This window comes from Streptomyces nidicola, from assembly GCF_050106155.1.
Classification (GTDB): Bacteria; Actinomycetota; Actinomycetes; order Streptomycetales; family Streptomycetaceae; genus Streptomyces.
Genome location: NZ_JBNBPI010000001.1, coordinates 9,293,262 through 9,408,604, shown reverse-complemented (window position 1 = coordinate 9,408,604; position 115,343 = coordinate 9,293,262). Strand labels below are relative to the sequence as shown.

At 71.5% G+C, this 115,343-nt stretch carries 93 protein-coding genes and 1 pseudogene (2 of these 94 cut by a window edge); 43 read left to right on the top strand and 51 right to left on the bottom strand.

All coding sequences use genetic code 11. The features are described from left to right. The 5 genes and pseudogenes from ACOKM3_RS42340 to ACOKM3_RS42320 all read left to right on the top strand — a co-directional run. Window positions 1-1,297, top strand: partial view of an extracellular solute-binding protein gene (locus ACOKM3_RS42340; RefSeq protein ID WP_426906636.1) — the 3' portion only. The gene continues 80 nt to the left of window position 1, outside the view; 1,297 of the gene's 1,377 nt are visible here — the last part of the coding sequence; its start codon lies off the left edge, out of view; it ends in the stop codon at window positions 1,295-1,297. Next, a complete protein-coding gene (locus ACOKM3_RS42335; RefSeq protein WP_426906635.1) occupies window positions 1,294-2,208 on the top strand; it encodes a carbohydrate ABC transporter permease in 915 nt (304 codons plus the stop codon). The genes ACOKM3_RS42340 and ACOKM3_RS42335 overlap by 4 nt, the downstream gene beginning before the upstream one ends. Beyond that, window positions 2,208-3,120, top strand: a pseudogene (locus tag ACOKM3_RS42330) (carbohydrate ABC transporter permease). Before ACOKM3_RS42335 ends, ACOKM3_RS42330 begins: the two are co-directional and overlap by 1 nt. Window positions 3,121-3,190: 70 nt before the next feature. Then, window positions 3,191-6,253: an alpha-mannosidase gene (locus ACOKM3_RS42325; RefSeq protein WP_426906634.1), complete on the top strand. Its 3,063-nt coding sequence runs from the start codon at window positions 3,191-3,193 to the stop codon at window positions 6,251-6,253. Window positions 6,254-6,340: 87 nt separating this feature from the next. Next, complete coding sequence (locus tag ACOKM3_RS42320; RefSeq protein WP_426906633.1) at window positions 6,341-7,414, top strand: glycoside hydrolase family 130 protein; 1,074 nt, start codon at window positions 6,341-6,343, stop codon at window positions 7,412-7,414. A gap of 14 nt (window positions 7,415-7,428) precedes the next feature. Here the strand turns inward: ACOKM3_RS42320 and ACOKM3_RS42315 are convergent, their stop codons facing one another. The 5 genes from ACOKM3_RS42315 to ACOKM3_RS42295 all read right to left on the bottom strand — a co-directional run bounded on the left by ACOKM3_RS42315 (window position 7,429) and on the right by ACOKM3_RS42295 (window position 13,547). Then, window positions 7,429-7,629 (bottom strand): hypothetical protein, encoded by a 201-nt coding sequence (locus ACOKM3_RS42315; protein WP_426906632.1) that lies wholly within the window; start codon window positions 7,627-7,629, stop codon window positions 7,429-7,431. A 231-nt stretch (window positions 7,630-7,860) separates the two neighbouring features. After that, window positions 7,861-9,534 carry an APC family permease gene (locus ACOKM3_RS42310; RefSeq protein ID WP_426906631.1) on the bottom strand — a complete coding sequence of 558 codons (1,674 nt, stop codon included), beginning with the start codon at window positions 9,532-9,534 and terminating at the stop codon, window positions 7,861-7,863. A gap of 165 nt (window positions 9,535-9,699) precedes the next feature. Beyond that, entirely contained in the window at window positions 9,700-11,082 is a 1,383-nt protein-coding gene (locus tag ACOKM3_RS42305) for a cation:dicarboxylate symporter family transporter (RefSeq protein ID WP_426906630.1), read from the bottom strand. A 188-nt stretch (window positions 11,083-11,270) separates the two neighbouring features. Continuing rightward, window positions 11,271-12,149, bottom strand: a complete 879-nt coding sequence (locus ACOKM3_RS42300; protein WP_426906629.1) for a TetR family transcriptional regulator C-terminal domain-containing protein — start codon at window positions 12,147-12,149, stop codon at window positions 11,271-11,273. 6 nt (window positions 12,150-12,155) lie between these two features. Then, a complete protein-coding gene (locus tag ACOKM3_RS42295) occupies window positions 12,156-13,547 on the bottom strand; it encodes a flavin monoamine oxidase family protein (protein ID WP_426906628.1) in 1,392 nt (463 codons plus the stop codon). Between the two features lie 145 nt (window positions 13,548-13,692). Here ACOKM3_RS42295 and ACOKM3_RS42290 point away from each other — a divergent pair, with 145 nt between their 5' ends. From ACOKM3_RS42290 to ACOKM3_RS42280, 3 genes are all read left to right on the top strand, one after another. After that, entirely contained in the window at window positions 13,693-15,273 is a 1,581-nt protein-coding gene (locus ACOKM3_RS42290; RefSeq protein WP_426906627.1) for an APC family permease, read from the top strand. 66 nt (window positions 15,274-15,339) lie between these two features. Then, entirely contained in the window at window positions 15,340-16,506 is a 1,167-nt protein-coding gene (locus tag ACOKM3_RS42285) for an acyl-CoA dehydrogenase family protein (RefSeq protein ID WP_426906626.1), read from the top strand. Next, the gene (locus ACOKM3_RS42280; protein WP_426906625.1) at window positions 16,503-18,542 is read left to right on the top strand and encodes an acetate--CoA ligase family protein; all 2,040 of its coding nucleotides are present in this window, start codon (window positions 16,503-16,505) and stop codon (window positions 18,540-18,542) included. Before ACOKM3_RS42285 ends, ACOKM3_RS42280 begins: the two co-directional genes overlap by 4 nt. A 21-nt stretch (window positions 18,543-18,563) precedes the next feature. Here ACOKM3_RS42280 and ACOKM3_RS42275 read toward each other — a convergent pair whose 3' ends face one another. Genes ACOKM3_RS42275 through ACOKM3_RS42265 form a run of 3 tightly spaced genes read right to left on the bottom strand, consistent with a single transcriptional unit; the run spans window position 18,564 to window position 22,745 of the window. Continuing rightward, window positions 18,564-20,030: a purine-cytosine permease family protein gene (locus tag ACOKM3_RS42275; protein ID WP_426906624.1), complete on the bottom strand. Its 1,467-nt coding sequence runs from the start codon at window positions 20,028-20,030 to the stop codon at window positions 18,564-18,566. A gap of 4 nt (window positions 20,031-20,034) precedes the next feature. After that, window positions 20,035-21,309, bottom strand: coding sequence for an aminotransferase family protein (locus tag ACOKM3_RS42270; RefSeq protein ID WP_426906623.1), 1,275 nt, complete (start codon window positions 21,307-21,309; stop codon window positions 20,035-20,037). A gap of 23 nt (window positions 21,310-21,332) precedes the next feature. Beyond that, the gene (locus ACOKM3_RS42265; protein ID WP_426906622.1) at window positions 21,333-22,745 is read right to left on the bottom strand and encodes an amino acid permease; all 1,413 of its coding nucleotides are present in this window, start codon (window positions 22,743-22,745) and stop codon (window positions 21,333-21,335) included. Between the two features lie 134 nt (window positions 22,746-22,879). Here ACOKM3_RS42265 and ACOKM3_RS42260 point away from each other — a divergent pair, with 134 nt between their 5' ends. Then, the gene (locus ACOKM3_RS42260) at window positions 22,880-23,557 is read left to right on the top strand and encodes a GntR family transcriptional regulator (RefSeq protein WP_426906621.1); all 678 of its coding nucleotides are present in this window, start codon (window positions 22,880-22,882) and stop codon (window positions 23,555-23,557) included. A gap of 65 nt (window positions 23,558-23,622) precedes the next feature. Here ACOKM3_RS42260 and ACOKM3_RS42255 read toward each other — a convergent pair whose 3' ends face one another. Next, window positions 23,623-24,666 (bottom strand): LacI family DNA-binding transcriptional regulator, encoded by a 1,044-nt coding sequence (locus ACOKM3_RS42255; RefSeq protein ID WP_426906620.1) that lies wholly within the window; start codon window positions 24,664-24,666, stop codon window positions 23,623-23,625. Between the two features lie 211 nt (window positions 24,667-24,877). On the opposite strand from ACOKM3_RS42255, the gene ACOKM3_RS42250 reads away from it, so the two are divergent. The 12 genes from ACOKM3_RS42250 to ACOKM3_RS42195 all read left to right on the top strand — a co-directional run bounded on the left by ACOKM3_RS42250 (window position 24,878) and on the right by ACOKM3_RS42195 (window position 41,866). Beyond that, window positions 24,878-26,215: an ABC transporter substrate-binding protein gene (locus tag ACOKM3_RS42250; RefSeq protein WP_426906619.1), complete on the top strand. Its 1,338-nt coding sequence runs from the start codon at window positions 24,878-24,880 to the stop codon at window positions 26,213-26,215. After that, window positions 26,212-27,180: a carbohydrate ABC transporter permease gene (locus ACOKM3_RS42245; RefSeq protein ID WP_426906618.1), complete on the top strand. Its 969-nt coding sequence runs from the start codon at window positions 26,212-26,214 to the stop codon at window positions 27,178-27,180. Before ACOKM3_RS42250 ends, ACOKM3_RS42245 begins: the two co-directional genes overlap by 4 nt. Then, the gene (locus ACOKM3_RS42240; protein WP_266725404.1) at window positions 27,177-28,013 is read left to right on the top strand and encodes a carbohydrate ABC transporter permease; all 837 of its coding nucleotides are present in this window, start codon (window positions 27,177-27,179) and stop codon (window positions 28,011-28,013) included. The genes ACOKM3_RS42245 and ACOKM3_RS42240 overlap by 4 nt, the downstream gene beginning before the upstream one ends. A 9-nt stretch (window positions 28,014-28,022) precedes the next feature. Then, window positions 28,023-28,634 (top strand): hypothetical protein, encoded by a 612-nt coding sequence (locus ACOKM3_RS42235; protein ID WP_426906617.1) that lies wholly within the window; start codon window positions 28,023-28,025, stop codon window positions 28,632-28,634. Window positions 28,635-28,682: 48 nt separating this feature from the next. Continuing rightward, window positions 28,683-30,479: a sugar-binding domain-containing protein gene (locus ACOKM3_RS42230; RefSeq protein WP_426906616.1), complete on the top strand. Its 1,797-nt coding sequence runs from the start codon at window positions 28,683-28,685 to the stop codon at window positions 30,477-30,479. Between the two features lie 166 nt (window positions 30,480-30,645). Further along, a complete protein-coding gene (locus ACOKM3_RS42225) occupies window positions 30,646-33,771 on the top strand; it encodes a discoidin domain-containing protein (protein ID WP_426906615.1) in 3,126 nt (1,041 codons plus the stop codon). 233 nt (window positions 33,772-34,004) lie between these two features. Then, window positions 34,005-35,093 (top strand): LacI family DNA-binding transcriptional regulator, encoded by a 1,089-nt coding sequence (locus ACOKM3_RS42220; protein ID WP_426906614.1) that lies wholly within the window; start codon window positions 34,005-34,007, stop codon window positions 35,091-35,093. A gap of 115 nt (window positions 35,094-35,208) precedes the next feature. Then, entirely contained in the window at window positions 35,209-36,807 is a 1,599-nt protein-coding gene (locus ACOKM3_RS42215; RefSeq protein ID WP_426906613.1) for an FAD-dependent oxidoreductase, read from the top strand. 49 nt (window positions 36,808-36,856) lie between these two features. Next, the gene (locus ACOKM3_RS42210) at window positions 36,857-38,983 is read left to right on the top strand and encodes a hydantoinase/oxoprolinase family protein (RefSeq protein WP_426906612.1); all 2,127 of its coding nucleotides are present in this window, start codon (window positions 36,857-36,859) and stop codon (window positions 38,981-38,983) included. Next, a complete protein-coding gene (locus tag ACOKM3_RS42205) occupies window positions 38,980-39,567 on the top strand; it encodes a hypothetical protein (protein WP_426906611.1) in 588 nt (195 codons plus the stop codon). Before ACOKM3_RS42210 ends, ACOKM3_RS42205 begins: the two co-directional genes overlap by 4 nt. Window position 39,568: 1 nt before the next feature. Continuing rightward, the gene (locus ACOKM3_RS42200; protein WP_426906610.1) at window positions 39,569-40,852 is read left to right on the top strand and encodes a TRAP transporter large permease; all 1,284 of its coding nucleotides are present in this window, start codon (window positions 39,569-39,571) and stop codon (window positions 40,850-40,852) included. 30 nt (window positions 40,853-40,882) lie between these two features. Next, complete coding sequence (locus ACOKM3_RS42195) at window positions 40,883-41,866, top strand: twin-arginine translocation signal domain-containing protein (protein ID WP_426906609.1); 984 nt, start codon at window positions 40,883-40,885, stop codon at window positions 41,864-41,866. Window positions 41,867-41,872: 6 nt separating this feature from the next. Here the strand turns inward: ACOKM3_RS42195 and ACOKM3_RS42190 are convergent, their stop codons facing one another. Next, window positions 41,873-43,225, bottom strand: coding sequence for an MFS transporter (locus tag ACOKM3_RS42190; RefSeq protein ID WP_426906608.1), 1,353 nt, complete (start codon window positions 43,223-43,225; stop codon window positions 41,873-41,875). Continuing rightward, on the bottom strand, window positions 43,222-44,394 hold the full coding sequence (locus tag ACOKM3_RS42185) for an acyl-CoA dehydrogenase family protein (RefSeq protein ID WP_426906607.1): 1,173 nt from the start codon (window positions 44,392-44,394) through the stop codon (window positions 43,222-43,224). The genes ACOKM3_RS42190 and ACOKM3_RS42185 overlap by 4 nt, the downstream gene beginning before the upstream one ends. Before the next feature lie 189 nt (window positions 44,395-44,583). Here ACOKM3_RS42185 and ACOKM3_RS42180 point away from each other — a divergent pair, with 189 nt between their 5' ends. Both ACOKM3_RS42180 and ACOKM3_RS42175 read left to right on the top strand, forming a co-directional pair. Then, window positions 44,584-45,255: a TetR/AcrR family transcriptional regulator gene (locus ACOKM3_RS42180; protein ID WP_426906606.1), complete on the top strand. Its 672-nt coding sequence runs from the start codon at window positions 44,584-44,586 to the stop codon at window positions 45,253-45,255. Window positions 45,256-45,266: 11 nt separating this feature from the next. Next, window positions 45,267-46,058, top strand: a complete 792-nt coding sequence (locus tag ACOKM3_RS42175) for a thioesterase family protein (RefSeq protein ID WP_426906605.1) — start codon at window positions 45,267-45,269, stop codon at window positions 46,056-46,058. A gap of 8 nt (window positions 46,059-46,066) precedes the next feature. Here the strand turns inward: ACOKM3_RS42175 and ACOKM3_RS42170 are convergent, their stop codons facing one another. Then, complete coding sequence (locus tag ACOKM3_RS42170) at window positions 46,067-47,689, bottom strand: isocitrate lyase/phosphoenolpyruvate mutase family protein (RefSeq protein ID WP_426906604.1); 1,623 nt, start codon at window positions 47,687-47,689, stop codon at window positions 46,067-46,069. A 78-nt stretch (window positions 47,690-47,767) separates the two neighbouring features. On the opposite strand from ACOKM3_RS42170, the gene ACOKM3_RS42165 reads away from it, so the two are divergent. Continuing rightward, on the top strand, window positions 47,768-48,241 hold the full coding sequence (locus ACOKM3_RS42165) for an SRPBCC domain-containing protein (RefSeq protein WP_426906603.1): 474 nt from the start codon (window positions 47,768-47,770) through the stop codon (window positions 48,239-48,241). A gap of 42 nt (window positions 48,242-48,283) precedes the next feature. On the opposite strand, the gene ACOKM3_RS42160 is transcribed toward ACOKM3_RS42165, so the two are convergent. Further along, window positions 48,284-48,832, bottom strand: a complete 549-nt coding sequence (locus ACOKM3_RS42160; protein ID WP_426906602.1) for a putative immunity protein — start codon at window positions 48,830-48,832, stop codon at window positions 48,284-48,286. A 198-nt stretch (window positions 48,833-49,030) separates the two neighbouring features. On the opposite strand from ACOKM3_RS42160, the gene ACOKM3_RS42155 reads away from it, so the two are divergent. Continuing rightward, window positions 49,031-50,167 (top strand): LCP family protein, encoded by a 1,137-nt coding sequence (locus ACOKM3_RS42155; protein WP_426906601.1) that lies wholly within the window; start codon window positions 49,031-49,033, stop codon window positions 50,165-50,167. A 12-nt stretch (window positions 50,168-50,179) separates the two neighbouring features. On the opposite strand, the gene ACOKM3_RS42150 is transcribed toward ACOKM3_RS42155, so the two are convergent. After that, window positions 50,180-50,671: a MarR family winged helix-turn-helix transcriptional regulator gene (locus ACOKM3_RS42150; protein ID WP_426906600.1), complete on the bottom strand. Its 492-nt coding sequence runs from the start codon at window positions 50,669-50,671 to the stop codon at window positions 50,180-50,182. A gap of 136 nt (window positions 50,672-50,807) precedes the next feature. Between ACOKM3_RS42150 and ACOKM3_RS42145 the strand changes: the two genes are divergently transcribed. Further along, window positions 50,808-52,301, top strand: coding sequence for a UbiD family decarboxylase (locus ACOKM3_RS42145; RefSeq protein WP_426906599.1), 1,494 nt, complete (start codon window positions 50,808-50,810; stop codon window positions 52,299-52,301). On the opposite strand, the gene ACOKM3_RS42140 is transcribed toward ACOKM3_RS42145, so the two are convergent. Beyond that, the gene (locus ACOKM3_RS42140) at window positions 52,216-53,181 is read right to left on the bottom strand and encodes a LysR family transcriptional regulator (RefSeq protein ID WP_426906598.1); all 966 of its coding nucleotides are present in this window, start codon (window positions 53,179-53,181) and stop codon (window positions 52,216-52,218) included. The genes ACOKM3_RS42145 and ACOKM3_RS42140 overlap by 86 nt on opposite strands. Window positions 53,182-53,289: 108 nt before the next feature. On the opposite strand from ACOKM3_RS42140, the gene ACOKM3_RS42135 reads away from it, so the two are divergent. Next, complete coding sequence (locus ACOKM3_RS42135; RefSeq protein WP_426906597.1) at window positions 53,290-54,123, top strand: oxidoreductase; 834 nt, start codon at window positions 53,290-53,292, stop codon at window positions 54,121-54,123. Window positions 54,124-54,141: 18 nt separating this feature from the next. Here the strand turns inward: ACOKM3_RS42135 and ACOKM3_RS42130 are convergent, their stop codons facing one another. Both ACOKM3_RS42130 and ACOKM3_RS42125 read right to left on the bottom strand, forming a co-directional pair. After that, window positions 54,142-54,714, bottom strand: coding sequence for a dihydrofolate reductase family protein (locus ACOKM3_RS42130; RefSeq protein WP_426906596.1), 573 nt, complete (start codon window positions 54,712-54,714; stop codon window positions 54,142-54,144). A gap of 116 nt (window positions 54,715-54,830) precedes the next feature. Continuing rightward, window positions 54,831-55,853, bottom strand: coding sequence for a LacI family DNA-binding transcriptional regulator (locus tag ACOKM3_RS42125; RefSeq protein ID WP_426906595.1), 1,023 nt, complete (start codon window positions 55,851-55,853; stop codon window positions 54,831-54,833). Between the two features lie 168 nt (window positions 55,854-56,021). Between ACOKM3_RS42125 and ACOKM3_RS42120 the strand changes: the two genes are divergently transcribed. Together ACOKM3_RS42120 and ACOKM3_RS42115 are read left to right on the top strand one after the other, a co-directional pair. Further along, window positions 56,022-57,083 carry a C45 family autoproteolytic acyltransferase/hydolase gene (locus ACOKM3_RS42120; RefSeq protein WP_426906594.1) on the top strand — a complete coding sequence of 354 codons (1,062 nt, stop codon included), beginning with the start codon at window positions 56,022-56,024 and terminating at the stop codon, window positions 57,081-57,083. A 53-nt stretch (window positions 57,084-57,136) separates the two neighbouring features. After that, window positions 57,137-58,414: an MFS transporter gene (locus ACOKM3_RS42115; RefSeq protein ID WP_426906593.1), complete on the top strand. Its 1,278-nt coding sequence runs from the start codon at window positions 57,137-57,139 to the stop codon at window positions 58,412-58,414. On the opposite strand, the gene ACOKM3_RS42110 is transcribed toward ACOKM3_RS42115, so the two are convergent. Together ACOKM3_RS42110 and ACOKM3_RS42105 are read right to left on the bottom strand one after the other, a co-directional pair. Continuing rightward, window positions 58,318-61,263, bottom strand: coding sequence for an FAD-binding and (Fe-S)-binding domain-containing protein (locus tag ACOKM3_RS42110; RefSeq protein WP_426906591.1), 2,946 nt, complete (start codon window positions 61,261-61,263; stop codon window positions 58,318-58,320). The two genes, ACOKM3_RS42115 and ACOKM3_RS42110, sit on opposite strands and share 97 nt — an antisense overlap. A 364-nt stretch (window positions 61,264-61,627) precedes the next feature. Further along, window positions 61,628-62,896 carry an aspartate aminotransferase family protein gene (locus ACOKM3_RS42105; protein WP_426906590.1) on the bottom strand — a complete coding sequence of 423 codons (1,269 nt, stop codon included), beginning with the start codon at window positions 62,894-62,896 and terminating at the stop codon, window positions 61,628-61,630. A 165-nt stretch (window positions 62,897-63,061) separates the two neighbouring features. Here ACOKM3_RS42105 and ACOKM3_RS42100 point away from each other — a divergent pair, with 165 nt between their 5' ends. Together ACOKM3_RS42100 and ACOKM3_RS42095 are read left to right on the top strand one after the other, a co-directional pair. Then, complete coding sequence (locus tag ACOKM3_RS42100) at window positions 63,062-64,546, top strand: NAD-dependent succinate-semialdehyde dehydrogenase (RefSeq protein WP_426906589.1); 1,485 nt, start codon at window positions 63,062-63,064, stop codon at window positions 64,544-64,546. Window positions 64,547-64,614: 68 nt separating this feature from the next. Continuing rightward, window positions 64,615-65,136 (top strand): DUF3830 family protein, encoded by a 522-nt coding sequence (locus ACOKM3_RS42095; protein WP_399230020.1) that lies wholly within the window; start codon window positions 64,615-64,617, stop codon window positions 65,134-65,136. A gap of 68 nt (window positions 65,137-65,204) precedes the next feature. On the opposite strand, the gene ACOKM3_RS42090 is transcribed toward ACOKM3_RS42095, so the two are convergent. The 6 genes from ACOKM3_RS42090 to ACOKM3_RS42065 form a co-directional block, all read right to left on the bottom strand. Continuing rightward, on the bottom strand, window positions 65,205-66,641 hold the full coding sequence (locus ACOKM3_RS42090; protein WP_426906588.1) for an MFS transporter: 1,437 nt from the start codon (window positions 66,639-66,641) through the stop codon (window positions 65,205-65,207). After that, a complete protein-coding gene (locus ACOKM3_RS42085; protein ID WP_267073090.1) occupies window positions 66,638-67,084 on the bottom strand; it encodes an aconitase X swivel domain-containing protein in 447 nt (148 codons plus the stop codon). Before ACOKM3_RS42085 ends, ACOKM3_RS42090 begins: the two co-directional genes overlap by 4 nt. Continuing rightward, window positions 67,081-68,361: an aconitase X gene (locus ACOKM3_RS42080; protein WP_426906587.1), complete on the bottom strand. Its 1,281-nt coding sequence runs from the start codon at window positions 68,359-68,361 to the stop codon at window positions 67,081-67,083. The genes ACOKM3_RS42085 and ACOKM3_RS42080 overlap by 4 nt, the downstream gene beginning before the upstream one ends. Then, the gene (gene ilvD, locus ACOKM3_RS42075) at window positions 68,358-70,040 is read right to left on the bottom strand and encodes a dihydroxy-acid dehydratase (RefSeq protein WP_426906586.1); all 1,683 of its coding nucleotides are present in this window, start codon (window positions 70,038-70,040) and stop codon (window positions 68,358-68,360) included. The genes ACOKM3_RS42080 and ilvD overlap by 4 nt, the downstream gene beginning before the upstream one ends. A 12-nt stretch (window positions 70,041-70,052) precedes the next feature. Further along, window positions 70,053-71,345, bottom strand: coding sequence for an FAD-dependent oxidoreductase (locus ACOKM3_RS42070; protein WP_426906585.1), 1,293 nt, complete (start codon window positions 71,343-71,345; stop codon window positions 70,053-70,055). Window positions 71,346-71,485: 140 nt separating this feature from the next. Continuing rightward, on the bottom strand, window positions 71,486-72,442 hold the full coding sequence (locus ACOKM3_RS42065) for a LysR family transcriptional regulator (RefSeq protein ID WP_426906584.1): 957 nt from the start codon (window positions 72,440-72,442) through the stop codon (window positions 71,486-71,488). A 208-nt stretch (window positions 72,443-72,650) separates the two neighbouring features. Here ACOKM3_RS42065 and ACOKM3_RS42060 point away from each other — a divergent pair, with 208 nt between their 5' ends. Continuing rightward, the gene (locus ACOKM3_RS42060) at window positions 72,651-75,812 is read left to right on the top strand and encodes an amidohydrolase family protein (protein WP_426906583.1); all 3,162 of its coding nucleotides are present in this window, start codon (window positions 72,651-72,653) and stop codon (window positions 75,810-75,812) included. Between the two features lie 7 nt (window positions 75,813-75,819). On the opposite strand, the gene ACOKM3_RS42055 is transcribed toward ACOKM3_RS42060, so the two are convergent. Further along, window positions 75,820-76,335: a putative immunity protein gene (locus ACOKM3_RS42055; RefSeq protein WP_426906582.1), complete on the bottom strand. Its 516-nt coding sequence runs from the start codon at window positions 76,333-76,335 to the stop codon at window positions 75,820-75,822. Window positions 76,336-76,344: 9 nt separating this feature from the next. Further along, a complete protein-coding gene (locus ACOKM3_RS42050) occupies window positions 76,345-76,722 on the bottom strand; it encodes a MerR family transcriptional regulator (RefSeq protein WP_426906581.1) in 378 nt (125 codons plus the stop codon). Window positions 76,723-76,794: 72 nt separating this feature from the next. Between ACOKM3_RS42050 and ACOKM3_RS42045 the strand changes: the two genes are divergently transcribed. Beyond that, window positions 76,795-77,775: an alpha/beta hydrolase family protein gene (locus ACOKM3_RS42045; RefSeq protein ID WP_426906580.1), complete on the top strand. Its 981-nt coding sequence runs from the start codon at window positions 76,795-76,797 to the stop codon at window positions 77,773-77,775. Window positions 77,776-77,809: 34 nt separating this feature from the next. Here ACOKM3_RS42045 and ACOKM3_RS42040 read toward each other — a convergent pair whose 3' ends face one another. Both ACOKM3_RS42040 and ACOKM3_RS42035 read right to left on the bottom strand, forming a co-directional pair. Next, the gene (locus ACOKM3_RS42040) at window positions 77,810-79,282 is read right to left on the bottom strand and encodes an amidase (protein WP_426906579.1); all 1,473 of its coding nucleotides are present in this window, start codon (window positions 79,280-79,282) and stop codon (window positions 77,810-77,812) included. Beyond that, a complete protein-coding gene (locus tag ACOKM3_RS42035; RefSeq protein WP_426906578.1) occupies window positions 79,279-80,286 on the bottom strand; it encodes a D-2-hydroxyacid dehydrogenase in 1,008 nt (335 codons plus the stop codon). The genes ACOKM3_RS42040 and ACOKM3_RS42035 overlap by 4 nt, the downstream gene beginning before the upstream one ends. 371 nt (window positions 80,287-80,657) lie before the next feature. Here ACOKM3_RS42035 and ACOKM3_RS42030 point away from each other — a divergent pair, with 371 nt between their 5' ends. The 5 genes from ACOKM3_RS42030 (at window position 80,658) to ACOKM3_RS42010 (ending at window position 86,875) form a co-directional block, all read left to right on the top strand. After that, window positions 80,658-81,560, top strand: a complete 903-nt coding sequence (locus ACOKM3_RS42030) for a maleate cis-trans isomerase family protein (protein ID WP_426906577.1) — start codon at window positions 80,658-80,660, stop codon at window positions 81,558-81,560. Window positions 81,561-81,674: 114 nt separating this feature from the next. Continuing rightward, a complete protein-coding gene (locus tag ACOKM3_RS42025) occupies window positions 81,675-82,445 on the top strand; it encodes a maleate cis-trans isomerase family protein (RefSeq protein WP_426906576.1) in 771 nt (256 codons plus the stop codon). Between the two features lie 36 nt (window positions 82,446-82,481). Continuing rightward, a complete protein-coding gene (locus tag ACOKM3_RS42020; RefSeq protein ID WP_426906575.1) occupies window positions 82,482-83,183 on the top strand; it encodes a GntR family transcriptional regulator in 702 nt (233 codons plus the stop codon). A gap of 248 nt (window positions 83,184-83,431) precedes the next feature. Continuing rightward, window positions 83,432-85,774, top strand: coding sequence for a DHA2 family efflux MFS transporter permease subunit (locus tag ACOKM3_RS42015; protein ID WP_426906574.1), 2,343 nt, complete (start codon window positions 83,432-83,434; stop codon window positions 85,772-85,774). A 141-nt stretch (window positions 85,775-85,915) separates the two neighbouring features. After that, window positions 85,916-86,875, top strand: a complete 960-nt coding sequence (locus ACOKM3_RS42010) for an Lrp/AsnC family transcriptional regulator (RefSeq protein ID WP_426906573.1) — start codon at window positions 85,916-85,918, stop codon at window positions 86,873-86,875. Here ACOKM3_RS42010 and ACOKM3_RS42005 read toward each other — a convergent pair. The 10 genes from ACOKM3_RS42005 to ACOKM3_RS41960 all read right to left on the bottom strand — a co-directional run bounded on the left by ACOKM3_RS42005 (window position 86,853) and on the right by ACOKM3_RS41960 (window position 96,062). Further along, window positions 86,853-88,130 (bottom strand): MFS transporter, encoded by a 1,278-nt coding sequence (locus ACOKM3_RS42005; protein ID WP_426906571.1) that lies wholly within the window; start codon window positions 88,128-88,130, stop codon window positions 86,853-86,855. The genes ACOKM3_RS42010 and ACOKM3_RS42005 overlap by 23 nt on opposite strands. Window positions 88,131-88,185: 55 nt before the next feature. Then, entirely contained in the window at window positions 88,186-88,842 is a 657-nt protein-coding gene (locus ACOKM3_RS42000) for a GntR family transcriptional regulator (RefSeq protein ID WP_426906570.1), read from the bottom strand. A 73-nt stretch (window positions 88,843-88,915) separates the two neighbouring features. Beyond that, entirely contained in the window at window positions 88,916-89,563 is a 648-nt protein-coding gene (locus ACOKM3_RS41995) for an endonuclease (RefSeq protein WP_426906569.1), read from the bottom strand. A gap of 2 nt (window positions 89,564-89,565) precedes the next feature. Then, window positions 89,566-90,570, bottom strand: a complete 1,005-nt coding sequence (gene ligD / locus ACOKM3_RS41990; protein ID WP_426906568.1) for a non-homologous end-joining DNA ligase — start codon at window positions 90,568-90,570, stop codon at window positions 89,566-89,568. Then, window positions 90,567-91,181: a DNA polymerase ligase N-terminal domain-containing protein gene (locus ACOKM3_RS41985; RefSeq protein WP_426906567.1), complete on the bottom strand. Its 615-nt coding sequence runs from the start codon at window positions 91,179-91,181 to the stop codon at window positions 90,567-90,569. The genes ligD and ACOKM3_RS41985 overlap by 4 nt, the downstream gene beginning before the upstream one ends. Window positions 91,182-91,297: 116 nt before the next feature. Next, window positions 91,298-92,014 (bottom strand): MIP family channel protein, encoded by a 717-nt coding sequence (locus tag ACOKM3_RS41980; RefSeq protein ID WP_426906566.1) that lies wholly within the window; start codon window positions 92,012-92,014, stop codon window positions 91,298-91,300. Between the two features lie 125 nt (window positions 92,015-92,139). Then, window positions 92,140-92,709 carry a TetR/AcrR family transcriptional regulator gene (locus ACOKM3_RS41975; protein WP_426906565.1) on the bottom strand — a complete coding sequence of 190 codons (570 nt, stop codon included), beginning with the start codon at window positions 92,707-92,709 and terminating at the stop codon, window positions 92,140-92,142. After that, entirely contained in the window at window positions 92,706-94,220 is a 1,515-nt protein-coding gene (locus tag ACOKM3_RS41970; protein ID WP_426906564.1) for an MFS transporter, read from the bottom strand. The genes ACOKM3_RS41975 and ACOKM3_RS41970 overlap by 4 nt, the downstream gene beginning before the upstream one ends. Before the next feature lie 59 nt (window positions 94,221-94,279). Beyond that, window positions 94,280-95,356 (bottom strand): sensor histidine kinase, encoded by a 1,077-nt coding sequence (locus ACOKM3_RS41965; RefSeq protein WP_426907034.1) that lies wholly within the window; start codon window positions 95,354-95,356, stop codon window positions 94,280-94,282. A gap of 16 nt (window positions 95,357-95,372) precedes the next feature. Next, window positions 95,373-96,062 carry a response regulator transcription factor gene (locus tag ACOKM3_RS41960; protein WP_426906563.1) on the bottom strand — a complete coding sequence of 230 codons (690 nt, stop codon included), beginning with the start codon at window positions 96,060-96,062 and terminating at the stop codon, window positions 95,373-95,375. A gap of 87 nt (window positions 96,063-96,149) precedes the next feature. Between ACOKM3_RS41960 and ACOKM3_RS41955 the strand changes: the two genes are divergently transcribed. Together ACOKM3_RS41955 and ACOKM3_RS41950 are read left to right on the top strand one after the other, a co-directional pair. Beyond that, the gene (locus ACOKM3_RS41955; protein WP_426906562.1) at window positions 96,150-96,818 is read left to right on the top strand and encodes a M15 family metallopeptidase; all 669 of its coding nucleotides are present in this window, start codon (window positions 96,150-96,152) and stop codon (window positions 96,816-96,818) included. A gap of 20 nt (window positions 96,819-96,838) precedes the next feature. Next, window positions 96,839-97,861: an endonuclease/exonuclease/phosphatase family protein gene (locus ACOKM3_RS41950; protein WP_426907033.1), complete on the top strand. Its 1,023-nt coding sequence runs from the start codon at window positions 96,839-96,841 to the stop codon at window positions 97,859-97,861. A gap of 109 nt (window positions 97,862-97,970) precedes the next feature. On the opposite strand, the gene ACOKM3_RS41945 is transcribed toward ACOKM3_RS41950, so the two are convergent. The 4 genes from ACOKM3_RS41945 to ACOKM3_RS41930 form a co-directional block, all read right to left on the bottom strand. Beyond that, window positions 97,971-99,053 carry a tartrate dehydrogenase gene (locus ACOKM3_RS41945; protein ID WP_426906561.1) on the bottom strand — a complete coding sequence of 361 codons (1,083 nt, stop codon included), beginning with the start codon at window positions 99,051-99,053 and terminating at the stop codon, window positions 97,971-97,973. Between the two features lie 175 nt (window positions 99,054-99,228). Beyond that, window positions 99,229-100,134: a LysR family transcriptional regulator gene (locus ACOKM3_RS41940; RefSeq protein WP_403722513.1), complete on the bottom strand. Its 906-nt coding sequence runs from the start codon at window positions 100,132-100,134 to the stop codon at window positions 99,229-99,231. A gap of 90 nt (window positions 100,135-100,224) precedes the next feature. Next, window positions 100,225-101,616: a C4-dicarboxylate transporter DctA gene (dctA, locus tag ACOKM3_RS41935; RefSeq protein ID WP_426906560.1), complete on the bottom strand. Its 1,392-nt coding sequence runs from the start codon at window positions 101,614-101,616 to the stop codon at window positions 100,225-100,227. A gap of 177 nt (window positions 101,617-101,793) precedes the next feature. After that, window positions 101,794-102,375 carry a helix-turn-helix domain-containing protein gene (locus ACOKM3_RS41930; protein WP_426906559.1) on the bottom strand — a complete coding sequence of 194 codons (582 nt, stop codon included), beginning with the start codon at window positions 102,373-102,375 and terminating at the stop codon, window positions 101,794-101,796. Between the two features lie 147 nt (window positions 102,376-102,522). On the opposite strand from ACOKM3_RS41930, the gene ACOKM3_RS41925 reads away from it, so the two are divergent. Together ACOKM3_RS41925 and ACOKM3_RS41920 are read left to right on the top strand one after the other, a co-directional pair. Continuing rightward, window positions 102,523-103,359, top strand: a complete 837-nt coding sequence (locus ACOKM3_RS41925) for an EamA family transporter (RefSeq protein ID WP_426906558.1) — start codon at window positions 102,523-102,525, stop codon at window positions 103,357-103,359. A 60-nt stretch (window positions 103,360-103,419) separates the two neighbouring features. After that, window positions 103,420-104,121 (top strand): B3/B4 domain-containing protein, encoded by a 702-nt coding sequence (locus ACOKM3_RS41920; protein ID WP_426906557.1) that lies wholly within the window; start codon window positions 103,420-103,422, stop codon window positions 104,119-104,121. Here ACOKM3_RS41920 and ACOKM3_RS41915 read toward each other — a convergent pair. The 3 genes from ACOKM3_RS41915 to ACOKM3_RS41905 form a co-directional block, all read right to left on the bottom strand. Further along, window positions 104,109-105,053: a formylglycine-generating enzyme family protein gene (locus ACOKM3_RS41915; protein WP_426906556.1), complete on the bottom strand. Its 945-nt coding sequence runs from the start codon at window positions 105,051-105,053 to the stop codon at window positions 104,109-104,111. The genes ACOKM3_RS41920 and ACOKM3_RS41915 overlap by 13 nt on opposite strands. After that, a complete protein-coding gene (locus tag ACOKM3_RS41910; RefSeq protein WP_426907032.1) occupies window positions 105,053-106,528 on the bottom strand; it encodes a sulfatase-like hydrolase/transferase in 1,476 nt (491 codons plus the stop codon). The genes ACOKM3_RS41915 and ACOKM3_RS41910 overlap by 1 nt, the downstream gene beginning before the upstream one ends. Window positions 106,529-106,590: 62 nt before the next feature. Then, a complete protein-coding gene (locus ACOKM3_RS41905; protein WP_426906555.1) occupies window positions 106,591-107,853 on the bottom strand; it encodes an ROK family transcriptional regulator in 1,263 nt (420 codons plus the stop codon). A gap of 136 nt (window positions 107,854-107,989) precedes the next feature. Here ACOKM3_RS41905 and ACOKM3_RS41900 point away from each other — a divergent pair, with 136 nt between their 5' ends. Further along, complete coding sequence (locus ACOKM3_RS41900; protein ID WP_426906554.1) at window positions 107,990-109,372, top strand: sugar porter family MFS transporter; 1,383 nt, start codon at window positions 107,990-107,992, stop codon at window positions 109,370-109,372. 9 nt (window positions 109,373-109,381) lie between these two features. Here the strand turns inward: ACOKM3_RS41900 and ACOKM3_RS41895 are convergent, their stop codons facing one another. The 5 genes from ACOKM3_RS41895 to ACOKM3_RS41875 form a co-directional block, all read right to left on the bottom strand. Continuing rightward, complete coding sequence (locus tag ACOKM3_RS41895) at window positions 109,382-110,557, bottom strand: damage-control phosphatase ARMT1 family protein (protein ID WP_426906553.1); 1,176 nt, start codon at window positions 110,555-110,557, stop codon at window positions 109,382-109,384. Window positions 110,558-110,616: 59 nt separating this feature from the next. Continuing rightward, window positions 110,617-111,576, bottom strand: a complete 960-nt coding sequence (locus tag ACOKM3_RS41890) for a LacI family DNA-binding transcriptional regulator (RefSeq protein ID WP_426907031.1) — start codon at window positions 111,574-111,576, stop codon at window positions 110,617-110,619. A gap of 110 nt (window positions 111,577-111,686) precedes the next feature. Beyond that, complete coding sequence (locus ACOKM3_RS41885; RefSeq protein WP_426906552.1) at window positions 111,687-112,616, bottom strand: ROK family protein; 930 nt, start codon at window positions 112,614-112,616, stop codon at window positions 111,687-111,689. Beyond that, entirely contained in the window at window positions 112,613-114,283 is a 1,671-nt protein-coding gene (locus tag ACOKM3_RS41880; protein ID WP_426906551.1) for a class I mannose-6-phosphate isomerase, read from the bottom strand. Before ACOKM3_RS41880 ends, ACOKM3_RS41885 begins: the two co-directional genes overlap by 4 nt. A 48-nt stretch (window positions 114,284-114,331) precedes the next feature. Beyond that, window positions 114,332-115,343: the 3' portion of a glycoside hydrolase family 38 N-terminal domain-containing protein gene (locus ACOKM3_RS41875; protein ID WP_426906550.1), read on the bottom strand. The gene runs 2,159 nt beyond the window's last position; the window shows 1,012 of its 3,171 coding nt (coding positions 2,160-3,171); its start codon lies off the right edge, out of view — the gene reads right to left on this strand; it ends in the stop codon at window positions 114,332-114,334.

Genomic DNA, 115,343 nt, shown 5'->3' with positions numbered 1-115,343 from the left:
CTCCGCCGGTGGCGACTCGATCAAGGTCGTCTACTGGCAGCACCTGGACCAGAACGACCACAAGCAGCAGAAATTCCTCGCCTCGATGAAGAAATCGTTCGAGAAGGCGCACCCGGGCAAGAAGGTCCAGATCGTTCCGGTCACGGCCTCCGAGAACGACTACTACACGAAGATCCAGCTGATGATGCGCTCGCCATCGACCGCGCCCGACCTGGTCTACGAGGACACCGCGCTGATCAACTCCGATATCGCGAGCGGCTATCTCAAACCACTCGACGAGTACGTGTCCAAGTGGTCGGACTGGGGCAAGTTCGCGAAGGCCGCCAAGGACGCCGTCTCCTCCCCCACCGACGGCAAGACGTACGCCGTCCCGGACGACACCGACACCCGGGGCATCTGGTACAACCAGAAGCTGTTGAAGAAGGCGGGCGTCAAGACGCCCTGGCAGCCGAAGAGTTGGCAGGATCTCCTCGACACCGCGCGCACGCTGAAGAAGAAGCTGCCTGGTGTCATCCCGATGAATCTCTACACCGGTCAGGCCGGCGGTGAGCAGTCCACCATGCAGGGCCTGGAGATGCTGCTGTACGGGACCGATGCCGCCGGCGACTCCCTGTACGACGCCAAGAAGAAGAAGTGGATCGTCGGCTCGCAGGGCTTCAAGGACGCGCTGAAGTTCGTGCACACCGTGTACGACGAGGATCTGGGCCTGGACAAGTCCACCGCGCTCGGGCCCAACGCGGGCACCGAGGTGGGTACGAAGCTGCTGCCGAAGAGCAAGCTCGCCATCAACATCGACGGTTCCTGGATGGCCAACAACTGGCTGAAGACCGGACCGAGCCCGTGGCCCGACTGGGCGAAGACGATGAAGCCCGCTGCCATGCCGACCCAGCACGGTCAGGCGCCCGGCAAGGTCAGCATGTCCGGCGGCTGGGCCTGGTCCATTCCGTCGAAGGCCAAGAATCCCGATCTGGCCTGGCAGTTCACCAAGGCGATCAAGAACAAGGACAACTCGGTGAAGTGGAACATCATCGAGTCCACGACCGCCGTGCGCACGGACGTGGCCGCCGACCCGAAGTACCTCGGCGCCACGCCGACCAACAAGTTCTTCACCGACCTGGTGAAGTACACCCACTTCCGTCCGGCGCTGCCGAAGTACCCGCAGGTCTCCAACGCCGTCACCAAGGCCATGGAGTCCGTGACCACCGGGCAGGCCTCTGTGGGCGAGGCCGCCAAGACGTATGACGAGGATGTGGCCACGGCCGTCGGTCCCGACGCCACCGTCAAGGGCGCCCGATGAAGTCGGCCGTCGCCACTGCCGGTTCCACCGCTCCCGGTGGGCGCGCCGCCGCGAGTCGCTCACTGCTGCGCGGGATGCCGCTGCTGCCGTCGGTCGTCCTGCTGGCCGTGTTCCTGGCCGGGCCGATCCTGTACTGCGTCTACGACGCGTTCACCGACGCCCAGTTGACGGGTGCCGCCGAGACGAACTTCGTCGGCTTCGACAACTTCACGCGGGCGCTCGACGATCCGAACTTTCTCAACGCCCTGTGGCTGACCCTGGTGTTCGTCGTCGGCTCCGCCGTCATCGGGCAGAACACGCTGGGCCTGAGCCTCGCGGTCATGGCGGAGAAGGCCACCAAGCCGCTGCGTACGCTGACCAATGGTGTCGTGATCGCGGCCTGGGTGCTGCCGGAGGTGGTCGCCGGGTATCTGATGTACGCGTTCTTCTACAAGCAGGGCGCGCTCAACGACGTCCTCGGCTTCCTGGGGCTGCCGCGGCAGAACTGGCTGTACACCCTGCCGATTCTCGCGGTGTGTCTCGCCAATGTGTGGCGCGGCACCGCGTTCTCGATGATGGTGTACTCCGCCGCGCTCAACGAGGTGCCGCGCGAGCTGGTCGAGGCCGCGGAGATGGACGGCGCGGGTGTGTGGCACCGGCTGTGGCACGTGACGCTGCCGGTGATCCGCCGCACCATCATGACCAATCTGATGCTGATCACTCTGCAGACGCTGTCCGTGTTCGGTCTCATCTACGCGATGACGCGCGGCGGGCCCGGCAACAAGAGCCAGACCCTGCCGGTGTTCATGTACCAGCAGGCCTTCCAGAACAGCATGATCGGCTACGGCACCGCGATCGCGCTGGTGCTGCTGGTCGTGGGCGCACTGTTCTCCGTCGTGTATCTGAAGCTGCTCAAGGTGGAGGAGGACTGATGGCCACCACCGATCTGCGGCCCGCAGCCGCGTCCGGCCGCGCCGACGGCGGCGCCCGGCCGTCTCCCGCGACGGGCACGGCACACCGCCGGATCCGTCCCGGACGTATCGCCGTCAATGTCGTCCTGCTGGTGATCAGCCTGCTGTTCGTGCTGCCGCTGGTGTGGATGGTGTTCGCGTCGTTCAGCTCGACGGCCAGCTTCGAGCTGAGCGTGCCCTCGCCGCCGACGCTGGACAACTTCCACGCCATCATGAACGCGGAGACCACGTACCGGCCGCTGCTCAACGGGCTGCTACTGTGCGGCGGGGCGACCCTGCTGTGCGTGGTGACGTCGATCCTGGCCGCGTATCCGCTCTCGCGCTACCGCTCCCGGCTGCGCCGCCCGTTCCTGTACACCGTGCTGTTCACCACGGGGCTGCCCATCACCGCCGTGATGATCCCCGTGTACAGCATGTTCGTGCAGGTCGAGCTGATCGACTCGATGTTCGCGACGACGCTGTTCCTGGCGGCCTCCGCGCTGCCGATCGGGATCTGGCTGATGAAGAACTTCATGGACGGGGTGCCCATCGTCCTGGAGGAGGCCGCGCGGATCGACGGTGCGAACGCCATGCAGTCGCTGGGCCGCGTGGTGCTGCCGCTGATGTGGCCGGGTGTCACCGTCGTCACCGTGTTCACCTTCATCAGCATGTGGGGCAACTTCTTCGTGCCGTTCGTGCTGCTGCTGTCGCCGGAGAAGCTGCCGGCGTCGGTGAGTGTGTTCACGTTCCTCAGCGCCCATGACCAGACGCAGTACGGGCAGCTGGCCGCGTTCGTTCTCCCTCGTGTACACGCTGCCCGTGGTGATGCTGTACCTGCTGCTGACCCGCAAGCTGGGCGGCGGGTTCGCCCTCGGCGGCGCCCTCAAGGGCTGAGTCCGCACCCCTGGGAGGGGCCAACTCCCCTCCCGAGCAGTCCTGTTCCACGCTCTTCGAAAGGTGTTCTGTGCACTCCGACCGCGACATCGTCCAGCGCCGCCTCCGACGCGTCCTCGACGAACGCATCCGGCCCGCCGTCCACGCCACCTCCGTCCCCCTGGAGATCGGCATCTGGCAGGTGCCGGGCGAGCCCGTCCCGGTGGCCGAGGGCCTCGCCGCCGACTACCGGCCCACCGAGGTGGGCGCGCCCTGGGGTCCCGCCTGGACCACCAACTGGTTCAAGGTCAGCGGCCGCGTCCCCGAGGAGTGGGCCGGGCGGCGCGTGGAGGCCCTCGTCGACCTCGGCTTCGGCACCACCGAGCCGGGCTTCTCCGCCGAGGGACTGGCGTACCGGCCCGACGGCACGGCCGTGAAGGCGCTGAACCCGCGCAACACCTGGCTGCCGGTGGCCGAAGCGGCCGTCGGTGGCGAGGAGTTCGTCTGCTACGTCGAGGCCGCCGCGAACCCGCTCGTGATGCACTCGGGGCCCGAGGACCGCACCTTCGCGATCACGCCGCTCGGCGGTCGCGCCCCGTGGCTGGACGAAGAGGGTGCCTCGAACGGTGAGCCGATCTACCGGCTGCGCCGCCTCGACCTGGCCGTCTTCGACGCGGAGGTCTACGACCTCGTCCACGACATGGAGGTCCTCGACCAGCTGATGCGGGAGCTGCCCGAGCAGTCGCCGCGCCGCTGGCAGATCCTGCGGGCGCTGTCCTCGGCGCTTGACGCCGTGGACCTCCAGGACATCGGCGGCACCGCGGCCGCCGCCCGCGAGATCCTCGCCCCCGCCCTCGCCCCGGGGGCCGCGGCCGGCGAGCACCGTATCTCGGCGATCGGGCACGCCCACATCGACACGGCGTGGCTGTGGCCGCTGCGCGAGACCGTGCGCAAGGTCGCGCGCACCGTCTCCAACGTCACCCAACTGATGGACGAGCACCCGGAGTTCCGCTTCGTGATGTCCCAGGCGCAGCAGCTGGCCTGGCTCAAGGAGCACCGGACCGAGGTGTACGAGCGGGCCCAGGAGAAGGCGAAGACGGGGCAGTTCGTGCCGACGGGCAGCCTGTGGGTGGAGCCGGACACCAACATCACCGGGGGTGAGGCGCTGGCCCGGCAGTTCATCCACGGGAAGCGGTTCTATCTCGACGAGTTCGGTGTCGAGACCGAGGACATGTGGCTGCCGGACACCTTCGGTTACAACGCGGCGATGCCGCAGCTGATGAAGCTGGCCGGGGTGCGCTGGTTCCTCACGCAGAAGATCTCGTGGAACACCACGAACAAGTTCCCGCACCACACGTTCTGGTGGGAGGGCATCGACGGCACCCGTATCTTCAGCCACTTCCCGCCGGTCGACACGTACAACAGTGACCTGTCGGGCGCGGAGGTCGCGCACAGTGTGCGCAACTTCCAGGACAAGGGCGCGGCGAACCGTTCGCTGGCCCCGTTCGGCTACGGCGACGGTGGTGGCGGCCCCACCCGCGAGATGCTCGCGCGTGCCGAGCGCCTCGCGGACCTGGAGGGTTCGGCGCGCGTCGAGATCGAGAAGCCCGGCGACTTCTTCGCCAAGGCACTGGAGGAGTATCCGGACGCGCCGGTGTGGGTGGGCGAGCTGTACCTGGAGTTCCACCGGGGCACGCTCACCAGTCAGATCGCCACCAAGCAGGGCAACCGGCGCAGCGAACATCTGCTGCGGGAGGCCGAGTTGTGGGCGGCGACGGCGGCGCTGCGCACGGGGGCGGCGTACCCGTACGAGGCGATCGACCGGCTGTGGAAGACGGTGCTGCTGCACCAGTTCCACGACATCCTGCCGGGTACGTCGATCGCGTGGGTGCACCGGGAGGCGGAGGAGACGTACCGTCAGGTCGCCGCCGAACTGGGTGAGTTGATCGCGTCGGCGCAGACCGCTCTCGCGGGGCCGGCCTCAGAGGACGGCTCGCGGGTCGTCTTCAACGCCGCTCCGCACGCCCGCGCGGGCGCCGCCGCCCTGGGCACGACGGTGCGCCGCGAGCCGGAGTCGGTCACGGTCGCCCCGCAGCCACGGGACGGCGGATTCGTCCTGGACAACGGCCTGGTCCGGGTCGTGATCGACGAGCGGGGCCTGGTCACCTCGGCGTACGACATCGAGGGCGAGCGGGAGGCGCTGCCGCCGGGGGCGGTGGCGAACCTGCTCCAGCTGCACCAGGACTTCCCGAACCAGTGGGACGCCTGGGATCTGGACGCCTTCTACCGCAACACCGTGACGGATCTGACGGCCGCGGAGTCGGTGTCCGTCGTGGACGGCGGCGTCCGTGTCGTGCGCGCCTTTGGTGACTCGCGTATCGAGCAGACCCTCGCGCTCGCGCCGGGCTCCCGTCGGCTGGACGTCGACACGGTCCTCGACTGGCACGAGACGGAGAAGCTGCTCAAGGTGGCGTTCCCGCTGGACGTGCGGGCCGGGCACTCCACGGCGCAGGTGCCCTTCGGGCACGTCGAGCGGCCCACGCACACCAACACCAGCTGGGACGCCGCCAAGTTCGAGGTGTGCGCGCACCGTTTCCTGCACGTCGGCGAGCGGGGCTGGGGCGCGGCCCTGGTCAACGACTCGACGTACGGGCACGATGTCACGCGTGACGTCCGCGAGGACGGCGGCACCACGACGACGGTCCGGCTGTCGCTTGCCCGCGCGCCGCGCTTCCCCGACCCGGACACCGACCAGGGCACGCACCGGCTGCGCTACGCCCTGTTGATCGGCGCGGACGTCGACGACGCGATCCGCGAGGGCTACCACCTCAACCTGCCCGAGCGGGCGGTGTCCGGCTCGGCGGAGGTGGCACCGCTGGTCGCCGTCGACAACCCCGCCGTGGTGGTCGAGGCGGTGAAGCTCGCCGACGACCGCTCTGGCGACGTCGTGGTCCGCCTGTACGAGTCCCGGGGCGCCCGCGCCACGGCTCTCCTGACCCCCGGTTTCCGCCTCGCCTCGGCGACGGCCACGGACCTGCTGGAGCGCCCGCGCGCCGCCGACGAGCCCGCGTGCGAGGTCACGGACGACGGGGTGCGGCTGCGGTTGCGGCCGTTCCAGATCCTGACGGTGCGGCTCGCGGCCGTACAGGACTGAGTACGCGGCAGGTGTGACGGGGCCCCGCGTGAGTGTGCGCGGGGCCCCGTCCTTCCGAGAACTCGACGACCAGGAGGTTCATCCGACATGGAGCACAACGACCGGCAGGCGCACGGGCGTCGCGGCATGCTCAAGGCCTCGGCGACCGTGGTCGGCGCGGCGCTCACCGGGTCGCTCGCCGGTGCGGGCGGCGCCGCGGCCGCGGACAAGCCCGAACGGTTCCCGCGTGGTCCCGCGACCTTCCCCTTGGGGCCGTTCACCAAGAGCGACGCGAATCCGATTCTGCGGCCCGAGCCCGCGCACGACTGGGAGTCGGCGTATCTGTACAACCCCTGCGCCCTCGTGGTGGGCGGCAGGATCGCGTTGCTGTACCGGGCGCAGAACAAGGCGAAGAGGTCGAGCATCGGGCTCGCCTGGAGCGATGACGGCATCACGTTCCGGCGCAGGGCCGAGCCGGTGCTCGCGCCGAGCGAGCCGTACGAGCTGCCGGGCGGGTGCGAGGATCCGCGGGTGGTGCACATCGGTGACACCTTCTACATGACGTACACCGGCTACGACGGGACGAGCGCGCTGCTGTGCCTGGCGACGTCGAAGGACCTGGTGCACTGGGAGAAGCACGGGCCGCTGTTCCCCGAGTTGCACGACCCGATCCATGGTGACAAGCCCTGGAACAAGTCGGGTGCCGTCCTCAGTACGCCCATCGACGGCACGTACTGGATGTACTTCGGTGAGTCCAATGTCTTCTGGGCCCGGTCGAAGGATCTGATCCACTGGGAGACCGTCGGGAACGACGATCCGGTGGCGAAGCCCGTGCACCCCTGGGAGGGGTCCCTGATCGAGCCCGGTCCGCCGCCGCTGCGCACGGACGACGGACACATCCTGCTCGTCTACAACGCCCGCTCGGACGGCAAGGGCGGGTACACCAAGGGCCAGTACTCCACCGGGCAGCTCCTCATCGACCCGGCCGACCCGACCAAGGCGGTGGCCAGGCTGGAGCGGCCGTTCCTCGTTCCGACGTCGGCGGACGAGCAGGATGGCCAGGTCAACCACGTGGTGTTCACCGAGGGGTTGGTGCGGTTCCGCGATGCCTGGTTCCTCTATTACGGCATGGCGGATTCGGTGCTCGGTGTCGCGGTGTGGCGGCCCGGGCCCGCGGCCTGACGGTGCCGCACACCTCAGGCGGCCTCACGGTCGGGCTTTCTGGCGGTGTCCGTCTCTCGGCTGCTGTGCTCGTCACCGTGGACGAGGCGCAGATGACTCAGTCGATGGTGTCCGGTTCCGGGGCGGGTCGCGCCGCCCATTCGGTCCTCTATGCGGTCCATGCCGAGCAGGAGCAGTGCCATGGCCGGCAGGAGCAAAAGAGCCACGATCAGCATCGGTGGCTTCCTTTCCTCGACTTCTCACTTTCGCCTGCCCCGTACCTGGGCCCCCATGGCCGTGATGATGTGATGATTCCGTAACGCTAGGGATTGCCACTGATATCGCTATCTGGGCGATTTTCCGGGAGGGGGCGGATCTAAGGAACCGCACAACACCGGTGGAGGCCCGCCCGGATGCCGGGCGGGCCTCCACACGTGGTGCATGGGCCGGGATTCGGCCAGGGCCGGTCAGTGTGTCGCGCCCAGTTCCGCGTCCTCCATGCGGGACTCCTCGCGCGCTTCCTCGATGTTCTCCAGCACGCGCTCGCGCGGGAGTTGTACGCGCAGCGCCAGCAGGTAGACGAGCGCGGTGAGTGCGAGGTTGGCGACGAAGCCCCAGCCGAGGCCGATCCAGCCGAGGCCGCCGTCGTAGTCGCCGATCCAGCTGATCACGGCGAGGCCGATGAGCCACGGCAGCACCCAGCTCGCGCCCGCCTTCCAGTCCATCTTCGGGGCGTGTCCCTTGTCGGTCAGCTGGAGGATTGCCAGGACGACGAAGCCGATGCAGATGGTGAGGAACAGCTTGTAGTTGGTGTTCCAGCCCGCCCAGTACACGATCAGGTTCGCCGAGTAGAGGCCGAGGAACGGGATGATGTCGCCGCCGGGGATCCGGTACGGCCTCTCGTGCTCCGGGATCTGCCGGCGCATCACGGCCAGGACGAGCGGGCCCGAGCCGAAGGACAGGACGGTCGCCGAGGTGATGAAGCCGACCAGTTCCTGCCAGCTCGGGAAGGGCAGGAAGACGATCAGCCCGAGGACGAAGGTCACGACCAGGCTGACCAACGGCGCCCCCTTCGGCGTCGTCTTCGCAAGGCCTGCGGGCGCGTTGCGGTTGCGGGCCATGGCGTACGAGATGCGGGCCGTGACGGTGGTGTAGATGAGGCCGGTGTCGGCCGGTGAGATCACCGCGTCCACGTAGAGGATGTAGGCAAGCCAGCCCAGGCCGATGGCGCTGGAGATGGCGGCGAGGGGTCCGAAGTCGTTGGCGAAGGCCAGGTTGAGCCAGCCGTGCGAGTGCTGCAGGTCGCTCTCGGGGACCGCGCCGAGGAAGGCGATTTCGAGGAGTACGTAGATCAGGCCGGTGAGCAGTACGGAGCCGATGACGGCGAACGGGACGTTGCGCCGCGGATTGTCGGTCTCGCCCGCGAGTTCCACGCCCTGGCGAAAGCCCAGAAAGGAGAAGGTGATGCCCGCGGTGGAGATGGCCGTGAAGATGCCCTTGGCGCCGCCGGGGGCGAAGCCGCCGTACTCGGTGGCTCCGAGGTTGTGCGCGTGGAATGCGGTCACGAAGAACGCCACGATCACCAGGGCGATGGCCAGCAGTTTCCACCAGACGAGGACATTGTTGACGCGGGCGAACCAGCGGATGCCGTAGTAGTTCAGCAGCACGAAGAACGCCATGGCGACGACCGCGACGGCATAGCCGAGAGTCGTCAGGGTGTAGGCGCCGTTCGCCTTGTGGAAATCGGTGAAGTGCGCCCACTTCGTGGCGTATTGGAGGGCGCCCTCGACTTCGATCGGTGCCACCGTCGCGGCGGCGATCCAAGTGATCCAGCCCATGGTGTAGCTGGCGAAGGAGCCGAAGGAGAGGTGCGGGAAGCGCACCACTCCCCCGGACACCGGGAACATGGTTCCGAGTTCGGCGAAGCACAGCCCGATGAGGAGAATCATCACGGCGGCTATCGCCCACGAGAATATGGAGGCGGGTCCGGCGATCTTCGCCGCGTTCAACGCGCCGAAGAGCCAGCCGGACCCGATGATGGATCCCACGCCCGCGAATAGCAGGCTGATGCGACCCATGTCTCTGCGTAGCGCTGTTTTCTGCTCCGGTGCCTTGCCCGAAGACTCAGTCAGCGTGGCCATCACCACATCCGTCCCTGATCCGCGGCCCACTCTTTCGAGGTCGCTCGCTTGATCTGCTACTGGGCGGCCGTCTGCCCTGCCGGTCGAGATCCATGCGGCATGAATCTAGTTTTGCCAAATGTTGGGCACGGCAAGGGAGTTGATTTATGTGGTGATGGCCGGGCGTCAGCTGTCCTTGGCGGGCGCCGACTCGCCTGCGGGCGTCACCTCCTTGGCAGGTGCCACCCCCTCGGCCGGGGCCACCGCCGCCGCGCCCGGTTCCTCGCCGTTCATCACCCGCTTCGCGGTGACCCGGTCCAGGGCGCCCTCCCAGCGCGACACCGCGAACACCGCGACACAGTTGCCGAGGAGGTTGGTGGCGACGCGCATCGAGTCCATGATCCGGTCCACGCCGAGCAGCAGCGCCACCGCGGCGGCCGGGATGACACCGAGGGCGGAGGCGGTCGCGGACAGCGCGAGGAACGCCGAACCGGGCACGCCCGCCATGCCCTTGCTGGTCAGCATGAGCACGAGGACGACCGTGACCTGCTGTCCGAGACTCAGGTCGACGCCGACGGCCTGGGCGATGAAGAGGGTGCCGATGGAGAGGTAGATGGAGGCGCCGTCGAGGTTGAAGGAGTACCCGGTGGGCAGCACGAGCCCGACCGCGTCGTCCCGGCAGCCGGCCGCGCGCAGCTTCTGCATCATCCGCGGCATGACGGTCTCGCTGGAGCCGGTGCCGAGGGCGAGCAGCAGCTCCTCGCGGGTGTAGCGGACGAACTTCCACAGGCTGAGACCGGTGACCGCCTTCAGCGCGAGGCCGAGCAGCACCAGGAAGAGCAGGGCGACGCCGTAGCAGACGGCGATCAGCTTTCCGTACGTCGACATCGCACCCACGCCGTATTCGCCGACGAGGTGTGCGGTGGCTCCGAAGACCGCGAGCGGGGCGAGCTTCATGATGTAGCCGACGATGGTGAACACGACGTCCTGGGCCTGCTCGATGAAGGGCAGGATCTGCGGGACCTTGCGCTGGCCGAGGTGGAGCAGCGCGGCGCCCACGAGGCAGGCCAGGACGAGGACTTGGAGCAGGGAGTTCTCGGCGAAGGCGCCGACGGCGCTGTCCGGGAGGGACTCCAGGATGAACTGGGCGGTGGACGGGAGGTGGCCGCCGCCGGTCTGCTCGTCGACCGCGCTCTTGTCGAGGGTGGCCGGGTCGACGTTCATGCCGGCGCCGGGCGCCAGGATGTTGCCGGCGAGCAGTCCGATGACCAGGGCGACGGTGGTGGCGACCTCGAACCAGATCAGCGCCTTCACGCCGATCCGGCCGAAGGCCTTCAGGTCGCCGGCCTTGGTGATGCCCGCGACGACGACGCAGAACACCAGGGGCGCGATCATCGCCTTGATGAGCCGGACGAAGCCGTCCCCGAGGGGCTGCAGGGCCGATCCGGCGTCCGGCCACAGGCGTCCGACGAGGACGCCGAGCAGCAGGGCGAGCAGTACTTGGGCGAAGAGACTGGTGCGCAGGAGACGGCCTGCGCGGCGTGCGATGTTTCCGTTGGCGTGCGCCATGGGGCACTCCTACATGGGCGGATATTCTGCATCACGGAAGATCAATTCCGCGGTGCATCACTATCGTTGAGGCCCATCCGGCGCGGAAGCCCCCACATCAACTCCGCATAAGATCTTGGAGATTGCTCCAGAACCCACGTGCGAACGGCGCGCTCAACTACCCTTTCGCAGGCGTGCGGACCGCGCGCTCAACTGCCCTTTCGCAGGCTGATGTACGGCTCGAACGCGTCCAGGAGCAGTTCCCGCATCCGCGCCGCGTCCATGTCGCCCGTCCCCGCCAGGACCTGGATGGCCAGGCCGTCGACGAGTCCCGTGAAGCGGGCGGCCAGAGCCTCCGCGTCGACACCCTCGGCCATGCCCTCGCGCCGGCAGGTGCGCACCAGGTCGAGGACGACGCCGCGCCAGCGCGCGTAGACACCGCGCTGGCCGTCGCGCAGGCTCGGATCGAGGATCGCCTCGTTCCACGACTGCACCCACACCGACCACTCGTCGGCGTCCTCCTCCGTGGTCGTCAACTGCACCTCGATCAGGCGGCGCAGCTTCTCGACGGTGCTGTCGGCGGTCTCGAACTCGGCTTCCAGGCGGGTGTGGAAGCGGTCCGCGTAGAAGACGAGCGCGGCGCGCAGGGCGTCGTCCTTCGTCGGGAAGTGGTAGTGCACGGTGCCGGTGCTGGTGCCGCAGGCCTCGGCGATGTCCGCGACGCGCACCTTGTGGAAGCCCCGGCGGGCGATGAGCCGGGCCGTGGCCTCCAGGATCTGTGTGCGGCGCAGTTCGGCGTCCACGGCGTCGGCGCGCCTGCGGGTGCTCTGCGTACCGTTCGCGCCCTGCCGAGGGGCGGGTGGCCGGCCGACGCCGGTCCGCAGATAGCGCTGCGACACCTTGCCGACCTGGGCGATGGCGGCGATCTCGACGTCCCGCAGGCGGCGGTTGCCGCGCAGCGCCTTGGAGAGGGCGGTGGGATCCATGCCGACGCGGTCGGCGAACTCCCGCTGGCTCATGGGTGCGGAGCGGACCACCTGGCGGGCCCGCTCGACGAGCGTTGCCTCGCCCTCGCTGTCGGGGCCCATGCTGGTTCAGCCTTCCGCCTGCGCCGGGAGTGACGTGATGACTTCGTCGGCCGCCCGGATCCCGGAGGAGAGTGCGCCGTCGATGTAGCCGTTCCACACACTAGCCGTCTCCGTGCCGGCCCAGTGCAGCGTCCCGGTGGGTGTGCGCCAGCCGTGCCGTGCGTAGCCGGTCCAGCCGCCGGGGGTGACGTAGGCCTCGTAGCCGCCGCGTGCGTGCGGGTCCTGCGACCAGTTCTTCTCGGTGTAGTCGAGGGGGCGGGCCGCCGCGTCCCCGACGACGCGGGTGAGGCTCGCGAGGGCGGCCTCGCGGCGGCCGGTGTCGTCGAGGCGGCTCCAGGCGGAGAGCCGGTCGCCGTAGACGAAGCCGACGAGCACACCGTGTGCCGCGTCAGCGGGCGAGTTGTCGAAGACGACGCCGAGCGGCCCTTCGTCGTACAGCGTGGCGATGCCGGAGAGGCCCGCCTCGCGCCAGAACGGGGTGTCGTACACCGCGTGGACCTTGGCGACGCGCCCCATCGGGCTGTGCGAGAGCCAGCCCTCCCTGCTGACCGGCAGGGCCGGAGCGAAGTCCAGGGCGCGGACCGCGGGCGGCGGGAGTGCGACGACCGCCCTGCGGGCCTCGTACACGGTGTCGGCGGTGTGGACGCGTACGCCACCGGTGTCGTGCTCGATGCGGCGGACCGCGGCGCCGAGGCGGATCCGGTCACCGAGCAGTTCGGCGACGGCGCGGGCAGGACCGGCGGCGCCGGTGACGAAGCGGCTGTCCTGGGCGCAGCCGCCGGTCTCCATGAGCTGCTCCCAGCCGCCGGCCGCGGCGACGTAGAAGAGCACGTGGAACAGCGAGATCTCGTACGGCTCCGCGCACCACACGCCCTGGACGGCGAGCGCGAGTCGGCGCAGCGCGTCCGGGTCGTCGGTGTGCGCGCGGAAGTAGGACTGCGCGGTCTGCGCGTCCCATCCGGCGAAGCCGGGGGTGCGCCACGGTTCGTCGGTGTCAACGGTCCGGGCGAGTGTGTCGACGGCTTCGGTGATGTGGGTGTACGCGGTGATTCCGGGGCCTTCGGCGGGCGCCGCCCCGAGGTAGGGGACGGTGGCTCCGTCGTGCCACACCTCGATGTGCTTCCCGGTCTCCCAGGTCGGGAAGGTGGCGCAGCCGAAGCGGGTGGCGAGGGCGTGCAGCCGGGTCTGGGTGGGTCCGATCCACTGGCCTCCGTGGTCGAGGCACAGGCCGCTGCGCGCCTCCGTGTGTACGCGGCCGCCGACCCGGTCCGCCGCCTCGAGGAGCGCGAAGTCGACGCCGTGGTCGTGCAGTTGGAGCGCCGCGGCGAGACCCGCGTAGCCGCCGCCGACGATGACGACCTCGGTCTCGACCAGGTTCAATTCGGTCTGTTCCCACATGGCACGAGAGCATGTCGCAAGACTGATCACTCAGTCAATATTGCGATCCGGGACGTCCGCGACCCTTGACATGCCGTGCGTCGCACGCATGATTGACCATCGCGTCAGTGTTGCGATTCACCCGCCCCCGACGGAAAGTTCGACTGTGCCGGACATCCCACGCACCACCACCGACGAGCCTTCCGGTGACCCGCCTCAGCAGGGTCTGCGCGCCAACGCGCTCGGCATGACGACGAGCCTGATCCTGTCGGTCGCGTCGGCCGCCCCCGCGTACAGCCTCGCGGCGACGCTCGCGTTCATCGTGGCGTTCGTCGGCTTCCAGGCACCGTCGATCGTCGTGCTGGCCTTTGTGCCGATCCTGTTCGTGTCCTTCGGGTATGCGGCGTTGAACCGTCAGGAGCCGGACTGCGGCACGATCTTCACCTGGGCGAGCCGGGTCCTCGGCCCGCGGGTGGGCTTCATGGGCGGCTGGGCCATCATCACCTCGTTCGTGCTGGTTCTCGCGAGCCTGGCGCAGGTGGCGGGCCAGTACGTCTTCATCCTCTTCGGCGCCGAGGGGATCGGCGCGGACCCGTCGAGCCCGTGGGTGCTGCTGGTGGGGCTCGGCTGGATCGCCCTGATGAGCGCCGTCTGCTACCGGGGCATCGAGGTGGCCGCTGCCGTTCAACGCGCGCTGCTGTTCCTGGAGTTCGGGATGCTGGCCGTGCTCTCCGTGGTAGCGCTCGTGCGCGTCTACTCCGGCAACGCCGGTCCGGGCGCACATCATCCGCAGCTGTCGTGGCTGAACCCCTTCGAGATCCCCTCGCCGAGCGCCTTCGTCAGCGGGCTCGTGCTGATGCTGTTCATCTACTGGGGGTGGGAGACGGCGCTCACCGTGAACGAGGAGACGACCGACCGGCACCGCACGCCGGGCCGGGCCGCCGCCTGGTCCACGCTGACGCTCCTCGGGCTCTATCTGGTGGCCACCATCGCCACCTTGGCGTTCGCCGGCATCGGCACGACGGGGATCGGCCTCGGCAACCCCGACAACTTCGGCGATGTGTTCTCCGCCATCGGCCGCGCCGTCTTCGGCGACAGCGGCTTCGGGTCCTTCCTGTGGCATCTGCTGGTCCTGATGGTGCTGTCGTCCGCGGCGGCCTCCACCGAGACGACCGTCCTGACATTGGGGCGCACGATGCTGGCGATGGGGCGGCGCGGCGCCGCCCCGCGGATCCTCGCGAAGGTGCATCCGCGGTACGCGATCCCGCAGTTCGGCACCATCGCCACCGGGATCGCGGGCGCGGTCTGCTACATCGTCATGAACTTCCTGAGCGACGGGCAGGTGATCGGCGACGCGGTCTCCTCCTGCGGCTTGATGATCGCGTTCTACTACGGACTCACCGGGCTGACCTCGGCCTGGGCGTACCGGGACCAGTGGCGCCGCAGCGCCGGGGATCTGTGGCTGCGGGTCGTGCTGCCCGCGATCGGTGGACTGATCCTGGTCGCCGCCGGGCTGTGGAGCCTGCGCAACGACTGGGACCCGGCGAACAGTTACACCTCCTGGACGCTGCCTTTCGCACCGCACTGGCACATCGGCGGCGTCTTCCTCATCGGCGTCGGCACGCTCCTCCTGGGGTGGCTGCTGATGCTCGGCTACGCACGTGTGGCCCCGGAGTTCTTCGACCGCGCGGCCCGCCGGGGCGAGCCGGCGCCCGCCGCTCCCCCGCACGAGACCGTCTCGCAGTGACCGTGCCGAAATGACCGTGCCGAAGTGACCGTCACCATCCGCTGATCGCCACCAGAGGAGCCCGTCATGCCCCTCCCCGTGTCCGACCCCTCGGAACTGACCGAAGAGCAGCAGGAGTTCGTCCGGCTGGCCCGTGACTTCGCGGCCGCCGAGATCCGGCCGCGCGCCCGCGCGGTCGACGACGCCGCCGTCGAGTCGCCGCTCGACCTGTGGAAGAAGGCCGCCGCGGCCGGTCTGACGGACTTCATGATCCCGGCCGCGTACGGCGGGGGCGGTGTCACCGACCTGGCGACGCAGGCGCTCGTCCAGGAGGAGCTGTGCCACGGTGACATCGGCATCGGCAACCTCCTGACGTCCAACGGCTTCTTCGCGGATCCGGTCCTCGAACTGGGCACCGACGCGCAGAAGGAGCGGTGGCTGCGCCCGCTGACCGGGGCGGCCCCGCCGCTGACCGCGCTCGCCGTCACGGAGCCGGACCATGGCTCGGACGCCGCCGGTATCCGCACGCGTGCGGTGCGCGAGGGCGACCACTATGTGCTCAGCGGGCAGAAGACATGGATCTCCAACGCCCCCTACGCGAGCCGCTTCGTGGTGTTCGCGACGGTCGATCCGGAGCTGCGCTCCCGTGGCGTCACGGCGTTCGTCGTCGACCGGGACACACCGCGGCTCTCCGTCGGCCGGCCGATGCGCAAGATGGGGCAGCGGGCCATCGTCAACGCCGAGCTGTTCCTCGACGGGGTACGGGTCCCGGCCGCCGACCGGCTCGGTGAGGAGGGGCAGGGCTTCTCCGGGCTCATGCGAACCTTTGACGCCTCCCGGATCCTGATCGGCGCCTCCTGCGCCGGACTGTGCCGGGCGGCGCTCGACCTGGCGGTGCGCTACGCACGCGAGCGGGTGCAGTTCGGTGTGCCGATCATCGAGCACCAGTCGGTGGCCTTCCGGCTCGCCGACATGGCGACCCGCGCGGACACCGCCCACCTGCTGACGATGCGCGCGGCGCGCCTGCACGACCGGGGCCGCAAGGTGACGTCGGAGGCGGCGACGGCGAAGCTGGTCGGCTCGGAGAACGCCATGTTCGCCACGTGGGCCGCCGTGCAGACGCTCGGCGGCAACGGCTACTCGCAGGAGTTCCTCGCCGAGAAGTGGCTGCGGGACGCCAAGCTGGAGGAGATCGAGGAAGGCACGTCCGACATCCAGCGGCTCATCATCTCCCGCGCGCTCGCGGCATCATGACGGCCCGTCGGACGCTCGACGTGTTCCGCGCCCCGCGGTCCGTCGCCGTGGTCGGCGCCACCGACAACCCCGCCAAGTGGGGCCACTGGCTCGCCCGCGGCGCACTGACCGGCCGGCATCGGCGCCGGGTGCATCTCGTCAACGCGCGGGGCGCGACCGTCCTCGGGCAGCCGAGCCATCCGGCGCTCGACGCGCTGCCCGAGGTTCCCGACCTGGTCGCCTTCGCGGTGCCGGCGGCCGCTCTCGCCGCCGGGGTCGAGGACGCGGTCACGCTCGGGGCGCCGGGGCTGCTGGCCGTCACCTCCGGCGTCGAGGACCCCGCCGCACTCACCCGGACCGTCAGGGCCGGCGACTCCCGTCTGGTGGGCCCGAACTGCCTGGGGCTGTACGACGCGTCGGCCGAACTGGAGCTGGCCTGGGGCCGGTTCACCGCGGGCTCGCTCGCCGTGGTCTCGCAGAGCGGTCAGGTCGGGCTCGAGATCGCCCAGCTGGCCGCGGCGTCCGGTGTCGGTGTCTCGCGCTTCGTCTCCGTGGGCAGTCAGCTCGACGTCGGCGCCTCCGAGGTGCTCGCCGATCTCGTCGACCACGACACCACTCGCGCCGTCGCCCTCTACCTGGAGAGTTACGGTGACGGCGCGGCGCTCCTCGACGCTCTCGCTGCGCTGCGCGAGGCGGGCAAACCGGTGCTGCTGCTCACCGTCGGCGCCAGCACGGCGGCGCGCGCGGCCGCCCGCTCGCACACCGGCGCCATGACCTCCGCCCTCGATGTCGTGGACGCGGCCTGCCGTGCGGTCGGCGCCGTCCGCGTCGACACACCGGCCCAACTCGCGGACGCCGCGCACCTGTTGCTGCGCGCCGCCCCGGTCCGTGGGACACGTGTCGCGATCGTGGCGGACAGCGGCGGCCAGGGGGCCGTGGCGGCGGACACGGCCGCGCGGCTCGGCCTGGACGTCACGGAGTTCCCGTCAGCCGTACAGCGGGACCTCGCGTGCCACCTTCCTCCGCGCGCCGGACGGGCGAACCCCGTCGACCTCGACGGTGCGGGCGAGCGGGACCTGTCGGCGTACGCCTCGGTGCCGGCATGCCTGGCGGCCGCGTCCGTCGCCGACACCGTCGTGCTCAGCGGCTACTTCGGCAGTTACGGGCGCGACATTCCCGCGCAAGCGGCGGCGGAGTCGGCCGCGGCGCGCGCCCTGGGCCGCCTCGCCACCGACAAGGCCTTACCCGTCGTCGTGCAATCCATGGCCGAACACACCCCGGCGATACGGGAGTTGGAGGCCTCGGGTGTGCCGACGTTCACCGACGTCGAGCGGGCGCTGCGGGCCGTCGCCACGGCACACCGTCTGACCCGGGAGCCTCGGCATCGCCGCACACCCCCGCACCCGGCGCCGGGTGGGCCACCCGTGGGCGCGGGCTACCTGGCCGCCCGCCGTCTGCTGGGCGAGGCAGGTGTGCCGTTCCCCCGGGCCGTGGAGATCCCGGCGGGCACCCGTGACCCGATGGCCGCGGCGGCGTCCCTCTCGGCACCCGTCGTACTCAAGGCCGACTGGCTGGAGCACAAGACCGAGCACGGTGGTGTGGCGACCGGGTTGTGGGATCCCGGCGCGCTGCGGGCCGCGTACCACGACATGGTCGAGCGTCTCGGGCCGGATCGCTACGTGGTCGAGGAGATGGACCGGCGTGCGGACACGGTCGAGGTGCTCGTCGCCGCCCGGCGGGACGCGTCGTTCGGCCCGGTCGTGGTGGTCGGGGCGGGCGGGGTCCGGGCCGAGCTCTCCCGTGACCTGGCCCTCGAACTGGCGCCCTGTTCCCGGGCCACCGCGCACGCCATGGTGCGGAGCCTGCGGATGGCTCCGCTGCTGCACGGCTGGCGTGGCCGCCGCCCCGTCGACGTGGAGGCCCTGGTGGATGTGGTCGTCGCCGTGTCCGAGGTGATCGCCGGCCGGGAGGACATCGCGGAGGTCGAGCTCAATCCGGTGCGGGTGTCCCCGGAGGGCGCGGTGGCGGTGGACGCGCTCGTCATAGCCGCCCGGTAGTGAGCCGCGCGGGCCGGCGCGTCAGGCGGGCACCTCCGTCGCTCCCCGAGGCTCCTGCGTCGGCACCGCGTCACCCGGGTAGATCATCCGGTCCGGGATCCGGTGCCGTTCGCGGCGGGCCAGGAACCAGTACAGGACTCCGGGCAGCGTGAGACCCACGATCCACGAGATGTCCGCGCCGCCCAGCGAGGCGACGAACGGGCCGGTGAACAGGTCCGTTGCCATGAACGGGAGTTGGACCAGCAGGCCCACTCCGTACGACACCAGGGCCGGCGCCCGCCAGGATCCGTAGCGCCCGTCGGGGTCGTTGAGGGCCGGGATGTCGTAGCGCTCCTTCGCGACCAGGTAGTAGTCGGCGAGGTTCACCGCGCTCCACGGGGTGAAGAAGGCCAGCACGATGAGCAGGAACGTCGAGAACGTGTTGAGGAAGTCGCCCCGTCCCGCGAGGGCGAGGGCGGCGCCCACCACGATGATCGCGGCGATGTACCCGACCCGCCCGCGCGGCGAGAGCCGGTAGGGCACCGCGCCCCGCCGCCGCATCCCGGTCACACTCGTCACGGTCGACATGAACGCGCCGTAGGTGTTGAGGACGGTGACGGTCAGCTTGCCGAGGGCGATGACGAAGTACAGCACCGCCGCCATCAGGCCCGCCCCGCCGAGTGACACCACGTACGTCACCTCGTGGCCGACGAACGCCTCCCCCGCCGCCGCGGCGGCCAGCGCCCCGAAGGCCATCGACCACTGGGCCCCGAGCGCGGTCCCGGCCAGCGTCCAGCCGAACGTCGCGCGGGCCGAGGTCGAACGCGGCAGATAGCGCGAGTAGTCGGCGACGTACGGGCCGAACGACAGCTGCCAGGACGCCGAGAGCGAGACGGCGAGCAGGAACGCCGGCAGGGCGAAGCTGTGGTCGGCGAGGACCGTACCCATGTCGTCGTGCTGCAGGAGGCGGGCGCCGAGGTAGACGAACGCCACGCCGCACACCACTCCGGCGAGGCGGCCCAGGAAGTGGATGAGGCGGTAGCCGACTGCGGCCGCCACCGCGGTGACCGCCGTGAAGATGAGGATGCCCGCGACGGGTCCCAGGTGGGTCAGTTCGCCGACCGCCTCGCCCGCGAGGACGGTGCCGCTCGCGGTGCAGCCGATGAACATGAACACCGCGAGGACGAGCGGCACCACCGCGCCGCGGACCCCGAACTGGGCCCGTGAGGAGATCATTTGCGGGAGGCCCAGCCGGGGACCCTGCGCCGAGTGCAGGGCCATCACCGAGCCACCGAGCAGGTTTCCGGCGAGGAGCCCGATGACCGCCCAGAAGGCGGTCGCGCCGAGCACCACCGCGAGGGCGCCGGTGACCACGGCCGTGATCTGGAGGTTCGCGCCCACCCAGAGCGTGAACTGGCTGAACGCGGTGCCGTGCCGCTCCTCGTCCGGCACGACGTCGATCGACCGCGACTCGACCAGGCCGCCGGACTGCCCCTGCGTCGTCGGCATCGCGTCACCGGCCTTCGTGTGATGCGAGCACCGTGCCGATGGCGGTGACGAGGCCGCGCAGTTCCTCGTCGGTGGTGATGAACGGCGGGCTGATCTGCACGGTGTTGCCGCGCAGCGGGCGGGTGACGAAGCCGTGCTCGACGAGTTCGTCGGTGACCGCCTCCGCGCTGATGTCGTCGACGAGGGCGACACCGCCGAGCAGTCCCGCGACGCGTGTCTCGACGACGGACTTCCGTGTGCCCAGGACCCGCAGTTCGTCGGCGAGCACCTGCTCGAGCTCGGCCACCCGGGGCACCAGCTTCTCCTCGTCGAGGATGTCGAGGTTGCGCAGTGCGACGGCGCAGGCGGTGGCGTGCCCGGAGTAGGTGGCGCCGTGCCGGAACATGGGTGTGTCGTCCGCGTCCCGGTAGAACGGCTGCCAGATGTGCGGGGCGACGAGGACGCCGCCGAGCGGGGCGTAGCCGGAGGTGACGCCCTTCGCGAAAGTGATCAGGTCGGGTGTGAGGCCGTAGCGTTCGGTGGCGAACATGTGGCCCGTGCGCCCGAATCCGGTGATGACCTCGTCGATGATCAGCAGGATGTCGTTCTCCCGGCAGATGCGCTGCAGGCCTTCGAGGTAGCCGGGCGCGGGCGGGATGACACCGCCGGTGCCCTGGACGGGTTCGGCGACGATCGCCGCGATGTGCTCGGGGCCGATCTCGCGCACGGTGTGCTCGACCGCGTCGATGTCGTACGTCGACACGCGCGCGGTCTCCGGGACCAGGGACTCGGTACCGTAGCCGGTCCGGTTGAAGTCGAGGCCCGCGATGCTCGTGCCGTAGGCGTGCAGCCCGTGGTAGGCGAACTCGCGACTCAGGATCATGGTCTTGTCCTCGCGGCCCTCGCGCTGCCAGTGCCTGCGGGCGAGTTTGCAGGCGACGTCGATGGCGTCGCTGCCGCCGCTGTTGAGGATGACCTTGGGGTCGTCGATGGGTGACAGGGCGGCGAGGCGTTCGCCGAGGGCGACGGCGCGGTCGTTCAGGTAGCGGCCGAAGACGTGGTACGTCTCCAGGCGCCGCATCTGGTCGTGAGCGGCGTCGGCGAGTTCGGGGCGTGCGTGGCCGACGTTGGCGTGCCACAGGCCGGCGGTGCCGTCGAAGAGGCGGCGCCCGTCCGTGCTGAACAGGTAGCTGCCTTCGGCGCGTTCGATGGTCAGCTGGCGTCCGAGGACGGACGGGAGGTGGGCCTGCGCGCTCCACAGGGCGGGGCCGGACAGGACGGGAGGGTTCTCCTGGGCCATGCTGTTCTCCGTAATGGTGGGGGTCAGTGTGTGGTGGCGCGCCGCCGGGACCGTACGAACACGTAGGTGGCGAGGATGGCGGCCAGGCTCAGGACGCTCAGATACAGCTGCGAGCGCGCGTCGGGGACGAGAAGCATGGAGCTCAGGACAACGATGATGCCCGCGAGGGTGGCCCAACTCAGGTACGGGTAGCCCCACATGCGCAGCTTGAGCCGCTCCGGGGACTCGCGTTCCAGCTGCCGACGCATGCGCAGCTGCGAGCCGGCGATGATCGCGTAGACGAACAGGCCGACGGCGCCTGCCGAGTTGATGATGAAGTTGAAGATGGTGTCAGGGGCGACGTAGCTCATGGCGACGGCCACGTATCCGACGGACGTGCAGGCCAGGATCGCCTTCCAGGGGGTGCCCTTGCGGCTGCGGTGGGCGACCCAGCGAGGCGCCCACTTGTTGCGTTGCAGGGCGAAGAGCATGCGGGAGGCCGTGTAGAGACCGGAGTTGAGCACGGAGAGGACTGAGGTGAGCACCACGACGTTGATGACGGTCGTCGCCGCGGGCACGCCCATCTTGCCGAAGGCGGCCGCGTACGGGCTGGTCTCGGTCGGGATCCGGTCCCACGGCGTCATCATCACGAGCAGGGTGACCGAGCCGACGTAGAAGATGATGACGCGCCACACCGTGGAGGAGGTCGCCTTGACGACGGACTTCACGGGGTTGTCGGACTCGGCGGCGGCGATGGTGACGATCTCGGTGCCGACGTAGGAGAAGATCACGAGGACGACGCCGTGCAGGATGGCCGAGAGGCCGTTGGGGGCGAATCCGTCGAGGGCGACGTTGCCCACCGACAGCTTCGCGTCCGGCCACAGTCCCAGCGCGAAGAGTGTGCCCGCGACGAGGAACACGACGATCGTGACGACCTTGATGGAGGCCAGCCAGAACTCGGTCTCCCCGAACGAGCGGGTCGACACCAGGTTCGTGGCCGTCAGCAGTGTCATCAGGACCAGGGAGAAGAGCCACTGCGGTACGCCGGGTATCCAGAGCATCAGCAGCTTGGCGCCCGCGACCGCCTCGAAGGCGACGACGCCGACCCAGAAGTACCAGTACAGCCAGCCGATGGTGTAGCCGGCCCAGCCACCGAGGGACGTCCTCGCGTACTCCATGAACGAGCCGAGGGTCGGCGAGGCGGTCGCCATCTCGCCCAGCATCCGCATGACGAGGATGACCAGAAGGCCACCGAGGGCGTAGGACAGGATGCTTGCGGGCCCGACGGTGTGGATGACGGCGCCGCTGCCGACGAAGAGGCTGGCGCCGACGATGCCGCCGAGGGCGATCATGCGGACGTGCCGCTGCCTGAGGGTGCGGGGCGCGTCGGAGGGCTGCTGCTCGGGGGCCGTCCCCTCGCCCAGGTCGATCCTGTCGTTCTCGCGAGTTGTCCGCACTGTGGAGAGCCCTCCTGCCACATCGGTTCAGTGGGTCACGCAGGCGACGGGCCGTGAGCGGCCGAAGCAGTGCGCAACTGTAGAACAGTTCTACTGTTCCGCACCAGGGGTCCCAGGGTGGCTACGATGACGCCATGACGGCACTTGAAGGGCTGGTGGCCCAGCGGACCACGACCGCGCAGCAGATCGCCGACGGTCTGTCGGAGCGGATCCTCGCCGGCTCCTTCCGGCCGGGCGAGCGTCTGCGCGAGAGCGCCATCGCCGCCGAACTCGGCATCGCCCGCAACACGGTGCGCGAGGCCGTCCGCCTGCTGGAGCACGGCGGTCTGATCCGGTTCCAGGCCAACCGCGGGGCCGTGGTCATCTCCCCCACGCCGCGGAGCGTCGACGAGCTCTACACGGCGCGCGAGCACTTGGAGGCGGCGGCCCTCGTGGCGCCCCTCGGTGCGGCTCAACTCGCCGCTGTGGAGGCGGCGTACGACAATCTCGTCTCGGTCACGGCCTCACTGCGGCGCGCCGACATCGTGGCCGCGGACCTGGCCTTCCACGGGGCGATCGTGGCGACGCTCGGCAACGCGCGCCTCGACGCGTTCTACGCGGGGCTCACCCGTGAACTGCGCTTCTACCTCATGGCGTTGTCCGCCCACGAACGCGAGAACGAGAACCCGCGCAGGCTGCTCGGCGAGCACGAACCGCTGATGTCCGCGATCCGCGCGGGCGACGCGCGGCGCGCGCAGCGGGAGGCTCGGCATCACATCGCGTCGAACGCGGCGCGGGTGCAGGAGATTCTGGCGGCGTCCTTCGAGGGGTGAACGGCGGGGCGGGGAGCGGACGTTCGGCCGCCGACGGGGTGAACGGCAGGGCTGAGCGCGAGCGTTCAGGGCTCCAACGGCCCCTTCTCGCCCCCGCTCGACTCCCGCACCTCCAGCCAGTGCGGCGCCATGTGCACCTCGAACGGCGGCGGTTCCTCCGCGCGGACGCGGTCGACCAGGCACTTCACGGCCAGCGCGGCGATCGCCGACTTGTCGGGGACCACTGAAGTCAGTGACGGGGTGCCGTAGAGGGCCTCCTCCGAGCCGTCGACGCCTGCCAGGGCCACGTCGCCGGGGATGGTCAGGTCCGCTTCGTGCAGGGCGCGGCGGGCGCCGACGGCCAGGAGGTCGCTGAAGCAGAACACCGCGTCGGGGCGCTGATCCTCGGGGAGGGCGGTGAGCGCGCGCATCGCCTGGAGGCCGTTGCGGCGGTCGAAGTCCTTGATCTGGGGCGCGAGCCGGGGGTCGTAGGTCAGGCCCGCGTCGTGCAGCGCCTGCTGGAAACCCTCCAGACGTTGGCGGCTGGTGGCGGAGCCCGCCTTGTCGACGCCGATCGCGGCGATGCGCGTGCGGCCGAGGCCCGCCAGGTGCGCGGTGGCCTCGCGCGCCGCCGCCACGTTGTCGATGAGGACGTGGTCCGCCACCACACGGTCGCCCTCGTAGCTGCGCTCGCCGAGGAGGACGAGGGGGAACTGGTCGGTGACGGGGGCGAGTTCGTCCGGCGAGACGTGCAGCGGGGAGAGGATCACGCCGTCGAGGAGTGACGCGCCGACACCCGTCGCGAGGCGCAGCTCCTCCTTGGTGTCGCCGAGGGTCTCCTCGATGAGGACGGTGAAGCCGAGGGCCGCCGCCTCCGTGCGCACATGGTGGGCGAGCTCCGCGAAGTAGGGCGTGGCCAGGTCGGGGACGGCGAGGGCGATCAGGCCACTGCGCCCGGTCCGCAGCCTGCGGGCCGAGGGGTTCGGCCGGTACCCCAGCTCCTGTACGGCGCGCATCACGCGGGTCCGCGTGGCTTCCGAGACCCGTGGCGCATCTCGTACAACGTTGGAAACGGTTTTGATCGACACCCCCGCCCGCTCGGCGACGTCCTTGAGCGTCACTGCTGCCACTGCCCGACTCCCCTCACATTGCCTTCCTTGATTATGCACGTGGTGACCGCCGTTCACAGCCCTGATCCCGGTCCGCGTTCATTTCCGTCAGAGGGTTGACCTCGACGACACGCACTGGTTACAACGTTGGAATCCGTCGCCGTCGGAGCGCGTCGCAGCACTTGCGCGCCAGTCCCGGTGCCCCACACGCCTGCCTCACGAGAGGTCTCCCATGCCCGAGCCACGAAGCGGCCCGCGCCCCCACCTCAGCCGCCGGGCCGTCCTGACCACCGCGGCCGCCGGGGTCGGTGCCGCGCTGACCGGAACGTTGTCCGGCTGTTCCACCGCGAGCGGCGGCACGTCGCGCGGTGTCACCCTCAGGTTCTCCTGGTGGGGCAATGACGACCGTGCCGCGCGCACCGAGAAGGCGGTGCGCCTCTTCGAGAAGGAGCACCCCGGCGTCACCGTCCGCACGTCGAACGGCGAATTCGGCGCGTACCTGCAGAAGTTGGCGACGCAGGCCGCGGGCGGCGGCATCCCCGACGTGGTGCAGCTCGACTACCGGCAGGTGTCTCAGTACGCCGGCGGTGACGCGCTGATGTCCCTGGACGACGCCATCAAGCGCGGCACTATTGATACGTCCGACATGGACCACGACTTCCTGCGCACCGGCACATACAGGGGTGGCCAGTACGCCCTGCCGATGGGCCGCGGCATCACCGGGTTCGCCTACGACTCGAAGATCTTCGAGCGGGCCGGGATCGGCAGGCCTCCCACCGACTGGACCTGGCAGGAGTGGGCGGAGGCCAACAAGAAGATCACCGCTCTCGGCCTGAAGTCCCCCGACGGCCGGCCGCTGCGCGGCGCCAATGACGGCGGCGGCAACGAGGACATCTTCGAGGACTGGCTGCGCAGTCGCGGCGGGAAGCTCTACAGGAGCCAGACCGAACTCGCCTTCACCGAGGACGACCTCACCGAGTTCTGGACGCTCTACGACCGCCTGCGCAAGGACGGCGCGGTCGCAGAGCCCCGGGACACCGTGCAGGCCACGAACACCGAGATGTCCCCGATGGGCCGCCATCTCGCCGCGTCCGACTTCACGTGGGACGCACCCTTCCCGGGCTATGTCGACCTGCTCGGCGACCACATCCACTACGCGCCCGTGCCCACCACCGACGGCCGGCAGGGCGCCTACTTCAAGCCGAGCATGCTGGTCGGCATCGGCGCGCACACCCAACACCCCAAGGAAGCCGCCCAGTTGGTCGACTTCCTCCTCAACGACAGGCGGGCCGGCGACATCCTCGGCTTCTCCCGCTCCACCCCGCCCAACCGGACGATCGCCGCGCGCGTCGGCAGGACGCTCAAGGGCCCCGAGCTGGAGATCTACCGCTACGCGCAGACGATGGAGCAGTACGGCCTCGAAGCACCCCCGACCGCCCCGCCGCCCGGTGACCTGGCGATCCAGCCCACCTTCACCCGCATGCACCAGCGCATGATCTACGGCCGGTCCACTCCCCGCCAGGCGGCGCGCGAACTCATCGACGAGGCCAACAAGGAGCTGAGGTCATGAGCGCACTCACCACGAAGGCGCCCGCCCCCGCACAGCAGGACCCCGAGCGGTCGACGTCCGGCGGCCGCGTCCGCCGGGTGCGCGAGAAGCAGTGGCCCGCCTACGTGTTCCTCTCGCCGTGGATGATCGGCGCGGTCGTGCTGACGCTCGTACCGATGGCGGTGTCGCTGTATCTGTCGTTCACGGACTACAACCTGTTCGACCCGCCGAAGTGGATCGGCCTGCGCAACTACACGGACATGCTCACCGACGACCCCCGCTACTGGCGCTCGGTCGGCACCACGATGCTGTACGTCGTCGTGGCCGTACCCCTGAAGCTGGGTCTCGCCCTCGGTGTGGCCATGCTCCTGAAGAACCTCGGCCGGGGACGGGCCTTCTACCGCTCCGCGTTCTACGCGCCGTCGCTGCTCGGGGCAAGCATGTCCATCGCGCTGGTGTGGCGTGCGCTGTTCAACGACGGCGGGACCGTCTCCCGCATCCTCGGAAGCTTCGGCATCCACACGGGCGGCTGGGTCGGCAACGCCGATCTCTCGGTGTACGTCATCGTGCTGCTGACGGTCTGGCAGTTCGGCGCGCCGATGGTCATCTTCCTGGCGGGTCTGCAGCAGATCTCGCCCGATCTGTACGAGGCCGCGGCGCTCGACGGGGCGGGCCGCTGGCGGCAGTTCGTCTCGGTGACCGTGCCGATGCTGTCCCCGGTCGTCTTCTTCAATCTGGTCCTCGAAGTCATCAACTCCTTCCAGGTGTTCACCCCCGCGTTCGCCGTCAGCGGCGGCGAGGGCGGGCCCGCCGATTCGACGCTGTTCTACACGCTGTACCTGTACGAGCGCGGCTTCACGGCCTCGCACATGGGCTACGCCTCGGCGATGGCCTGGCTGCTGCTGATCGCGATCGGCGTGGTCACCCTGATCCTGTTCCGGACGTCCCGGTCGTGGGTCTTCTACGCCGATGAGGAGGGCCGATGAACATCGCCGCGAAGCGGTGGGTACCGCACACGATCGCCGCCGTGGGCCTGTTGGTGCTGCTGTACCCGCTGGCCTGGCTGCTCGCCACGTCCCTGAAGCCGGCCGACGAGGTCATCGCCAGCCTCGACCTGTGGCCCAGTCACCTGGAGTGGGGCAATTACACGACGGCTCTCGACGGGGTGTCGGGCGTGCCGGTGAGCCGGCTGCTCGGCAACACTCTGCTGATCGCCGGGGGCGCCGTTCTCGGCAACGTGCTGTCCTGCTCGCTGGCCGCGTACGCCTTCGCGCGGTTGCGGTTCCGGATGAGCAAGCCGATGTTCGGCTTCATGGTGGCGACGCTGATGCTGCCGCACCACGTCGTGCTGATCCCGCAGTACATCATCTTCAACCGGCTCGGCCTCACGGACACGTTCTGGCCGCTGATCCTGCCGAAGTTCCTCGCCACCGAGGCGTTCTTCGTGTTCCTCATCGTGCAGTTCATGCGGGGACTTCCGCGGGAGCTGGAGGAGTCGGCGCGGATCGACGGCTGCGGACCGTTCCGGACTTACTGGGCGATCACGCTGCCGCTCAGCAGGCCCGCGCTGATCACGACGGCCATCTTCACGTTCATCTGGACGTGGAACGACTTCTTCACGCAGATGATCTATCTGTTCTCGCCGGAGAAGTCGACCATCACCCTCGCCCTGCGCAGCTTCGTCGACCAGGGCAGCACCTCCGCGTACGGGCCGATGTTCGCGATGTCGGTGATCTCCGTCCTGCCGATCGTGCTGTTCTTCTTCGTCTTCCAGCGCTATCTCGTGCAGGGCATGGCGACCTCCGGGCTGAAGGGCTGAGACACGCACATGACTCACACACCTGTCGCGCCACGCGGCGCGGGACGGCAACGCCGGGAGCCCGGCGAGGTGTTCGGCGGCGGCTTCTCGCTCTTCGCGGACATGCTGCTCGTCGGCCTGCTGACCAGCGTCGCCTGCCTGCCCGTCGTCACGGCGCCCGTCGCCTTCTCGGCGGCGTCGGCGACACTGCGGGGCACGGCGCGCAGCGGCGTCCAGATCAGTGTCCGCGGATACGTCGGTGAGCTGCGCGCACGTCTCGGCGCGCGCACACTCCTTGCCGGCCTCCTCCCGCCGCTCTTCGCCCTGCTCCTGCTGCTCGACAGCCGGCTGGTCGCCGCCGATCTGCCGGGAGCGAAGGTATGGGCGCCCGCCCTGTTGCTGCTCGCGCTGGGGGCCGCGGTCATAGGGCTGCGGGCCACGGCGCTGGAGGAGCCGCATCGGCTGTCCGCCCGCGAGGGGCTCGTCCGCTCGGTCGCCGATCCGCGCGGCAGCCTGCTCCTCGCGGGCGCCGTGGTCCTGTCCGTGCTCCTCGCGTGGGCGATGCCGATGCTCGTCCCGCTGCTGCCCGGCCCGCTGGCCTTCGCCGCCACGGCCGTCGACCTCCGCTCCCCCACGAACTGACACCCCGGCCCGTCCCCTGAACAGCGCACCACACCAACGGAGTTCTCCTTGTCCCACACCCACCTCGACGTCGCAGGACACCCCCGGCCGCAGCTCGTCCGGGACCCGGACTGGCGCGACCTGAGCGGTCCGTGGCGGTTCGCCCGTGACGACGCCGACCACGGCCGCACGGAGCGCTGGATGGATCCGGAGGTCACCGAGCCGTTCACCGGCGTCGTGACCGTGCCCTATCCGCCCGAGTCCGAGGCGTCCGGGGTGCGGGACGCCGGCTTCCACCCCGTGCTCTGGTACCGGCGCACGATCCACGTGTCCCGGCCCGCCGCGGGCCGCCGCCTGCTCCTGCACTTCGGCGCGGTCGACCACCGTGCGGAGGTCTGGGTGGACGGCCGGCTGGTCGGCCGGCACGAGGGCGGTCACACCGGCTTCTCCTGCGATGTCACGGACATGCTCGGCGGGGACGGCGAACATGTCCTCGTGGTGCGCGCGGAGGACCAGCCGCTCGACGTGACACAGCCGCGCGGCAAGCAGGACTGGCACCGCGACCCGCACGTCATCTGGTACCACCGCACGTCGGGCATCTGGCAGCCCGTGTGGCTGGAGGAGGTGCCCGAACTGCACGTGACGACGCTGCACTGGACTCCCGACGTCGCGAACGCCCGCGTCCGCTGCCGGGTGCGCCTGAGCGGCTGGCCGGCGTCGCCCGTGCTTGTGTCGGTGCGTCTCGCGCTGGGCGAGCGCGTCCTGGCCGACCAGCGGACTCTCGTAGAAGGCCAGGAGACGACGTTCGACGTCGCGGTGCCCGCGCTGCGCAACGGTCAGGATCTGGACGGTGTGCTGTGGAGCCCGGAGCGCCCGCACCTCGTGGACGCGACGGTCGAGGTCACCCATGCTTCGGACGGTGCGACCGTCGACCGTGTCTCGTCGTACCTGGGGCTACGTGACATCGGCTGGGACGACGGTCTCTTCCTCCTCAACCACAAGCCGTACTTCCTGCGGCTCGCGCTGCAACAGGGCTACTGGCCGGGCTCGCACCTCGCGGCGTCGGGCGAGGAGCTGCGCCGGGAGGCCGAACTGGCCAAGGAGATCGGCCTCAACGGGCTGCGCATCCACCAGAAGATCGAGGATCCGCGCTTCCTGTACTGGGCGGACAGGATCGGCCTCGTACTGTGGGGCGAGATGCCTTCCGCGTACGCGTTCTCCACGACCACCGTCGAGCGGGTGGTCGCCGAGTGGACGGAGGCGGTCTCGCGCGACCTGAGCCACCCCTCGATCGTCGCCTGGATTCCCCTCAACGAGTCGTGGTCCGCGCCCAATCCGGCGCTCGTCCCCGAGCAGCGCCACTTCATGGACGCCCTGTACCACCTGACGAAGGCCCTCGACCCCTCGCGACCCGCCGTCTCCAACGACGGCTGGGAGATCTCGGCCGGTGACATGTGGGGCGTGCACGACTACACGCAGAGCGCCGATGTGCTGCGTGAACGCTATGGCCATGCGTCCCTGCGCCGGGGCGAGTTGACCGAGCGCTGGCCCGGTGTCCGGCGCCTCACGCTGGACGGCGTGCGCCACCAGGGGCAGCCGGTCGTGCTCAGCGAGTTCGGCGGCGCCACCTTCGAACCGGCCGAGGGCGCCGAGTGGTTCGGCTACGACACCGTCGCCACCGAGAAGGACTTCGCGGAGCGGCTGTCCTCCCTGGTGGGGGCCGCCGTGAACTCGGGGCTCGCCGGCTTCTGCTACACCCAGTTCACCGACACCGAGCAGGAGGTCAACGGCCTGCTGACGGCGGACCGCGAGCCGAAGCTCCCCGTGCCCGAACTCCGCGCGATCCTCACCAGGACCCGCGACTGACCACGGTGCCGGCCGATACGTGTCCGCGGACGACGCATCGCCCGCGGACACGTATCGGCCAGCACGCCCTCTCCGTCCGACCGTTGACGCCCGCCGACACAGATCGAATACTGAGCCCCTTCCACCTGACAACGTTGTCTCGTGATTCGCGAAAGAGGTCCTGGCCATGCCGCACCACCTCCCGCAGCTCCATCGCCGCAGATTCCTGCAGGCCGTCGGCCTGACGGGGGCCATGGCGGCCCTCCCCACTCTCACCGGCACGAACCCGGCGCGAGCGGCTGAGCGTTCGGCCGCTCCCCCGGACGACATCGCCGCCACCTACCACCGGGTGCTGCTCGACCACACCCGCTGGTCCGAGACCCAGTGGGACGCGGCGCTCGGCCACTACACGGCGAAGGACTTCGGGTTCGCTGTCGTCCTCGGAAACGCGGTCCTGCTGACGCAGGGCACGTACGACGGTGACCGGGCCGGCATCGACCGGGACACCCTCAAGGCGCGCACGCTCGCCACCATCCGGCACTTCGCGGCGTCGAACCGGCTCACGGGCGGCACCGAGTGGGGTGGCAAGCTGTTCTTCGACACCACCTTCCAGTCGTACTTCGTGCTCGCCGCGCGCCTCCTGTGGGACGAGCTCGACGGCACGACGCGCGACCGGATCGACACCATCACGCGCGAACAGGCCGCGTACACCACGTCGTTGGGGACGGGTGACGACCCCGACTCAGGCGACTGGACGCCGAACGGGCTCAAGGGCGGCCACGTCGGTGACACCAAGCTGGAAGAGATGGGTCTGTACGCGCAGACCCTCGCGCCCGCCCTGGCCTGGGCCCCCGACGACCCGCGCCATGGCGACTGGGAGTCCGGCTACGGCACGTGGTCGCGCAACGAGGCCGGTCTACCGCCCGCCGACCTGGCCAATCCGGCGCTCGTCGACGGCGTGCGCGTCTCGCGCAACACCGCGCGGAACCTGTACGACACGTTCATCGTCGAGAACCACGGCTCCTTCGGCCCGCACTACCAGGAGGAGTTGTGGCGCACCTCGGGACGGAACGCCGCGCACTTCCTGGCGGCGGGCCGGCCGCTGCCCGAGGTGCTGACGAAGCAGCCGAACGCCGAGCCGCTGTGGCGCACGCTCCTTGGTGTGATGAGCGACGCCGGTGAGCCGTTGATGCCGATGGTGAACGACCGCGAGCACCTGTACGGCCGGGACGTCATCCCGCTCGCGTTCTTCGCGCAGGTGGTGGGCGACCGGGCGGCGGCCCGCGCCGAGCAGGCGCTGGCCGAGCGGCTGGAGGCGTACCAGAAGTATCCGCCGGAGCACCGCCTCGCCAAGTTCTCCGGGGAGCCGAAGTACGAGCCGGAGGCGCGCGCCGAGCTGGCCATCAGCTATCTGCTGCATGTGTGGGCGGCGAAAGAGGGGCGCGACCCGGTCCATCCGTACTCGGCGGAGGAGCTGTTCGCCCACGCGTCCGGGGTCACGGACTTCGGCACCGGTCCCGGCCTCGTCTCGCACCAGACACCGGCCGCGTGGGCGGGCACCGTCAGCAAGCCCGACTTCGTGAAGTTCGCCTGGCAGCCGGGGCACGACGACTGGTTGTTCAAGCTGAGCGGCGCGACGCCGATGTTCCTTCCCTCCTCCAAGGGCAAGGCCTCGCACCGCGCGGTGCGGCTCTACGAGTCCCTGCGCGACGGCTTCGACGGCAGCGCGAGCGTCCTCCGACTGGACGGCGGATACGCGGGGTTCGCGACGCTGCCGACAGGATCGGTCGTCTACGCGACGTCCGGCACCGGTGCGGGCGAGGGGCATCTGGAGATCCACAACCTCACGATGCCCGGCATGGCGGGGCTCGACGGATCGCGCACGTACCGCTTCGAGGAGGGCAGCGCCTCCGTCCGGGCGCAGGACGGCTCGGGCTCGGCGGCGCGCGTCGACCAGGTGGACGTCCCGCGCACCGCCGTCCAGCACATCCGCATGCTCGGTGTGCGGCCCGATCCGACGTACGGGTACTCGCTGTTCGCCCTGGAAGTGCGCGGCGGCGCGGACGGGGCGGACCTCGCGCGCGGCGCGGCGGCGACCGCGTCGTCGAGCGAGACGGGCAAGGGGCCGGGGCTCGCCGTCGACGGTGACCCGGAGACCCGGTGGGCCGTGTCCAAGGCCGACCGGCCGCGCGCGGACAGCTGGCTCGCGGTGGACCTCGGCGCGCGGCACGACATCGACCAGGTAACACTGCGCTGGGAGGCCGCCGCGGGCCGCGCCTACCGCATCCAGGGCTCGGCCGACGGCGAGACCTGGGAGGACCTGGCCAGTTGGCCGAAGCCGGACGTGAGCAGCCGTGGCGGCTGGCTCGACGTCGACGGCAGGGCCGGACTCGTCGTCCGCGGCGGCGAGCACCCGCTCACGGTGTACGGCGACACGATCGTGGCGGCCGACGGTCCGGCGGCGCCCGTCCTGGTCGAAGGCTTCGCAGGCGCGTCGGCGAGCGCACTGCGCGCGGCCGCCCGCGGGCCCGCCCCCACGGCAAAGGCCGACGGGGTCCAAGTGGCGCTCACGGATGGATACTTGAGCCTGTTCAATCTGTCGGGCGAACGGGTCGCCACCACGGCCGAGGTCCCGCAGTCCGGTGACCGCCGCACCGTCTTCCAAGGAGACCAGAGTGTCACCGACGACGGTGTCACCTACCGCGTGGACCTCGACGCGGCCGAGGCGGTGCTGCTCGCTCCCCGGTTCACGCTGGCTCCGCTGACCGGCGATCGGCTGCCCGCCGGCCTGCGCGCCCGTGTGGTCGACGGCGCCACCCTCCGGCTCTCCGGGGCGGCGTGCCGGGTCCGTGTGGAGGCGCAGGGCCGTCACGCCGTGGCCACGGTGTCCCGTGCGCGGGAGACGACGCTGCACCTCCCCTGCGCCACCGCCTTCCCGCTGGACGACCGCGCGCTCGGCCGGACCGTCTTCCCGACCAGCCCGCTGCCCGCAGGCATGTCCGGCCCGGCGGCAGCGGTGGACGGCGACCCCGGCACCTCGTGGCGCCCGGGGCCCGGCGGGCGTCTGGTCGTCGACCTCGGCGAAGAGGTCGCGCTGCGCACCGTGGAGGCGCAGTGGACGGTCGGTGGCGCGCCCGCCGCCGAGGTGGAACTCAGCGCCGACGGCCTCGACTACCGGCTCGCGGGCCGGCTCGACGGGAAGCGGCCGGACCGGTCGCTGTCGCTCGGCTCGGCCACGGCCCGTTACGTCGCCTTCAAGGTGACCGGCGGTCGGGCCACGGACGCGCGCCTGGTCCGGCTCTCCGTGCGCTGACCTGCGTATCGCCGTCTCTGGAGTGACCCGGTCGCGCTCTGCGGCCGGGTCACTCGGCGTGCTCAACCGGTGTGCGCGGCGCGTGCTCAACCGGTGTGCGCGGCACTCTCGTTGAGCATCAGAAATCTCCGTACAACCCCTTGACCCCGCGCGGGAGCCGCCCGCACAGTACCCGTTAATGCGCATTACCTAATACGCATTACCAACGGCGGACACCCCGAGGAGCGGCAGGCGTGGAGCAACCCAGGAAGCGGGCGAAGCCGGGGCGTGCCCCGGCTCCGGCGGGCCGGAAGTCCCGTCCCCGGCAGGCCGAGGTGGCGCGGCTCGCCGGTGTGTCGCAGGCGACCGTCTCGCTGGTCCTGAACGCCCGCCGCGACGGCAAGGGCGCGACGATCTCCGAGGAGACCCGCCAGCGCGTCCTCGATGCGGCGCGCAGCCTCGGCTACGTTCCCGACCCGGCCGCCCGCCGTCTCGCGGCCGCCCGCAACAACCTGCTCGGCGTCTTCAGCTTCACGTCGACGTTCCCGACCGATGTGCAGCACTCGTACTACCCGTTCCTGGTGGGTGTGGAGCAGGAGGCCGCCGCGCGCGGCTACGACCTGGTCCTCTTCACCGCGTCCAGCGGTGGCGGTCCGGACGCGCTCAGCCGGGTGCGGCTCGCCGACGGCTGCCTCTTCCTCGGCCGGCATGTGCCGCGCGCCGAACTGAAGCGGCTCGTCGCCGACGGCTTCCCGGTCGTGCACCTCGGGCGCAGGGAGGAGTTGGAAGGGCTCGCGTGGGTGGGTGCCGACTACGTGAGCGCGAGCCGCGAAGTGGTCGCGCATCTCGCCGAGTTGGGGCATCGCCGCATCGTGCTCGTGCGCGAGGACGACGACGCCCCCGCCTCCACCGACCGTCAGCAGGGATTCCTCGACGGGCTCGAAGGGGCGGGACTCACGGGCGGCCCGGACTCCGTGCTGCGGTGCGTGGATCCGGTGGCCGAGATGACGACCGAGCGGGTCCGGGAGCTGGTCGCGGACGGCGTGACGGCGTTCGTCGCCGAGGAGACGGACACCGGGGCGGCGTGGCGGGCGCTGAGCGGGGTGGTGGCGGAGGCGGGGCTCTCGTGTCCGGGGGATGTCTCCCTGGCACTGCTCGGCAGCCCGCCGCCGGAGCTGGCCGCGGGCCCCGTGCCGACCGGGTTCGACGTGCCCCGGCACGAGTTGGGCGCGGCGGCGGTGCGGCTGCTGTCCGCCCAGGTGGCCGGTGAGGAGGCGGACGAGCCGTTGGTGGCCTGCGAGTTCCGGGCCGGACTCACGGCCGGACAGGCGCCCCGGCCGTGAGCGACACACGTACAGAGCCATAGCACCACACACGCACAGAGCGACACATGTACAGAGCCACACACGTACACAACGACACGCGCACGCACACGTACAGCACGCACGAAGGAGTCATGTGTTTCCCGAACCGGAGATCCTCATCGTCGGCGGCGGCCTCGGCGGTGTCGCCGCGGCGCTTGCCGCCTGCCGCGCGGGGCGCCGTGTCGTGCTCACCGAGGAGACTGACTGGATCGGCGGGCAGCTCACCGCGCAAGCCGTACCGCCGGACGAGCACCCGTGGGTGGAGCAGTTCGGCACGACGGCCTCGTACCGGGCGCTGCGCGAGGGTATCCGCGCGTACTACCGGCAGTGGTATCCACTGCGCGGCGAGGCGCTCGCCCTGCCCGAGTTCAATCCGGGCGCGGGCCGGGTCAGCAAGTTGTGCCACGAGCCGCGGATCGCGCTCGCCGTCATCGAGGGGATGCTCGCGCCGCACCGGGCGAGCGGGCTGCTGACCGTTCTGACGGAGCACCGGGCGGTGTCCGCCGAGTCGGACAACGATGTCATCACCACGGTCTCCGTACGCGATCTGCGCACCGGCATCGTCCGCGGATTCACGCCTCCGTATGTCATCGACGCCACCGAGACCGGCGAGTTGCTCGCCCTGGCGGGTGTCGAGCACGCCAACGGTGCAGAGGCGCAAGGGGAGTTCAGCGAACCGCACGCGCCCGCCGAGGCGCAGCCGGACAATCAGCAGGGCATCACGGTGTGCTTCGCGCTCTCGCACCACGAGGGCGAGGACCACACCATCGACCGCCCCGAGACGTACGACTTCTGGCGCTCCTACCGGCCGGATTTCTGGCCGGGCCCGCTGCTCGGCTTCGAGGCGCCCGACCCGCGCAGCCTCGCACCGGTCCCCCGCACCTTCGTGCCGAACCCGGAGCTCGACCCGCTCGCCGTGAGCGCCGACCAGAGCGCCGACGCGGGTGACAAGGAGCTGTGGGGTTTCCGGCGGATCCTCGCCCGCAAGCTGCACCAGCCGGGCGCCTTCGACTCGGACATCACGCTCGTCAACTGGCCTTTGAACGACTACTGGTTGAAGCCGTACATCGGGCAGGAGGCCGAAGCGCTGCGCGAGGCGCGGCAGTTGTCGCTGTCCGTCCTGTACTGGCTACAGACCGAGGCCCCGCGCGCCGACGGCGGCACCGGCTTCCCGGGGCTGCGGATCCGCCCCGATGTGACCGGCACGACGGACGGCCTCGCGAAGGCGCCGTACGTCCGGGAGTCGCGGCGGATCAAGGCGGTGACGACGGTCGTGGAGCAGGACGTCGCCATCGACGTCGTCGGCCCGTACGGCAGGACGCGCTACCGGGACTCGGTCGGTGTCGGCAACTACCGCATCGACCTGCACCCCTCCACCGGCGGTGACAACTACATCGACGTCGGTTCGGTGCCGTTCGAGATCCCGCTGGGCGCGCTGGTGCCGCGGCGGGTGCGCAATCTGCTGCCTGCCGGCAAGAACATCGGCACCACCCACATCACCAACGGCTGCTACCGACTGCACCCGGTGGAGTGGAACATCGGCGAGGTCGCGGGCGCGCTGGCCGCGCACTGCCTGGCCGAGGACGTGACGCCGCATCAAGTACAGGCGGAGGACAAGCGGTTCGACGAGTTCGGGCGGCTGCTCGACCGGTCGGGTGTGCAGCGGCACTGGCCCGATGTGCGCGGCTACTGACCGACCGGCCGGCGCTCCGACCGACAACGCACAAGGAGGTGCGTACGACATGAGCACACGGATACGCGTCGGGATCGACGTGGGCGGCACGTTCACGGACGCCGTTGCCGTCGACGCGGCGACGCTCGCTCTGGTGGGCCAGGTGAAGGTGCCCACGAGTCATCATCACGAGGACGGTGTCGCGCACGGCATCGTGCAGGCACTCGACCGGCTCCTCGAACAGGTCGACCGCACCCCGGCCGATGTCACGTTTCTGGCGCACGGCACGACGCAGGCCACGAACGCGCTCCTGGAGGGCGACGTGGCGACGGTCGGGCTCATCGGCATCGGCACGGGCGCGGGAGCGGTGCTGACCCGGCGGCTCGCCGCGCTCGGCAAGCTGGAGCTCACACCGGGCAAGAAGCTGCCGCTCGCGTACGCGCATGTCCCGGACCCGTTCGACACCGACGCGGTGCGGGCCGCCGTGACCCGCGTACAGGAGGAGGGCGCCGAAGTCCTCGTCGCCACCGAGCCGTTCGGGGTCGACCGGCCCGACGGGGAGCAGGCCGTGCTCGACGCGGCGCAGTCCTCAGGGCTGCCGATGGCGGCGGCGCACGAGATCACGTCGCTGTACGGGCTGCACAAGCGGACGCGTACGGCGGTGGTGAACGCGGCGATCCTGCCCCGGATGCTCGCGACCGCGGAACTCGTCGACTCCTCGATCACCAAGGCGGGGGTGGACGCCCCGCTGATGGTGATGCGCTGCGACGGCGGTGTCATGTCGCTCGCCGAGATGCGGCGCAGGCCGCTGCTGACCGTCCTGTCGGGTCCGGCGGCCGGAGTCGCGGGCGCGCTGATGCAGGAGCGGATCAGCGAGGGGGTGTTCCTGGAGACGGGTGGCACGTCGACGGACATCAGTGTGGTGCGGCGCGGCAAGGTCGCGGTGCGGCACGCGACGATCCTCGGCAAGACCTCGTATCTGAACGCCCTTGATGTGCGCACGGTCGGGGTCGGCGGCGGCTCGATGGTGCGTCTCGGACAGGGCAAGGTGGCGGGTGTCGGGCCGCGCAGCGCGCACATCGCGGGCCTGCCGTACGCGTGTTTCGCCACGCTCGACGAGCTGCGGGACGCGAAGCTCGGCACGGTGTCACCTATGGCCGGTGACCCGGACGACCATGTGGTGCTCGACGCTGCGGGCGGTCGGTTCGCGGTCACGATGACGTGTGCGGCGAACGCGCTCGGGCGGGTGCCGGAGGGTGACTTCGCGCGCTGCGATCAGGAGGTGGCGCGGGCCGCGCTGGCCCCGCTGGCCGCCCGGCTCGGCACCGACGTGGCGGGGGCGGCGCGTGCCGTGCTCGACGCGGGGGCCGCGCTGGTGCAAGCGGTCGTGGACGCGATGGTCAAGGACTACCGGCTCGACCGCGACACCGCGGTCCTGGTCGGCGGGGGCGGCGGCGCCGCGTCCGTGACCCCGCATCTCGCGGCGACCACCGACATGGAAGGGCGGATCGCCCGGCACAGCGAGGTGATCAGCCCGATCGGCGTGGCCCTCGCGCTGGTGCGCGAGCAGGTCGAGCGGATCGTGCCGGGTGCCACCCAGGAGCAGATCCTCGCCGTACGGGCCGAGGCCGAGCGGGCGGTCGTCGCGCAAGGCGCCGCGGCCGACGGTGTCGAGGTCGAGGTGACCGTCGACCCGCAGACCAGCACGGTGCGGGCCGTCGCCACCGGCGCCACCGAACTGCGCACGCAGGACCGGGCGCACCGGGCCGACGAAACGGAGCGGCTGAAGGCGGCCGCCACCAGCCTCAAGACCCAGCAGACAGCCGTCGACGTGCTGGCGGGCACCGACGCGTACACCGTGTACGGCACCGAGGTGCGGCGCCGGCTCCGGGGCACGCGGCGGCCGGTGCGGGTGGTCGACGCGGACGGTGTCGTGCGGCTCGGGGCGCCGGACGCGCGGGTGGAGACGACGACCGTGGGCGCGGCCGGCGAGGCGCTCGCGACGCTGGTGCGGGACGCCACCTCGTACGGGGACGGCGGGATGCGGGCGCCCGCGGTGCGGCTGCTCGTCGGTGGCCGGATCGCCGATCTGTCGGGGGTGCTCGAACCCGACGCGCTGCTGGCCCTCGCGCGCAGCGAGTTGCGGGCGCGCGCGGCCGATGAGCCGGTGGTGGCGGTCGTGGAGTCCCGCGCATGAGCGGCGGCGCCGACCGGGACCACGACCTGGACCTGGCGGTTCGGCTGCTCGCGGGCACCCCGACGCACGAGGGCCGGGATCCGCTCCTGTTGCGTCAATGGGCGCTCGCCGCCGAGGAGTTCGGGGCGCGCCTGGCCCCCGGCGCGATGACCGCGCGGATCGCCGAGCGCGACGGTGGTCTCACCGAGGGGCTGCTCGCCCGCTTCCGGTCGAGGCCCGCGCAGATCGAGCTGTACGTCGACACCATCGACCGCGCCGAACGGCTCGTCGACGAGCGGGGCTGGCGCGCCTGGTTCCCCGAGGGCTCGGTGCGGGCGGCGGCGCTCGCCCACGAACGGGCCCATGAACATCTCCACCACGCGCGCGTGCGGGCCGAGTTCAAGCGGACGCTCGGACACACGGCGCTGCGACTCGGGCGGCGCCGCGTGTACGCGCATGTCGCGGGCGCCGACGAGCTGGCCGCGCACGCCTACGCGCGCGTCGCCTGCGGCCTGGGCCGCAGCGCGCTGCTGCTCACGGAGGCCTTGGGCGCAGCCCTGACATCACCCGACAGAGCCGTACACCCCGACAGAAGCGAGAAGTGACATGGGTGTCGTCATCCTGCTCGTCATGGCGGCCGGAGTGGCCGCCATGCTGAGCCGCAAACTCCCCACCGCGTTCGCCCTCGTGCTGCTCGCCGTGGTGATCGCGTTCCTTGCGGGCGCCCCGCTGACCGGCAAGAACAGCGTCCTGGACACGGTCCTCCAAGAAGGTGCCCCGGCGCTCGCCGCGACGATGATCGCGATCCTGCTCGGTTCGTGGCTCGGCAAGCTCCTGGAGGAGACCGGCATCGCGGGCACCCTGGTCCGCAAGATCGTCGAATTCGGCGGTGACCGGCCGGTGTTCGTGGCGCTCGGCGTGCTCGCCGTGTCGGCGCTCGTGGGCACGGTGACCGGGTCCGCTCCCGCGGCGATGCTCGCCGGACTCATCGGGATCCCGGCGATGATCGCGGTGGGTGTCCCGAAGGTGACGGCCGCCGGGACGATCCTGATGGGGATCGCCGTGGGCATCCCGTTCGAGCTGCCGGTGTGGCAGTTCTTCTCCACCGCCCTCGACCTGCCGATCCCCACGGTGCGCGGCTTCATGGTGAAGCTGTTCCCGTTCGCCCTCGTGACGGCCCTCGCCTACGTGCTGATCGAATCGCGGCGACGCGGTGTGGAGCACACATGGTCGCTGCGCTCGGTCCAGGACAAGCCGCGGGCCCGGGAGCGCAAGCCGCTCGGCGACGCCCCGTGGTACGCGCTGCTGACGCCGATCGTCCCACTGGTGCTCGCGCTCGGCTTCGAACTGGCCATCATTCCCTCGCTGTTGGCGGGTGTGCTGTACGCGCTGGTGACGACGACGCGGCCGCGCGACATGAACCGCCGCCTGCTGCGCACCCTGTACGGCGGCTTCGAGGTGGCCGCCCCTCCGATCACACTGTTCGTGGCGATCGGCATCCTGCTCGCCGCGGTGAACCTGCCGGGCGCGGTCGACGCGCTGGAGCCGCTGGTGAAGGCGGTCAGCCCACAGAACGCGGTGCTGTTCGTCCTCGTCTTCACCGTGCTCGTGCCGCTGTGCCTGTACCGGGGTCCCCTCAATGTGTTCGGCCTCGGCGCCGGCATCGCGGGCGTCCTCATCGCCACCGGCGTGTATCCGGCGGTCGCCGTGCTCGGCATGACCACCTCGTACAACCAGGTCTTCGGCGTCGCCGACCCGACCAGCACCCAGACGGTGTGGGCCGCCCAGTACGCGGGGGTGTCACCGCAGCAGGTGATGGTGCGCACCCTGCCGTACGTGTGGGTGGTGGCGCTCGGCGGTCTGTGCGTCACGGCCGCGACCCACCTCTGACATCAACGGACTCGACTCGAGGAGTTGACCATGCACCGTCGTACCTTCCTGCGCGCCGCCGCCGTCACGGGCTCGGCCGTGGCGCTGGGCGGGCTCCCGGCCCCCTCGGCCTCGGCCGCGCCGGGCGGATTCCCCGACTACACCTACGTCCGCACGCTGCTCTCCCCCGCCGACCTCACGTACAACCCGACGGGCGAGATCATCTTCCCGACGGTCCGCGGTGTCTTCGACAAGCTGGCCGATCCACTGGGCCGTTACTACCTGTACTACGCGCCGCACGACGCGCCCGGCGGCGTCTGCCTCGCGTACGGGGACTCGCTGGAGGGCCCGTTCACGGAGTACCCGGACAACCCGATCGTGTCGAACAAGTGGGACCCGCACTACTCGGTCAGCCACGTCTCTTCGCCGCACGTGCAGTGGATGCCCCAACACCGGGAGTTCTGGCTGTACTTCCACGGCGAGAACACCACGACGCGCCTCGCCCGCTCGAAGGACGGCGTCAACTTCACGTACGACAAGGTGGTCCTGTCGACCTCGATGATGCCGAGCGGCACCACCGAGACCTCGTACGCCCGTGTCTTCGCGCACGAACTGCCGGCTCGCGGCGCCCACTACGTGATGCTGTTCATGCTGAACAACACGACCAATCACCGTGACATCTGCTGGGGTTGGTCCGCCGACGGCCGTGACTGGACCTTCGACCAGACCCCGCTCGTGCGGCACTCCGACGTCGGCGCGGTCAATGTGGGCGGCCCGCACCTGCTCACGCGCGGCGGTTCCGCCTACGTCGTCTACAACAAGGACAAGGAGAGCGGTGGCGACCTCATGGTCACGGAGGTCGGCGCCGACTTCTCGAAGCGCGAGCACCTCGGCATCTTCTACAACTCGGGAGCCTCGGCCCCGGAGAACGGCCGGGCGGCCGCCCCCTCGTTCGGCACGCAGGGCGGGGTGCCGTACATGGTGTACGAGGCCGGGGAGCGGCTCGCCGGAGCGATCGCGGTGGCCCGCGGCTGACGCTGGTCAGTCGCCCGCGGGGGCGGGTGCCGGGGTGTCCTGCGGGGACGCCGCCGGCGCCGCCTTCGCCCGGCGCCACGGGCCGCGGAAGAGCAGCGACGCGGGGACGAACACGGCCATGCAGCACAGCGACACGATCAGCCAGGCCCGCCAGCCGTGCGATTCGACGACGCGGGGCACGGCGATGAGGACCACCACGCCCATCGCCTTGGTCAGGAAGGTGAACACACCCCAGGCGGTGCCCTGCAGACGTGGGTCGACGTCCTCGGCGTTCTCCGAGAAGTTCGCCATCCACGGCCCGTAGGCGCAGCCCATCACTCCGCCGAGGAGCGCTCCGGTGATCGCGATGTGCAGGTGCGAGACGTCGTCGCGTCCGACGAGGCCGGCCAGGTACCCGGTGAGCAGCACACTGCCCACCGTTCCTGCGACGCAGAAGGGCTTGCGCAGTTGCAGCCGGTCGGAGAACCGGCCGGACAGGACGAGGGTGAAGATGTTCAGCGTCCAGAAGGCCGCCATGATCTGCGAGGCCGTCGCGGCGTCGAGGTCGAAGCTCTCCGCGAGCATCGTCTGCCCGTACACGACGAGTGTCACGTACAGCACGAGCCAGGACGCGATGCCGATCACGTGGGCCCAGATGGCGCGGTGCTTGAACAGGTCGCGGGAACGGGCCGGTTGGGTGTGGTCCGCCCGGCCGAGGGTCTCCCGTTCGGACTGCACGATGCGGGCGCGCAGTTCCGGTGAGAGGTCCGCGATGTTGAAGGCGATCACCACGGAGAGCACGAGGGACACCGAGCCCATGATGACGAACTGCGAGCGCCAAGAGTCGTCGAACAGCGGCAGCGTGAGGCTGGCGACCGCGGCGGCCAGGAAGCTCGCCCCGACCGGGCCCCAGGTCCAGAAGCCGAAGGCCTGCGCCCGGCCCATCCGCGGCGAGAAGTCCCGCACCAGCGGCGCGGTGCCCGCCATGGCCATGCCGTCGACGACCGACAACACGGCGCGCACAGCAAGGAGTTGACCGGCCGAGTGGACGGTCGTCATCAGGAAGCAGCAGCCCGCGGTGAGCATCAGCAGCGGCACGATGAGCCGCACCCGGCCCACGGTGTCGGTGAGTCGTCCGCCGACCATCGACGCGATGGCCCCGGCGACGAGCGCCGTCGCGGAGACGGCGCCGTAGGTGGTCAGCGTGATGTCCAGGTCGTCGAGGAGCAGCGGCACCACGGGCGCGATCTGGCCCTCGTAGGAGGCGATGAGGACCGCGAGGACCGCCATCGACAGGATGCGCATCCGCTGTCCGGAGTCCGGGTACTGGTCGAGCTCGCGCACCCGGAAGAGCCGGATGCGCGGGCGCCGCCCGGTCACTCGCCGATCCCGCCGAGTCGTACGTGCCCCTTGATGAGGTTGCGGGCGATGGTGCGCTTCTGGATCTCGTCGGTGCCCTCGAAGATGCGCAGCAGCCGCAGCTCGCGGTACCAGCGTTCGATGGGCAGTTCCTTGGTGTAGCCCATGCCACCGTGGATCTGCAGGACGCGGTCGACGACCTGGTTGGCCATCACCGCGCCGTTGAGCTTGGCGATGGACGAGGCGTGCCGTGCGTCGAGGCCCTGCTGGACCCGCCAGGCCGCGTACAGGGTGAGCCACTTCGCGGACTCGATCTCCACCTGGGAGTCGGCGATGTGCCACTGGATCGCCTGGTAGTCGGCGATGGGCCGGCCCATGGAGTGCCGCTGGCGGGCGTAGTCGACGCCCATCTGGAGCATGCGCTCGGCGGAGCCGATGGCCCGGGCGGGGATGAGGTAGCGGCCCTGGCCGATCCACTGCATGGCGAGCTCGAAGCCCTTGCCGACCTCGCCGAGGACGTTGCGTCCTGGGACGCGTACCTCGTCGAAGACGAGCGAGGCAGGGCCCCACTGGCCCATGGTCTCGATCGGTTCGGACTTCCAGCCCATGTCGCGGTCGACGAGGAAGCAGGTGACACCGCCGTCGGCGCCCTTGTCCGGGTCGGTGACCGCGAACACCATCACGAAGTCGGCCTCGTTGCCCCCGGTGATGAAGGTCTTCTCGCCGGTGATCAGCCAGTCGTCGCCGTCGCGCACGGCGCGGCTGCGGATGTTGCGGGCGTCGGAGCCGGCGCCGGGTTCGGTGATGGCGAAGCAGGAACGGCGCTCGCCCTCGATGGTGGGCAGCAGGTACTCCCGCTTCTGCCCGTCGTCGCAGGCGTAGAGGATGTTGTCGGCGCTGCCACCGAAGCTGAAGGGGACGAACGTACGGCCCATCTCCATCGCGATGATCGCCGACATGACGGCACCGAGGTTCATGCCGCCGTACTCCTCCGGGGTGTTGACGCCCCAGAAGCCGGACCTGCGGGCCTTGGCGCGGAGCTCGGCGACGACTTCGGGTGCGACACCCGGCTGACCGGCCCGTTCGTTGCGCAGGACGTCCTGCTCCAGCGGCATCACTTCCTTGGTGATGAACGCGCGCACGGTGTCCCTGATCTGACGTTCCTCGGTGGACAGCGAGAAGTCGACCATGAAAGTGCCCCCTCAATCCCGCGTACGGGAATCCTGGAACGGGAATCTAGGAATGAGTTCAAGTTGCCCGCGGCCCGGCGGTCGGTCAAGAGGTCGGAACGAGTTCAACCGAGGTTCTGGCGCGGAGAATTGGCTGATTCTAAAATTCGGTTCGGTACGGGTACTGGGTGCGCAGGGGGTGACGACCGGATGACACGCAAGGCGGAGCGGATCTCGGCCAAGGACAACGCGTGGCAGTGGAGCCGCACGGAGCAGACCCGTCGGACCCTGCTGGACGCCGCCCGTGAGGTCTTCTGCGAGCAGGGGTTCACCGACACGGCGATCGTCGCGGTGGTGCGCAGGGCGGGGTCGAGCGTCGGCAGCCTCTACCACCATTTCGGCGGCAAGACAGAGCTGTTCGTCGCGCTGTGGGAGGACTACGAGAACTCCCGCGAGCGCGAGGCGGCCGAGGCGGTGGCCGCGGCGCGGGCGGCGGGCGAGACGGATCCGCTGGAGCTGTTCCTCGTCGGCACCCGCAGCTTCCTGGAGGGCTGTTGGCGGCGGCGTGACCTGATCGAGTTGTGGATGGACGGCGACGGGCCGCCCGGCTTCGAGCTGATGCGGCGGGCGCGCGGCCGCGAGTGGATCCGGCAGAACTCGGTGCTGCTCGAAGCCGGCAAGGAACCCGTGGACCGGCTGGTGGTCGGCGTCCTCACCTCCGTCATCGGCGAGGCGGGACGGGAGATCGGCACGTGTGCGCGCAAGCGGGACGCCGACGCGATCTGTCACGCCACGCTCGCGCTCATCCGCAGGCTCGATCCGCTGCACATCGATCCGCTCCGCATGACCGACCCCCGTACGCACCGGCGTACGGCGCACTGAAGGGAACACACGTGGCACAGACCGAGGACGCGGCGCCCTACTTCACCCGGAGCGCGGACGCGTTCGTGCCCGAGTCGCACGCGCGTGGCTGGTGGGCGCCCGACACGGTGCACGGCCGGCTCCTGGGCGGGCTCGCCGCGCGGGCGCTGGAGCGTGAACACGCGGAGGAGGGGCTGCACTTCGCCCGGCTCACGGTCGATCTGTTCCGCACCGCGCCGTTCGCCCCCGTCGGTGTCACCACGGAGCGCGTCCGGGACGGGCGGCGGATCCGCGTGGCCGACGCGGTCGTGCGCGGCGTCGACGGGAAGCCGCTGGCGCGGGCCAGTGCCGTGCTGCTGCGCACGGCCACGCCACCACCGGGACACATTCCCGCGACCGGTCCGTGGGACGCGCCGTCGGCGCAGGAGCTGCTGGCCCCGCACGGGCGCACCCAGTTCCTGCGGTTCGACGAGGAGCTCCGGCCCGTGCGGGAGTGGAGCGGTGACCAGCGGCGGCGCTCCTGGATGCGCGACGCCCGGCCGCTGGTGGGCGGGGAGGCGCTGTCCCCGCTCGTCCGAGCCGCGCTGGCCGCCGACACCGCGAGCCCGCTCGCCCACGCGAGCGACCACGGCCTGCGCTACATCAACGCCGACTACACCCTGTCCCTGAGCCGGCTCCCGCTCAGCGACGAGATCGGCCTGGAGGCGACGGGGCACACGGCGGAGGACGGCATCGCCGTCGGGCACTGCACGCTGTACGACGCGGCGGGCCCGATCGGCTACTGCACGACGACGGCGCTCGCGAACCCCGCCCCGGAGCGCTGACCCGCCTGCTACAGGCCCTGTACTTCCCCGTACGAGAGGGTGTCGCCGGTGGGCCGCAGCCCGGCGCGGACGGCGCGTGCGGTGGCGACGGCCTCGCCGAGCGCCGTGCGGTAGAGCAGCGAGCCGAGGCTGACGCGGCGGACGCCCAGCGCGGCGAGCTCGTCGAGGGTCGGGCCGGTGGGCGAGTAGAGGATGTTGAGCGGGAGCTCGAAGCGGGAGGCGATGTCGCGGATCCGGTCGGGTTCGGCGAGGCCCGGCACGAACAGCCCGTCGGTGCCGGCTTGTTGGTACGCGGCGAGCCGCTCCTCGGTACCTTCATGCTCACGCCCCAACCAGTACGTGTCCGTGCGGGCGTTGACGAACAGCTCGGGGACGGCGTTCTTGACCGCCGCGATCTTCGCGGCGTGCTGATGGACCGGGGTGAGGCTGCCGTCGGCGCGACCGTCCTCGAGATTGATCCCGGCGGCGCCCGCGGCACTCAACTGGCGGGCAAGGTGGGCGACTTCCTCCGGGTCGTCGCTGAATCCGCCCTCCATGTCGACGGTGAACAGCAGCGGGGTACGCCCGAGTCGGCGGGCCAGGTCGAGCGTGGCGTCGGCGGTGACACCCGCGCCGTCCGGGAGCCCCGCCGCGGCGGCCACACCGAGGCTGGTGGTGCCGACGGCCTCGAACCCGGCGCCGGCCAGGGCGGCGGCCGAGGCACAGTCCCAGGCGTTCGGCAGCAGCAGCGGCGCGTCCTTGCGGTGCAGACGGGCGAAGGGGGTGCCCGAGGGCTGCCGGTGCGCGAGGGCACCCGCGACCAGCGCCATGGCGTGCTCCCGGCCGGGACAGACGCGCGGCGGCGCCCCGAAAGCGAGGGGCTCGTGGGCATCCGTGGGGGCAGCCGCCGTGGCGTCCAGGAGCACGAGATCCCCGGCGGCGACGTCCCTACCGGCGACACGGGTGTCGCGGACGGCGACGCGGCGCAGGGCACGGACGGGCGGGTCGTTGCGCAGAGTTTCGTGGATCAGCCACTCGACGGGGCGGGCGTCGACGGGGGCGTCGGCGGAGGCGGCGTCGGCATGCCGCACCAGGGCCGCGGTGGCGTCACGGGCCTGTACGAGGAGGCAGATGCGGGCGGCGGCAAGCTCGGCGTGGTCCGGGCGTTGGGGGCCGTCGTGGACCTGCTGTCCCCGCCGGAGGCCCTCACCCTGTCGCTCCTCCGGTGGGGACAGTAGGTCCACGAGATGCGTCACCGCCGCGTCGGCCTCCGGGGTCTCGCCGCCGAAGTAGACACGGGACACGGTCCCGACCGCCTCCGCCACGACGTGGGGTTCGCGGTATCCCAGGGCCTCGGCGAGGGTGCTCACCACGTACGGGGCCGCGTCCTCGGCCTCGGGCCACCGGGCCGCCGCCTTCCGCAGCCGCGCCACGTCGAGGCGGGCCAGCTCGGCCTCCACCAGCGCCCGGCGCCGCGCGTGCGCCGCGCCGGAGCTGAACCGGGGCACCGTGGCCCGCAACCAGGCCATGGACGCGCCCTCCTTCCCCTCGGCGGCGGGCGGCGCCTCAGGCATCTCCGGCACCAGGTCAGGGTTGGCCAACGCCGCACGCGCGTCCTCGTAACGGGGGATCTCATGCACGGTTCGGTTCATGCCACCGACGCTAGGCGCGGAACGCTTCGGGACCGGCCGAAGAGTCCCCGCCGCCCCGGGTGGACCTAGGCTCGGCTCATGTATTCGACCGAGCTCACCCAGCACGTGAACGCCCCACGTGCCGCCGTCTACCGTGCCCTCACCGACGCGGACGCGATCGCGTACTGGCGGGTGCCCGACGGCATGACCAGTCGTGTGCACGAGTTCGACGCCCGCGAGGGCGGCAGGTTCCGCGTCTCGCTCACCTACGACGCCCCCACCGGGAACGGCAAGTCCGCCTCGCACACCGACACGTACCACGGACACTTCGCCAGGCTCGTGCCGGACGAGCAGGTGGTCGAGGTACTCGCCTTCGAGTCCGACGATCCCGCGCTGCGCGACACGATGACGATGACCACCACGCTCACCGACGCGGACGGCGGCACCGAGGTGCGGATGCTGCACGAGGGGATCCCCGACGTCGTGCCCGCGGACCAGAACGAGACGGGCACGCGGATGGCCCTGGAGAACCTCGCCCGGCTCGTGGAGACGGATCCGCGTTACGGGGGCTGACCCCCGGCACCGACCTCGGCACCAGCACGTGCCATCTCCGCGTTACCGGCGCGGACCACGCAGCGACGCGTCGAGCGCGCTCATCAGGTACGCCACACGCCCCTTCCCCTGAGGCGCCGCGGGATAGCGCCTCAGCACGTCGACCAGGACGGGGGTGGCGCGCCGCCGGGCCCGCTCGATGTCCCGCTCCCCCGCCTCCGGATCGCCGCCCTGGGCCAGCTCCGCCACTCGGGCCGCGCAGGCGGCGGCGCGCAGGATGTGCCCGACCTGGGTGGCCTTCGCGATCGGGTGCAGATACGCGGCGGACGCGGCGTCGCCCGCGGCCCGCGCGGCGAGCCGTACCGCTTCGGTGTCCGCCGCCGCGGCGGCCCGGTGCGCGTCGAGCGAGGTGACGCGCTGCAGCCGGGACCGGTGCGCGCCGCCCACGAACTCCCACGCGGCGTCGACGGCCGCGCGGGGCCGCGGATCGTCCGGCGCCGCGGCCTCGAATACGGGGAGGACCTGCTCGGCGCTCTGCACGGCGTACCGCGCGACCGCGCGCAGCTCGTCCATGGTCAGCTCGAAGTCTCCGGTCACGGTGGTCGTCCCCATGGCCCGATCCTCTCACCGGGCCCCCACAGATCCGGAAGCCCCGGCCCGGTCGGGCCGTTCGCCTCTGTACGCCGCACGCCCGCCCGGGCGACGGTATGAGGGACGGAAGTGGAGTGTCCGTGTGCACCGCAGTCCGTGTACACCGCAGCGCACCGCCGCCGGTCCGGGTCGGCCCCCTCCACGAAAGGTTCCTCACCGATGGCCACGCGCGAAGGACGACGGTTCCCCCTGCCCGAGCGGAACCCGGACGAGCGGAACCCGGACAAGCAGCGCCGCAAGCCCGAGCACACGCGCAAGGCCGAACGCACGCGCAAGCAACGCATCGTCCGCCGGGTCATCTGGGTCGTCTCGCTCCTCCTCGTCGTCTGCCTCGGCACAGCCGGCTGCGCGTACTGGCGTCTGGACCACAACGTCTCCGGGATCGACCTGTCCAAGGTGCTGACGGACACCGACGACTCCGGCGCGATGAACATCCTCGTGATGGGCTCCGACTCCCGCTCCGGCGACAACGGTGACCTCGCCGGAGGCGACACCGGCGGCACCTCGCGCTCGGACACCACGGCCGTCGTGCACATCAACGAGGACCACACCAAGGCGGAGACCGTGTGGATCCCGCGGGACACCCTCGTCGACATCCCCGCGTGCACCGACAGCGACGGCGACACGGTCCCCGCGCGGCAGGACGCCATGTTCAACTCGGCGTACAGCGAAGGCGGTCCCGAGTGCACGGTGAAGACCGTGGAGCAGCTGTCGGGCCTCGAGCTGAACCACTACGTAGAGCTCGACTTCTCCGGATTCGTGGACTTCATCGACGACATCGGCGGTGTCACCATCACCACGACCGAGGACATCGACGACCCCGACAGCGGCTTCGACGAGCCTGCCGGCACCCACCACCTCGACGGCGACGAGGCCCTCGCCTTCGTCCGCACCCGGCACGGTGTCGGCGACGGCTCGGACCTGGACCGCATCACCCTGGAACAGCAGATGGCCACCGCCGTCATCGACCAGGTGAAGGACCGCGACCTGGTCACCCACCCCAAGCAGGCCTACGACCTCGCGTCGGACCTGACGAAGTCCCTGACCACGGACACCGGCCTGGACTCGGTGAGCTCCCTCCTGGGCCTCGGCAAGAGCCTGACCGGCATCGGGGCGGACGACGTCACCCAGGTGACCCTCCCGACCGAGACCGCGCCCAGCGACCCCAACCGCGTCACCCCCAAGGACCCGGACGCGGGCCGGGTCTGGAACGCCCTCAAGAACGACGCGTCCATCCCGTCGTCGATCGTGCACGACCAGCGTGAGAACCCGGCGAACTCGTCGACGTCGAAGTGACAGCGCAGGGGTTCACGAGCCCTGTTGACGCAACGTCACCCGCCGCAGCATCCCCAGGAACTCCTCCCGCTCCTCCACCGAGAGCACGTCCAGCAGCTGGTCGCTCACGTCCGTGACGCCGGGCGCCAGCCGCGCCACCAGGTGACGGCCGCTCTCCGTGATGCGCACCAGCTTGCGGCGACGGTCGCGCTCGTCCTTCTCGAGGTCCAGCAGGCCCCGTCGCCGCAGCCGCTCGAGGAGCGGCGCCGCCGTCGACTTGTCGAGGTGGGCCAGGGTGCCGAGCGTGCCCTGGTCCATGTCGCCGTGCAGGTCGAGCAGGCTCAGGACGGTGAACTGCGGGCCGGTGAGGTCCTGGTGGACCTGCTCGTACCAAAGCCGTGTATGCAGCTGGTTCAGCTGGCGCGCGAGCGGCCCGACCCCGTCGAGTGCCGCCTCGAGGGCCTCGGCGTGCGCGCTCTTTCGGGACGGCGGACCGGACAGCGGACGGGACGTCGAACCGGACATCGGATGGGACCCCTCGCTTGATTAGGACGTACACGTACTTTACCGTGAGGAAAGAAGGACGTGTACGTAATAACTGTGTGTGATGTCTTCGGGGAGGCCGATTCCACCGGTCCTCGCCCGCAGGAAAGGGTCTGCAATGACGCAACGCGGCAGCGCGCTCAACTTCCGGGACTTCGTCGAGGAGTTGATCGAGGCCGGCGACGCGGTCGACATCCGTCAACCGGTCAGCCCCACCCTCGAGGTCGGCGCGATCACGCGGCGTGTGTACGAGACGCGCGGCCCCGCTCCCCTGTTCAGCAACCTCACCGAGGGTGCGCCCGGGCATCGCATCCTCGGCGCGCCGGCCGGTCTCACCGGCCGCGCGGACGGCGCGTACGGGCGGCTCGCCGCGCACTTCGGACTCCCCCGCGAGACCACGCCGCGCGAACTCCTCGAACGGCTCATCTCGGCGATGCATGCCGAGCCCCTCGCGCCGCGCGTCGTGGACGGCGGCCCGTGCAAGGAGAACGTCCTGACGGGCGAGGACGTCGACCTCACCCGCTTCCCCGTCCCGCTGCTGCACGCCGAGGACGGCGGCCGCTACTTCGGGACGTACGGCTTCCATGTGGTGCGCACGCCCGACGGCCGGTGGACGAGTTGGTCCGTCAGCCGCACGATGCTGCACGGGCCGCGCACCCTCGTCGGGCCCGCCATGCCGCAGCAGCACCTCGGCATGATCCACCAGATGTGGCGGGAGCGCGGCGAGCCCACGCCCTGGGCGATGGTCGTCGGCGCCCCGCCCGCCGCGCTGGCGGCCGCGGGTATGCCACTGCCCGCCGAGGTGAACGAGGACGGGTATGTGGGCGCCCTCGCCGGAAGCCCCGTCGACGTCGTCAGGACGGAGCTGCACGACCTGCACGTGCCCGCCAACTCCGAGATCGTACTGGAGGGTTGGATCAGCCCGGACGAGACCGCTCCCGAGGGGCCGATGGGCGAGTACCACGGGTATTCGTTCTCCGAGAGCAAGCAGCAGCCCGTCTTCCACGTCGAGACCGTCACCCATCGCGACGAGCCCATCCTGCCGGTGTGCGTGGCGGGTCTTCCGCCGGAGGAGAACCACACCATCTGGGGCACGATGATCTCGGCGACCAGCCTGGACCTGCTGCGCTCCAGCGGGCTGCCCGTCTCCATGGCCTGGTGCTCGTACGAGGCCGCGACGTGCTGGATCGCCGTCTCCGTCGACATCGCGCGGCTGGCGGGGATGCGGATGAGCGAGCGTCAACTGGCCGACGCCGTCGCCAAGGTGCTGTTCGGCTCGCACACCGGGTGGCTCGTCCCGAAGGTGATCCTGGTCGCCGACGACATCGACGTCACCGACATCGACCAGCTGGTGTGGGCGATGGCGACGCGCTACCACCCCGGCACCGGCGAGTACGTGTACCCGGAGGCGCCCGGCATCCCCATGGTTCCCTACCTCACCCCGGAGGAGGTGCGCTCGGGCCGCGGTGGCAAGGCCGTCATCAGCTGCCTGCTCCCCGCTCAACTGGCCGGTGAGACACCGGGGATCACCGCTTCGTTCCGGAATTCGTTCCCCGAGGACGTCCGGCAGCGGGTGGTCGAGAAGTGGCAGGAGTACGGGTTCCGTCACTGAGGGCCGCGGCGGCGCGCGCGTACGCCTGCACCAGCGGGCGGCGGTCGTCGGCGCGCCAGGCGAGCACGAAACGGCTGGGCGATATGCCGTGGACGGGGCGGGTGACGACGCCGCCGAGGGTGACCAGCGGCGCGTTGCCGAGCGCGAGCAGGACGACGCCGAGTTCCGCGGCGAGCGCCTCGTACGTCTCCTCGGCACTGGCCACCTCGGCGCCGATGACCGCGGGTTTCCCGTCGCGGGCTTCGGTGGCGAGCCAGTAGTCCCGCAGCGGGCCCGCGCTGTCGGGCAGCGCGAGGAACGGCTCGTTCAGGAGCTCCACGAAGTCGACGGTCTCGCGCTCGGCGAGCGGGTGCGTGTCTGCCATGGCGACGAGGCGGGGCTCCTCGGCGACCGGCGACCACCGGTAGCGCTCCTGTTCCGGCAGCGGCAGCCAGACGAACGCCACGTCGCTCGTGCCGTCGGCGAGCCCCGCGGTCGAGTCGTCCCAGGACACCTGGCGGACCCTCAGCCGGGTGTCGGGGTGTTCGGCGGTGAAGCGGGAACGGATCGCCGGCAGCACGCCCCCGCGCCCCGGACTGGTGCTCATGCCCACCACGAGGGCCGACGCCCGCTCGGCGACCACTTTGGCGACCGACTCCCGCGCCGCCTCCCACTCGGCGACCATCCGCTGGGCGTGCGGCAACAGCGCCGCCCCCGCCCCGGTCAGCCGTACTTCGCGCCGGTCCCGCTCGAACAGCGCGGCGCCCACCTGCTTCTCCAGCATCCTGATCTGCTTGCTCAGCGCGGGCTGCGAGACGTACAGCCGCTCGGCCGCACGCGTGAAGTGCAACTCCTCGGCCACCGCGGTGAAGTACCTGAGGTCCCGCCCGTGAACGTCCATAACCATCGGCTATCACAGCAGATCTTGGACGGGCAACTGGTCTGTACCGCAAGGTAGTTCGCAGCGGGGCCCCGACAGCGGCGGCTCCCCGGGATCGAGGAGAACACCATGAACAGGGTTTGGCTGGTCACGGGAGCGAGCAGCGGGTTCGGCCGGGCGATCACCGAGGCGGCGGTGGCCGCGGGGGATGTCGTGGTGGCCGCCGCCCGCCGCACCGCGCCGCTCGACGATCTGGTCGCCGCGCACCCGGACCAGGTCGAAACGCTGGCGCTCGACGTGACCGCCATCGACGACGTGCAGGCCGCGGTCGACGGGGTGGCCGCACGGCACGGCCGGATCGACGTCCTGGTCAACAACGCCGGGCGCGGCATGGTCGGGGCGGTCGAGGAGGCCACGGACGCGGAGCTGCGGGACCTGATGGACCTGCACTTCTTCGGCCCGGCCGCGCTCACCCGGGCCGTGCTGCCGCACATGCGCCGCCGGGGCTCGGGCACCATCGTGCAACTGACCAGCATGGGCGGGCGGTTCGCGTTCGCCGGGGTCGGCGCCTACTGCGCCACCAAGTTCGCCCTGGAAGGGCTCTCCGAGGCGCTGGCCGCCGAGGTCGCGCCGCTCGGCATCAAGGTGCTGATCGTCGAGCCCGGCGCGTTCCGCACGGGCTTCGCCGGCACCGAGGCGGTGGCCCCCGCCCCGGTCATGGACGCCTACCGGGACACCGTGGGCCCGGTCGTCTCCGGACTGCCGGGCGGCAGCGGCCAGGAGCCCGGCGACCCGGCCAAGGCCGCCGCCGCCATCCTGACCGCCGTGGACGCCGACGAGCCGCCGCTGCGCCTGCCGCTCGGCAACGACGCGGTCGACGCGATCACCGCCCAACTCGACGGCAACCGCGCCGAGTTGACCACCTGGGAGAAGCTCGCCCGCTCCACCGACTTCGACGCGTGACGGAGCGCCCCGAGGTCCTCAGCGCACGACGTCGAAGACGTTCTTCTGCAGCCCGTTCGCGTACGCCTCGTGCTCGACGAGCTTCAGGTGTTGCGTGTCCTTGTCCGTCGCACTGAAAAGTCGCTTGCCCGCCCCGAGCAGCAGCGGGAAGACCAGCAGGTGGTAGCGGTCGATGAGGCCCGCGTCCGACAGGTTCTGATTGAGGGTGGCGCTGCCGTGCATGATGATCGGGCCACCCTCGGTCTCCTTCAGCGCGGCGACCTCGTCGAGCGAGCGCAGGATCGACGTCTCGCCCCAACCGGACACCAGGTCACCGGACTTGAGGGTGGTGGACACGACGTACTTCGGCATCGGCTTGTACTCGGCGAACTCCTCCATGCCCGGCCACACCGGGCTGAACGCCTCGTAGCTGACCCGGCCGAAGAGCATCGCGGTCGCCTCGGTCTGCTCCCGGCCCTTGATCTCGAACGCCTCGGGCACGAAGTCGACGCCCTTGAAGGTCCACCCGGAGTTGCGATACCCCGGCTCGCCGCCCGGTGCCTCCATGACTCCGTCGAGGGACACGAAGGCCGTACTGATCAGCGTGCGCATGTCGGATCTCCCTGGTTGTTCACTGGTTGTCGGTCGGCTCTGCACCAACTAACACTCATGGACCGGCGTGCGCGGCAGAACTCATCGGTATGTGACAGGTCGCGGACACGAATCGGTCACCCGGCCCGTCTCCGCGTCGACTCCCGCTCCCTCAAATGCGCGTGTGTGATGCGCGGAGCTTCCGGTTCCGTACCGGCGATCAGCGCCTGGAGAATGTCCAGGAGCGCGCCCGAGCTGCCGACCGGGTCCAGTTCGAGCGCGGAGATCGTGGGGCGGGCGCCCCGGGAGTGCTCGGAGTCGGAGCCGGCGGCCACCATCACCTGGCCGGGGACCGTGACGCCCTGGGCGATGAGGCCTTCCTGGACGCCCGCCGCATGCCGGCCGGTCAGGCAGAAGACGGCGTCCGGCAGACCGTCGGACACGATCCGGCGGGCGAGGTCGACACCACCCTCGACGCCCGCGCGCTCCGCCAGTTCGTAGCGGCGGGCAGGCATGTTCCGGTCCGCGCACCAGGCCGCGTACGCCTCTTCGTGCTCGTCGTTCCAGGAGTTCGCGTCGGTGCCGTGGACCAGCGCGACGCTGCGGGCACCCCTGGCCGCCAGGTGGTCGAGGACCAGGCGCGCCGAGGCCCCGTCGTCCTCCGACGCCCAGTACGGGAAGTCCGGGCGTCCGGGCACGCTGCCGTACGTCACGTAGGGGATGCCACGCTTGTCGAGCAGCGCGATGACGGGGTCGTCGCGGTGCGGGTTGGTGACGATGTAGCCGTCCATGGAGAACGTCAGGGGCGGCACCGGCGCCCGGGTCAGGTCGGGCACCAGCATCAGGCTCAGGCCGCGGGCGAGCGCCTGGGAGGCGGCGGCTCCGACGAACTTCTCGAAGACGTCGACGCCTTCCGGCTTGTAGTCGCCGAGCGCGTCGAGGGAGCGGAGTACGAGGCCGACGGCGCCCATCGTGGAGCTGCGCATGCCGCGGGCGAGGGCGTCCGCCGCGTAGCCCATCTCGTCGGCGACCTCCCGGATGTGCTCGCGGGTGGCGGCGCTCAGCGTGCCCTTGCCGTTGAGCGCGTGCGAGACGGCGGTGATCGACACGCCGGCCCTGCGTGCCACGTCCTTGATGGTGATGCCCTGGCTGCGCGCCACGCCGCCGCTCCTCTGCTTCCCGTGCCTTCTCGAACTTCTCGAACTTCTCGAACTTCTCGGTCTTCTCTGACCGATCGCTTCGGCCAGGCATTGTATAAAACGATTTACCTTCCTACCGTGATCGGCGCCGCACCGACACATGGCCCCGTGGGCCCGGAAGGAACACCCGTGGATCTGCACACCCTGACCACCGACACGGTCGACCCGCGCGAGCGCGGAGCGCTGCTCGGCGGGCGGTTCGGCGGCGAGCTGCGTCGCGTGAGTTCGCTGTACCTGGAGCACTTCGCCGCGCTCGGCCTGCCCGCGGGGCGCGTGCGCGAGCTCGCCGGGCGCAGCCATGAGTCGCTGCGCGCGTGGGCCCCGGGGCTCGCAGCGGAGTCGGACGCCTGCGCCGACGCGGCGGGCATCGAGCGCTGGAAGGTCGCCGCCGTCGGCGCCCGCACGGAGATCCTCGCGCTGTGCCCGCCTGCCGGCGAGGGCGAGTGCTCCACGGCCGTGTACGCGCCGGGGGTCGCCGCCCCGCAGACCGTGCAGACGTGGGACTGGCACGAACTCCTCGTCCCCGACGCCCTGTTGCACGAGCTGACGCCGGCCCGGGGTCGTACGGTGAAGCTGTTCACCGAGTTCGGCGCCCCTGCCAAGATCGGGGTGAACAGTGCGGGCCTCGGCGTGCACTTCAACATCCTGTTCCACCGCACCGACGGCGAGGGCGGCGGCGTCCCAGTACACGCGGTCGCGCGCCGCATTCTCGACGAGGCGGACACCCTCGACCAGGCCGTGGAGATCGCCGGTTCGGCGCGGGTCACCGCCTCCACCTCGCTGACGGTCGTCACGGCCGGGGCCGCCGCGAGCCTCGAACTCTCGCCGCGCGGCCTCGCCGTGGTGCGGCCCGGCGACGACGGCTGGCTGCTGCACACCAACCACTTCCTCGACCCGGAGCTGGCCGAGGGTGACGTCTGCCCCGGCGACTCGTCGACGGCCGAGCGCCTCGCCCATCTGCGTACTGTCCGCTCCGCGCTGCCGGGGCTCACGCCCGCCGAGCGGGCCTCGGCGTTGTGCGGGAGCGCGGGGGCGGGCGCCGTCGTCTGCATGCGGCCCGACGCCGCGAAGCCGGCGCACGAGCAGTGGGGCACGCTCATCACCCTTGGTCTCGATGTCTCGGCCTGCGCGCTGGACTACGCGGTCGGCACCCCGGACGCCGCGGCCGAGCGGGGCTTCAGCCGCTTCTAGACGCGCACCGCCGACGTCCCCACCGCTCCCCCGCCGCCCTCCAAGGATCAGCGATGACACAGACCGTCAGACCCGGCTCGACGCAGCAGGTCAGCTCCGTGAGCGTGACCCGTACGTTCTTCATCTCCGGCTTCGGAACCGCGCTCGAGTTCTACGACTTCATCATCTACGGGCTCGCCGCCGCGCTCGTCTTCCCCAAGGTGTTCTTTCCCAGCTTCGATCCGACGGTGGGCACCCTCGTGGCGTTCGCGGCGTTCGGCAGCGGCTTCGTCGCGCGGCCGCTCGGCGGCATCGTCATCGGGCACTTCGGCGACCGGATCGGCCGCAAGGCGATGCTCGTGCTCACCCTCCTGGTGATGGGTTCGAGTACGTTCCTCATCGGCTGCCTGCCCACGTACGGCGCGCTCGGCGTCGCCGCGCCGATCCTGCTCGTCGCCCTCCGCCTCGTGCAGGGTTTCGCCGCCGGTGGCGAGTGGGGCGGGGCCTCCCTGTTCGGCATCGAGAACGCGCCCGAGGGCCGGCGCGGGCTGTGGGGCAGTTTCACCAGCGCGGGCATCGGCATCGGCAGCCTCTTCGGGACCGGCGTCTTCACTCTGGTGACCCTCCTCCCCCAGCACGCGCTGGAGAGTTGGGCCTGGCGCGTGCCGTTCTGGCTCGGCGGTCTGCTGGTCCTCGTGGGCGTCGTGGCCCGCTCGCGGATGCCGCAGGAGGAGCGGCGCGGTGAGCGGGCTCCGCGCGTGCCGATCCTCGACGCCGTCAAGCGGCACCCGCGCCAGATGCTGCTCGCCATCGGTGTCGCTTTCGGGTACAACACCCTCGCCTACATCGGCTCGATCTTCACCGTCACGTACGCGGAGGAGCGCGGCTACAGCCACACCCAGTCGCTGCTCCTCCAGGTCGCCGGGTCCGTCGCCTTCATGGTCGCCGTGCCGGTCATGGCGCTGGTCTCCGACCGGTTCGGCCGCAAGCCGGTGGTGATCCTCGGGACCCTCGCGTACGGGGCCGTCTTCTTCGGCTACTTCCCGATGGTGGACGGGCACGTGATGCTGCTGGCCACGGTGGCGTACGTGATGGTGAACGTGCTGATGGCGGCCCCTCAGGGGTGCATCCCCGCGTTCCTCGGCGAGCAGTTCTCGGCCGCCACCCGCTACTCGTCGATCTCCGCCACGTACCAGGTCGGCGCGGCGCTCGGCGGGGGCACGGCCGCGACGACGGCGACCGCGCTCCTCACCGGTCACCTCGACTGTGCTCGCAGCGCGTCCCTGAGGAGTTCCGCGAGGTGGCGGGGGCGGCGGTCGGAGAGTTGGGTGATCTGGGTGCGGCAGCTGTAGCCGTCCGCGAGGACCACCGTGTCGTCGGCCGCCTCGCGCAGGGCCGGCAGCAGCGCCTGTTCGCCGACCGCGACCGAGACGTCGTAATGGCCGTCCTCGAAGCCGAAGTTGCCGGCCAGGCCGCAGCAGCCGGAGTCGAGGCGACCGCTGTCCACGCCGACGCGGGCGAGCACCCGGTCGTCCGCCTTGCTGCCGAGCGTGGCGTGCTGATGGCAGTGGGTCTGGGTGAGGGCCGTGACGTCGTCGAGCCGGCCGAAGTCGACGTCGGGGGCGCGCTGGTCGAGGAGTTCGGCGAGCGTCATGGTCTGGTCGGCGAGGCGCTTCGCGCGGGGGTCGTCGGGGAACAGCTCCGTGGCGTCCGTGCGGAACAGGGACGTGCAGCTGGGCTCCAGGCCGATCAGCGGCATCCCTTGCTGAAGGTAGGGGTCGACCGCCTTGAGGGTGCGGTCCAACACCTTCTTCGCCATGTCGAGTTGGCCCGTCGTGTGCCAGGTCAGGCCGCAGCACAGGCGATCGGGCGGAAGGACCACCTCGAAGCCGGCGTGTTCGAGGACGAGGACCGCCGCGCGGCCGACCTCGGGCGACATGAACTCGGTGAAGGTGTCGGGCCAGAGGAGGACCTTTCCCCGGCTGCCGGGTGCCGGCATGTTGCGGCGCTTCTTGAAGCTCGTACGGAAGCGGCGTCCGGCGAAGGGCGGTACGGGGCGCTCCGGGGCGATGCCGCCCGCCTTCTTAAGAAGTGTGGCGGCCTTCTTGTTGCGCGTCACCGCGTTGACGAGGCTCGGCGCGAGGCCCGCAAGGTGGGACCACACGGGCAGCCAGCCGAGCGCGTAGTGGGAGGCGGGGCGGCGCTTGCCTTTGTAGTGGTGGTGCAGGAACTCCGCCTTGTAGGAGGCCATGTCCACGCCCACGGGGCAGTCGCTCTTGCAGCCCTTGCAGGACAGGCACAGGTCGAGTGCCTCGGCGGCCTCCTCCGACTGCCAGCCGTCGGTGATGACGTCGCCCTGCACCATTTCGTACAGCACGCGTGCGCGCCCGCGCGTGGAGTCCTTCTCGTCCCCGGTGGCGCGGTAGCTGGGGCACATCACGCCGCCGGACGCGGTGCGGCACTTGGCGATGCCGACGCAGCGGCGCAGCGCCTTCGTGAGGTCGCCGTCGTCCTCGGCGAGGGCGAGCGTGGTGGTGAGCTGGAGGGTGGGGCGGTGGCCCGCGGTGATGCGCAGGCGTTCGTCGGCGGGGCGGGGGTGGACGAGGATGCCGGGGTTGAGCCGGTTCTCCGGATCCCAGACCGCCTTGAACTCGCCGAAGGCCTCGATCGCCTCCTCGCTGTAGACGAGCGGCAGGAATTCGGCGCGGGCCTGCCCGTCGCCGTGCTCGCCGGAGAGCGTTCCGCCGTGCCGGGCGACGAGTTCGGCGGCGTCCTTCATGAACGTACGGAAGATCCGCACGCCTTCGGCCGTCGCGTGGTCGAAGTCGATACGGATGTGCACGCAGCCCTCGCCGAAGTGGCCGTACGGGGTGCCCTGGAGGCCGTGCGACTCCAGGAGCGCGGCCAGGTCGCGCAGGTAGTCGCCGAGGTGTTCGACGGGGACGGCGGAGTCCTCCCAGCCGGGCCAGGCCTCGGAGCCGTCGGGGGCGCGGGTGGCGAGGCCCGAGCTGTCCTCGCGGATGCGCCACAGGGCGGCCTGTTCGGCCGGGCTCTGTACGAGGCGTACGTCGACGGCGCCGGTGTCCTTCAACAGGGCGTCGGCGCGGGCCCGTTCGGCCTCGGGGTCGGGCGTCGCGTCCGCGTGGCCGAACTCGCACAGCAGCCAGCCGGCGCCCTCGGGGAGCATCTCCTCGGGGCGGGCGTCGGGGACGTTGCGGCGCAGCGCCGCGACCTGGTCACCGCCCAGGCCCTCGCAGGCGATGGGTTCGTGGCGCAGCACGTGACGGGCCGCGTCGCCGGCGGCCGGGAGGTCGGCGAAGCCGAGCGCCACGAGGGTGCGGCGGGCCGGGAGGTCGACGAGCTTGACGGTGGCCGAGACGACGACCGCGCAGGTGCCCTCGGTGCCGACCAGTGCCGCGGCGAGGTCGAAGCCCTTCTCCGGCAGCAGGTGCTCGAGGCTGTAGCCGGAGACCTGGCGGCGGAAGCGGCCGAACTCCGTGCGCAGCATGGCGAGATGCCGGTCGCGCAGATCGCGCAGGCGGGCGTGGATCTCGCCGGTGCGGCCGCCCTCGTCGATGACGTGCTGCAGTGCGTCGGCGTCGAGGGAGCGCAGCCGGATGCGCTCGCCGTCGTAGGTGAGGACCTCGAGTTCGACAATGTTGTCGGCGGTGCGGCCCCAGGCCACCGAGTGGGTGCCGCAGGCGTTGTTGCCGATCATGCCGCCGATGGTGCAGCGGGCGTGCGTGGAGGGGTCGGGGCCGAAGCGCAGGCCGTGCGGCTTGCAGGCGTCCTGGAGGCGGTCGAGGACGACGCCGGGTTCGACGCGGGCGGTGTGCGCCTCGGCGTCGATCTCGATGATGCGGTTCAGGCTGCGGGAGGTGTCGATGACGACGCCGTCACCGACGGCCTGCCCCGCGATGGAAGTGCCCGCGCCGCGCAGGGTCACCGCGACGTCGAGAGCGTGGCAGGCGGCGAGCGCCGCGGCCAACTCGTCGGTGTCGGCGGGCAGCACGACGGCCGCGGGCACCTGCCGGTACACGGAGGCGTCCTGCGCGTACTCGGCGCGCCGCCGCTTCCCGAAGGCGACCTCGCCGTGCGGCACGGCCTCCCGCAGCGCGCGCTCCAGCTTCTGCAGCGTCGCCGGATCGGGAGCGTCCGGGCGGGGCGCGGCGGATCCGGTCGTGGCGACGGGGGCGGACATGGTGGCTCCTTCGGGCGGGGCGGTGGGCTGCGCGGACGGGGACAGGGACGGGGTGGTGGCTAGAGGATCTCAAGATCGTTGCGCCGAGGTGGCGGAACGTGGGCATTACGGGGTTCCGGGTGGGCGGAGTCGGGGTGGGGCCGGGAGGCGAGGTGCTGCCCGCACCGGGGGCCGCCCCTGTGCCCACCCGTACCGCCCCTCTGGGGCGGCCCGATTGCCCACAGGGGCGGCGGCCCGATTGCCCACAGGGGCGGCGGCGACGCACAGTCGCCCCAGCAACGCGCTGTCGCCCCGGCGCGGCGGTGGCCGACCGGGGCGACAGTGGTCCTCAAGGGCGACGCCGCCCCCGGTCCTGCCGGAGGTGTCAGCCGAGGACCGCCGCGACCGACTCGCGCCACAGCCCCAGGCCCTCGTCGATCTCCTCGCCGTTCACGACGAGCGGCGGGATCATCCGGACGACCTGGCCCTGCGTCCCGCAGGTGAGCAGCAGCAGCCCGCGCTCGGACGCGGCGGCGTGCACGCGGGCGGCGGTGGCGCCGTCCGGCTCGCCGTCGGCGGTGACGAACTCGATGCCCGCCATCAGGCCGAGGCCGCGGACGTCTCCGATACCGCCCTGCCCGCCGACCGGGTAGCCCTCGGCGACCTCGCGCAGTCCGGCGAAGAGCTGCCGCCCGCGCTCCGCCGCGTTCTCGACGAGCTTCTCCTCCTGGATCACGTCGAGCGTGGCGATGGCGGCGGCGCACGCCACCGCGTTGCCGCCGTACGTGCCGCCCTGCGAGCCGGGCCATGCCCGCGCCATCAGCTCCTTGGACGCGGCGATCGCGGACAGCGGGAAGCCGCTGGCCAGGCCCTTGGCGGTGACGATGATGTCGGGCTTGCCGTCGAAGTGGTCGTGGCCCCAGAACTTGCCGGTGCGCCCGAAGCCGGTCTGCACCTCGTCGATGATCAGCAGGATGCCGTGCCGGTCGGCGCGCTCGCGCAGGCCGCGCAGGAAGGCCGTGTTCGCGGGAACGTAGCCGCCCTCGCCGAGGACCGGCTCCACGATGAACGCGGCGGTGTCGGCGGGCGTGGTGACGGTGGCGAGCAGCTGGTCCAGCTCGCGCAGCGCGAACTTGGTCGCGGTCTCCTCGTCCCAGCCGTAGTAGAAGCAGTTGGGGAACGGCGCGAGCGCGACGCCCGACATCAGCGGGCCGTACCCGGAGCGGAACTTGGTGGCCGACGTGGTCATCGACGCGGCGGCGAGCGTACGGCCGTGGAAGCCACCCTGGAAGGCGACGATGTTGGGCCGACCGGTGGCCTGCTTGGCGAGGCGCATCGCGGCCTCGACGGCCTCCGAACCAGAGTTGACGAAGAAGAGCGAGTCGAGTCCGTTCGGCAGTACCTCGCCCAGGCGCGCGCTGAGGGTCTGCAGCGGCTTGTGCATCACGGTCGTGTACTGGCCGTGGATGAGCTTGCCGACCTGCTCCTGGGCGGCGGCCACCACCTTCGGGTGGCAGTGCCCGGTGGACGTGACGCCGATGCCGGCGGTGAAGTCCAGGTGGGCGCGGCCCGACTCGTCGTAGAGACGGACGCCCTCGCCGCGTTCGGCCAGGACGGGGGTGGCCTGCTTGAGGACGGGGGACAAGGCACTCATGGACGGCTCCTCGCTCGGTGACCGCGGTGATTCACGGATCTATTACGGAGATCAACATCAGGCCGCGTCGTAGGATTGTCAACAACCTACACTCATGCAAGCATGCAATTCGGCGGCTGTCCACGAGTGAGCCGGGCCGGGAGTTTCGAAACCACGGGAGTCGAAGTGAGTGCAGTGACCGAACAGCAGACAGAGCGCGAGCGGACCGTCGTCGACTCCGTGCCCGACGGACTGTTCATCGGCGGCAGCTGGCGCCCGGCGGCCTCCGGCGCGACCTTCGGCGTCGAGGACCCCTCGCTCGCCCGTGAGCTGCGCACCGTCGCCGACGCGTGCGCCGAGGACGCGCGCGCAGCCGCCGAAGCCGCGGCCGCCGCGCAGGAGTCCTGGGCGGCCACGGCGCCGCGCGAGCGCAGCGAGATCCTGCGCCGCGGCTACGAGCTCCTCATGCAGCGCCAGGACGAGCTCGCGCTCCTGATGACGCTGGAAATGGGCAAGCCGCTCGCCGAAGCGCGCGGCGAGGTGGCGTACGCCGCCGAGTTCTTCCGCTGGTTCGCCGAGGAGGCCGTCCGGATCGAGGGCGGCTACCAGGCCTCCCCCGACGGCAAGGACCGCTTCGTCGTGATGAAGCGCCCGGTCGGCCCGGTGCTGCTGATCACGCCGTGGAACTTCCCGCTCGCCATGGGCACCCGCAAGATCGGCCCGGCGATCGCGGCGGGTTGCACGATGATCGTGAAGCCGGCCGAGCAGACGCCGCTGACGATGCTGAAGCTCGCCGAGATCATGACCGACGCGGGCGTGCCCGCGGGCGTCCTGAACGTGCTCACCACGTCGCGCCCCGGCGAGGTCGTCGAGCCGCTGCTGCGCGGCGGCACGGTCCGCAAGCTGTCCTTCACGGGGTCCACGGCCGTCGGCCGGCTCCTGATCGAGCAGAGCGCCGAGCACGTGCTGCGGGTGTCGCTGGAGCTGGGCGGCAACGCGCCGTTCATCGTGTGCGAGGACGCCGACCTGGACAAGGCCGTCGAGGGTGCGATGGCCGCCAAGATGCGCAACATCGGCGAGGCGTGCACGGCCGCGAACCGCCTGTACGTGCACGAGTCCGTCGCCGCCGAGTTCGCCGAGAAGCTCTCCGCCCGGATGGCCTCGCTCGCGGTCGGCCGCGGCACCGACGACGGCGTCACGGTCGGCCCGCTGATCGACGAGGACGGCCGCGGCAAGGTCGAGGAACTGGTCGCCGACGCCGTCGAGCGCGGCGCGAAGGTCCTGACCGGCGGCGAACGCGCCGAGGGCGAGGGCTACTTCTACACCCCGACCGTCCTCACCGGCGTCTCCCCCGACTCCGCGCTGATGAGCCAGGAGATCTTCGGACCCGTGGCCCCGATCCTCACCTTCACCGACGAGGACGAGGTCGTCGCCGCGGCCAACGACACCGAGTACGGCCTGGTCTCCTACCTGTTCACGGAGAACCTGGAGCGCGCCTTCCGGATCTCCGAGCGCCTGGAGACCGGCATGGTCGGCCTCAACAAGGGCGTCGTCTCCAACCCCGCGGCCCCGTTCGGCGGCGTCAAGGCCTCGGGCCTCGGCCGTGAGGGCGGCCGGGTCGGCATCGACGAGTTCCTGGAGACCCGCTACCTGGCGATGCCACTCGGCTGACAGGCGGACCGCAACCGGCTTACCTTCCCCCTACGTTGATCACCGATCAGACCGGAGCGACGACACCCATGGACCGTTTCATCGAGGTCTCCCTGCCCAAGCGCGGCGTCACCGCCACCGCCAAGCTGCTCGACGACCGCGCCCCGATCACCTGCGAGGCGATCTGGAACGCGCTGCCGCTGGGCAGCGACGTCTACCACGCGAAGTACGCGCGCAACGAGATCTACACCCTGGTGCCCGCCTTCGCCCCGCAGGAGCCCCCGCTGGAGAACCCGACGATCACGCCGATCCCCGGCGACCTGTGCTACTTCACGTTCTCCAACACCCAGATGAGCACGGCCTCCTACGGCTACGAGGCCGCCGCCGAGCAGCAGGGCAACCAGGCCGCGCACGCGGAGCGCGACATCGTCGTCGACCTCGCCCTGTTCTACGAGCGCAACAATCTTCTGATCAACGGTGACCAGGGCTGGGTCCCCGGCATCGTCTGGGGCACGATCACCGAGGGCCTCGACCGCCTCGCCGAGGCCTGTCAGGACCTGTGGCGGGCGGGCGCCGTCGGGGAGTCGCTGCAGTTCAAGCGCGCGGAGTGAGTGCCTAGGCAGGAGTGCAAGGGGCGGGCCGGTTTCTCCGGCCCGCCCCTTTCGCCGTTCCTCCGCGCTCAGGCCGGGGACGAACCCGCCCGCGACGACGGGGCGACCGGCGCGGGCGGCGTCGCGTCCACCGCCGCTCCGTTCAGCGCCCCCTCGGCGTCGGCCGGCATCCTGCGCTGCACCCGGCCCAGTACGAACAGGACCAGGACCATCACGGCCGGGCAGATCGCGAAGATGCCGAACGCGCCCTGTGCCCCGAGGCCGGCATCGAGGATGACGCCGCCGAGCCAGGGTCCCAGCATGGCGCCGGCCTTGGCGACCGAGGACGCCCAGCCGGCGCCGTTGGCGCGGATCTCCGTCGGGTAGAACGTGCCCGCGATGCTGGTGATGCCGCCGTGCCCGCCGTTGACGAACATCTTCGCGCCGATGACGAAGCCGACGTACACGGCGGGTGCGAGCACGCCGCTGCCGAGCACCAGCATGCAGACGACGGCGGCCAACGGCATCCACAGAATCGTGCCCGCGCCCTTCTTGTCGACGAAGCGGCTGATGAACAGCTGCCCGACGGCGCCCGCGACGCTGGCCAGGGCGGCGATGGTGGCGGCCGCGCTGACGCTGAAGCCCATCTGCTCGTTGATCATCGGCGTCCAGAAGACCAGGAAGTAGATCAGCGCGGACGACAACAGGTACACCAGCCACAACAGCGGTGTGATGGCTGCGAGGTGGCCGCGGAAGAGCAGTGCGGGAGTGAACCGCTTCCCCGTGAACGCCTGCCCCGGGGGCTCGGCGGTGAAGCGGGTCCCGGGCTCGAAGGACAGGCCCGGCTGGAAGCGGACGAGGATGCGTGCGATGCGCTCGTCGCTGCCGGGGCGGGACTTCAGCGCCAGGAACCGCACCGACTCGGGCACCAGCGTCAGCACCCCGGCGAGGGTCAGCAGCGAGCAGACACCGCCGACGACGAACACCGTGCGCCAACCGTGGTCCGGTATCAGCCAGTTGGAGACCGGCCCGCCGGCCGCCCCGCCGAGCGTGTAGCCGACCATGATGATCGCGACGGACGTCACCCGGAACCGCTTCGGCGCGAACTCGGCCGCCAGCGCCCAGGTCAGCGGGAGCACGCCACCGAGGAAGAGGCCGGAGACGAAGCGCAGCACGAACAGGTGCCCGTACGTGTCCGCCAGGGCGAAGGCGATCATGAAGATGCCGAAGCCCGCGACGGACATCGTGATGGTGGGGCGCCGTCCCATCCGGTCCGCCAGGTAGCCCATGATCAGCGCGCCGATCATGGTGCCGAAGAGTCCGACCGTGCCCAGGGTGCCCAGTTGGGTGCCGGTGAGGTCGAAGTCCTTGCGGATGTAGGTGGCGGCGAACGACAGGATCTGGAAGTCGAATCCGTCGAGGAACGTGATCACGAAGCAGACGGCGTACATCAGCAGCCAGCGGCGGCTCGCGTGCTGGCGCTCGATGACCGGGGCCAGTTCCACGACGGGTGGTGAGGCTCTCACGGGGTCTCCTCGGGGGACGGTGGTGCGGCGGGGTGGACCGTGACGGTGCCGTGCTCGGCGTCGATGCGGACGCGGTCGCCGGTGCGGATGGCGAGGAGGGGATCGCGGTCCAGATCGGTCACGGTGGGGACGCGCGTGACGACGGCGCCGAGCGCGGCCTTGCTGGTCGTCGTCGTGTAGATCATGCCGAGGGGCGCGGTGCCGGCGAGCCGGGTGGCCTGGAAGAAGCCGGACCAGCCGGAGGAGCCCTTGGCGCCGGGAAAGACGAGGATCTTCCCGGCGAACGACACGCCGTACAGGGCGTGTCGGCGTTCGATCACGACGCCGCGGGCCGGGTCGATGCCGCCCCAGCCGGAGATCGTCTCGGGCGACACCAGTGCCTCGCCCTCCACGACGCCGGGGACGACGGTCCGTCCGTGCAGGACGACGCTCGGGGCGCTCATCGCAGCTCTCCCTTCCAGGTGCCGGTGACGGCGGCGTCGACGCAGTCGGCAAGGGTGCCGAACCAGGCCTCGATGCCGAGGATCGCGGGCAGGTAGTGGGCCTGTTTCGCCGAGTCGGTGGCGAAGACGCGGGTGCCGGGCGGCGCCGAACGGGACATCGCCGGGCAGGAGTCGGTGAGGACGCGGGCGCCCGCGCGCTCGATGGTCGCCGTCCAGCCGTTGCGGTCGGCGACCGTGCGCAGGGCGCGCGGCACCATCAGCCACAGCTGGGTGGCGGAGTTGAGCCGCCGTCCCTCAAGGAGCCGGGCGGTGTCGCGGACCTGGTCGAGCGAGGCGTGCGGGCAGCCGAGGAGCACGAAGTCGACGTCGGTGCTGTCGCCCTGGGAGTTGAGGTCCTCGTAGACGGCGCGGCGCTCGCGCTCTCCGTACGGCACGGCCTCGGGCACGGAGCGCCCGCCGAAGGCCGTCCGCAGGTCGGGCGCCTCCGGGGTGATGCCGGGGAGGTGGTAGATCTCGACGCCGCCGGAGGAGGCGGCGGCCGCCCCGAAGTGCTTGAGGTCGAGCGGGTCCGGGAGCGCCAACTCACCGGTGACGACGGGGCGTTCCTCCTGGACGAGGCCGCCCGCGAAGTAGCCGAGCATGCCCCAGTCGAGTGCCCCGGAGATCGGCGTGCGGGCGTCGATGTGGTGGGTGCCGTGACGGTTCTCGGCGCGGTGGTTGCCCCAGCACGGGATACGGCCGGTGAGCGAGGCGGCGCCGGTGGAGGCGGCGCCCTCGCAGTTGGTGCGGGCACCGAGCACCGAGTTGGCGTAGACGACCGCGGAGGACTCCATCCAGGCCACGTGCTCGCCGCGTACGGGGATGTTGCCGACCTGGTACGGCGTGCAGGTGGCGAGGATGCTGACGCCCTTCGCGCTGTAGAAGGCCTCGGCGTCCGTCTGGAGTTCGACGAGTTCCTTCGGGTAGGGGGCGGTGCCTTGCGCGTCGGGCCCGAAGCCGTGCTGGAGCTGGCAGGTGGGCACTTTCATGTCGGGGACGGCGAAGTCGGCGTCGCTGTCGAGGTTGAGCACGGCGTACGCCTTGTTCCAGCCGCCCTCCGCGACGAGGCGGGCCTTGGCGGGCGAGGGCTGCGTCATGGTGCCGGCGACGTTGCGCACGTCGCACAGTTCCTCGGCGTCGAGGGCGCGGCCGTAGCGGACCAGGAGGTCCATGGCGGCCGCGGCGGCGGGGCCCTCGGCGCCGTCGAGCAGGGCCTTGTCGGTGTCGCTGAGTTTCACGCGGGCGTGGGTCCTTCCTCAAGGGTGACCGCGCCCTGTTGCAGGGGGCGGACCGTGCGGCGGTAGACGGACAGCCAGCCGCGTCCGCCGTCCGCGTACGCGGTGACGGGGGTGCGGGCGGCCAGTTCCTCGTCCGGTACGAGGAGGTCGGCGCGGCGGGTGGTGAGGTCGACGGAGATCGTGTCGCCGTCGCGTACCAGGGCCAACGGACCGCCCGCGGCGGCCTCCGGTGACACCTCGCCGACGACGATGCCCTTGTTGACGAGTCCGGAGAGCTGTCCGTCGGTGACGACGGCGACCTTGCCCGTGAGCCCGGCGCCGTCGAGCGCGAAGACGGGCCGGGAGGCCATGCCCATGCCGGGTGTGCCGGCGGGGCCGAGGCCGCGCAGCACCAGCACCTGCCCCGGCCGCACGTCACCGGCCTTGAGCCCGTCGAGGGCGTCCTGCGGGGAGTCGTACACCTTGGCGGGGCCGGTGAACGACGGCGGGCGCTCCTCGTCGACGGCGAGTTTGACGATGCCGGTGGCCGGGGCGAGCGAGCCGCGGACCAGGACGATCGTGGGGCGGCGGCCGTGCGGCCGGTCGAGCGGGCGGATCACTTCCGGGTCGGTGGGCCCGCGGCCGTCGAGGTTCTCGCCGAGGGTGCGTCCGGTGACGGTGCGGACATCGGTGTGCAGCAGGTCGCGCAGTTGCCACAGCAGCCCGGCCGCGCCGCCCGCAGCCTCGAACTCCTCGATGGATACGGGGCCGTTGGGCCGCACTGCGGCGAGGAGCGGCACCCGGTCGGCGAGGCGTTCGTACAGTCCGTAGACGTCGACGCCGTTTCCCGCCTCCTCGGCGACCGCTTGCAGGTGTTTGACGGAGTTGATGGATGCGCTGACGGAGAGCATGGCGGTGACCGCGTTCTCGAAGGCCTCGGGGGTGAGCAGGGCGCGCGGTCGCAGGTCCTGCCGTACGAGGTCGACGATCCGGCTGCCCGCGGCCCGTACGGCGTCCCACATCTTGGGGCTGTTGGCCAGGACCGGTGTGGAGCCGGGAAGCGCCATGCCGAGGGCCTCGCAGGCGATGTGCATGGAGTTGGCGGTGCCCATGCCGGCGCAGACACCGGGTCCGGCGACCGCGTTCTCGCTCATGCCGGTCAGCTCGTCGAGGCTGATGCGGCCCTGGGCGTGGTGTCCGGCGCCGAGGAAGACGTCCTCGATGTCGCAGTGCCGTCCCGCGAAGGTGCCGCAGGGCTGGTAGCCGCAGCCGACGACGACGGTCGGCAGGTCGAGCCTGGCCGCCGCCATCAGCTGGCCGGGGGCCGTCTTGTCGCAGGAGGCTAGGGTGAGCATGCCGTCCAACTGGGCGCCCTCGACGGCGGCTTCGATGTCGTGGCTGATCAGGTCGCGGGCCGAGAGGATGTAGCCGCCGCGTCCGCCCGCGCTGTGGATGAAGTCGCTGGGGGCGACGGTGCGGATCTCGAAGCCGATGCCGCCCGCAGCCTCGATCGCCTCCTTGGCGGCGACGGCGACGGCGTCGAGGTGGCTGTAACAAGTGGCCAGCTGCGACGAGGAGTTGACGATGGCGATCTTCGGCTTGGCCATGTCCTCGTCGGTGAGCCCGAGGGCCCGCCACTGGGCTCTGCGGACGGCCCACGGGGACGTTCCCGGGGCGTAGTTGCTGCGGAGGTCGGTCATGAGCGGTCTCCCTCAGTCGTCGACGTTGGCGGCGAGGCGGCTGCGCAGGGCGGCGAGGTCGATGGCGTGCACGCTGCCGTCGGGCCCGGCGAGGTCCAGGGCGTGCGCGGCGCCCGCGCCCATCGCCGCGCAGGGGCCCATGACGCGGACGCTGGACAGCGCGGCGGCGTCGCCGTCGGCGCAGCGCCCCGCGGCGGCGAGGTTGTCGCAGTCGGGCGAGAGCAGGGAGCGCAGCGGCACGTAGTGGACGTGGTCGGGGCCGAAGGTCTCCCAGACGTATCCGTCGGCGCGGTCGTGGAGTTCGACGGGCCAGGCGGTGCGGGCGACGGCGTCGTCGAAGCGGGTGCCGGCACGCACCTCGTCGAGGGACAGCTGGTGGACACCCTTGATCCAGCGGGTCTGGCGCCGCCCGGGGAAGCCGTACGAGCGGACCTTCGCCCTGCCGAACGCTTTGGGGAACTCCGCGCGCAGGAACTCGACCACGCGGTCGGCCTGTTCGCGCCCGTCGAGCCCGGCGGACGACGCCTCGACCGGGTCGAGCGGGGCGGGGACGTGGGTCATGTTGAGTACGGCGGTGCCCCGGCCGGGGAAGAAGAACGCGAGGCCGTCGCGGCGGATCAGACCCCAGTCGGCGGCCTGGCCGTGCACACGCTCGGCGAGCTCCTCACGGCCTGGCTCGTGCTCCTCGTCCAGGTGCTCCAGGACGATCTGCTGCGAGCCGTAGATCGTGCGCTCCGGCACCCGGCAGGGCAGACCGGCCTCCCAGGCGAGCGCGGCGTCGCCGCTGGCGTCGACGAAGCCGGGGGCGGCCACGCGTACGGGGCCGTAACGGGTCGCGAAGGACGCGGAGTTGATGCGCCGGCCGTCGCGTTCGACGCCGGTGAGCGAGGCGCCCAGCACGACGCGGATGCCGAGTTCGCGGATGCGCCGCTCCACCCACCGGCCGAGGGCCACCTCGTCGTAGCTGACCGTCATGGTGTGGCCGCGGTTGTGGTGCAGATCGCCGGAAGCTCCCAGGTCGGCGAAGATCCCGTCGAAGATGCCGTGCGTGAGCTGCCGGTAGTCGGGGCCGTTGCCGTACACGCCGCAGAACAGGCCGATCAGCGAGTTGACCATCTGTCCACCGAGCACGGGCAGGCTGTCGACGAGGACGACGTCGCGGCCGAGCCGGGCGCTCTCGACGGCGGCCGAGACACCGGCGACGCCGGCCCCGACCACGCAGACATCGGCGTCGAGTTCGTGTCGCGCTGTGCCCGCGGGCTTGGTGACGGTGTGGACCTTCAGCTCGGTCAGGGCATGGGGCATGGAGGTCTCCCGGTGCGAGGGGGTGCGGGTGCGTGGCGGGGGTGCGTGGTTCCCACCGCTCTGCGCACCGTAGGGAGCCCCCGTCGTCGGAGGGAATGTCCAGGTCAATAGAGCGTTCGACTGCCCGCCATCAACGGCATTTATGGTGCGAGGCCGGCTGCCGCCCGGACCACGAGGTCGCGCAGCCAGCTGTGTGCGGGGTCCTCGTCGTGGCTCGCGTCCCACCACAGGTGTTCGTCCAGCACATCGAGCGGGACGGGACAGTCGAGGGTGCGCAGGCCGTGCGCGGAGGTCAGCGGCGCGGCGAGGCGCTCGGGCACGAGGGCCACCCTGCGGGTCCCCGCGACGAAGTCGGGCACGGCGCGGTAGCTCTCCACGCGGACGGCGATCCGCGGCCGGATGCCGAGGGCGGTCAGCTGCCGGGTCGCCGGGGCGGCCGACGGATACCCGTCGTCGCGGTGGTACGGCACGACCCACGGCTGCCGCGCCAGGTCCTCGATGCCGAACGACGCGGCCTCGCACAGCGGGTTGCCCGCGGACACCAGGCACACCCAGCGGTCGGTGAAGAGCGGGACGGAGGCCACGCCCGGAGTGCGGAAATGGCCGAGGGGCGGCGATACCATGCCGTCGACGAGCCGGATGGTCTCTCCGGCGCCGCTGCCGATGGTCTCCCTGACGAGTTGCAGATGCAGCGCCGCGTGCGGCGCCTCGCGGTCGAAGAGACGGGACAGCGCGGGGCCCAGGACGCTCGCCGGGTAGTCGGCCATGAGGAGCGTGAACTCCCGTTCCGTGGTGGCCGGGTCGAAGGCACGGCCGGTCGCGAAGAGCCGCTCGGCCGCCACGCACACCGCCTCGGCCTGCCCGGCCAGTTGCGTGGCGAGCGGCGACAACACGTAGGCGCCCTGGACCCGCACGAGCAGCTCGTCCCCGAAGTGCCGGCGCAGCCGGGACAGCGTGGCGCTGACGGCGGGCTGGGTGACACCCAGCTGCCGGGCGGCGCGGGTGACGTTCCGCTCGCGCAGCAGCGCACGGAGTGTCACCAACAGGTTGAGGTCGAGGTTGGCGAGGTGTGCGGGGCCCGGCTGACGGTGGCTCATGGGCGCCGTATTGTGCCGCAGCGATCCCGCCGGGTCACCAGGGATTCCGCCCGGCGGAAGGGTTTTCGGGGCCGGGTTCGCCGGTGCGCGGCGCAGCGGCGGCAGCGCATTACTTTCACGTCACATCTACCGCGCGTGCGGACGCCGTGACGCGCGGTGTGCATAGCCTCCCGTCAACTGTTGCTGATCTTCGGGAGGTTGGTCGACCGTGGCTTTCACACGCCGTGCTTTCGTCAAGCGGAGCGGCCTCGTCGCCGCCGGGACCGCGCTGGTCGGGTCGGGCGGTGCCGTGGCGTCCGCGCCGGGTGCGGCGGCCGCCGGGAGACGCGCGGCGGTCACGGTGACCGGGATGACCAACGGCTCGGCCGCGCTGTCGCCCGACGGCGGCACCGTCGTGTTCGACCTGCTCAATACGTTGTGGACGGTGCCGGCCGAGGGCGGCGACGCCGAGCGGCTGACCGGTGGCGCGCTGGAGGCGGTCGAGCCGGACTACTCGCCCGACGGCCGGCACATCGTGTTCTCCGCGTACACGGGCGGTGCCTTTCATCTGTGGGTCGTCGGCGCCGACGGGCGCGGACTGCGTCAACTCACCGACGGCCCCGACGATCACCGCGAGCCCCGCTGGTCCCCCGACGGCACGCGCATCGCCTGCGCCGTCGAGACCGGCAGCCGCTACGCCGTGCACGTGCTGTCCGCCGAGGGCGGTGAGCGCCGGGTCTGGACCGAGGGCAGCGCGCAGGAGGCGCAGCCCGCCTGGGCGGCCGACGGCAAGGCCATCGTGTTCACCTCCGGCAAGGACAGCGCGCCGCGGGCGATCGAGCGGGTCGGGGCCGACGGCGGCCGCAAGGTCCTCGCGAAGGTGGACTCCGGCTTCGTCGCGGGCCCTTCCCTCTCCCCCGACGGCGATCGGCTCGCCTACGTGCACCTGACCAGCGCCGGGACTTCTGTTGTCGTGGACGGCGAGGCGGTCTCCGGCGCGGACGAGGACGTCTTCCCGCTGCCGGTGCGCTGGGTCGGCGCGGACGAGTTGTTGTACACGGCGGACGGGAAGATCCGCCGCCGCTCGCTCGACACGCAGTCGGTGAAGGACATCCCGTTCACGGCCCACGTGCAGGTGCCCACCGTCGAGGAACGCCCCACGGCGAGGGACTTCGACTCCACCGCCGCCCGGCCCGTGCGCGGGATCGTCGGGCCCGAACTCGCCCCGGACGGCAAGCGCGTGGCGTTCGCCGCGCTCGGTGACATCTGGGTGATGCGCCGCGGCGGCCGGCCCCGGGCGGTGGTCTCCGACGGACACCACAACACATCACCCACCTGGTCTCCCGACGGCGACTCCCTCGTGTACGTCAGCGACCGCTCCGGCACGCAGGAACTGTGGCGGTGCACCCTTGCCGACGGCGGGAGCCGGCGGCTGACCGACGTGGGCGGCGCGACGCTGCCCGCGTTCAGCCACGACGGGACGGCCGTCGCCTTCGTCGCCGATTCCAGCGTGCACACCCTGAAGGTGAAGAGCGGCGCCGTCCGCAAGGTCGTCGGACCGCTCAACGCGCCCGGCCGCCCCTCCTTCACCGCCGACGGGAGCCGCGTCTCGCTGGCGGCCCTGGCGCCCGTCACCCCGCGCTTCAGGGAGGGCCACAACCGCGTCCTCACCGTCGAACTCGCCACCGGCGAGGCGCGCTACAGCGATCCCGTTCCGGGCTCCTCGCTCGGCAACCGGGAGTACGCGGGCCCGGTGTACTCCCCCGACGGCAAGCACCTGGCCTGCGTCGTGGACGGCACCCTGCGCGTGGTGCCGGTGGACGCGGCCGGGCTGCCCGCGGGCAAGGCCCGCACCGTCAACAGCGAGAGCGCCGACTTCCCCTCCTTCAGCGGTGACTCCGGCTCGTTGCTCTACCTGTCCGCGGGCCGGCTGCGGATCGCGGACGTGCGCGGCGGACGCGCCGCCGCGGTCCCCCTGGCCCTGACGTGGCGTCCGGCGAAGCCGACCGGACGCACAGTGGTGCGCGTCGGCGCGCTGTGGGACGGCACCGGGTCCCGGCTGCGCCGCGACGTCGAGATCGTCCTCGACGGCGACCGGATCGCCGCGGTCCACGAGGCCGGTACGGCGGCCGTCCGTTCCGGGGACAAGGTGGTGAAGGCGGGCGAACTGACCGCGATACCCGGCATGATCGCCGCCCACGAGCACGGGCCGTGGGAGCTGGACGCGACGTCCCGGCTGTGGCTGGCGTTCGGGATCACCTCGGTGCGCTCACCCGGCAGCGGCCACTACCACCTGGTGGAGGCGAAGGAGGCCGTGGAGTCGGGGCGGCGGGTCGGGCCCCGGGTCTTCACGGCCGGCGAGCTGATCGACGGCTCCCGCGTGTACTACTCCTCCGCGCGGCCCGTGACCGACCGCGAGCAGCTGCGGCGCGAGCTGGACAAGCACGAGGCGCTCGGACACGACCTGGTGAAGACCTACGTCAGGCTGCCGTACGACATGCAGGCGGAGGCCATCGCCGGCGCCCACCGGCTCGGCCTGCCCGCGACTTCGCACTATCTGTTCGGGCCGCTGGCGCTCGGGGCCGACGGCGCCGAGCACGTGGGCGGCACCAGCCGCTACGGCCGCCGCCAGAAGGAGACCCACCTCGGGCACTCCTACGACGACGTCACGGCCCCGCTCATCGCCTCCGGCATGGCCTTCACGCCGACGCTCGGCCTGTCCGGGCTCGGCCTGTCGTCGGTGCGCGCGGCGCTGTACCGGTACGCCGGGTGGGCCCTCGACGACGCGCGCCTGAAGGCGCTGCTGCCCACGGAGGCGTACGACGAGTTCCGCGACGGTGTGCGGGCCGCGCAGGCCGAGGAGCCCACGGCCGAACTGGGTTTCGTCGCCCGGCACGGGGCGACCGTGCGGCGCCTGATCGAGGGCGGGGCGCACGTCCATGTCGGCACGGACAGTCCCCTGGTGCCTCCGGCGGTCTACTACCACCTCAATGTGCAGGCCATGGTCCGCTACGGGGTCTCCCCCTCCGACGCCCTGCGCTCCGCCACCGCGGAGGGCGCCCGCACTCTGGGTGCGACGGCGCACCTGGGCACGATCGAGCCGGGCAAGCTGGCCGACCTGGTGCTGGTGGAGGGCGATCCGCTGAAGGACGTCACCGCCGCGGCGGCGGTCCGCACGGTGGTCGCCAGGGGCGTGGTGCACGACGTGTCCGACCTGGTCGCGGATGGGGCGCCTGACTCTCCGAAGAGTGCGAAGAGCACGAAGGGTTCGGACGGTGCGGCCACCCGGTCGTCGGTCCGCAGCGCCTCCGCCGAGGACGTGCCGCAGGGCCCCGTCCTCGAACGGTACTGGTGGCACCGCCCCGAGCACGCGGTGCACAGCTGCTGTTGACGCGGCGTCAGCAGTCGAAGACCGACCAGCAGATGTCGTTGCGCAGGCGTTGGTCGTCCAGGACGAGTGCCCGGACGGCGTCCGGGAGCCGGTCGCGCTGCCATCGGCACTCGTCCCGGCCCGCCTCCTCGGCCTCGCCCTTGGGCGCCGCCGCGCGAACGGCCTTGATGGCGTAGGCCGCCGCGCCCAGTTCATGCGCGGCGACGTGCGCGACCACGGCGGCCTGTCCCGCGGCGAACGCCGCGTGGCGGGCCGCCCCGCTCAGCACCCGGGCCGCGGCCATGGCGTGGCCGCCCGCCGACCGGGAGTCCCACATCCTGATCTCGCCACGCGCCCACGCCCTGACCTGTTCGATCGCCTCACGAGGGCGCCGGTCGAGGGGCTCCACCGCCTCGAACAGCGGCAGCACGTGCTCGGCGCAGTCGGCCGCCCACAGGGCCAGGAGGTGATGGTCGGCGTCCGTGAGCGTCCCTCCGCGGCGCAGTGTGATGAAGCGGGGGTCGCGGATCTTGGGCAGGATCACGCGCTCACATTACGGCGCCGATGCGCGGCAGGACCGGCCGGTGCGCAGGTTCGTCGTGGCTCCGGCGATGACGGAGTCGAGGCGATCACGGGTGTCGGCCATCTCGGCGATCTTCTTGTCGATGTGGTCCCGCTCGGCCGACAGACGGTCGAGCAGCTCCGGGGTCGCGTCACCGTCGACGACGCACGGCAGGAGCTCGACGATGGTGCGGCTCGACAGGCCGGCGGCGTAGAGCTGCTGGATGAGCAGGACTCGGTCGACCGCATCCTGCGCGTACAGCCGTTGCCCGCTGGGGCTGCGCTCCGCGGCGAGCAGGTCGTGCTGTTCGTAGTAGCGCAGCGCCCGGACGCTGACGCCGGTCCTGGTGGCGAGCTCTCCGATACGCACCCGTGCGCCTCCCTGGCCGGTCCGACGCCAGGCCTTGCCCCTGACGTCGACGTCAGGTTTTAGCGTACGCGCATGGACACCTTGGACCTCCCGGAATCCCGGGACAACGCACCCACAACCGCGCCCACGCCCGCCCCCATCGTCTCGGTCAAGCCTGTGGTGCTTCCCGCGCCGCACCACGACGGAGGCCTGCGCGTGCGGGTCACCGCGCCGGTGGCCGGGCGTGACCTGCCGGTCGTGCTCCTCGCGCACGGTTTCGGCTCCTCGCTGGAGGGCTACGGGCCGCTGGCCGACCACTGGGCCGCGCACGGCTTCGTCGTCGTCCAGCCCACCCATCTCGACTCCAGGACGCTCGGCCTCGCGGCGGACGATCCGCGCGGGCCGCGGACATGGCGGTACCGCGTCGAGGACATGAGGATCGTGCTCGACCACTTGGACGTGCTCGAAGCGGCCGTTCCCGGTCTGCGGGGCCGCGTGGATCGGGGGCGTATCGCCGTGGCCGGGCACTCCTTCGGCGGGCAGACGGCGGGCATGCTGCTCGGGCTGCGGGTCGGCGATCCGGAGACCGGGGTGGCGCAGGACCTGTCCGACCCGCGCGTGCGGGCGGGCGTGCTGTTGGCCACGGCCGGGAGCGGTGGCTACTCCCTTACGCCCTACGCTGCCGAGCACCTTCCCTGGCTGCGGCACCCCGACTTCACGCGGATGGGCGCTCCCGCGCTGGTCGTCGCGGGAGACAAGGACGAGCTGCCGATCAGTGCCCGGGGCGCGGAGTGGACGACGGAGCCGTACACGCTCGGCCCCGGCGACAAGAGCCTGTTGACCCTGTTCGGGGCCGAGCACTTCCTCGGCGGCATCTCGGGGTACGAGGCCGCGGAGACGACCGACGAGAACCCCGCGCACGTCGCCCTGGTCCAGCGCGTCACGACGGCCTACCTGCGCCATGCGCTCGGCCTTGGCAGCGAGCATTGGGCGGCGGTCCACTCCGAACTCGCCGCGGGCGCCCACCCGTTGGGCCGCCTGGAATCCAAGGGCGCGCCCGGAACCCCGTCCTGACGCTGCGTGTCCGGCCTCGCCGGGGGCCTGAGCGTCAGCCGACCGGCGCCGTGCCCACCACCCCGGAGCCGCGCAGCGCCGCGTGCAGCACCGCCGACGCGCGCAGCACCAGCTCGTCGCCGTGGCGCGCGGCGACCAGCTGCGCGCCCACCGGCAGACCCGCTTCGGTCACGCCGCACGGCACCGTGGAGGCAGGCTGCTGCGTGAGGTTGAAGGGGTACGTGAACGGGGTCCAGCCCGTCCACCGCTTGTGCCCGCTGCCGGCCGGCACCTCGACGCCCGCCTCGAACGCCGGGATCGGTACCGCGGGCGTGAGTAGCAGGTCGTACGTCTCGTGGAAGTGCCCCATGCGCACGCCGAGCGCCATGCGCGTGTCGACGGCGCCCAGGTAGTCGAGCGCGCTCTTCGCGGCGCCCTCGCGGCACGCCTCCTGGAGCCCGGCGTCGAGTTGGGCGAACTGCTCGGCGCCCAGGTGCTCGACGACCTTGGCGGCGCCGGCGAACCACAGCGTGTGGTACGCCTCCACGGGGTCGGAGAAGCCCGGGTCGGCCTCTTCGACATCCGCCCCGAGGTCGGCGAGGAGCCGGGCCACGGCGGCGACGCGCTCGGCGACCTGCGGGTCCACGGGCGCGCCCGCGAGGGTCGGGGCGTAGGCGATACGAAGGCCGCGCAGGGAGCCGTCGGCGAGGGCCTCGGTGACGGCGGCCCGGTAGCTGCCGTGCGGGGCGTCGAGGGCCGACCAGTCGCGGCTGTCGAAGCCCGTGATGGCGTCCATCAGGAGGGCCGCATCTTCGACGGTGCGGCTCATGGGGCCCGCGTGCGCCAGCGTGCCGAACGGGCTGGCGGGGTAGAGCGGGATCCGCCCGTACGTGGGCTTCATGCCGAAGATGCCGCAGAACGCGGCCGGGATCCGCACCGAGCCGCCACCGTCGGTGCCGATGGACAGCGGGGCCATGCCCGCGGCGACGGCCGACGCGCTGCCGCCCGACGAGCCGCCGGCCGTGGTGGAGGGGGCCCACGGGTTGCGGGTGACGCCGGTCAGCGGGTTGTCGGTGACACCCTTCCAGCCGAACTCCGGCGTCGTCGTCTTGCCGACGAACACGGCGCCCTGTTCCCGCATCCGGGCGACGCACGGCGCGTCCTCGTTCCACTCGCGGTCGGCCGCGATCGTCAGCGAGCCGCGCAGCGTGGGGTGGCCCTTGGTGAGCATCAGGTCCTTGATGGACGTCGGCACACCGTCGAGGAGGCCGAGCGCCTCGCCGCGCCGGCGGCGCTCCTCGCTCGCCTTCGCCTGCGCGAGCGCCTCGTCGCGGTCGACCAGACAGAAAGCGTTGAGTTTGGGGTCGACGGATTCGATGCGGCCGAGCACGGAGACGGTGGCCTCGACCGGGGACAGGTCGCCGCTCTCGTAGGCGGCGAGCAGTTCGGTGGCGGTCAGCGCGTACGGCTCCTGGGGAGCGGGGGTGCTCGCGGCGGTCGCGGGGGTGGCGTCGGTCGTGCTCGTCATCGGGAGCCCTCCTCTGCTGCGGCCTGCGGGGCGTCCGCGACCGGTACGTAGCCCAGTTCCTTGTCCACGACATTGCGCAACGGGCGGCCCGCGCGCCAGCGCGTGAAGTTGTCCGCGAAGACCTCGGCGAGGTCGTCGAGCCAGGTGTCGGTGTCGGCCGACATGTGCGGGGAGACCAGCAGATTGGGTGCGTCCCACAGCGGGTTGTCAGCGGGCAGCGGTTCCTCGCGGAACACATCGAGCGCCGCGCCACCCAGTTGGCCCTCTTCCAGGGCGGAGAGCAGATCCTTCTCGACGACCATCGGGCCGCGCCCGACGTTGACGAAGCGGGCGCCGCGCTTCATGCGGGCGAAGGTGGCCGCGTCGAACAGGTCCTGCGTCTGCTCGGTCAGCGGCGCCGCGCAGACCACCCAGTCGGCGCGCGTGAGCAGCGCGTCGAGCTCGTCGAAGGCGTGCACCGTGCCGACCTCGGGGTCGCCCTCCCTGCGCGTGCGCCCGACCAGGTCGGTCTCGATGCCGAGCGCGCGCAGGGTGCGCACCACGGCGCGGCCGATGGGCCCGCCGCCGAGCACGACGGCGCGCGTCCCCCAGACCCGCTGGGTGACCCGGTGCCGCCAGACGTGGTCGCGCTGCCGGTCGTAGGTGCCGGCGAAGTCCTTCGCGAGGGCGATGATCTGGCCCGCGACGTACTCGGCGATGGGCTGTTCGAAGACGCCGCGCGAATTGGTCAGGATCGCGTCCGAGTCACGCAGGGCGGGGAACATCAGCCGGTCGACACCGGCGCTCGCGGTGTGCACCCAGCGCGGTCCGCCCCGTTCGGGCCAGGCGCCGGGCAGCGCGTCGGTGCCGAACTCCCACACCAACAGCGCGTCGGCGTGCGGGAGTTCCGCGGCGAGACGGTCCTCGGGGATGCAGACGAGCTCGGCATGGGCGGCCACCTCCTCCAGGCCGCTGGGCCGGTGGTCGGCGAGCACCAGGACGCGGGATTTCTCGGTCTTCGGCACGGCGGTCCTTCTGGTCGCCCGAGGGAAGCGGCGACGATCGGAGCGGACATTATGCGAGGTGCGGTACGAGGGTTGACCATGGAGGGACGAAGCCCCGTGAGGGCTGGGGAAGGGCCATCCCCTGGGCTGAATTCCCCGGCTCTTTACCGAGGCTTTCACCACGACGAACGAGCCGCCCCGCGTAGGGGATTGACACGCTAAGCAGCCGATCTTTACGTTGTCAACAATCTACAGGCGAACCGCGGGCCCACTCTCTTACCCGTGGACCGTCCGGCAAAACACCTCTCCCCCTCGCATCACCTGCCATTACACGTCCACCTCAGGCGTACGGACCGTTTCTCGTACGCGTGCAGCCACGAAGGGGCACTGCATTGGACATCACGACCTTCGGCGGACCCGTCCCGCAGCTCGGCATCGGCGTAGTCGCCCCGTTCGACTTCGCGCTCGATCGCGAGCTGTGGCGCTGGACCCCCGAGGAGATCTCCCTCCACCTGACCCGCACCCCGTACGTTCCCGTGGAGGTCAGCGTGGACATGGCTCGCTTGATCAGCGAGCACGAGACCCTGCACAACGCCGTGATGGCCCTCGACGCGGTCCGGCCCGCGTCCTACGCGTACGCCTGCACATCCGGCAGCTTCGTCGGCGGCACCGCGCACGAACGTGCGATGTGCGTGTCCATGAGCGGTGCGGGCGGCGGCGCGCCCTCCGTCACCACGTCCGGGGCGCTCCTCGAAGCCCTCGGCGAGCTGGGGGCGCGCCGGGTCAGCGTCATCACGCCGTACACGGCATCGCTGACGGACTCGCTCGCCGACTTCCTGGGCGAGGCGGACGTGGACGTGGTCGGCCGCCAGTACATGGGCCTGACCGGGGAGATCTGGAAGGTCGGTTACCGCAACGTGGTGGAGCTGGCCCGCTCCGCGGACCTGACGCACGCGGACTGCCTCTTCATCAGCTGCACCAACCTGTCGACGTACGACGTGATCCCGCAGTTGGAGGCGGAGCTCAGGATCCCGGTGATCTCCGCGAACCAGGTCACGATGTGGTCCGCGCTGCGGCACGCGGGCGCCAGCGCTGCGGGTGACTACCAGTCGCTGATCGACCCGGCGGCCCGCGCGGCGCTCTCGCCCTACCTCGGGCGGGGCATCGCTCCCCCGCCGCCCGCCGCCGCGGCGGCCGTCGTGCGGGAGGCCGCCGACTGGGAGCAGATCGCCGCGCCGGAGTCGACGGCGGCCACCCCTCCGGACGAGCCGATCGCGGACCTCGACCTCGGCTGACGTCCTGAGCCCTGAGCAGCGCCACACCCGTGGCGCTGCTGCTCTTCGTACTGTCAACAATCTACATTTGACCGGATTCCCGCTACACTGCCTGCACGAAAGGACGTCGAAAGCATGAGCGAGAAGACCACCCGAGTCGGGTTCCTGTACCCCGGATTCTCCGCCGAGGACGACTACCCGCGCCTCGAGCGGATGATCGGCGGCGGCGCCCGGCTCACGCTCGTCCACACGGACATCGGCGTGGACGCGCACCGGGTGGACGACCTCCTGGAGATGGGGTCCACGCACCGTCTCAAGGCGGCGCTCGGTGAGCTGCTCGCCCAGCCGCAGGACGTGGTGATCTGGGCGTGCACCAGCGCCAGCTTCATCTTCGGCCCCGAGGGCGCCCGTAAGCAGGTCGCTGAACTCGCCGAGGCGGCGGGCCTTCCGGCCGAGCGGGCCTCCTCCACCTCCTTCGCGTTCGCGCACGCCGTCCAGGCGCTCGGGGTGCGCCGCCTGGCGATCGCCGCGACGTACCCGGACGACGTGGCGGGCTACTTCGTCCGGTTCCTTGAGCACCACGGATCCGAGGTCGTCTCGGTGTCGGGGCAGGGCATCATCACCGCCGCCGAGGTCGGCACGCTGGGCCGCGAGCAGGTCATCGAACTGGCGCGGGACAACGACCACCCGGACGCCGAGGCGATCCTGCTGCCGGACACCGCGCTGCACAGCGCCGCCTGGCTGGACGACCTCGAGGAGGCCGTCGGCAAGCCCGTCCTGACGGCCAACCAGGTCACCGCCTGGGAAGGCCTGCGGCTCGCGGGCGACGAGGCGCCGCGCGAGGGCCTCGGCTCGCTGTTCCGGCTCTCCCGCACACCCCATTCCCCGACCCCCGCGACCGCCTGAGGCGGCGGCCGCGCCGATCAGAGGACCGAACTTAATATGGCCACTGCGAAAGCGCTGCGACCGGTCAAGCGTGAACCCGCGGCGACCGTCATCGCCGCCCGGCTCACCGAAGCGATCATGGACGGCACCCTGGCGCCGGGCACCCAGCTCGGCGAGGCCGAGCTGGCGGGTCAGCTGGGCGTGAGCCGGGGTCCGCTGCGCGAGGCGCTGCAACGCCTCGTACAGCAGGGCATCGCCGTCAGCGCACCGCATCGCGGCGTCTTCGTGACCCGCCTCGACGAGGACGACGTGCGCGACATCTATCTGGCGCGCACCGCCATGGAGTCCGCGGCCTGCCGGCTCGTGCTTCAGCAGGACCCGCAGACCACCGCGAACCACCTGGAGAAGGTGCACCGCAGGATGGAGTCGGCGGCGCGGCGCGGCAACGAGGCGGCGCTGAGCGCCGCCGACATGGACTTCCACCAGGTGCTCGTCGAGGAGTCCGGCAGCCCGCGCCTGCAGCGCATCGCGCAGACCCTGTTCGTGGAGACGCGGATGTGCCTGTCGGTGCTCACCGACGACCACCCGGACCCGGACGCGCTGGTCGAGGAGCACGCGGAGCTGATCGAGGCGATGCGCGACGAGGACGAGGAGCGCCTCCTCATGCTCCTCGACGCGCACATGCAGGACGCGGTCACGCGGCTCACGGGCGAGGCCGCGCCCCAGGTGGCGACCGAACCGGACGCGGTGGCGGGCTGACCCGCGGCACGTCGTACGAGGAGGGCCCCGGCGGATGTATCGCCGGGGCCCTCCTCGTACGTGCGCGCACATGTCCGGTGTGCACGCGCATGTCCCGCCGCCTGTCGGAAATCCGTGAATCCGGGCATCCCGGCATCGGTTTTCCGGGGTTCGGCGACCCTGGCTGGCTTCGATGCCGTCCGAGGACGGAGGGTGCTACTCGGTCGTACAGTCGAACGCGGCGCATCGCGCCGCAGGAGAGGGTCTTCGTGAACGTGGCGACAACGGCGAACGGAACACAGGAGCGGCGGGCCGTCACCCTCGTCATGGCCTGTGTCGGGGTGTTCGTCGCCTATCTGCCGGTGACCTCCGTGTCGGTGAGTCTCCCGGCGATCCAGCGCGCGCTGGGTGCGTCCACCTCCGAGCTGTCGTGGGTGTCGGACGCGTTCGTGCTGCCGATGGCGGCGCTCATCCTGACGGCGGGCGTGTTCGGCGATGTGCACGGGCGCAAGAAGGTGTTCCAGGCGGGCCTGGCGTTCACCGCCGTCGGCGCCGCGACGGCGCTGTGCGCGCAGTCGGTCGAGGTGGTGTGGGTCGGTCAGGCGCTTGCCGGGATCGGCGCGGCGGCGCTGCTGCCGACAACGCTGGCGATGATCAGCCAGGCCGTGCCCGATCCGCGTGAACGCGGCAAGTTCGTCGGCCTGTGGGCGTCGTCCCTGATGGCGGCGCTGGCCGTCGGCCCGCTCATCTCGGGCGTGATCCTGGCCCACGCGGAGTGGCGCTGGATCTATCTGCCGTCGATACCCGTGGCGCTGCTGGCCATGGCGGTCGCCGCCAAGCTGGTGAAGGACTCCCGCGCCCCGCATGCCCGGGCGCTCGACTGGCCGGGGCAGATCACCGCCACCGTCGCCATCACGGCGCTCGTGTACGGGGTGATCGAGGGCGGCGCCGGCTCCTTCACGGACACCCGGGTGCTGGTGGCGCTGGGGCTCGCCGTGGTCGGGCTGATCGCCTTCGTCGTCTTCGAGCGGCGCAGCGCCAGCCCGATGCTCGACCTGGGGCTCTTCCGCAGCGCGGGGTTCAGCGCGACGACCCTGATCGCGATGATCACGTTCATGGGGCTCATCGGGTTCTTCTTCGTGCTCAGCCTCTACTTCGGGATGGTGCAGCAGCTCGACACCCTCGACGCCGGGTACCGGCTGCTGATGGTGACCGGGGTGTGCTTCTTCGTCGGGCCGGTGGCCGGGCGTGTGATGCACCGGATCTCGCCGCGCGTGCTGATCACCGTCGGTCTGCTGTGCGCGGCGGGCGCGCTGTTCTCTCTGACGTCGCTGACCGCCGACACCTCGTTCGGGCCGATGGCCTGGCGTCTTGCCCTGCTCGGGCTCGGGATGGGTCTCGTCGTCACGCCGATGACGGCGACCGCCGTGTCCTCCGTGCCGCACCACCTGGCGGGCATGGCGGCGGCGGGCAACAACGCGCTTCGGCAGGTCGGCGGCGCGCTCGGTCCGGCGATCCTCGGCGCACTGCTCACGTCGAAGTCCACCGGGTCGCTGGGTGAGCACCTGGCCGATGCCGGGGTCACCGGGTCCGCGGCGGAGCGGGTCGTCGGTGCGGCGGAGGCGCAGGGGCTCGGGGCGGTCGCCCAGCTGGACCTCGGGGCGGACCGGGGGCGGGCGCTCGGCGCGCTGTCCGAGTCGTTCCTCGACGGGATGCAGCTGTGCCTGATCGTGGCCGGTTCGCTGGCCGTGCTCGCGGCGCTGGTCGGCGCGGTGCTGCTGCGTCGGCCGAAGCCCGCGGCCACGGCGATGCCCGCGCCTGAGTCGGTGGAACCGGTGGACGCCACCGAGCCCGCCCTGTCCGGCACCGTGCGCGACGCGGCGGGCGCGGGACTGGCGGGCGCCGTACTCACCCTCATCTCGCCCAGCGGCCGGCAGCTCGCGCGCGCCGTCGCCGGGGCCGACGGGCACTACCGCCTGCCGGTTCCCGGGCCCGGCGCCCATGTGCTGATCACGACGGCGGACGGCCACCACCCGCACGCGACGAACCTCGTCCTCGCCGACCGCCCCACCGAGCACGACATCCTGCTGTCCGGGGCGGGCAGCATGACCGGAAAGGTCGTCGGCGCGGACGACGGGCTCCCCCTCGCCCACGCCGTCGTCACCGTGACCGACGCCCGCGGCGACGTCCTCGCGACCGGCATCACCGACGCTTCGGGGAGCTACGTCTTCGGGGACATCGCCGAGGGCGAGATCACGATCTCCGTGACCGCCGAAGGGTTCCGGCCCACCGCCGTCGCGGCGCAGGCCGCCAAGTCCGCCACCGTCCAGCCGGACATCGCGCTCCGGCCGGGCGTCCGGCTGCAGGGTCGGATCCGTACGAAGGCGGAGCTCCGGCCGCTGTCGGACGCGCGCGTGACGCTGCTGGACGCGGCCGGGAACGTGGTGGGCACCTCGACCACCGGTTCCGACGGCGCGTACGCCTTCGGCGATCTGGACTCGGGCGAGTACTCGCTGGTCGCCAGCGGCTACCCGGCCTCGACCCGGACGGTGTCCGTGAACGGCCGCGCGGTGGAGGCCCTGGACCTGGACCTGGCACACCCGCACGGCTGAGGGGAAGGCAGCGAGCCCGGGACCGCGTCAGGCGGTCCCGGGCTCGTCCGTTTCCGAGGATGCCGCCGACCGCCGCGCCTCCGGCTCCTTTACGATCACGCGTACGCCCATCAGTCATGACCACGCCCCCCGGAGCCGCACGTGCTCGACGCACTCGACCTGCAGTTGCTGCAGGCCCTGCAGCTCGACGGGCGGGCTCCGTTCAGCCGGATCGCGGCCGTCCTCGGCGTCTCCGACCAGACCGTCGCCCGCCGGTTCCGGCGGCTGCGCGGGAGCGTGGGTCTGCGGGTCATCGGCGTCACCGACGAGGCGCTGCTCGGGCGCAGCAGCTGGCTGGTCCGGCTGCGCTGCGCCCCGGACGGCGCGGAGCAGTTGGCGGGCGCCCTCGCGCGGCGCCCCGACACGTCGTACGTGGGTCTGCTCTCCGGCGGCACGGAAGTGCTGTGCTCGATCAGGCCGCGCGGCGGGCAGGAGGACGAACCGCTCCTGGCCCGACTCCAGCGCACGCCGCTCGTCACGTCGGCGACCGCGAGCTGCGTTCTGCACCCCTTCTACGGCGGCCCGGTCGGCTGGCTCAACAAGATCAACGCGCTCGACGCGGAGCAGGAGGCGGCGCTGCGGGCGCCGTCCGCCGAACCGTCCGCTCCGCCCCCGCTGCTGGACGAGGTCGACGAGACCCTCCTGGCCCTGCTCCGCCGGGACGGCCGGGTGGCGCTCACGGAACTCCAGGCGGCCACCGGCCAGTCGGAGTCGGTCGTCAAGCGCCGCCTGGACCGGCTGCGTTCGAGCGGCGTCCTCTACTTCGACGTGCAGCACACCCACGAACTGCTCGGCCGCTCCGTGATGGCGGCGCTGTGGCTGACCGTCGCCCCGTCCGCGCTGGCCTCCGTGGGCGAGTCCCTCGCGGCGCACCCGGAGGTCCGGTTCGCGGCGGCGGTGACCGGGGTGGCCGGGGTGTTCGCGGCGACCGTGCACCGCGACACCCGCGAGCTGTACACGTACGTGAGCGAGGGCATCGGGGCGCTCTCCGGCGTGCAGTCCGTCGAGAGCGCCCTCTTCGTGCGACAGGTCAAGCAGCTCACGTACGAGCCGGGCCGCTGACCTCCTGGGTGGCTCGCCCGCCGACGGTGACCAGCACGAGGCAGGCGAGGGCGACGACGGCGATCGCGCCGAGCATCACCGAGTAGGGCAGCCATACCGACAGCGTCGCGAGGACGGTGGGCAGCAGGAACCCGGAGTAGGCGAGCGTGTAGTAGATGCCGGTCAGGCCCGCGAGGTCGTCGGGCCCCGCCATCCGCTGGATCTCCAGCAGCCCGGAGACGACGGCGATGCCGTATCCGGCGCCGAGCGCGACCGCGGCGGCGCCTGCCAACCACGGTGACAGTACGGCGGCGTTGACGGCGCACAGCACGGTGCCGAGCAGCATGACGGACATGGCCGCCACCGGCGCCCGCCCGCCGCGCGGGCCCTTGCGGCTGTCGAGCCTCTTGGCCAGGGGCTGCACGGCGGCGCCGGTGCCCAGGGTCAGCACCGTGAGCGCGGTCGCGTAGGCGAGGCCCCAGTGCCCGACCCGGTTGTCGACGAGCTGGGGCATGACGGCGTACGCCAGTCCCGCCGCGCCGAACACCCACGGCGCCATCGGGAGCACCACCCAGCGGAAGCGGCGGCGGGCGGGGGCGGGGATGCGGAGGTCGGCGGCGAGGTCACCGAGCAGCGCGCGGAGCGAGCCCGCGGCGCCGCGCACCGCGGTCCGCGTCTCGGGGATGCGCAGCAGGAGCACCGGGACCGCGGCGGTGAGCACGATGTGGACGAGGTACGGCGTCACCATCGGCCAGGGGCCCCACTGGGCCAGGGCGCCCGCGACGCCCGCGCCGAGGGCGAAGCCGGCCGTCTGGCACAGGGAGGCGCGGCGTGCGGCGGCCCCTGCGTCCGCCCCGGTCGACAGTTCCTTGACCCAGCTGCTGCCGACGGCCATGGCGATGCCGACGGCGACGCCGGTCATCAGGCGGCCCACGTAGATGGGCCAGGCGCTCTGTTCGCCGAAGCACAGCACGAGGCTCGCGAGGATGGAGGCGACGGTTCCGGCGATCATCACCGGGCGGCGGCCGCGCCGGTCGGATATCGGCCCGGCGAGCAGCAGGCCGGGGACGAGTCCGACGACGTAGGCGCCGAGGAAGGCGTCGACGCTCAGGGTCGAGTAGCCGCCGAGTTCGCGGTACATGAGCAGGAGCGGCGTGAACTGGTTGCCGCCCCAGCCGCAGACGAACATGGCCGCGGCGACGGTCCGCCACTGGCCGGACCGGACGGGAGCAGCCGCGGGTTCGGCCGGCTGCTGGGTGGTGTGCGTGTCGAGCATCGTGAGGGCAGGGCTCTTTCAGGGGTGGGGGGTGCGGGGGATGCGGGGAAGGTGTTCAGTGCTGGTGGCCGTGTGTGGCGGCCAGGTGGGCGCGCAGGGCCTCGGCGAACGCGGCGCCGTCCCGGTCGCCGAGGTGGTCGAGCAGCGCCTCGTGCTCGTCGGCGAGGCCGGGCAGCCGCTCGGGCCGGTGGCCGAGCGCGGACACGCTCATGCGGCGCTGCCGGTCGCCGAGGGTCTCGTAGAAGCGGGCGGCGATCCCGTTGCCCGAGGCCTCGACGACACCGCGGTGGAAAGCCTCGTCGGCGACGGCGAAGGCACGCACGTCACCCTCCGCCGCCAACTCCCGCTGGCGGGCGATGAGTTCACGCAATCGCTGCTCGTGCTCGGGGGCGAGGCCTTCGCGCGCGATGCGTTCGGCGGCGGACTGCTCGACGGCCTGTCGCATCTCAAGGACGTCCGCCGCTTCCCCTGGCGGTACGGGCACGACGACGGCGCCGCGCTTGGGGTGCAGCCTCAGCAGTTCCTCGGACTCGAGACGCAGGAACGCCTCCCGCACGGGAGTCCGGCTCACCTGCACGCGCTCGGCGATCTCCCCCTCGCTGATGAGACTGCCACCGGGGAGTTCACCGGTGAGGATCAGCTCCTTGGTGACGGCGTAGACCGTGGTGGCCGCCGACGTCGGTTTCGTCTGGTGAGGCTGGGTCCGAGGCATGCCTGGACCCTAACAGGCATAGATACAAGCTTGTATCTATGCCCCCCCCTTCACTCTCCCGGGCCTTCTGTCTTCAGGCGGCCCGCTCCAGGCAGTCGTCCACCACGTGCTTGTCGAGCGCGGCCCGTACCAGGGCCGCCGACAGTTCGGCCCGCGGGGTATCACCGGCGAGGCGGGTCAGGGTGGTGGGATTCTTCGGGAGGCCCAGGCGTTCCGCGCCCTGGAGGGTCTTGGCGTCCAGGAACGGCCGGTACTCCGGCCAGATGTCCTGGACCTCGCGCAGGAAGATGCCCGCTCCGGTCGGGCCGAGACCGGGTGTCTCGCGCAGCAGGGCGCGCATCTCGCGCTCGTCGCCGTCGGCCTGGTCGCGCATCCTGCGCAGATCGCCGCCCCAGTGGTCGAGCAACAGCTGGGCGCCGTCGCCGAGTTGGGTGGCCGTGCGCTCGTCGTAACGCCGGTAACCGCCCTCCCCCAACGCGTCGACGCGCTGCTGCCAGGTCGCGTCGACCATGCTGCGCGGGTCGCGCAGGCCCGCGTCGTACAGGGCGCGGGTCGTGGCGACCGCGACCGAGGCCCGGATGCGGGCGCTGAGCAGGCTCGCGAGGACGAGCGTGCGGTACAGGGGTTGCGGGGTGTTCTTGAGGCGGATGCCCGCCTCGGCGGCGTAGGTCTTTCCTTCGCTGTCGAGGAGTTCGCGCAGCACCTTCTTGTCGCTGGCCATGGTTACGTGTGCTCCCTCACGACGTCGTTCGGGTTCTTGTCGTCCCGCAGTCCCTGGTAGCGGGGGTGGCGCAGCATGCCGTCGCGGGTCCATTCGGAGAATTCGATCTGCGCGACGAGCCGTGGCCGCGCCCAGTGCGCGGTGCGTTCGGCGACGCGGTCGGTGAACGGCGAGCGGGACTGCTGGAGTTCGTCGAGTCGTTCGCGCAGGGCGAGGAGGGTGCGCCGGTCGAAGCCGGTGCCGACCTTGCCCGCGTAGCGCAGCCGGTCGCCCTCGTAGTAGCCGATCAGCAGCGCCCCGATGCCCTCCCTGCTGCCGGTGGGTTCGGTGAAGCCGCCGACCACGAACTCCTGTCCGTGGGCGCACTTCAGCTTCAGCCAGTCGCCGGAGCGGCGCGGCTGGTACGTGCTGTCCGCCCGCTTGGCGATGAGTCCCTCCCAGCCGCGCTCGCAGGCGTCGGCGAGGAGTTCGGGGCCGCCCTCGTTGCGGTGGGTGCTGAAGCGGAGGGGGTCGGTGAAGGTGAGGGCCTTGCGCAGCAGGGACTTGCGGGTGCGCAGCGGTAGGCGGCGTACGTCCGTGCCGTCGAGGCGCAGCAGGTCGAAGACGTAGTACTTGACCGCCACGGTGCTCGCCGCGACGTCGCGGGGTTTCGTCAGTCCCATACGTTGCTGGAGGCGGGAGAAGTCGGTGCGGCCGTGCGCGTAGGCGACGATCTCGCCGTCGATGGTGAAGTCCGCGGCGTCCTGCGCGTCGAGGGCCTCGATGATCTCGGGGTACGTGGCGTCGAGCCGGCGTCCCGAGCGGGAGCGGATCGTGGTGCGGCCGTTCTCGCGGACGGCGAGGACGCGGATGCCGTCCAGTTTCCGCTCGAAGATCCAGCCCTTGGCGAACTCGCGGCGGTCGCTGAGCGTCGCCAGCATCGGCGAGGCCGCGAGTTCCACGCCGGGAGCGGCGTCGCGGACGCGCTTCTCCAGTTCGGGCGGGAGCGTGTCGAGGAGGCCGGTCATGCCTCGTCACCGCCGTCGGCCTCCTCCGCGACCTGGCGCAGGGTGCGGCCGCTGCGGGCCGAGCGGGCGCGCCGGGGGTCGGGGGTGCCTCCGCTGCCGCCGGATCCCTCGCGTACGAGGAGCCAGGTGGGTTTGTCCTCGCGGCCCTTGAATCGGTTGAGCGCGTATCGGCCGCGCAGTTTCTCACCGTGCAGGTCGAAGGTGGCGTGGCCGTTCTCCAGCGCCTCGTCGAACGGAACGGGTCGGTCCCGCTTGTCGTGGCTCGCGGGCCGGTAGGTGCCCTGGTCCCAGACGATGACGGTGCCGCCGCCGTACTCGTCCTCGGGGATCACCCCTTCGAAGTCGCGGTAGTCGAGGGGGTGGTCCTCGGTGGGGAGGGCGAGCCGCTTGTCGTGGGGGTCTGTGGAGGGCCCCTTCGGGATCGACCAGGACTTGAGTACGCCGTCGACCTCGAGGCGGAAGTCGAAGTGCATCGTGCTCGCGTCGTGGATCTGCACCACGAACACGGGCTCTTCGTCGTCCCGCGCCGAAGCGTGATCGCCGGACGGTTCGTCGGTGGTGTGGAAGTTCCGCTTGCCGCGATAGGTCCGCAGCCGGTCCTTCTCGCTCACGACCGCTCCCTTCGGTCGGGGTTGCCGCTCCCGATCCGCCGGGGCCGGGTACCCGTGATCGTCACGGACACACGGCCCCGGTGATCGTCACGGGCGTACGGCAGCCCGCGCTCCGCTCAGGCCGCGGACGCCTCGTCGGCGATGGTGCGCTCCTCGCCCGAGGGGTGGGTGAGCTGGTGGACGAGGGCCGCGATCACGCCGCCGACCAGGGGCGCCACGATGAACAGCCAGAGCTGCGAGAGCGCGTCGCCGCCGGCGAAGATCGCCGGGCCGAGGCTGCGCGCCGGGTTGACGGACGTCCCCGTGAGCGGGATGCCGACCAGGTGGATCACCGCGAGGGCGATGCCGATGGGCAGCCCGTCGAAGCCGACCACGGCCACGCGGTGGGTCACGGCGAGCACCACGAACACGAGGAGGAACGTCAGGACGACCTCGGCGAGGAACGCGCCGCCCATGTTGATGTGCACGTCGGAGCGGTCGCCGTAGCCGTTGGAGCCGAAGGCCCCGTCGGTCTTGAGGCCCGGCACCTGCTTGGCGAGCAGGAACAGCAGGGCGGCGCCGACGATGCCGCCGACGAACTGGGCGATCCAGTAGCGAACGGCGGTCGCGATGTCGATGCGGCGGGCGCAGAGCATGCCGAGCGTCACGGCCGGGTTGACGTGGCAGCCGGAGATCGGGCCGAGGGCGTAGGCCAGGGCGAGCAGGGTGAAGCCGAAGGCGAGGGCGATGCCGAGGGTGCCGATGAACTGGGCTCCCAGGACCGCTGATCCGACGGCGAAGAACACCAGCAGCAACGTGCCGAGAAATTCCGAGATGACAGCTCTCGTCTGCATCTCCTGCATCTCCATCACCTCGAAAGCCTCGAAAGTACGGTCGGTTACTTGCGAGGCTCACGTGCCTGGGCGCTCGGCGCAGAGCGAGGCGGTTTGAATACCGCCACTCGGGTGAAAGGTACGGGTCAGCCGCCGCCCCAGGCCTCCAGGAGTACGTCGACGATCGTGTCGAGGTCGGCGTCCGCCAGGTCGTCGAAGGCACCGGAGTGGCGGGCGAGGAGCACTCCGGCGACCGAGGCGACCAGGACGTCGGCGCGCAGTCCGGGCCGGTCGCGGCCCTCGTGGGTGAAGCGGGCGCGCAGCGGCTCGACGAGCCGGGCCTGGAGGGCGGCGCGGGCGGCGTCCTGCGCGGCCTGGTCGCTGGAGGGCTGGACGGCGACGCGGAGCAGCGGCACCGGGCCGCGGCGCTCCGCGCGTTCGGCGACCTCCCGCAGGCGGGGCGCGGTGAGGAGGTCGTCCGGGGCGGTGTCGCCGTGTTCGGCGCGCAGCACCTCCACGTACAGCAGCGCCTTGCTGCCGAAGTAGCGGGAGATGAGGGCGGCGTCGACGCCGGCCCGTTCGCCGATCTCGCGGATGGTGGTGCGGTCGTAGCCGCGCTCGGAGAACAGTTCGGTCGCGGCCCGCAGCAGTGCTTCGCGGCTGCGGGCGCTGTTGCGGGCGCTCTTGGCCCGTCGGTCGGTGGCCTCGCCGGTCATGTGCGGCTCGGTTCGGTGCGGGCCTCGGCGGCCGCGCCCGCCGCGACGACGGAGGGGCGCGGGCGGGCGCCCGCGCGGGTGAGCGCGACGGCGATGACGCCCGTGGCGAGGAAGGCGGCGCAGCCGACGAGGCCGGCGTTGCGGTAGCCGTCGTCGGTGGGGAGCGCGGCGCCGAGAGGCGTGGAGGCCTGGAGGACGACGGCGCTGAGCGCGCTGCCGGTCGAGTAGCCGATGTACTTCACGACCTGATTGAAACTCATCGCGCTGCCGGTCTCCGCGGCGGGCACACCGCCGACGATGAGGCCGGGCGTGACGGCGAACGTGACACCCACGCCGAGGCCGGCGAGCGCCATCATCGCGCCGATGCCCCACAGGCTGGAGCGGGCGAGCAGGAAGCAGACGAGCGAGCCGAGCGAGAGCAGACAGCCGAGCGGCAGCATGCGGGCGGGCGTCGCGGCCCGGCCCATCGCCCGCACCAGGCGCCCGGTGACGAGGCTGGCGGCGGAGAACGGCACGAGCAGCAGGCCGGTGACGACGATCGACGCGCCGAATCCGTAGCCGCCGGACTCGGGCGTCTGCACGTACCGGGTCACCAGGGAGATCAGCAGGTATGTGCCGACGCCGCCGACCATGGTGGTCAGGTTGGCGACGAGGACGCCGCGGTCCTTGACGAGGCGAACACGTACGAGGGGGTGCGTGGAGCGCAGCGAGTGCGCGATCCACCCGCCGAGGAGGACCACCGCCGCGACCGCGAGGGCCAGCAGGCGCGCGGAGAGCCAGCCCCACCGCTCCCCTTCGGCGAGCGCGAGGAGCAGCGCCGCCATGCCTCCGGCGAGGAGCAGCGCTCCGGGTACGTCCATGGGGGTGCTGGGCCGGTGCGGCGGCTTGGGCACGACGAGGAGGGTGGCAAGAAACGCGGCGGCGGCCGTGGCGAGCGCGAACCAGAATCCGGCGTACATGCCGAGGTACTCCGCGAAGAGCCCGGTGATCGGGTAGCCGAGGCCGATGCCCGCCGCGGTGGTCAGCGACAGCGTCGTCACGGCGCCGCGCGCCTTCTCGGGCGGCAGCGCGTCGCGCGCGGTGGCGATGGCCAGCGGTACGAGTCCCATGCCGACGCCCTGCAGCGCCCGGCCCGCCAGGAGGCAGGCGAACCCGACCGGCAGTGCCGCGAGCAGGCTGCCGACGAAGACGGCGGCGAGCCCGCCGAGGATGACGCGCTTGCGGTGCGGCCCGTCGCCGAGCCGTCCCATGACGGGCGTCGCGATGGCGCCGACCAGCATGGTGACCGTGAGCGCCCACTGCGCGGTGGAGACGGCGACGTGGTCCTCGGCGGCGATGGTGGGGATCAGCGGCGCGCCGAGGCTGCTGACGACGGCGACCAGCATCCCGAGGCTGACCAGGACCGGTACGAGGGCGCGGGGGTGGCGGAGCGGGGCAGGGGCCGGGGCCTGGGCGGGCGTCGGTATGGAGGGCTGCACGTTCTTCCCGTTCATGTCATCAAGCGATGTCATCGCATGATGACACGGTGACCTGGGGTTCTTACCCCTGAGGGCACGTTCGGTGGCTGAGCTCACACATCGGCCGCCGGGAGTTCCACGGTGACGCGGAGGCCGCCGGAGGGGCGGGGCGTGAGGGTGAGCGTGCCGTCATGGGCGCGGGTGATGGACTGGACGATGGCGAGGCCGAGGCCGACACCGGGGTGGTCGCCGCGGATGCGTTCGGTGCCGCGCTGGAAGGGTTCGGTGAGGGTGGCGACGAGCTCCGGGGCCAACGCCTCACCGGTGTTCTCGATGGTGAGCACCGCCGAGCCGGGGCGGATTCCGGTGCTAATCCACACGGTGCCCGGCCCGGGGAGGTTGTGGACGATCGCGTTGTGCACGAGGTTCGTGGCCAGTTGCAGCAACAGCGGCTGCGAACCGGACGCGTGGGTGATGCCGCCGCGGGTCTCGAGGGTGACGCCGCTCTTCTCCGCGAGCGGGAGGAGCGTTTCCACGGCTTCCTCCGCCACGAGGGAGAGGTCGACGTCCTCGCGGGTGAAGGTGCGCCGTTCGGCGCGGCTGAGCAGGAGCAGCGCCTCGGTGAGGTCGATCGCGCGGGTGTTGACGGCGCTGAGCCGGTCGATGAGTTCGCCGGTGTCGCGGCGCGGATCGGCGCGGGCCACGTCGAGGAGCGACTTCGAGACGGCGAGCGGGGTGCGCAGCTCGTGGGAGGCGTTGGCCGCGAAGCGGCGCTGTTCGGCGACGTGCGCCTCGAGCTGCCCGAGCATCGAGTCGAAGGCGTCGGCTAGGTCGCGGAACTCGTCCTGGGGACCCGGCAGCCGGATGCGGTGGGAGAGCGTCCCCTTCGCGGCCCGGTGGGTGGCGTCGGTGAGGCGGGACAGCGGGGCGAGCACCCGGCCGGCGAGCAGCCAGCCGCCCAGGAGGCCGAACACCAGCAGGCATGCCATGACGACGGCCGCGCCCGACGCGAAGTGCAGCGCGAGCTCCTTGCGGACCTGGAGTCCGCCGATGCCGGCCTTGACATCGGGCAGGTCCTTCAGCAGGAAGAACCACACCGACGCGAGCATCAGGACACCGGCGAGCATGAGGAACCCGGCGTAGCTGAGGGTGAGTTTGAGCCGGACGCTGAGCCCGCGCTCCCTGACCACGGGGCTGTCCACGGCGCTATCCACGGGCCTCTCCCCCGATCTCCGGCTGCGCCTCGATGCGGTAACCGACGCCCGGCACCGTGGCGATGATCCACGGTTCGCCGAGCCGCTTGCGCAGCGCGGAGACGGTGATGCGGACGGCGTTGGTGAACGGGTCGGCGTGCGCGTCCCACGCGCGTTCCAGGAGTTCCTCCGCGCTGACGACCCCGCCGTCGGCCGCCACGAGGACTTCGAGCACGGCGAACTGCTTCCTGGTCAGCGCGACGAAGCGGCCGTCCCGGTAGACCTCCCTGCGGAACGGGTCGAGGCGCACGCCTGCGATCTCCCGTACGGGCGGCCTGTTGTGGGCGCGCCTGCGGTCGAGCGCCCGGAGCCTGAGCACGAGTTCCTGGAGCTCGAACGGTTTCGTCAGGTAGTCGTCGGCGCCGAGTTCGAACCCGGACGCCTTGTCGTCGATGCGGTCGGCCGCGGTCAGCATGAGGATCGGCATGCCGCTGCCGGAGGCGACGATGCGCCCCGCAATCTCGTCGCCGGAGGGCCCGGGGATGTCGCGGTCGAGGACGGCGATGTCGTACGTGTTGACGCTCAGCAGGTCCCAGGCGGTGTCCCCGTCCCCCGCGATATCGGCGGCGATCGCCTCCAGGCGCAGCCCGTCGCGCACGGCCTCCGCCAGATACCGCTCGTCCTCGACAATCAGCACACGCATGCCCTTCACGTTACGAGTCGGCGCGTATCGTCCGCGTATCGAAAAGCGCAGACGCCCGGGCAACATCGCGCTGCCTTGACTGGCGGCATGACTCGAAACCCAACGGCCCGCGGGCCGCGTCCGCTGCTCCTCGTCATCGGCGTCATCGGCCTCGTCGTCGTCGCGGCGGTGGTCGCCACGGTCCTCGGCCTCCGGTCACCATGGTCCTCGTCGGCCTCACCGCCGACGAAGGCTCGTCCGGCGCCCTCGTCCACCTCCGCGCCCTCCCCCATGGAATCGCGGGAGCGCGGCGGGCAGAACGCGGTGGGCGAGGCCGACGGCGTGGTCCCCGACGGCGTAACGGTCTTCGACGACACCACCCCGGCCGTCGGCAGGCTCGCCCCGGACCTGCTGGGGGCCCTCCGCCGGGCGGCGACGGACGCCTCCGACGACGGCGTCACGTTCTCCGTGAACAGCGGCTGGCGCTCCCCCGAGTACCAGAACCGGCTGCTCGGCGAGGCGGTCGACAAGTACGGCTCCGAGGCCGAGGCAGCCCAATGGGTGGCCACCGCCGACACCTCGCCGCACGTGTCCGGCGACGCGGTCGACCTCGGCCGCTCCGGGGCGGCGTGGCTGTCCGGGCACGGCGCCGCGTACGGGCTCTGCCAGATCTACGGCAACGAGCCCTGGCACTACGAACTGCGTACCGGGGCCGTCGATGACGGCTGCCCGCCCCCGTACGCCAACCCCACCGAGGACCCGAGGATGCAGCAGTGACCGACAGCAAGCGCGCACGGATGACCCGGTCGATCCCCGCCCTCTCCCGTGCTCTCCTCCACGCACTCTCCCGGCCGGGCCCCTGGAAGCGCGGCCGGGTCCTCGCGGCCCTCGCGTTGCTGCTCGGACTGCTTCTGCTGCTGCACGCGCAGGTCACGGACCGCGGGGGCCTCGGCAGTCTGGTGGACACGTTCCTGCCGTGGTTCGGTCTCTTCGTGCCGGTGCTGCTGGCCGGGGCGCTGTGGCGGCGCTCCGCCACCGCCGTGGTGGCGGTGCTGGTGCCGGCCGTGGCGTGGGCGAGTCTCTTCGGCGGCGTGCTCGGCGACAAGGCTCGCGCGGAGGACAGTGACCTCACCGTCGTCAGCCACAACGTCGGCGCCGACAATCGCGATCCGGCGAGGACGGCCCATGACCTGGCGGCTTCCGGGGCCGACGTGCTCGCGCTGGAGGAGATCACGGCGCAGGGCCGCGGCACGTACGAGAAGGAGCTGGCCGAGGCGTATCCGCACCACACGGTGCAGGGGACGGTCGGGCTGTGGAGCAAGCTGCCGCTGTCGGACGTCGAGCCGGTCGACACCGCGATGGACGTCGGACCGCTGGGCGCCACCAAGTCGGCCGCCGAGAAGCTGCCCTCGAACCGGGCGCTGCGCGCCACGGTCACCACGGACGGCGGTCCGGTGGCGGTGTACGTGGCCCACCTGGGGTCGGTGCGCGTGATGCCCCGCGGCGGTTTCTGGACGGAGAGCCGGGACCGCAATGCGCAGGCCCTCGCCGAGGCGGTCGCGGCCGAGGACAACGAGCGGGTGGTGCTGCTCGGCGACCTCAACGGCAGCACGGACGACCGTGCATTCCACGGCCTCACCTCGCAGTTGCGGTCGGCGCAGGAGGAGGCGGGCGACGGGTTCGGGTTCAGCTATCCGGCGGACTTCCCGGTGGTGCGCATCGACCAGATCCTGGTCCGTGGCGTCACGGCGGACCGCTCCTGGGTGCTGCCCGCGACCGGCAGCGACCACCGGCCGGTGGCGGCCGGGGTCAGTTGGTGAACAACGGCGAGTGCCGGGCCCCGCTGCGAGCGGGGCCCGGCACTTGAATGGCCGCTTCGGAGCGGCCGTCCCGGCCTGTCGGCGCGACCCGAGGACCGGCCGGGAGGTGTCAGTTGCCCAGTGCGTCGATCAGCGCCTTGGTGACGTCCTCGGTGGAGGCCGTGCCGCCGACGTCGCGGGTGAGGGTTCCCGCGCCGGTGACCGTCTCGATCGCCTTGTTCAGGCGGGCCGCCTGGTCGGGCAGCCCGAAGTGCTCCAGCATCAGCGCCGCACTGCCCACCGCACCGATCGGGTTGGCCAGGCCCTGCCCCGCGATGTCAGGCGCGGAGCCGTGCACCGGCTCGAACATGCTCGGGAAGCGCCGCTCCGGGTTGAGGTTGGCGCTGGCCGCGAGGCCGAGGCTGCCGGCGAGGGCGCTGCCGAGGTCGGAGAGGATGTCGGCGTTGAGGTTCGAGGCGACGACGACGGACAGATCCTCGGGCCTGAGCACGAACTTCGCCGACATGGCGTCGACCAGCACGCTCTCCGTCTCCACGTCCGGGTACTCGGCGGCCACCCGCTTGAACACGTCGTCCCACAGCACCATCCCGTACTGCTGGGCATTGGACTTGGTGACCGAGGAGACCTTGCGGCGGCTGCGGGTGCGGGCCAGGTCGAAGGCGAAGCGGATGATGCGCTCACAGCCCACCTCGGTGAACAGCGAGGACTGGACGGCCACTTCGCCGCCGGGGCCGCGTCCGGAGAGGTTGCGGCCGCCGAGACCGGCGTACTCGCCCTCGCTGTTCTCGCGGACGACGACCCAGTCGAGTTCGGTGTCGTCGGCCTTGCGCAGCGGGCTGACCACGCCGGGCAGGAAGTGCACGGGGCGGACGTTGGCCCACTGGTCGAAGTTCTGGCAGATCTTCAGGCGCAGGCCCCACAGGCTGACGTCGTCGGGGACGGTGGGCCAGCCGACCGCGCCGAAGTAGATGGCGTCGAAGTCCTTGAGCCGGTCGAGTCCGTCGTCGGCCATCATCTTGCCCGTACGGGCGTAGTACTCGCAGCCCCAGTCGAACTCCTGCCAGTCGAAGGCGAAGGCCCCCTCGGAGCCGGCGGCGAGGGCGTCGAGGACGGCGCGCCCCGCCGCGACGACCTCGGTGCCGACGCCGTCGGCGGGGATGGCGGCGATGCGGAAGGTGCGGAGCTCGGACACGAGTGCCTCCAGAGGTACGGGAAACGCCCGTGCTCGAGGGAGTGCTCAAGAGCGCCTGGCCGGGCGGCGGTTGGTGTGTTCCCGAGTCAACAGGCCGGTTCGCGGGGCGTCCAAGACATGCTTCCGATGCGACACATAGGCGCGGCTGATGGGTCGGACGGCCGGTGCGTGTGCGCTACGTCGACGGGGTCCGCGCACGGCGTTCGGCCAGTGAGCGGGTCAGCTCCAGGAAGGCGCGCGCCCCGGGTGTCAGATGCGCGGGCAGGCTGATCATGGCGACGTGCAGGTGTGCGGTCGGTACGAGTGAGGCGACCGCGAGGCCGCAGCGGCGGGCGAGGCGAGTCCAGGCCGCGGGCAGCACGGCGACACCCACGCCGGTGAGCACCAGCGGGAGTATGGACGTGCGGTGGTCGACGACGGCGACGATCTCGGTGTCCCCGCCGCGGGCGGTGATGTCGTCGACGATGCTGCGCATGAGGCTGCCGGTCCGGGAGGCGATCAGCTTGTGCCCGGCCAGGTCCTGGGGGTGCAGCACGGCGCCGTCGGCGAAGGGTCCTTCGGCCGCGCCCACGACGACGAACGGCTGCTCCTCCACCGGCATCATGTCGATGCCGGGCGCGGTCACGGGCTTGTCGGCGCCGAGCAGCCCCAGCTCGCAGGCGCCGCTGCGGACCAGTTCGACGGTCTCCTCGGGGGTGAAGGCGGCGCGGGTGCTGATCGTGACGTCCGGGTGCAGTTGGGCGAAGCGGTGGATCAGCGTGGCCATGGGCTCGATGCCGGGTGAGGGCATGGTGGCCACTTCCACGGTGCCGCTGCCGAGTCCGGTGAGGGCTGCGGCCCGTTCGCGTACGGCGGCCAGGTCGCGCAGCACGCGGCGGCTCGGCTCCAGGAGTTCGGCGCCCGCCTCGCTCAGGACGACGCCGCGGCCCATCCGGTGGAAGAGCGAGACGCCGAGGTCCGCCTCCAGGTTGGCCATCGCCTGCGACAACGACGGCTGCGCCACGTGGAGCGCGGCGGCGGCCTTGCTGAAGCCGCCGTGCTCCACGATGGCGAGAAAGTACTGCAGTTGCCGCGCGTCCATCCTGCCTCCTCCGCCTGCTGCCATAAGGGCAACCTATCGACAGGTCGACATGGCGTTTCCGCGGGGAGGGGCGGGACGGGCGGCCGATACTCAGGCCGGCGGGACGGGCGCAGGGACGGCCTTCTGCGGGGGCACCGTCGTGGCCGCTGCGGCCGGAGCCGCGGGCAGCGGCTCGACCTCCTCCCCCGCGAGGACCCGCCGCGCCCGTTCCAGGTCCAGTGCGTTCTCCCAGCGGGCGACGACGAGGGTGGCCACGGCGTTTCCGCAGAAGTTGACCAGGGCCCGGCACTCGGACATGAACTTGTCGATGCCGAAGATCAGCATGATGCCCGCGACGGGCACATGTCCGACGGTCGACAGGGTCGCGGTCAGTGCGATGAACCCGCCGCCCGCGACACCGGCGGCGCCCTTTGAGGTCAGCAACATGACGGCCAGCAGGCCGAGTTGCTGGCCGAGGGAGAGTGTGGTGTCGGTGGCCTGGGCGATGTACAGGGTGGCGAGGGACAGGTAGATCGCGGCCCCGTCGAGGTTGAAGCTGTAGCCGGTCGGCACCACCAGGCCGACCGTCGACCGGTCGACGCCCATGAACTGCAACTTGCGCATCAGCCCCGGCAGCGCGGGCTCGGCCGTCGAGGTACCGAGGACGAGCAGCACCTCTTCCTTGAAGTGGCGCAGGAGTTGGAAGAGGTTCAGCTTCACGTACAGCGAGAGCACGGCGCCGAGGACAACGACGACGAACACGATGGACGTGACGTAGAACAGCAGGATCAGCGAGCCGAGGCTGGTCAGTGTGGACAGGCCGAACTTGCCGATCGCGAAGGCCATCGCACCGAAGGCGCCCACCGGCGCCGCCTTCATCACGAACGACAGGACCTTGAAGACCACTTCGGTGAGGCGGTTGACGGAGGCGATGATCGGTTCGCCGACCGGGCCGACCGTCTTCAGGGCGATCCCGAAGATCACGGCGAGGAAGATGACCTGGAGGATGTCACCTTCGACGAACGCGCCGAAGAAACTGTCCGGCACGAGATGGGTGAGGAACTCCCACCAGTGCTGGGCCTCGCCCTGCTCGACGTACTGACTCGCCTCCCCCGAGGTGTGCAGGCCGCCGACGTCCGCGTGCACACCCTCGCCGAGCGGGAACAGGTTGATGGCGAGGAGCCCGAAGCCGAGCGCCACGATCGTGCCGACCTGGAAGTAGACGAGCGCCTTGACGCCCGTGCGACCCACCTTCTTGAGGTCGGCCACGCCCGCGATGCCGCCGATGACGGTCAGGAAGACGATCGGGCCGATCAGCATCTTCATCGCCGCGACGAAGGTCGTGCCGACCGGTTCCATCGCCGTGCCCAGGTCGGGCCACCGCCAGCCGAGCACGATGCCGACGACGATCGCCGCCAACACCTGCACATACAGCTGCCGGTACCACGGTTTGACCTTCACCTCGTGGGTGGCGCCTGCGGCGGCGTCCGGGGCGTGCGTCATTGCAACCTCCATCCGGGCACGGCTGGGAACCGCGGCACCGGGCCCGTCCGGCGCCGCCCCAACTACCGCGTCAGTGAAGCGGTTTGCGTGCGCGGAGGTCCACGACCAAAAATCGATGCCCCGGATAGGTGGCGCCTATGACCCGGACGGCAGCCTGTTGGCCGCCTCGGCAACAGGTCAGCCTGTCGCCTGCCCCGGCGGCAACTGCACCGTCATGATCAGTCGGCAGGTTTCCTCGCCCGCGCCCCGGTAGGTGTGTGCGGCGTCCCCGTCGAAGGTGGCGGTCTGGCCGGCCGCCACGGGATGTTCGGTGCCGTCGACGACGAGGGTCATACGGCCGCTGGTGACACTCACCGTCTCGATGACGCCGGCCTGGTGGGGGTGGCTGGGGTACTCCTCGCCGGGTTCGAGGCGCCAGCGCCACACCTCGACGGGGGCCGGGCCCGTGGTCGTCAGCATGAGCCGGGCCTCGCCGCCCCGCTCCCCCGCCCACAGCGGCATGACCTCGTCCGAGGACACGACCCGCACGCGCCCTTCGGTCGGGCCGTCCATCAGGGCCGACACCGAGACACCAAGGGTGTCGGCGAGCCGGACCAGGGTGGCGAAATTCGGATTGCCCTGCGCCTTCTCCAGGCCGACGAGCGCACCCTTGCTGACCTTGGCGCGGCGGCCGAGCTCGTCCAGGGAGAGACCCGCGCGGGTGCGGGCCGTCCTGACGTTGTGCGCGAGTGTGCGCAGGGCTGCCTCTGTCTCGGTCACCAGACCACCTTCCGCTTCACCACCGACTGGCCAGTGGAATGTACCGCGCGGTCGTTCGGTTGACACATCACGGTCGGTTCATTGTACGGTTTGGTCGTTCCACTGAAGCACACAGACTTACGCACAACGATGGCAAGGATGAGGTTCGTGATCGCTCTGCTGCTGGCCCTGGGCAGCTCTCTCGCCTATGGATGCGCCGATTTCCTCGGCGGCCTCGGCGCCCGGAAGGCCCATGTGCTGCGCACCGTGATGGTCGCGGCGCCCGCCAGCCTCGCGGTCGAGCTGCTGCTGTGGCCGTTCCTCGGCGCCTCGTTCAGCTCCGCCGCCGTGGGCTGGGGCGTGGCCTCCGGTGTCGCGTCGGCCGCCGCGTTCGCGCTGCTCTACAAGACCCTCGCCATCGGGCCGATGAACGTGCTGTCCCCCGTGACCGCCCTGGTGTCCGCCGCGCTGCCGGTCTCCGTGGGGCTGCTGCAGGGCGAGCACCTCGCCACGGCGGGGCTCGTCGGGCTGCCGCTCGCGCTCGTCGCCGTGGTCCTGGTCAGCGCCGGGAGCGGCGCCGGCACGTCCCGTCCCTCGCGCACGGCGCTGCTGCTCGCCTTCGGGGCGGGCGCGGCCATCGCCTTGCAGCTGGTCTGTCTGCACCAGGCGCCGTCGGACAGTGGCGTGGCGCCGCTGATCGTCGGCAGGGCGGTGTCGTCGGCCGTCACGCTGGGCGCGGCCGCGGCACTGCACCGGCGGCTCGGGGCGGAGAAGCCCGCGTACGGGATCTCGGCGGCCGCGGGCGTGCTCGACTCGATCGCCAACCTGCTGTTCCTGCTGGCGGCGCGCAGCGGGGACCTCACCGTCGTCGCCGTGATCACCGCCCTCTACCCGGCCGGTACGGTGCTGCTCGCACGCGGCGTGCTGGCGGAGCGGATCCACCGGGGGCAGCTCGTCGGCCTGGGCACGGCCGCCGTCGCCGTCAGCCTCCTCGCCCTCACCTGAACCCCTCCCCGCCCCCCTCTGCCCCCTGAGCCCCTCGCACCCCCAGATACGGAGCCTCCGATGCCCGCCTTCCACCTCACCCCCGCCGTCGCCGACGCCTTCCCCGACACCCTGATCGCCGTCGTCACTGCCACCGGTCTGCGCGGGCGTGAGCCCTGGCCGGAGACCGTCACCGCGCTCGGCGACCTGGAGCGCGAGCTCGCCGACGGCTCCTGGCAGCCCGCCGACGAGTCCGACCCCCGCATCGAGGCGTGGCACACCGCGTACCGCTCCTTCGGCACCAACCCCCGCCGCATCCGGCCCAGCGTCGACGCGCTCGGCCGCCGCATGGCGAAGAAGGGCGCGCTGCCGCGCATCAACCCGGCGGTCGACTCCTACAACGCCGTCTCCGTACGGCACGGCCTGCCCGCCGGAGCCTTCGACCTGGACCACGTCACCGGTGACGTGGTGGAGATCCGCTACGCGGACGGCACCGAGGAGTTCACCCCGCTCGGCGAGCCCGACAACGTCGAGCACCCCAAGCCCGGCGAGATCATCTACGCCGACTCCACCGGCGTACTGACCCGGCACTGGAACCACCGCGACGCGCACCGCACCTGTGTCACCGAGGACTCCACCCGCGTCGCGTTCCTCATGGAGACGGTCCGGGCGGACCGGGACGGCCATCTGCTGAAGGGTGCCGCCGAGGAACTGCGTGACCTGCTCGCCGCGCACGCCGAGCAGGTCACGGTGGAGTACGTCGCCGGGGCTCAGGCCGAGTAGGCCACCCGGAACCCGCTGTTGCCCGATGTGCTGTCCGCCGTGTTGGAGGTGCGGGCGGCCACGCGGTAGCGGTTGCAGTACGAGTGGTGGCAGAGGTATGAACCGCCGCGCATGACGCGGGTGTTCGGGTCTCCGCCCTGCTCCCAAAGGTCGGCGTTCCACTCCCACACGTTGCCGGCGACGTTGTAGAGGCCGTAGCCGTTGGGGTGGTACGCGTGGACGGGGGCCGTGCCCGCGTAGCCGTCCTCGGCGGTGTTCTTGGTGGGGAAGGAGCCCTGCCAGATGTTGCACATGTGCGCGCCGCCCGGGGTCAGTTCGTCGCCCCAGGCGTAGCGGGCCTGGTCGAGGCCGCCGCGCGCCGCGTACTCCCACTCGGCCTCGGTGGGCAGCCGGCCGCCCGCCCACTTCGCGTAGGCGGCGGCGTCGGACCAGCCGACGTGCGTGACGGGGTGGTCCCAGCGGCCTTCGAGGTCGCTGCCGGGGCCTTCCGGGGTGCGCCACGTCGCGCCCTGAACCCCGCACCACCACGGGGTGGCGTCGGGGCGCGGCGAGATCTTGCGCAGGTGGCCGGGCAGGAACTTCGCGAACACGTAGCTCCAGCCGAAGCGCTCGGCCTCGGTGCGGTGCCCGGTCGCCTCGACGAACGCGGCGAACCGGGCGGTGGTGACCGCGTACGCGTCGATCGCGAAGGCCTTCACGCGTACCTCGCGCACCGGGCCTTCCGCGTCCCCGGGGTTCGCGTCGGAGTCCTCGCTGCCCATGCGGAAGGTGCCGCCGGGCAGGTCGATGCGGGTGTCGTAGGACGGTTCGCCGCGAGTGCCGTGGGGCGTGAGCGTGAGGGTGACCGGTCCCGTGCCGGTGACCTCCGGGCCGCCCTCGCGGGAGGGCGCGCAGCAGGAGGGGGCGGCCGGGCCGGGAGTGCAGCCGCTCATTACGCCACACCCTCCGACTCGAACGCGGACAGCGTCGTGTCGTAGTCGGTCGGCACGTCGTACATCGGTGTCATCCAGTGGTAGAAGTTGTCGCCGCGGTCGCGCAGCAGGTGGTACAGGCGGTGCATCAACTGCGTGCGCACCTCGCGCAGTTCGGGGTGCCCGTAGCGGTTCTGCAGCTCGTCCGGGTCGGCCTCGAGGTCGTACAGCTCGTTGTGGGACTCGGGGTTCACGACGAGCTTGTAGCGGCGGGTGCGCAGCATGCGCTGAGGGTACGGGAAGTGGTGGCCGTGGTACTCGGCGAGGTGGTGCTCGTCCCACTCGGGGTGCTCGCCGCGCGCGATCGGCAGCAGGCTGCGGCTGTCGACGGCCGGAGCGGCGTCGGCGCCCGCGAGCTCCAGGATGGTCGCCGTGTAGTCGGTGAGGGAGACGAACTCGTCGCGCACCTGGCCCGCCGCGCCGCCGGGGACGCGGAGCAGTCCGGGGATGCGGTAGATGTCCTCGTACATGGCGGGGCCCTTGTCGTGCAGCCGGTGGGCGCCGGTGAACTCGCCGTGGTCGGCGGTGAAGCAGACGGCGGTGCGCTCGTCGAGGCCGAGGTCGCGCACGGCCTGCATGATGCGGCCGATCTGTTCGTCGATGAGTGTCACGTAGCCCCAGTACGCGGCTATGAGCTTGCGGCTGTCCTCCAGCGGCATGGTGTCGAACGCCCACAGCCGGCTGTAGTTGCTCTGGACCGGGGGCTTGTTCGCGAATGTCTCGGCCATGGAGGCGGGCAGTTCGACGAGCTCCGGGTCGTACATGTCGAAGTACTCGTTCGGCAGGATGTACGGCAGGTGGGGGCCGAAGAAGTGGGTGGCGAGGAAGAACGGGTCACCCTCGCCGCCGCGCTCGTCCTCGGCGAACCGGCGGAGCATCTCGATGGTGCGGGTGGCGAGGTAGTACTCGAAGGTGGCCTCGACGGGCTGGTGGAGGCGGGCCGCGAGGAGGTTGCCGGGGCTGCCGTTGGGGGTGGTGCCGCGCATCCGGTCGCTGATCGCGTACTCGGGCAGGCCCCGCTCCTTGAGATAGTCGAGGTAGTCGGGGTGGTCGACGGGGTTGTGCCAGCCCTCCAGGTTCGGGCCCTCGAAGCCGTAGTCGGCGGCGGTGCGCTGGACGCCGCCGTGCCACTTGCCCATCAGGCCGAGGTTGTAGCCATCGCCCTTGAGCTGCTCGGCGAAGGTGAACTGGCCGTCGGCGAGGTCCTCCAAGTACCCCACGTTCCGCTCGTAGTTGGCGAGCAGCTTGTGCCGGAAGGGGGCGGCGCCGGTGAGCAGGCTGGCACGGGCCGGGGTGCAGATCGCGGTGGGTGTGTAGCAGCTGTCGAAGCGAGTGCCCTCGGCGGCGATCCGGTCGAGGTTCGGGGTGCGCACGTGCGGGTTGCCGTAGGCACCGAGGGTGTCGACCCGGTGCTGGTCGGTCATCAGGAAGAGCATGTTGTGGCGCACGGCGGTGCCTTTCGGATCGTACGAGGGGGTGGTTCGGGTCAGGAGAGGCGCTACGAGGCGTGGGTGACGGTTTCCCCGGTGGCGGCACCGGCGACTTCCGCTTGAGATGTCACCGCTTGAGATGTCACCGCTTGGGGTGTCACCGCTTGGGATGTCACCGCGTCCGCCGTCGCGTACCCCGCGAGCAGTGGTGACTCGTGGAAGACGAGGGCGAGCGCGCCGAGCGCTCCGGATCGCTCGCCGAGCGCGGCCGGGACGAGTTCCACGCCGCGGTGGACGCGGGTGGCGGTGTACCGGCGGAAGGCTTCTTCGACGCGGCCGAGGAAGACCGGGCCGAGCTCGGCGACCTCGCCGCCGAGCACGATGCGGCGGGGGTTGGCGGTGCTGGACGCGGCGGCCAACGCACGTCCGACGGCGAGCGCCGCGCGGTCGACGACCGTGCGCTCGGTGTCGGCTCCGGCCGCGAACGCCTCCGTGAACCGTTCCCAGCTGCGCCGCCCGGCCGCCCGCAGCAGCGCGGGCACGGCGGCGACCTGCTCCAGACAGCCGTGTCCGCCGCACCAGCAGCGCGCCCCTTCGGCGTCGACGCTGATGTGTCCGAGCTCGCCCGCCGCGCCCTGCGCGCCACGGAACAGCAGGCCGCCTGCGACGAGCCCGCCGCCGACGCCGTACGAGAGCGTGAGGTGCAGGGCGTCGCCCGCGCCGCGGGCCGCGCCCCAGATGGCCTCGCCGAGCGCCGCGAGCCGTGTGTTGTTGTCGGCGAGCACCGGCACATCGAGCGCTTCGGAGACGGCGTCGGCGATGGCCTGCCGCCGGTCCGTGGTGTCTCCGGGGCCCGGTGTGCCGATGCCGACGCCGCCGAGTCCGGCGAGGTCGATGCCTTCGCGGGCGGCGAGGTCGCGCAGCAACTCCAGGGCGGCGGCGGCCTGTTCGTGTGCTCCGGAGCGCTGGGCGTGGTGGGTGCCGGCGAAGGCGGTGACCTCATGTGCCGCGTTGGCGATCGCGACCGTGATGCGCTCGCGGCCCACCTCGATGCCCACCGCCTGGGCGGAGCGCGGGTTGAGCGTGAGCCGGTGCACCGGGCGGCCGCGGCCGGAAGGCGGGCCCGCGGGCTCCTCGGTCACGACACCGTCGGCGAGCAGCTGCCCGACGATGCCGGAGAGCGTGGTGCGCGAAAGGCCCGTGGCGGTGGCCACATCGGCCCTGCTGCTGGGGCCCTGCCTGCGCAGCACCTGGAGGACCCGCTCCACGTTCCCGTACCGCAACTGCCGCAGCACGGTGGGGTTCCCGGTGGGATGTTTGACCACTGCCATGGGTCGGATACTCCCCCGCGCCCCGCATTTACGTCAAGAGTGGCGACAGAAATCAAAACTGCTGGCCCGAACCCCCTTGATTTTCGTCGGAGTGTTGACGCTAATGATGCGGAGCCGACCAGCAAGGGAGCTCGTCATGCCTGCCGTCACCAGGACCTCGGTGTCCGACGCACCGAGCGCGGACGTCCGTTCACGCCGCACGCTTCTGCTCTATCTCTGCGGCGCCTTCGGCGGTCTGCTGTCCGGGTACGACATGGGGATCGTGGCGGGTGCCCAGCTGTTCCTCACCCGCGACCTGGGACTGAGCGCCTGGATGCAGGGCGCGTTCGTCAGCTCCCTGATGATCGGCGCGATCGCCGGCTGCTTCGCGGCGGGGCCCGCCACGGACCGCTGGGGGCGCCGTTCGGTCATGCTCTGCACGGCCGTGGTCTTCGGCGCGGGTGCGCTCGGCATGGCGCTGGCCACGGGGCCCTGGCTGCTCATCGCGTTCCGGGTCGTCACGGGTGTGGCCGTCGGCCTGTCCTCGTCCGTGATCCCCAGCTATCTCTCCGAGCTGGCCCCGACCGCCATTCGCGGCCGGGTGTCGACGCTCAACCAGATGATGATCGCGGTCGGCATCTTCGTGTCGTACCTCATCTCCTACCTGCTGTCCGACGCGGGCGCCTGGCGCTGGATGCTCGGGCTCGCGCTCGTGCCCGCCGCCGTGCTGTTCGCGGGGATGTGGACGCAGCCGGAGACCCCGCGCTGGCTCGTCGCGCACGGCCGCGAGGACGAGGCCCGCACGGTGCTGCTGCGCCTGCACACCGAGGAGGAGGCCGACGCCGAGCTCGCGGACATCCGCGCCGCCGCGCACGGCGCGCACGAACGCCGGGGCCACCTCCGGGAGTTGTTCGCCGACCGCCGGGTGCGGCGCGGTCTGTGCATCGCCGTCGCGATGGCGGTCGTCCAGCAGATCATCGGCTCCAACACGATCGTCTTCTACGCGCCGACGATCCTGAAGGCGGCCGGTTTCGGGGACTCCGCGGCGCTGCTCAACAGCGTCGGGCTCGGTGTCCTTTCGATCGTCACGACGTTCGTGACCGGCCGCCTGGTGGACCGGGTCGGCCGCAAGCCGTTGCTGCTCACGGGGCTCGTCCTGATGGTCGTCAGCATGAGCACGCTGTGCGCGGTGTTCTCGCTCGGTCTGTTGCACCAGACGTTCGGCCAGGTCGCGGCCGTCGCGAGCCTCGCCGTCTTCAAGGTGGCGTACTCGCTGAGCTGGGCGCCACTGCTGTGGGTGATGCTGCCGGAGCTGTTCCCGCTGCGGGTGCGCAGCGTCGGCGTGAGTGTCGGCTCGGGCACGAACTGGGCCGCGAACTTCGCCGTCTCGCTGGTCTTCCCGGTGCTGCTCACGGCCGGGGCGGGCGCCGCCTTCGCGCTCTTCGCGGGCATCTGCGTCCTCGCGTTCGCGTTCACGGCAGTGTTCATCCGGGAGACGGCGGGCCGGTCCCTGGAGACGCTGGAGCGGGCGGCGGCCTGACCCGTCACGTCACATGCGCGCCTGTACGAGCGCGTGGGCGCCGCTGACCCGCCACTTCTGGTGCGGTTCGGCGGCGTCCAGCGCGTCCCGGACGGACGCCTCCAGGCCGACGATCACGTCGCACTTGAGCGTACGGAGCGCGACGACGGGAGTGGGCCAGTACGCGACGCGCTCGGCGAACGGCGCCGTGGGCTCCCACAAACAATCCCCCACCAGGCGCCGGTAGTTCAGGTCCCCCTTGAGTACGGTCAGCGTCGTCGCGGCGAACTCGGCGCGCAGATCGTCGGGCATGTCGGCGTACGGCAGCGGCGCGCAGGAGAAGGGGTGGGCGCGGACCTCGAGCCGTCCGTCCCCCATCGCCTCCCAGATCCGCCCGCCTGCCTCGGCCGCCGCGCCGCCCGCCCGGGTGAGGCGCCGCACGCAGTCGACGACGTCGGCAGTCATCGCGTCGGACACGTAGTACGGGTACGGCTTGACCTGCACGATCACGCGTGCGGCGCGCCCGCTGTCCAGCAGGTGGTCGATGAGCAGCAGGTCGGCGAGGAGTTCCCGCCCGGCGTTGTCCGCGACGAGGCTCACCGTGGCGCCGCCGCCCTGCGGCAGTGCGGCCCAGAACGCGTCCGAGTCGTCGGCAACAAGCTGCGTGTCGACGCCCGGTTCATCGCCGTCGGCGGTGACGCGGAAGCCGAGGTCGGCGCGGTTTCCCCAGAGCGCCCCGAGGAGCAGCCCGCGCTCCCGCTCCGCCACGGACACCTCAGCCAGGCGGTCGACCGCGCCCAGCTCGGCGTCGGTCTCGGGGGTGTCGAGCTCGGCCTGCTTGAACGGCCGGAAGGGATCGACGCCCCACCATGCACCTTGCGTGAAGTAACCGACGGCGCCGAGGAGTTGACGGTAGAAGTAGCTCTCCGCCCACAGGAACGGCGCGTCGAACCACGACGCCCCGAACCATTCGCTCCCCCACGCCTCCCAGCGCTCCCGGTCGTGCGCCCCGTCACCCAGCGGCTCGATCACGCCGTCCGCCGTGTTCCGCAGGAGGGCGTCGAGGGCGCGGTGCTGCTCGGGCCCGTACGGGAACGCGGCACGCACCTTCTCGATGAGCGCGGGGTGCCGTTCGGCGAGGACGCTGCGGGCGAAGGAGCCGGGGACGTTGCCGTGGATGACGGGAGCGGTGGGGGTGTCGGGCATCGGTGGCGGGCTCCTCCGAGGTGGGACGGGCTTTTTAGCCCCTGGGGGGCCTTCCGACCCTAGCCGTAGTGGACGAGGGTCGTGGGCACCACGGCGCGCCGCGCGGCGGCCGGGGTGCCGCCCTGTCCACCGCCCGCCGCCGCGCGCTCTCCGAGCCGCGAGACGAGCAACCGCCCCGCCTCCTTGCCGAGTTCGTCGCTGTCGTACGCCGCGATGGTCAGCGGCAGGCCGAGGACGTCGGCGAGCTCGAAGTCGTCGAAACCCGCGAGCGCGGTGGGGGCTCCGGCCGCCCTGATAGCGCGGAAGGCGCCGATGGTGATGCGGTTGTTGGAGCAGAACAGCGCGGTGGGTGGCTCGGGCAGGGCCAGCAGCTCGGCGGCGGCGCGTGTCGCCTCGGCCGTCTGCTGCTGTCCGAGGCGTACGTGGTCCGGCTCGCGCTCGATGCCCGCCTCGGCGAGGGCGTCGGTGAAGCCGCGCAGGCGTTCCGTGCCCGTGTAGACGGCGGGCGGCGAGCCGAGGAAGCCGATGCGGCGGTGTCCGGCGTCGAGGAGTCTGCGGGTGACGGACCGGGCTCCGCCGTGGTCGTCGACGAGGACGCAGTCGGCGTCGAAGCCGTTCGGTGGGCGGCTCGCGACGACGACGGGCACACCGCCGGCCGCGGCGGCGGCGAGGTGGCGCTGGTCGTCGGCGGCGGGCACGACGATGATGCCGTCGACGCGGCGGGCGACCAGGTCCTCGACGAGGCCGCGTTCGCTGTCGAGGTCGTGTCCCGTGTTGCCGATGACGGTCTTCAGGCCGTGCCCGCCGACGACGGCGTCGACGCCGAGGGCGAGCCGGGAGTAGAAGGGGTTGGCGAGGTTGGTGACGACGAGTCCGACGAGTCCGGTGCCGCTGCCGAGGCGCAGGCTGCGCGCCATCTCGTTGCGCCGGTAGCCGAGTTCGGCCGCCGCCGCGCGCACCCGTTCCGCGGTGGCGGGCAGCACCTTGGGGTCGTCGCGCAGCACGCGCGAGACCGTCATGGCGCTGACCCGTGCCCGCTGCGCGACGTCCCGCACCGTCGGATGCGGGTCCTTGGCGGCGCCGGCGCCGGACGTGCCCAATGTCTCCCCCTTGCCGGTCCTGGTGGCCGCTACCAATCCGGCCCTGTGCGGTTCGTGTCCCGGGTGGCGACCGCGCGCGCCACGCCCAGCAGCGCCGCGTCGCCGGCGAGGGCGGCGGGGCGCATCGCACGAGTATGCCGCGTGGGAGGCGGCCTGCTCACGTCGGCCGCCTCGGGTGGCCAGCCGCCCTTGGCGAGCCCGGTGTGCAGCGCCGGTGCGACCAGGTCCCAGGAGCGTGCCATCGAGCCGCCGACGACGAGGGCGGTGGCCTCGAACGCGGCGAGGCGCGGGCCGAGGACGGCGCCGAGCGTCCCGAACGCCTCGTCCAGGACGCGGCGGGCGTGCCGGTCCCCGGCGCGGGCCCGCTCGGCGATGTCGCGCACGTCGACGCCCTGTTCCCCGTACCGGGCCACCAGGGCTCGGCGGGACACGGACTCCTCCAGTGGTCCGCCGTCGACGGTCGTCAGGTCCATGCGGCCCTCGGGCGGAACTCCGGGGCCCCGGTCGAGGATGCGGCCGTCGGCGAGAAAGGCGGAGCCGACCCCGGTGCCGAGGGTGATGCCCACGACGCGGGAGTGGGCGGTGGCGGCCCCCACCGCCCACTCCCCCAGCAGGAACGCGTGCGCGTCGTTGAGGAAGACCGTTCCGCCCGGCCGCCGTGCCATTCCGTCGAGCAGCGCGGCCCGCACGTCCACCCCGTAGAGCGCCTCGAACTTGCCGACGTCCGCGAAGAGTCCGATGCCGCGCGCGTAGTCGAAGGGGCCGGGCAGGGCCACGCCCCAGGTGGTTCCCGCGGGGGTGTCCAGCGCGTCGGCGCAGCGGCACACCGCGCCGAGGATGTCATCGGCGCGGGCGCCCGGGTCGAGCGGCCGGTGGGTGCGTCGCTCGACCCTGCCGTCGGCCGGTTCGACGAGGCCCGCGGTGACATGGGTGCCGCCGACCTCGATGACCGGGATCACCGGACGAGCGCCTTCACGACCCGTACGGGACCGCCGTCGGCCGCGCGCAGCCGGTACCGGCCGACGGCCGCGGGCACGGTGAGTGTCTCGGCGTAGGACAACGCGTGGGTGTCACCGGCCTCGGTGTGCAGGGTGACACCGTTGCCGTCCACCACGTTCAGTACGTGGAAGCGCCCTGCGGTGTCGTCCTGCGCCTCGGCGCCCGCGTCGAGCGCGTACCTCCTCACCTCGTAGAACATCTCGTCGAGGGCGCCGATGACCTCCTCGCGCCAGCCGTCCCCCTCGCGCAGGGTGTGCGGTTGCTGTACGAGGTCGTGGGCGACGGCCTCGCCGCGCCGTGTGGTGTCCAGGTTGGCGAAGCCGTGCTCGTACGGCAGGGGGCGGGGGTTGCCGTTGGCGTCGGGCCTGAGCCAGTCGTAGAAGCGCAGGCTGTACAGGTACGGGGTGGCGCTGATCTCCAGGACCAGATTGCCGGCGCCGCTGGCGTGCGGGGTGCCGGCCGGGATGAGGAAGAGCTGCCCCTGTTCGGCGGGGAAGGCGTGGACGTGGTCCTCGACCTCCATGGGTGTGCCCTGGCCTGCCGCCGCCTCGACCTGCTTGCGGAAAGCGTCGACGTCGGCGTCCTCGCGCAGGCCGAGGAAGACCTTGGTGTCGGGGCTGCCGATGGTCATGTAGTACGTCTCGTGCTGGGTGTAGGACCAGCCGAACTTCTCGCGCATGTAGGCGGCTTGGGGGTGGCAGTGCAGCGAGAGGTTGCCGCCCCCGACGGTGTCGAGGTAGTCGAAGCGGATCGGGAACGAGGTGCCGAAGCGGGCGTGCGGCTCCTCGCCGAGCACGCTGTCCGGCTCCAGTGCGCACATCAGCTGGAACGGCACCTCGACCTGCGCCTCGGGGCCGGTCCCGACGAGAATGCCCGCCTCGGGTGCGATGAGTTCGTAGCCGAGCGCCGTGTTGCGGGATCCGGGGTTGAAGCCGAGTTCGTTCTGCGCCCAATGCCCGCCCCAGGGCGTCGAGTTGAAGAACGGCCGGGTGCGCACCGGTGTGCGGGCCAGGGCGGCGCAGGTGGCGCGCAGGCCGGGGCCGTCGAGCCATGTCGGGTTGTCGGGGTCCTGGAGGTCGAGCCAGCCGTCGATGCGGGTGGCGATGGTGTCGCGGTGCCGGTCGAGCATGGGCCAGTCGGTGTAGAACAGCCGCCGCAGGTCCGGCTTCTCGCCCGGAAGGCCGAGGTTCGCGCCTGGGGTGCCCGCGACCGTGGCCGCCTCCGCGTGCCGCTTGGGTACGTCGGCGTACCAGAGCAGGTCGTGTGCGACGAGGGCGGCGCCCGGCCCGTACACGACGAGAAGTCTCCCGGCTGGGACCTCGGGTGCCGGCACCGTGTCGAAGAGGTCGTCGAGCGGGTTCTCCGCGAGCTTGCGGAAGTAGGGGTCGTCCGCGCCCTCCGGGTGTCCGACGCGGGCGCGGATCTCGGCGGGTGGTGCGTAGTGGTCCCGTACGTCGAGCAGTGTCGCGCCCGACAGGTGTGCGGCGAGCGCGTCCCAGTCGACGGACGGCGGCCCATCGATCGCCAATACCGCAGGTTTCGACGGGAGTTGAGCCGCCACCCGCTCCCAGCCGGCTGCGAGGACGGCGTCGGGAGCGGGGGCGTAACGCGGGTCGTGCCGGTACACAGAGTCTCCTTTACGCAGCGGTGCGCCGTGTCGGCGTCACCAACGCCGTCAACGTCGGAAGAGCACCGAGATGGTGCCGAGGGCGGGCACGTCGACGGTGACCTCGCCTCCCTCCAGGGCGAGTTCGTCCCCTGCCCGGCCGTGATAGTCCGCGAGCCGCGCCGAGGCGACGGGGAAGAGTGCTCGCACCGGGCAGGCGACGGGTTCCTCGGCGAAGGACTGGAGGCGCAGCAGCACGGCTCCCTCGGCGTCCGGCATGGTGGCGCCGACGAGTCGTACGCGCGGGTCGCCGACGGTCGCGAAGGCCAACCGGTCGGCGGCGTCCGCGCTGACGGCGCCGCGGGCCCGCACCGCGTGCAGTGGACGCGAGGTGCCGGCGGCGGTGCGCGGGCCGAGTCCCGCGACGTCGGCGCCTGTGGCGCAGGAGAGCGAGTACCGGAAGGTGAACTCGAAGGCCTGCTCGCTAGGGAAGTTGGTGTCCCACAGGTTGTTGTGGATCCACGAATAGACGGTGGCGGGTTCGTCGTGGTCCATCGTCTTCGGGAAGGGCGCGTACGGGAGCGCGATGTTGCCGAACTGGACGAGCGGCGCGTCCTGCGTGGCCCAGCCGACGGCGAGGTCGTCCTCCTGGAGCGTGATCCAACGGCGCACCGCGCGCATGTGCAGGGCGGAGCCGGGGACCACGGGGAGGTCGGTTCCGGTCGCGCCGCCCGAGGCCTCCATCCGCACGGTGGGCGTCTCGAAGGCGAAGGGGAACGCGAAGTAGGCGCTCTCCTTGCCGAGGGTGGCGTCCTTGTCGACCTGGTTCTCGATGTCGAGGCGGCCGATGCCGTGCGGCAGAGTGAGCGTGGTGCGCACGCGGTTGGCGCCCGGCGGGCGGGTCTCGTACGTGAGGGTCTCTGCGGTGGCCGTGGTCCGGCGGGCGATGAGTGCGGCGGGCGGGGCGACGGAGCGGTTGCCGAGATGTTCCAGGCGGTCGGAGGCCGTCGTGCGGCTGGAGTTGTGGTTGAAGCCTCCGGACGTGGTGTAGCTGTCGTGGATGTAGGCGTTGAAGCCGGTG

Bases quoted from the DNA above. Each gene is read 5' to 3' on its own strand.
- ACOKM3_RS42335 (WP_426906635.1), top strand. From the start codon at position 1,294: ATGAAGTCGGCCGTCGCCACTGCCGGTTCCACCGCTCCCGGTGGGCGC.
- ACOKM3_RS42320 (WP_426906633.1), top strand. From the start codon at position 6,341: ATGGAGCACAACGACCGGCAGGCGCACGGGCGTCGCGGCATGCTCAAG.
- ACOKM3_RS42315 (WP_426906632.1), bottom strand. From the start codon at position 7,629: ATGCTGATCGTGGCTCTTTTGCTCCTGCCGGCCATGGCACTGCTCCTG.
- ACOKM3_RS42310 (WP_426906631.1), bottom strand. From the start codon at position 9,534: ATGGCCACGCTGACTGAGTCTTCGGGCAAGGCACCGGAGCAGAAAACA.
- ACOKM3_RS42305 (WP_426906630.1), bottom strand. From the start codon at position 11,082: ATGGCGCACGCCAACGGAAACATCGCACGCCGCGCAGGCCGTCTCCTG.
- ACOKM3_RS42300 (WP_426906629.1), bottom strand. From the start codon at position 12,149: ATGGGCCCCGACAGCGAGGGCGAGGCAACGCTCGTCGAGCGGGCCCGC.
- ACOKM3_RS42295 (WP_426906628.1), bottom strand. From the start codon at position 13,547: ATGTGGGAACAGACCGAATTGAACCTGGTCGAGACCGAGGTCGTCATC.
- ACOKM3_RS42285 (WP_426906626.1), top strand. From the start codon at position 15,340: ATGCCCCTCCCCGTGTCCGACCCCTCGGAACTGACCGAAGAGCAGCAG.
- ACOKM3_RS42280 (WP_426906625.1), top strand. From the start codon at position 16,503: ATGACGGCCCGTCGGACGCTCGACGTGTTCCGCGCCCCGCGGTCCGTC.
- ACOKM3_RS42275 (WP_426906624.1), bottom strand. From the start codon at position 20,030: ATGCCGACGACGCAGGGGCAGTCCGGCGGCCTGGTCGAGTCGCGGTCG.
- ACOKM3_RS42270 (WP_426906623.1), bottom strand. From the start codon at position 21,309: ATGGCCCAGGAGAACCCTCCCGTCCTGTCCGGCCCCGCCCTGTGGAGC.
- ACOKM3_RS42260 (WP_426906621.1), top strand. From the start codon at position 22,880: ATGACGGCACTTGAAGGGCTGGTGGCCCAGCGGACCACGACCGCGCAG.
- ACOKM3_RS42250 (WP_426906619.1), top strand. From the start codon at position 24,878: ATGCCCGAGCCACGAAGCGGCCCGCGCCCCCACCTCAGCCGCCGGGCC.
- ACOKM3_RS42245 (WP_426906618.1), top strand. From the start codon at position 26,212: ATGAGCGCACTCACCACGAAGGCGCCCGCCCCCGCACAGCAGGACCCC.
- ACOKM3_RS42240 (WP_266725404.1), top strand. From the start codon at position 27,177: ATGAACATCGCCGCGAAGCGGTGGGTACCGCACACGATCGCCGCCGTG.
- ACOKM3_RS42235 (WP_426906617.1), top strand. From the start codon at position 28,023: ATGACTCACACACCTGTCGCGCCACGCGGCGCGGGACGGCAACGCCGG.
- ACOKM3_RS42225 (WP_426906615.1), top strand. From the start codon at position 30,646: ATGCCGCACCACCTCCCGCAGCTCCATCGCCGCAGATTCCTGCAGGCC.
- ACOKM3_RS42210 (WP_426906612.1), top strand. From the start codon at position 36,857: ATGAGCACACGGATACGCGTCGGGATCGACGTGGGCGGCACGTTCACG.
- ACOKM3_RS42205 (WP_426906611.1), top strand. From the start codon at position 38,980: ATGAGCGGCGGCGCCGACCGGGACCACGACCTGGACCTGGCGGTTCGG.
- ACOKM3_RS42200 (WP_426906610.1), top strand. From the start codon at position 39,569: ATGGGTGTCGTCATCCTGCTCGTCATGGCGGCCGGAGTGGCCGCCATG.
- ACOKM3_RS42195 (WP_426906609.1), top strand. From the start codon at position 40,883: ATGCACCGTCGTACCTTCCTGCGCGCCGCCGCCGTCACGGGCTCGGCC.
- ACOKM3_RS42185 (WP_426906607.1), bottom strand. From the start codon at position 44,394: ATGGTCGACTTCTCGCTGTCCACCGAGGAACGTCAGATCAGGGACACC.
- ACOKM3_RS42180 (WP_426906606.1), top strand. From the start codon at position 44,584: ATGACACGCAAGGCGGAGCGGATCTCGGCCAAGGACAACGCGTGGCAG.
- ACOKM3_RS42170 (WP_426906604.1), bottom strand. From the start codon at position 47,689: ATGAACCGAACCGTGCATGAGATCCCCCGTTACGAGGACGCGCGTGCG.
- ACOKM3_RS42165 (WP_426906603.1), top strand. From the start codon at position 47,768: ATGTATTCGACCGAGCTCACCCAGCACGTGAACGCCCCACGTGCCGCC.
- ACOKM3_RS42160 (WP_426906602.1), bottom strand. From the start codon at position 48,832: ATGGGGACGACCACCGTGACCGGAGACTTCGAGCTGACCATGGACGAG.
- ACOKM3_RS42155 (WP_426906601.1), top strand. From the start codon at position 49,031: ATGGCCACGCGCGAAGGACGACGGTTCCCCCTGCCCGAGCGGAACCCG.
- ACOKM3_RS42150 (WP_426906600.1), bottom strand. From the start codon at position 50,671: ATGTCCGGTTCGACGTCCCGTCCGCTGTCCGGTCCGCCGTCCCGAAAG.
- ACOKM3_RS42145 (WP_426906599.1), top strand. From the start codon at position 50,808: ATGACGCAACGCGGCAGCGCGCTCAACTTCCGGGACTTCGTCGAGGAG.
- ACOKM3_RS42140 (WP_426906598.1), bottom strand. From the start codon at position 53,181: ATGGACGTTCACGGGCGGGACCTCAGGTACTTCACCGCGGTGGCCGAG.
- ACOKM3_RS42135 (WP_426906597.1), top strand. From the start codon at position 53,290: ATGAACAGGGTTTGGCTGGTCACGGGAGCGAGCAGCGGGTTCGGCCGG.
- ACOKM3_RS42130 (WP_426906596.1), bottom strand. From the start codon at position 54,714: ATGCGCACGCTGATCAGTACGGCCTTCGTGTCCCTCGACGGAGTCATG.
- ACOKM3_RS42115 (WP_426906593.1), top strand. From the start codon at position 57,137: ATGACACAGACCGTCAGACCCGGCTCGACGCAGCAGGTCAGCTCCGTG.
- ACOKM3_RS42110 (WP_426906591.1), bottom strand. From the start codon at position 61,263: ATGTCCGCCCCCGTCGCCACGACCGGATCCGCCGCGCCCCGCCCGGAC.
- ACOKM3_RS42105 (WP_426906590.1), bottom strand. From the start codon at position 62,896: ATGAGTGCCTTGTCCCCCGTCCTCAAGCAGGCCACCCCCGTCCTGGCC.
- ACOKM3_RS42095 (WP_399230020.1), top strand. From the start codon at position 64,615: ATGGACCGTTTCATCGAGGTCTCCCTGCCCAAGCGCGGCGTCACCGCC.
- ACOKM3_RS42085 (WP_267073090.1), bottom strand. From the start codon at position 67,084: ATGAGCGCCCCGAGCGTCGTCCTGCACGGACGGACCGTCGTCCCCGGC.
- ilvD (WP_426906586.1), bottom strand. From the start codon at position 70,040: ATGACCGACCTCCGCAGCAACTACGCCCCGGGAACGTCCCCGTGGGCC.
- ACOKM3_RS42070 (WP_426906585.1), bottom strand. From the start codon at position 71,345: ATGCCCCATGCCCTGACCGAGCTGAAGGTCCACACCGTCACCAAGCCC.
- ACOKM3_RS42065 (WP_426906584.1), bottom strand. From the start codon at position 72,442: ATGAGCCACCGTCAGCCGGGCCCCGCACACCTCGCCAACCTCGACCTC.
- ACOKM3_RS42045 (WP_426906580.1), top strand. From the start codon at position 76,795: ATGGACACCTTGGACCTCCCGGAATCCCGGGACAACGCACCCACAACC.
- ACOKM3_RS42040 (WP_426906579.1), bottom strand. From the start codon at position 79,282: ATGACGAGCACGACCGACGCCACCCCCGCGACCGCCGCGAGCACCCCC.
- ACOKM3_RS42025 (WP_426906576.1), top strand. From the start codon at position 81,675: ATGAGCGAGAAGACCACCCGAGTCGGGTTCCTGTACCCCGGATTCTCC.
- ACOKM3_RS42020 (WP_426906575.1), top strand. From the start codon at position 82,482: ATGGCCACTGCGAAAGCGCTGCGACCGGTCAAGCGTGAACCCGCGGCG.
- ACOKM3_RS42005 (WP_426906571.1), bottom strand. From the start codon at position 88,130: ATGCTCGACACGCACACCACCCAGCAGCCGGCCGAACCCGCGGCTGCT.
- ACOKM3_RS42000 (WP_426906570.1), bottom strand. From the start codon at position 88,842: ATGCCTCGGACCCAGCCTCACCAGACGAAACCGACGTCGGCGGCCACC.
- ACOKM3_RS41995 (WP_426906569.1), bottom strand. From the start codon at position 89,563: ATGGCCAGCGACAAGAAGGTGCTGCGCGAACTCCTCGACAGCGAAGGA.
- ligD (WP_426906568.1), bottom strand. From the start codon at position 90,570: ATGACCGGCCTCCTCGACACGCTCCCGCCCGAACTGGAGAAGCGCGTC.
- ACOKM3_RS41980 (WP_426906566.1), bottom strand. From the start codon at position 92,014: ATGCAGACGAGAGCTGTCATCTCGGAATTTCTCGGCACGTTGCTGCTG.
- ACOKM3_RS41975 (WP_426906565.1), bottom strand. From the start codon at position 92,709: ATGACCGGCGAGGCCACCGACCGACGGGCCAAGAGCGCCCGCAACAGC.
- ACOKM3_RS41970 (WP_426906564.1), bottom strand. From the start codon at position 94,220: ATGACATCGCTTGATGACATGAACGGGAAGAACGTGCAGCCCTCCATA.
- ACOKM3_RS41960 (WP_426906563.1), bottom strand. From the start codon at position 96,062: ATGCGTGTGCTGATTGTCGAGGACGAGCGGTATCTGGCGGAGGCCGTG.
- ACOKM3_RS41955 (WP_426906562.1), top strand. From the start codon at position 96,150: ATGACTCGAAACCCAACGGCCCGCGGGCCGCGTCCGCTGCTCCTCGTC.
- ACOKM3_RS41950 (WP_426907033.1), top strand. From the start codon at position 96,839: ATGACCCGGTCGATCCCCGCCCTCTCCCGTGCTCTCCTCCACGCACTC.
- ACOKM3_RS41940 (WP_403722513.1), bottom strand. From the start codon at position 100,134: ATGGACGCGCGGCAACTGCAGTACTTTCTCGCCATCGTGGAGCACGGC.
- dctA (WP_426906560.1), bottom strand. From the start codon at position 101,616: ATGACGCACGCCCCGGACGCCGCCGCAGGCGCCACCCACGAGGTGAAG.
- ACOKM3_RS41920 (WP_426906557.1), top strand. From the start codon at position 103,420: ATGCCCGCCTTCCACCTCACCCCCGCCGTCGCCGACGCCTTCCCCGAC.
- ACOKM3_RS41915 (WP_426906556.1), bottom strand. From the start codon at position 105,053: ATGAGCGGCTGCACTCCCGGCCCGGCCGCCCCCTCCTGCTGCGCGCCC.
- ACOKM3_RS41910 (WP_426907032.1), bottom strand. From the start codon at position 106,528: ATGCTCTTCCTGATGACCGACCAGCACCGGGTCGACACCCTCGGTGCC.
- ACOKM3_RS41905 (WP_426906555.1), bottom strand. From the start codon at position 107,853: ATGGCAGTGGTCAAACATCCCACCGGGAACCCCACCGTGCTGCGGCAG.
- ACOKM3_RS41900 (WP_426906554.1), top strand. From the start codon at position 107,990: ATGCCTGCCGTCACCAGGACCTCGGTGTCCGACGCACCGAGCGCGGAC.
- ACOKM3_RS41895 (WP_426906553.1), bottom strand. From the start codon at position 110,557: ATGCCCGACACCCCCACCGCTCCCGTCATCCACGGCAACGTCCCCGGC.
- ACOKM3_RS41890 (WP_426907031.1), bottom strand. From the start codon at position 111,576: ATGACGGTCTCGCGCGTGCTGCGCGACGACCCCAAGGTGCTGCCCGCC.